A 115,343-nucleotide genomic window follows, 5' to 3' on the forward strand; every position below is an offset into this window, starting at 1 on the left:
TGTATTTCAAAGTACTTTAAAAATGGACTCGAAAAAATACCTGGAGGACCTCAGTGAAATAAAGGACCTGATGCAAAAGTCCTCCCGCTGTATATCCCTTAGTGGCCTGTCTGGTATACTCGCGGGGGTTTACGCCCTGATCGGGGCTGCAGTTGCCTATATACTGGTCACCAATTCCGGGAGCCCATACCTTATTCTCGACGGATATATTTTCCGGCTCGTACTCCTCGACCTGTTCCTTGTTGCGTTTCTCAGCATTGCTACCGCCATTTTTCTAAGCACCCGCAAAGCCCGGAAAAACGGAGAGAAAATCTGGGATACCTCCTCACGGCGACTCGTAATCAATTTTCTGATCCCGCTCGTGGCCGGGGGGCTTTATATTCTCATCATACTCGATCAGCAGAAATACGGGCAAACAGGGGCACTGATGCTTATATTTTACGGACTGGCCCTGGTCAATGCCTCCAAATACAGTTTAGGCGACATCCGGTACCTGGGCTATACGGAGATCCTGCTAGGGCTTATCGCTGCACTGTTTCCCGGTTACGGGTTCTGGTTATGGGTCATCGGGTTCGGTATTATGCACATCGTTTACGGGGCTTTCATGTATTTTAAATACGACAGGATATAGGTTTTGGGGATTATAAATAACATAAACAAGGCATTTGATCACCGTGTCCGACTGGGCATTATGTCTGTATTGATGGTCAATGAATATGCAGATTTCAAAATGCTGAAAGAACTGCTCGACATTACCGACGGCAACCTCGCCAGCCATGCCAAAGCCCTGGAGCAGGCCGGATATATTGTCGTCGAAAAAAGATTTATCGGCAAAAAGCCCAACACCCGCTACAAAGTCACCTCACCCGGAAGAAAAGCCTTTAAGGAACACCTCAGCGCCCTGGAACACCTCATAAACAGGAGCGAATAATTTTTTTATTCATTTACTTTGAAATTCAAAGTACTTTAAAAACAAAACAACATGGAAAATACTCAGAAAAACACCGGCAAAATCGGCCACTGGCTTAAAAACTCAATTACAGCAAGAATGTTTATGATCGCTTTTTTGATCCTCGTTCTGCTCATTCCGCTTTCCTATATCCAGGACCTGATAAGCGAACGTTCGAAACGCAAAGAAGGGGTTGTAAAAGAAATCAGCGAAAAATGGGGCGGAGAGGTGCTGTTTTACGGACCTGTCCTGAAAGTGCCATACAAAACATTCCAGGAGAAAACGGTAACAGACCAGAATACGAAAAAAGTCTATACCGAAATCACTGAAAGCATTAACTATGCATATTTCTTTCCGGAAAACCTCGCCATAGACACCAGGATAGACCCGGAAGAAAAATATTACGGCATCTATAAAACCTCTGTCTTTGAAAGTAAAATGGATATTTCGGGAGTCTTTACAAAGCCGGACTTCAGCGAGCAGGAGATCAGTGATGAGCATATACTGTGGGACAAGGCAAAAATCATCATCCGGACCTCGAACCTCAAAGGTGTTAATAACAAGCTACAAATAAACTTCAACGAAAACCATTACAATTTCGAGTCGAAGTACAGCGTAAAAGCAGGCCATGGCAACAGTTACACTCCCCTTCATACCGTGGAAAGCTCAGTGCTGCTGAAGGAAGACCTTCCGTTAAAATCCGGTACAGATTTCCACCTGTCCCTTCACATAAAGGGGAGCCAGCAGATAAGTTTCGTTCCCGTTGGAAAGGAAACCACGGCAAAGATCTCCTCTCACTGGAAAACCGCCAATTTCTTCGGGGAATTTCTGCCGTATAACGAAAATAAGATCCACAAGGACGGCTTTGATGCAAGGTGGAAGGTTCTGGATATTAACAGGCCATTTTCTCAACAACATTTTAACCAGCTACCTGATCTCAATGAATTTGCTTTCGGAGTAAACTTTATGATCCCTGTGGATGAGTATCAGAAAAGCGACCGTTCTGCAAAATACGGTTTCCTGGTGATCAGTCTCACTTTTCTTATCTTCTTTCTTATACAGACTATGAGCAAAATAGGCATCCACCCGTTCCAGTATCTTATGATCGGCCTTGCGCTGACCATGTTCTATACCCTGCTGCTATCGATATCCGAACACAGCAATTTCTTCAGGGCCTACCTGGTGGCCGGGAGCTCAGTGGTTGCACTGATTACGGTCTACTCTCACTCCATATTAAAGACCCGGAAATTTTCTGCCTTCATATTCCTTTCTCTAACCGTACTCTATTCCTTTATATATGTTATCATCCAACTGGAAAACTATGCGCTTTTGGTAGGAAGTATAGGCCTGTTCCTTATCCTGGCCACCGTGATGTTCATATCCAGAAAGGTGGATTGGGGCCACAGTTAAGCCTGTGGAAAGTGGTGGGTATTCAGTATTCGGTGACCTGAGGTCGGACCACGGCCCTGCCAATGACCGGCAAACCGGCAGGCAGTTTCGCTCAACAACACCGAATACTGATCACCGAATACCGGTTATTCCTCCACAGTCTCCCCTTCCCATTCCATAATACCTCCCAGCAGGTTATGTGCTTCTTCAAACCCAAGCTGGTTCATAATATTACAGGCCTGTGCACTTCTGGCACCGGAACGGCAATACACATAATAGGTTTTTGACTTGTCCAGCTTTTCCAGTTCGTCTATGAACCCCTGTCCCTGCCGGATGTCGATATTTATTGCGTTGGGAATATAGCCTTCTTCATACTCTTCTTCCGTACGGACATCCAGGATCACTGCATTGTTGTCGCTTTCCAGCTGTTCCGCCCATTCCTCTTGAATCAAATCTGCCATAATTTTATTTTGTTATGCTTGTATAAAAATACACAAACTATTAATACTCAAAAGTCTGTATAGACTTATTATCCTGTTTTAGTTATCAAATGCCCATTACGGACTTTCAAAATTACACAAAACTAAAAAATCCGGAGCCGTTAAGCCCGGATTATTTATTGAATTGTTACGTTTATATCGGTGTTTTTACGCCAAACTGTATTATACTTTTTCCGTTTTATATTTTAATCCTGCAACCTATGGCCTTGGTGGTATTGATTCTTATTTCCTTTCCACGGAGCATGGCATTCACCGCATCTTCCACATAACGGGTTTCCACAGAGGCTTCGTCCTGGTAATTATCGTCTATGGCCCCTATATATTTCACCTCATTGCCCGCTTTCGTTTTTTCCAGGAGAAAGACATGGGGTGTTCTGGCCGCCCCGTATTTCGGGAATATTTTTTGTCCGTCATCCAGCAGGTAAGGGAAAGTAAACCCTTTTTCCTCCGCACGCACTTTCATGGCCTCAAAACCGTCTTTAGGAGATTTTTCCGGATTGTTGGGGTTTATAGCTATTACCGGAACCCCTTGTTTCTTGTATTTCTGGTCCAGAGCTATGATCCTGTCTTCATAAGCCTGTGCATAAGGGCAGGTATTACAGGTAAATATTACAAGGTATCCCCTGGCCTCCTTATAATCTGACAGAGACACCATTCTGCCGTCTACATTCTTCAGACTGAAATCCGTAGCCAGATCTCCTATCTCATATCCGTCGTCATACCCCGGCTCCCGGTCTTTAGCCGAAAGTGAGCTCATTGTGGCAACAATGGCCAGGAGTAATAAGGTTTTCATTGTTTTCATCGGTTGTCATTTAAAGTATTCAGGTTGTTTTCCAGCTCTTCGTATGTCATGGACGACTCGTAAAAGGCCCGGTTTTCCTTGTTGTATATCAGGGTGGCCGGTATGGCGCCGGACCATTCTGTATTCACCTTGGGGATCCAGTCGTTCTGTTTGGGGTCGTTCAGTACCACGACCTTGGATCTCAGTTTCTTTTCCCGGAGAAAAGGAAGCAACTTCTTTTCCAGCATCCCGGGCATATCCAGGCTCACCAGTATCACCTCCACTCCTTTATCATTATATTCTTTTTGAAGTCTTTCAAAATAAGGCAATTCCGCAACACAAGGCCTGCACCAGGTGGCCCAGAAATTAATCACATAGGTCTTATTATCCTTTATATATAAAAAACGTTCAAAACCTGCAAAATCGTATACATCCACCTTTATACTGTCGTTAGACACTATGTACTTGGGAGGAAAATCCGCCAGGCTCGTTTCCCCCGCTGCGGCTTTATCCTTCCCCGGATCTGTCTTGCAGAATGTTAAAATTACAAAAAATACACTAGTAACCAGTAGTTTCATGTGCTTGTTTTTTAAGACATTAATCCCGTTCATACAGATAAAAATATAAACTCTTCCGTTCCATCCAGATCTTTTAACAAAAATTTATCAGATAAATATTTGGGCGGAATGAAAAACTTATTATACATTTGTATGTACAAATATTGTACAGACAGATATTGTATAGACAAATGAGAATCGAAGATATTATCAAAACGGAAAAAATGCACAGTCACTCCAGGACTATTATAAACCTGATGTATACCGCAAATGAAATAAGCAGCAAAACTTCCGAAGCGATAAAACCATACGATATTTCCCTGCCCCAGTTCAATGTATTGCGTATCCTGAAGGGACAGAAAGGGAACCCCGCAAACCTGCAGACCATACAGGAACGCATGGTCGCGAGGACGAGCAACACCACCCGGATCGTGGACAAGCTGATAGATAAAGGACTGGTAAAGCGGATCCAATGCCCTCAAAACAGGCGAAAAGTGGAAATATTCATCACGGAAAGCGGTCTGGAACTGGTAGACAAAGTCAGTGTGGCCGTAACCCGTATTGAAAAACAGATCATAAAAGACCTGAGTGAAAAAGAACTGGAAACATTCAATCACACCCTCGATACCCTGAGAAGTTAATAACAAATAAAAATAAACCTTAATAACTAAAACAAAAATGAGTACGATAATCGAATCCCTCAACTGGAGGTATGCAACCAAAAAGTTCGACCCCAGTAAGAAAGTATCTGCGGAAGACCTGGCCACACTAAAAGAAGCCATACGTTTATCTGCATCATCTTATGGCCTACAACCCTATGAAGTGCTGGTCATCGAAGACCCGGAGATCCGCAAACAGCTGAAGGAAGTCTCCTGGGGGCAGCCACAGATCACAGATGCCTCACACCTCATTGTCTTTGCCAATAAGACCAATGTTACTGCAAAAGACACCGAGACTTATATGAATAACATCAGCAAGACGAGAAATATCCCGGTGGAAAGCCTGTCCGGTTTCAACGACATGATAAACAATACGGTGGTCACCCTGCCAGAGGACGTAAAAAACACCTGGACTGCCAAACAGACCTACCTTGCACTGGGAAGCCTGCTGGCAACCGCGGCCGAACTCCGTATCGATGCCTGCCCAATGGAGGGTTTTGACGCCGAAGGTTACAATAAAATACTCGGATTGGACAAAAAAGGGCTCAACGCTGCGGTCATTGCCACGATCGGATACCGCTCCGAGGAGGATGATACCCAGCACTATGCCAAGGTAAGACGTACAGCCGAAGAATTATTTACCACTTTATAAAATAAAAAACAGCAGAGGTTGAACAGAAATCATCTATTTTTGAAGCTATTCAAACCTGTACAGATAACAAAAAAACATAAACATCAAATTTAACATTGAGAATAACATGAAAAACAAATTTGCAAAAGCAGTCCTGGCCCTGGTGGTCGCATTCAGCGCCACCGCATTTACTTCCGTAGAGAAGGAAGAGAAAGAAGTAGACGTTAAAACCAGCAAAGTCACCTGGAAAGGGTATAAAGTTACCGGATCTCATGAAGGTACTGTAAACCTCCAAAAAGGTACACTTACCTTCGAAGGCGATAAATTAGCAGGAGGTGAGTTTGTCGTAGACATGGCCTCCCTGACCAGCACCGACCTGGAAGGAGAATACCAGGGTAAACTGAACGGTCACCTGAAATCTGACGACTTTTTCGGTGTGGAGGCACATCCTACCTCCAAATTGGTATTTACCGAAGTAAAATCCACGGGAAAAAATGCCTATGAAGTTACCGGTGACCTTACCATAAAAGGAAAAACACATCCCGTTACTTTTGAACTTTCCGTTTATGGCAACAAAGCCACCGGAGCTGTTAAAGTGGACAGGACTAAATATGATATTAAATACAAATCCGGGAATTTCTTCGAAAACCTGGGAGATAATATCATCTACGACGAATTCGATCTCGTAGTAGATCTGAATTTCTAAGTAAGGATCGGGAAAAAATAGCTATAAGAAAGAAATGAGGCTCCTTTTGACAAAAAAGGGGCCTTTTTTAATGAAGGGCTAAAAAAATGTTATAAATTCCATTTACAGCTTGCAGGTTTCATTTTCCTTTCTATATTTGTATCTCGAAAATCAACGCGAAATGCAACTTATTTTAAATATTGCCTGGTGGTGGAATAACTTACGTCAAAAGTCGTGAGCTAGGGCACTATTAGGTTTTTTTAAAGTAAAAAAATATACAGGGCTTGTCATCACGACAAGCCTTTTTTTGTTTTTAAGACTTTTTAATTTTATGTATAATGATTCACCTGACCACAAACTACAAGCAGATCCTCGCGGATACCATAACCCCGGTAAGCGTATACCTCAAACTACGCGACAGGTATCCCAACAGCCTGTTACTGGAAGGTAGCGATTACCATGCCAGCGACAACAGTTTTTCTTATATATGCTGCAATCCCATAGCCAGCATTGAGATCAAAGACGAAACCATCACGGAGTCCTATCCCGACGGCAATACGAAAAAAACCGCGATCGACCGGGAAACCAACGTACCCGGGGCCATTCATCAGTTTGCTGGCACTTTCAAATCGAAAGACAACGGGTTCAAATTTATCAACAAGGGGTTATTCGGTTACATTGCCTACGACGGGGTTCGTTATTTCGAAGATATTGAGATCACCCCGAAAGAAGGCTCCCTGGATATCCCCGATATCTATTACGCGGTTTATCAGAATATCATCGCCATAAATCACTTTAAGAACGAAGCCTATATCTTCTGTCACAGTGTAGACGGCACCAACAACATTCCCGAAATAGAACAACTGCTGCAATCCAAAAACTTTGCCACTTACAACTTTACAAAAACAGGCGATCCGGTTTCCAACCTCACGGATGAAGAATACAAGCAAAACGTGGATTTTGCCAAGAAACATTGTCACAGGGGCGATGTGTTCCAGCTCGTATTGTCCAAAAGGTTCTCTCAGAAATTCAAGGGCGATGAATTTAATGTATACCGTGCCCTGAGGAGCATTAATCCCTCCCCTTACCTGTTCTTCTTTGACTATGGCAACTTTAAGATATTCGGTTCTTCGCCCGAAGCCCAACTGGTCATAAAAAACAGGAAAGCCGAGATCCATCCCATCGCAGGCACCTTCCGGCGTACAGGGAACGACGAGCAGGATACCATCCTGGCCAGGCAGCTTGCCGAAGACGCCAAAGAAAATGCCGAGCACGTGATGCTGGTAGATCTTGCCCGTAACGACCTCAGCCGCCACGGACATGAGGTAAAAGTAGAAACCTACCGGGAAGTGCAGTTCTTTTCGCATGTTATTCACCTGGTCTCCAAGGTCACGGGAAAACTGCACGACCACGCCTCTACCATGCAGGTTGTGGCCGACACCTTCCCTGCCGGAACCCTGAGCGGCGCCCCGAAACACATGGCCATGCAACTCATAGACAAATACGAGAACTGCAATCGCGATTTCTATGGCGGGGCTATTGGCTTTATGGATTTCGACGGAAATTACAATCACGCCATCATGATACGTACCTTTCTGAGCAAGAACCACCAACTGCATTATCAGGCCGGAGCGGGACTGGTATCCGAATCTAATCCGGAAAGTGAACTCCAGGAAGTGTACAACAAACTCGGGGCATTGAACAAAGCCCTAGACCTGGCTGAAAGTATATAAAGACAACACAAATCAGAAACCGGAATCGATGAAAACGAAAAAAATACTGGTCATAGACAATTACGATAGCTTTACGTACAACCTTGTACATTATCTGGAAGACCTCGGGTGTGAAGTCACCGTAAAGCGCAACGACCAACTCGAACTGGAAGAAGCAGCTCCTTTTGACAAGATACTGCTCTCCCCCGGCCCCGGCATCCCGGACGAAGCCGGACTTTTAAAAGCCATTATCAAAAAATATGCCCCCACCAAAAGCATACTGGGTGTTTGCCTGGGTCAGCAGGCCATAGGCGAAGTCTTCGGCGGCAGGATCACCAACCTGAACAAGGTATATCACGGGGTAGCCACCAAAGTAAAGATCACCGTAGATGACGAACCCCTTTTTAACGGATTGGACAAAGAGATCGAAGTAGGCCGGTACCACTCCTGGGTGGTCGACCCCGAACTACCCGAGGTCCTGGAAGCCACTTCATTCGATGAAACAGGCCAGGTCATGTCCCTTCGCCACAAAGAATATGACGTAAAAGGCGTACAATATCACCCGGAGTCAGTGCTTACTCCGGACGGAAAGAAGATATTAGAAAACTGGATCGATACCCCGTAAAGACGCACGGCTGTGCATCTCTATCCGGAAAGCCTTTAGAATAAAAAAGATTTAAAATACCACAAAATGAAAGCAATACTCAACAGGCTCATCAACCACGAAACCATCTCCAAGGAAGAGGCCAGGAACGTACTGGTCAATATTTCCCGGGGAGCATATAACACCAGTCAGATTGCTGCCTTCCTTACTGTTTATATGATGCGAAGCATCACGGTGGAAGAACTGGAAGGCTTCCGCGACGCCCTCCTGGAACTCTGTGTCGCCGTAGACCTCGACGGATATGAGGCCATAGACCTCTGCGGTACCGGGGGCGACGGCAAGGATACTTTCAATATTTCCACCCTGGCATCTTTTATAACTGCAGGGGCCGGAATTCCCGTGGCTAAACACGGAAATTACGGGGTTTCGTCTAAATGCGGTTCCAGCAATGTCATGGAATTTCTCGGCATTAAATTTTCTAACGATATGGATTTCATCAAACGCGCTATGGACGAAGCCCGTATCTGTGTTCTCCATGCCCCCCTGTTCCACCCTGCCATGAAAAACGTAGGGCCCATTCGTAAAGAGCTCGCCGTAAAGACCTTTTTCAACATGCTGGGGCCCATGGTAAACCCGGCATTTCCCAAAAACCAGATGGTAGGCGTTTTTAACCTGGAACTCGCCCGGATGTACGGGTACCTCTATCAGAACACCGATAAAAACTATACCATTCTCCATGCCCTGGACGGCTACGACGAACTGTCCCTCACCGGGCCCGCCAAGGCCATCCGAAACCAGGTAGAACAGATGCTGACACCAGCAGATTTTGGCCTTGAATCCTTAAAGTCACAAGACATCAAAGGCGGAGATACCATAGAGGATTCGGCAACCATATTTATGAATGTACTCCAGGGAAAAGGCACCGAAGCCCAGAACAACGTGGTCTGCGCCAATGCCGGAATGGCCATAGCCACCGTAAAAGACCTGCAACCGAAGGAAGGTTTTGAAATAGCGAAAGAAAGCCTGTTTTCGGGCAAGGCTCTGGAAACGTTGAAGAAATTGCAGGAGATCAGCAGATAGAGTAATCTTGAGACAGATGACCGGTGACGGATGACGGATGACAGATGACAGATGACAGATGACAGATGACAGATGACAGATGAAAATAAAACCAACACACTAAAAACTCAAAATTATGAAAGCAAAATTCAAATCAGCCATCCGTCATCCACCATCTGTCAACAATACAATCTAAATCTATACATCACCCTTTACCGGGCCAACAAACACATATCAACAAAAAATCTAACATCTAAAATCTAACATCTCATGTCTAACATATTAGACAAAATAATAACAGATAAACGCAGGGAAGTAGCGCTCAAAAAAAATATCATTCCCGTTTCACAACTGGAATCCTTCGCTTTGTTCAACCGGAAAACGGTTTCCCTGGCCAAAAACCTGAGCAACAGCCATACCGGAATCATCGCGGAACACAAAAGGCGCTCCCCTTCCCGCTCGGTCATTAACCAGGGTCTGAATGTGGCCGATATAGCACTGGGATATGAAAAAGCCGGGGTGTCCGGTATGTCGGTACTTACGGACGGGAAGTATTTCGGTGGTTCACTGGACGACCTGTTGCTCGCCAGGAGCGTTACCGGAATACCTCTCCTGCGCAAGGAGTTTATTATAGACGAATACCAGCTCCTGGAAGCCAGGGCCCACGGTGCAGACGTCATTCTGCTGATCGCGGCGGTCCTCTCGAGAGAAGAAATAAAATCCCTGTCAGAATTTGCCAAAAGCCTGTCCCTCGATGTACTTTTGGAGATCCATAACGAAGAAGAACTCCACAGATCGGTGATGCCGAGCCTGGACATGCTGGGGGTGAACAACCGCAACCTGAAAACCTTTGAAGTAAGCATCGATACCAGCAAACAACTGGCAGAGATCATCCCCGATGATTTTGTAAAAGTATCGGAAAGCGGTATCAGTAATACCGAAGTGATCAGGGACCTACGCCAATACGGGTACAAAGGCTTCCTGGTGGGCGAAAATTTTATGAAAACCGAAGACCCGGGCCAAAGCGCCTCGGCCTTCATCAAAAAACTGGAAGAATAAATGTCGGATAATCATCTCAATAGAAGCAGTATGAAACCTAAGCTGAAAGTCTGCGGTATGAAATACCCCGACAACATGCTTGCGGTTGCAGCCCTGCAGCCCGATTATATGGGATTTATCTTCTACGACAGGTCCCCGAGATACTTTGAAGGGGAAATGCCCAAATTACCCGGGATCAAAAAGACCGGCGTATTTGTAAAAGCCCCGGTCAATGACATCCTCGTCAAAGTCAGGCAACATCATTTGCAGGCCGTACAACTGCACGGAGGCGAGTCAGCGGAATTTTGCAGGGAACTCGCCCTTGCATTGTCCGGGGATACATTCCAGAGTAAAGTAGAGCTCATCAAGGTATTTTCTATGTTGGACACCTTTGATTTTGAGCAGCTAAAACCCTTTGAAGATACGGCAGACTATTTCCTTTTCGACACTAAAGGAAAACTGCCCGGCGGCAACGGTTACACTTTCGACTGGCGAGTATTGAAGAACTATCCTTCAAAAAAACCGTTCTTCCTCAGTGGCGGGATCGGCCCGGAAGAAGCAGACAAAGTCCTGGCATTCCTAGAAAACCAGCCAGACAACAGGGGAACGGATTATTGTTATGCCATCGATGTAAACAGCAGGTTTGAGATCGAACCAGGTCTGAAAAACACAGAAAAATTAAAAGAATTTAAATCAAAAATATCATGTCAACACCAGTAAAAATGGCTCCCATCGGGGCCATACCGGGGTCGGGGCCTTATCACGTTAGCGAAAAAGGCTATTACGGCGAATTTGGCGGGGCCTTTATCCCCGAAATGCTGTATCCCAACGTAGAGGAGCTGCGCCAAAAATACCTGGAAGTGATGAGCGATCCCTCGTTTAAAGAAGAATTTAACCAGCTGCTGAAAGATTATGTAGGCCGTCCGTCTCCGCTTTATTTTGCGAAACGGATGTCGGAAAAATACGGCCCCAGGATATACCTGAAACGCGAAGACCTCAACCACACCGGGGCACACAAGATCAACAATACCATAGGGCAGATACTCATGGCAAAACGCCTGGGCAAGACACGTATCATCGCAGAAACCGGTGCAGGTCAGCACGGGGTAGCCACCGCAACCGTTTGTGCCCTTATGGGAATGCAATGCATAGTGTATATGGGTGAGATAGATATAGCCCGCCAGGCACCCAATGTGGCCAGGATGAAAATGCTCGGTGCCGAAGTACGCCCGGCACTTTCCGGAAGCCGCACCCTGAAAGATGCCACCAACGAGGCCATTCGAGACTGGATCAACAATCCTGTGGATACCCACTATATCATAGGATCGGCCATAGGGCCACATCCCTATCCGGATATGGTGACCCGTTTTCAGAGCGTCATTTCCGAAGAGATCAAATACCAGCTGAAAGAAAAAGAAGGAAGGGAAAACCCCGATTATGTTGTGGCTTGTATAGGCGGAGGCAGCAATGCTGCGGGAACATTTTATCATTTTCTTCACAATGAAGATGTAGGCATCATTGCCGTAGAAGCCGCCGGGAAAGGGATCGATTCCGGGGAAAGCGCCGCTACTTCCGTATTGGGGCACAAAGGGATTATTCACGGCTGCAAGACCCTGCTCATGCAGACGGACGACGGACAGATCACCGAACCCTATTCCATTTCCGCCGGACTGGATTATCCCGGTGTAGGCCCCATGCATGCCTATCTACACACCTCCGGGAGAGCGGAATTCAAGGCCATCACCGACGACGAAGCCATGAAAGCCGGACTGGAACTGTGCAAGCTGGAAGGCATTATCCCCGCCATAGAAACCAGCCATGCCCTGGCCATTTTCGAAAACAACACTTTCAAACCGGATGATATCATTGTGGTAGCATTATCCGGAAGAGGCGACAAGGACCTGAACACATATATCGATCATTTCGGGCTTTAGCCCCGCAGTACGGACAGGCCCATGGGCCTGTCCCATACACCCCGCCCCATAATTATTTTCAATAGATGACCTATGAGCAAAAACTCAAAATACGATCTAAAAAAACCGGAATAACGATAAATCACACAAAATAACATGACAACAAACAGGATACATCAAAAATTACAGGAAGACAAAAAGATCCTGTCCATATATTTCACCGCCGGCTATCCCGATCTTGAAGACACTGTTCCAATCCTTGAGAAACTACAGGAAAGCGGAGTGGACATGGTAGAAATAGGCCTCCCTTTCAGCGACCCCCTGGCAGACGGCCCTACCATCCAGGAAAGCTCTACCAGGGCACTGAAAAACGGGATGACCACCACCAAACTTTTCGACCAGCTGAAAAATGTCCGGGATAAGATACACATTCCCCTTATCCTTATGGGATATTTCAACCCCATGATGCAATATGGCGTGGAGCGGTTTTGTGTCCAATGTGCGGAAACAGGTATAGACGGGCTTATTATCCCCGACCTTCCCGTAGATGTTTACGAAGAGGAATACAAAGATATGTTTGAAAGATACAGCCTGTTCAATATTTTCCTCATCACCCCGCAAACCCCGGACGAACGCATCCGTTTCATCGATTCGGTTTCTGACGGATTTATCTATATGGTAAGTTCGGCCAGCGTTACCGGGGCAAAAAACACTTTCGGTGATGTTCAAAAACAGTATTTTGAACGCATCCATGCGCTCCATCTGAAAAACCCGCAGGTTGTAGGTTTCGGGATCAGCAATGCCGAAACTTACAAAGCAGCAACAAAACTGGCCAGGGGAGCCATTATAGGTTCCGCTTTTATCAAAACGATTTCTGAAAAGGGCATTGAAGGTATTCCCGAATTTATAAAGGGCATTCGCTGATACCCAAGGTCGAAAGATTGACAGGAGATTGATACCGGCTACGCCGGAAGATTGAAGAAGATTCAAGACACCCTCAAAATCAATCTCTTTCAATCTCCTATCAATCTTTTTTCAATCTCTTACAATATCACTCCAATAATCCACAGTTCAAAACTATATTCCTGATAAATTTTATCTCGCACCAGGCCCTCCCACAATAATTTATTAACTTGTAGCGAAGTTTATGTTTAACCAAATGATTTAAAAACATGGGAAAAGGAGACAAAAAGACAAAAAGGGGAAAAATAATCATGGGGTCATACGGAAAACTACGCCCCAAACGCAGAAAATTCAGGGTTCGTCCTAAACATGTAAAAGGTGAAACCGCAAATACTGCAGATAAGTAACCCTATATAAGGACATCAGGACAGAGACGCACGGCCGTGCGTCTCTACAATCCGATGTATGTCAATACGCCTTAGCGAACAGAACCCTTTGCATCGAAGGTTTGCCGCTGTAAACACATTTTCCTTCTTCTTCTTTTGCATCCAGCGGAATGCATCGTATGGTAGCCTTGGTAAGTTCCTTGATGGTTTCTTCGGTTTCCGGGGTCCCGTCCCAGTGGGCGGAAACAAATCCTCCTTTGTTTTCCAGTACTTCCTTAAATTCGTCGAAAGAATCTACCGTTGTGATATGTGCTTCCCGGTAATCAAATGCTTTCTTGTAAATATGCTGCTGCATATCTTCCAGAAGATATTCTATCCTGGACACTACTTCATCCCCTTTTATCGTTTCTTTTTCCAGGGTATCCCTTCGTGCTACTTCATATGTACCGTTTTCCATATCGCGCCGGCCTATGGCCAGCCTCACGGGCACTCCTTTTAATTCGTATTCATTAAATTTCCAGCCCGGTTTATGGGTATCCCGGTTATCGAATTTTACAGAAATTCCCTTGCTACGCAACTCTTTTACCAGAGGATCTACCCTTTCCGAAATGGCGTTGAGCTCTTCTTCTCCCTTGTATATGGGGACAATAACCACCTGTATGGGGGCCAGTTTCGGAGGCAGTATCAGGCCATTGTCATCGCTGTGCGTCATGACAAGAGCTCCCATCAAACGGGTAGATACTCCCCAGGAAGTGGCCCATACGAGGTCTTGTTTTCCCTCCTTATTGGCAAACTTCACATCAAAGGCCTTCGCAAAGTTCTGCCCCAGGAAATGGGATGTTCCGGCCTGTAATGCCTTCCCGTCCTGCATCAGCGCCTCAATACAATAGGTTTCTTCGGCCCCGGCAAACCGCTCACTTTCTGACTTGGTACCCTTGATCACGGGCACCCCCATAAAGTTCTCGGCAAAATCGGCATACACCTCCATCATCTGTACTGCTTCGGCCACGGCTTCTTCCCGGGTAGCATGTGCCGTATGTCCTTCCTGCCACAAAAATTCGGCCGTCCTTAAAAACAATCGCGTACGCATTTCCCATCGCACCACATTGGCCCATTGATTGACCAGGATAGGCAGGTCGCGATAGGACTGTATCCACTTTCGATAGGTATCCCATATAATGGTCTCCGAAGTAGGGCGAACAATGAGCTCTTCTTCCAGTTTCGCTTCCGGATCCACAACTACCCCGCTACCATCTTCTGCATTTTTAAGGCGATAATGTGTAACAACTGCACACTCCTTGGCAAAACCTTCGACATGATCCGCTTCCCGGCTCAAATAGGACTTGGGGATAAAAAGCGGAAAATAGGCATTCTGATGTCCTGTTTCCTTGAACATCCGGTCGAGCTCCGCCTGCATTTTTTCCCAGATGGCATATCCATAAGGCTTGATCACCATACAACCTCTAACCCCCGAATTTTCAGCCAAATCGGCTTTTATAACCAGTTCATTATACCATTTCGAATAGTCTTCACTGCGTTTCGTTAAGTTCTTACCCATTATCTGTAGTTTGGCACAAATATTGCACTTTTGTTAAAGTAGAAAATAGTTTGGCAAAACTAACTATTTTTGTTATGTTCAACAATAAAATTTTGCAATGATGAGCACTATTAACCATATTAAAAAGTTCCGCAGAATACTGTACGGTTCAGTAGCAGGGATTTTCCTTGTTTCCTGTGGTTCTTATCAACAGGCTTCTTATTACGACGACGACGGCATTTACGGTAATGTCGCTAGCGATACTCCACAAAACACCAGGGAAAAACAGGCTTCTTCCTCTTCGAATTACGAAACTTATTTTGCACAGAAATCACAGGAGTTCGACCAGATGACCAGCAACGATTATATCTTTACGGACATTGACTCATACTCCAGCAGTGAAGTTAACGATTCCACAGATATCGTGGCAGATAATTATAATTACAACTATCAGGAAGGATATCCCGGATGGGGAGACAACCCACAGTCTACTTCCGTAAACATCTATAACAATTCCTGGGGATGGGGTGGCTGGTACAACCCTTACTGGAACTGGGGATATAGCGGATACAATCCCTACTGGGGATGGGGCTGGAACAACTGGTACTACGGTGGCGGGTACGGTCCCGGATGGGGCTGGAGCTACTGGGGTGGCTATCCCTACTGGGGATGGGGAGGTGGTTATTACCATCATTATTACTCCCGTCCGTACTATTATTATCACCCCAGAAGAACATATGCTTATTCCAATACCAGAAGGTCTTACAGAAACCGGACTGGCATAACCAGAAATTCCTCCTCTGCATACAGGAACAGTTCCAACAGGAGAGCATACCGCAACAGCTCTGATGTACGGGCAAACAGAAGTAGTACTAACAGAAGAACATACCGCAACAGCTCTGATGTGAGGGCAAACAGAAATAGTACTAACAGAAGAACCTATCGGAACAGTTCTAACGTAAACGCCGGAAGAAGCGGCACCAATAGCAGGACGTATCGAAGCAGCAGGCCCGTATATAACAGAGGAAATTCTTCAGGGACAAGGGTAAACCGTTCTTCTGCACCTGCACGCAGATCTTATAGCACGCCCACGCGTTCAAGCAGGCCCAGCAGTATTCGCAGTTCTTCTCCTTCGAGGTCTTCCGGAGGCGCAAGGCGTTCTTCTTCAGGAGGCCGGGGAAGAGGTTAAGAACAATAAATCCTGATTCATCATTGCAAAAAAGGTGAAAAATAATCGTGATACGTCAAAACTATCATGATTATTTTTTGCCGAAAAAATATGTTTTTCTCAAAAAACAAACTCTTATGAAAAAAATACTGGCAATATTTGTCGTTTTCGGGGCCATCATGCAGAGTGAGGCACAGACAATAAACGACGTCGTACGATATGGCACAGAAGACCTTCAGGGTACAGCGCGCTACCGGTCCATGAGCGGGGCCTTCGGTGCCCTTGGAGGCGACCTTTCTGCCCTGAACAACAATCCGGCAGGGTCTGCCGTCTTTAACAACGGTAGTTTTACCTTTTCCGGAACCAGTTATAACACCAAAAACAAAACAAATTATTTTGGCGGGAACACCTCCACCGACGTCTCCAACTTTGACCTGAATCAACTGGGGGGCGTCCTGGTCTTTAACAACACCGGTTCCCGTTCCGGGTGGAATAAATTTTCACTCGCATTTAACTTTGAAAAGGCAAACAATTTCGAAAACGAATTTGTGGCTGCCGGGAACAGTGACCGGTCCATAGACGAGTATTTTCTCTACTATGCACAGGGGATCCCCAAGGGAGACCTGCTTGTATTTGAAGGAGAAAACATAGAGGATGCCTACCTCGATATAGGTAGTGCATATGGATTTCAAACCCAACAGGCATTTCTGGGCTTTCAGGCCTATCTCATAGAACCAGTTGAAGATACGGACGACAATACTGAATATGTGCCTAATACGCGATATAACAATACAGTGAACCAGCAAATTTTCCAAAGTACTTCAGGGTATAACAACAAGTTTACCCTGAACATGGCCGGCCAGTTTCTCGACGACTTTTATGTGGGAGCGTCATTGAATTTTCACGATATCCAATACGAAAAATACACGGAACTCAAGGAAGATGGGTATAATTCCGAATCCGTTATTGGCCGGACCAAATTCGACAATCTTCAACTCACTTCCGGAACTGCATTTTCATTTTCCCTCGGGGGCATTGCCCGTGTAGGTGAAATGCTCCGGGTCGGGGCCACCTACCAGTCCCCTACCTGGTACAAACTCAACGACGAGCTCTCCCAGCGAATAAGTACGGACTACGCCCTGGATGTAACCCCGGATATCGAATTTATCAATTTTAGCCTGGTAAACATTTATCCGGACTATAAAATACAGATACCGGCCAAATATACCGGTAGCCTGGCCCTGATTTTCGGTCAGGAAGGGCTCCTGAGCTTTGATTACAGTTACCAGGACATGAGCAATGCAAAACTCAAACCCACATCCGATCCCGATTTTGCCGATGAGAACGATTATATCGGGAATACGCTCAAAGCCGTATCCACCTTCCGGTTGGGCGGAGAATACCGGATAGAAAGGTTTAGTCTAAGAGGCGGATACCGCTTCGAGGAAAGCCCGTACGACAGCGATATGATCGGCGACCTCAACGGTTATTCTCTCGGCCTGGGCTACGACTTCGGGATGGCCAGGATCGATGCAGCTTTCAGCCAGTACATGAGAGATTACCACTCTCAGTTCTACGACAGGGGCTTTACCAATACGGCAGCTATTGACAGCAAGAATACCAATGTAACACTGTCGCTCACATTAAACCTTTAAAAGTAGATTAAAGTTATAGGGGCATTGTCATTATCTATGCCCCGGAAAATCATTTATCCTGCATAAATACCTATCTTTGCTTTCCTGTTTGTACATCAAAAAGCATATATTTTTGCAAGACAACCTTTCTACCTGCCATACGAAAGCTGTCGAACTCAAAAATCCTTATATTTGCAACTTGGTAGCAAAACACAGACGAAATCAAAAAAGCACGATCACTTCGTCTGTTTCAGGGAAATAGTTATTTTTAATTAAACATATGTAAGGACAGATGACCGGTAACGGAGGACAGAATGATGCATCGGTCACCGGCCATCCACCCAAAAAATAAACAGATGAAAATAGATAACGCTTTGGAAGAACAATTTGAAGAAATTGGTGACAACCATGTTTCATCATCTGCAGACACCCCCTTGCGGGAAGATGCTTTCGACCTGTCCGACAGCGAAAAAATAGAACGCATAGAGCAGGACGTATACAACATTATGGAAACCCTGGGCCTCGACCTCACCGACGACAGTCTGCGGGGCACCCCGAGACGAGTGGCCAAGATGTTCGTAAAAGAGATCTTTGCCGGCCTGCATCCCGAGAGAAAACCCAAGGCTTCCACCTTTCAGAACAAGTATAAATATGGCGAAATGCTCGTAGAGAAGAATATCACCGTATATTCCACCTGCGAACACCACCTGTTACCTATTGTGGGAAGGGCTCACGTAGCGTATATCTCCAAAGGAAATGTCATCGGCCTTTCCAAAATGAACCGCATCGTGGACTATTATGCCAAGCGCCCCCAGGTACAGGAAAGGATGACCATGCAGATCGTACAGGAACTGCAAAAGGCCCTGGGCACCAAAGATGTGGCCTGCGTTATCGATGCCAAACACCTTTGTGTCAATTCCAGGGGAATACGCGATATAGAGAGTAGCACGGTAACGGCAGAATTCGGAGGCAAGTTCAAGGATCCGTCCGTGAGGAGAGAATTTCTGGATTATATTAAATTAGAAACCGAATTTTAAATTTGTCACCTCAAAATTCAAGTCACCGAGAATGCAACGCTACCTAAACCAAAAGCTGAAGATCTACAACTCACTTACAGGAAACAAGGAAATATTCGAACCCATAAACCAAGGCCATGTAGGCATGTATGTTTGTGGCCCCACGGTTTACAACTATGTACATCTCGGGAATTGCAGGACCTTCATTTCCTTTGACCTGGTCTTCCGCTACCTGAAACACCTCGGTTACAAAGTAAGATATGTCCGTAACATTACCGATGCAGGCCACCTGGAAAACGATGCCGATGAAGGCGAAGACCGCATCGCTAAAAAAGCCAGGCTGGAGCAGATAGAACCCATGGAAGTGGTGCAGCGATATACGGTAGATTTCCACAATACGCTGAACCGTTTCAACAACCTCCCTCCCAGCATCGAGCCCACAGCTACCGGGCACATCATAGAACAGATAGACATTATCGAAGGAATTCTGGAAAAGGGCCTGGCCTACGAAGTCAATGGTTCGGTTTATTTTGATGTGATCAAATTCAACCAGACCACCAAATACGGCAAGCTCAGCGGCCGTAATATTGAAGACCTCATCCATAATACACGCGAACTCGACGGCCAGAGCGACAAGAAAAATCCGCAGGACTTCGCCCTCTGGAAAAAGGCGGAACCTCAGCACATCATGCGCTGGCCTTCTCCATGGAGCGACGGTTTCCCCGGATGGCACCTCGAGTGTACTGCCATGAGCACCAAATACCTCGGCGAAAAATTCGACATCCACGGTGGTGGTATGGACCTGAAATTCCCGCATCACGAATGCGAGATCGCCCAGGCAGAGGCTTCTAACGGCCATGCTCCGGTAAATTACTGGATGCACGCCAATATGCTTACCCTCAACGGTAAGAAAATGGCGAAATCTACCGGGAACAACATACTCCCCAACGAGATTTTTACAGGCGATAACGATATATTAAGCAAACCCTTTGCCCCTGCCGTCGTGCGCTTCTTTATCCTCCAGGCTCATTACAGGAGTGTCCTGGATTTTAGTAACGACGCCCTGCTTGCTTCCGAAAAAGGGTTCAACAGGTTGATGGAGGCCGTTCACCTGCTCGATGAACTACCTGTTTCTCCCGAGACTTCCGGTTTTGATGTAGAACAGTGGAAACAAAAATGTTACGACGCGATGAACGACGACTTTAACAGCCCTGTACTCATCGCCAACCTCTTCGACGCTGTGAAGTTTATCAATCAGGCCAGGGAAAGAAAAGCAAAGATCAGTGCCGAAGACCGGAAATGCATGAATGAAACCATTCGCGCCTTTGTCTTCGATGTGCTCGGCCTCATAGACGTAACCGCTTCACAGGAAGACAGCACAGACAAACTGTCCGGCACAGTGGAACTCCTTATAAAATTACGGGCCGAAGCCCGTGCAAACAAGGATTTTGCCACTTCAGACAAAATAAGGGATGAGCTGGCCGCCATGGGCATACAGCTCAAGGACGGGAAAGAAGGGACCACCTTCTCCATTTCCTGATCGCAATAACCCGTAACTTACGGAAACAGATCTACAAGATGAGCCTTTTACTAAAAATACTCGCCTACCCGTTTATCTTTTTAGTAAGGGTTTACCAGTATCTCATTTCACCCCTCACCCCGGCTACGTGCAGATACACGCCTACCTGCTCACAATACACCATTGAAGCACTGAAAAAACACGGGCTGATAAAGGGCGGGAAGTTAGCGGTTAAAAGAATATTCAGTTGTCATCCGTGGGGTGGTTCGGGCTATGACCCGGTACCGGACAGGGACGACAACTGAATACTGCACTTTAATTTTCTGCACCTGCTTTCTCTCCTACTTTATATCGGCCTACCTGATATTCTCCAGGTTTGGTGCGGATCACCTGCTGCAAACGGTTCCAGGAATTGATCTGGGCAATGGCCAGGGTCAGGACTGCAATCTCCTGTTTGTTGAAAAACTGCCTCATTTTGTCAAACAGGGCATCATCTACATGATGGTTCGGCAGATCGGTAAGGGCTTCGGCAAATTCCAGGGCCGCCCGCTCCAGTTCGGAATAATAGGGACACTCTTTCCAGGCTGCTATGGAATACAATCGCAGTGGTTCTTCTCCATAGTGAAGCGCTTCCTTATAGTGCATATCCAGGCAAAAAGCGCAATGATTCATTTGTGATATGCGGTATTTGAGCAATTTCAATAATCGCATATCCAATCCGCTGTTGCGCACATAGCTTTCCACTTGTGCCATGACGTTGTACATACCTTCGGGTAATTCCCCGTAACTGATTCTTTCCATGATATTTGTTTTTATGGTTTGTTATAAAGACAAATACTCCGGAAGAAACGTGACGCCATTATCTGTTTTTTTGAAGATTTTTCAGTTTGTCCGGATTGCGTACAAAATAGATCTGATCTATCTTCTCCCCTTTTACACTAAATAACAGGCAATTGGTCACCGTGCCGCCCGAATAATACAAAAGCGCAGGCTGGTGATTGATTTGGGACGGAACGATCTTCAGATCCGGGACCTTCTCGTAAAACTTCCTGTACACTCCTACAAGGAATTTTACAACATGGTCTATACCCAATATGCTTTTCATCGCGGCAGAAACCTTGCCGCCGCCATCGGAAGTGATCGCTATATCCTCGTGAAGGAGGGCTTCCAGTTGTTCCATTTCCCGGTTCTGCATGGCCACAAACAACTGTTCCAGTTTCGGGTTATCCGGAATGCTTGTTTGCGCTCCGCCCTTGTCCAGCCGTCCTTTGGACCTCCGGAAAAGCTGCCTGGAATTTTCTTCGGAAATATCGAGGGTATCTGCAATTTCCCGGTGCGAATAATGATAGGCCTCTTTCAGGATAAACACGGCACGCTCACGGGCGGTCAGCTTTTCCATCAGCACCATAAGCGAGTAAGAGAGGATCTCCCGGTGTTCAAGTGAAGTATCTGCCTTTTCCGTAGCCACAGGTTCAGGTAACCAGGCCCCCGGGTATTCCTTCAGGAACTTTTTCTGTCTGTTCTTAACATTTATAGCATGGTTCACTACCGATTTTATCAGGTATCCCCGACGGTTTTCCACATGGTTCACCGGGTTTTCCAGTAATTTTAGCCATACATCCTGAACCACATCCCTGGCATCTTCGTAAGAACCGAGGATATTATAAGCATAGGTCTCCAGTAAAGGCTTTAATGTTTCCGTATCCATTTTTTACTACTTCATAAATTAAAAAGAGACAAATCAAAAAGCATAAATGTGACATTGTATCTGTTAAAATAACACATTTTATTGTTCTGACAGAATTTAATTTTTACTTCTGTTCTTTTCGGCGATGTTTCCCTATATTTACACCACATAACTAAATTTGACTGATGACTCCGTGACTTACGGACATATGATTTATGTGACAATCTTATGTCTTACGTCTTACAGTCCTACGTCCAACAAATAAAAAGCATGCATTTTTTAAGTATAAACTGGGATCCGAGCGAAGGTATTGACCTCGGTTTTTTTATGATACGTTATTACAGCCTGATGTTTGTAGTAGCCTTTGCCCTCGGCTGGTTCCTCATGAAAAAGATATACCTGCGCGAAGGGCTGACCGTAAAAGAACTGGATTCCCTTTTCATCTATACCGTACTGGCCACGCTTATTGGTGCCCGCCTCGGACATTTTTTGTTCTATGAACCCGAAATGTTCATCAAGGATCCGCTGTATATATTCCTCCCGGTGGAATTTAGCCCTAAATTCCGCATCGTCGGTTTCAGAGGATTGGCTAGTCATGGAGCGGCAATAGGCATTATTATCGCCATGTATTACTATTGTAAAAAAGTCATACACAAACCCCTTTTGTGGATACTGGACCGTGTTGTGATTCCGGTCTCTATCGGCGGAGTGTTTGTCCGCTTCGGAAACTTTATGAATTCCGAGATCATCGGACGGCCCACAAACAGCGATTTCGGAGTGGTTTTTCAACAACTGGGCGAAACATTTCCAAGGCACCCGTCACAACTGTACGAAGCGGCCGGGTATGTCCTCGTTTTCCTGATACTGTGGTACATTTACTGGAAAACCGACAAAAGGGAAAAACAGGGCTATATCTTCGGGCTTTTCCTCATTCTACTCTGGGCCGTAAGGTTTATCGTGGAGTTTTTCAAGGAAAACCAGGTAGCTTTCGAAGACAAAATTGCCCTGAACATGGGCCAATGGCTTAGCATTCCGTTTATTTTGATCGGCTTCTATCTCATATACCGAAGCACTAAAATCACAAAACCGGAACAAAAATCATGATCCCGATTTACAATTTTAAAATAACTCAACAGCATGATGTATAAAATACCGGTCTCCCTGTTCCTGCTTCTCAGCCTTACCCTTTTTGTTTCGTGCAAAAGCGACAAAAAACACAATACAGTGAAAACAGAGGAAATACATTTTACCAAAGACGGGGAACTGAAATTGTTCAGCTCAGACAGTACGCTCATTAAAAAACTCGACATTGAAATCGCCGATGACGAATACAAAAGACAAACCGGACTGATGTACCGTAGTTCCATGAAGGAAAACCAGGGGATGCTCTTTATTGCAGAAACGGAAAGGCCTCAGAATTTTTACATGAAAAATACACTTATCCCATTGGATATTATCTATATCAATTCCGACAAAAAAATAGTGAGCATAAAACCCAACGCAGAGCCGATGAGTGAAGCTACTATTCCCTCAGACCTTCCTGCCAAATACACGCTGGAGGTCAATGCCGGGCTTGCCGAACAATGGGGCCTCAAAACCGGCGATTACATGAGTTTCGACAGGCAATAGCAACATCTTTTACGCAGGATAACAGAATACATACCGGGAGTATCATCTACAACTACCGTATATACGAAAACCGTTTCATAGATATTCTTTAATTTCCAGGAGATCACTAATAGTAACGATACCTTCATATTTTTCCTGGTCCCGGGTGTTGTAATGAATGGCGTGCATCCCCGCATTTATAGCACCCAGGACGTCTGCTTCGAGATCATCACCTATCATCACCGCATTTCCGGCCTGTATCCCGGCTTTTTGAAGTGCGTATTCGAAAATAGCGGGATGCGGCTTTTTCACTCCCGCCATTTCGGAATTTACCACATGAACAAAATAAGAACCTATCCCGGCATTGGCCAGTTTTTTATCCTGTACTTCTTCAAAACCATTGGTGATAATGTGCAACCTGTATCCGGATTCCAGATAAGACAATATATCTTTCGCGTTGGCTAACAAATGATTATTTTCGGGCAGATAGTGGATATAATCTTCAGACAGTTTGTCCAGGAACCTGTCTTCTACCGGATACTCAAGGACGGAGAATGTACTTTGCAGCCTTCGGTGGCGCAATTCGTGCTGGTTTATTTTCCCTTCGCGATACTCCTTCCAGCAACGGTGGTTCACAGGCACATAGACCTTCAGGAAATCTTCCAGGGTAATCCCCATACTGTGCTCTTCCAGGATACGGCTGAAAGCAAGGGCCGAGTTTTTTTCAAAGTCCCACAGTGTATGGTCCAGGTCAAAAAAGACATCTGTTATTTCATTGTTATTTTTCCAGTGGCCGTTTTTTTGCATTACAATATGTTTGATTTTGCAAGTCTTCTGTTTTGCCGAAATGTTTTCAAACCTTGTTAGCTCCCCCAATCGTTGCAAGATTTTTTATCCACGACAAGTATATTTCCTTTAGGTTTAATTTCATTTCTTCTGTCCATCTTTCATTGGAAAATACCGTGATAAAATCGCCCCCCACTCCCTGTACGAAGCCGTAGAGTTCCTGTATTTTTTCCCGGGCTTCCTTTGCGTTATCAAACTTTAAAAGTGCGGAATCCTGTATACAGAACGAATTTACCTTTAGTGGAAGTTGAATCTCATAACTGATGTCATAGAAATGGAAAGGCGTACAGGTCCCTGCCCGGAATCCCATAAAATCGGAATATCCCATGGTATAATCTTCATTAAATTCGGCTTCTACGGCAGTCTTGTAGACCTCAGGGATCAACAGGCGGTTATATCGTGCCCTGGCCCTTTTTACAGGCCTGTTAATAATATTGATGAGGCGCCTTCGCTCCTTTTTCAGTTGTACGAGGTCGTTCACAGCATAATAAGACATCATAAGAGAAACGATGTGGTAATCGGCAACCGACTTGATCAGCGTCCGGAAAGAAGTCTTTCTATGAGGTATATTCTTGTCGAATGCAGAATAATCGCCCAGCAAAAAAAAGAAGACCGCATCAGTGTCATATGCTTTATGGGCTTCAATCAGCTCGTCGAAATGATCGTAAGGGTCTTTTTTAATTCCCAACAATACCATATACCTTTCGAAAACCTTGTGAAACCGAAGGCCTGTCAGGTCCAGGACCGTTCCGGCCAGGGTGCGGATAATTCCCTTTTTCCGGTAAGCGTAGGCCGCCGCAATATCGATAACTGAGACATAGTTTGTTTTTCGTTTGCCAAAATTCTCTTCCGGAAACCTCTTCCCCAGGGCCACGGCGAGCTTTCTCACCCAGAAGTCCACTACCGGGACCTCCAGAAAACCGTGTTCCCATGCCAGGCTTTCCTTTGCCGGGTATCTCCCATATTCGTCCTTGACATGGGGCAAATACTCTTCATACCGGCTCAAAAGGTAAAAACTCGCGGCAAAAATATCGAAAGGTATGCTACCCTTGTCGCCTATTGAAAAAAAACAGGGAATATCGTCCCACAGTTGCACGCTGATCTCTATATTGGTGATCCCCTGCTCAAACAAAAGGTCATGGCTCCTCACAAAAAACTCATTTTGCAGGGGGTTTTTGGTATAGGTGATCTTTGGGCCGGAATGCGCAATGAAATTTTCGACCTTTTCAGTGATCTGCACTTCGGTCTTAAGCATATTCGCAAAAATATGCTTCATAATATAATTGATCCGCGGGGTAATTTTATGTGTATAGACTAATAGCATTAAAAGGTTTTAAGTTTCAAGTTTAGGTCCCTGAGCGGAGCCGAAGGGCAAGTTTCAAGTTCAGGTCCCTGAGCCCTTCGATTAAACTCGGGATAAACTAAAGCCGGGGGAAGGATCACAATATCCCGTGGTCTGCAAAACTGAAATAGGTTTCCTGTGTAATGATCAGATGGTCGAGCACCCCGATATCCAGAGATTCGGAAGCGACCTTTAATTTCCTGGTCAGTTGCCTGTCTGCTTCACTTGGCGACAGGGCCCCGGAGGGATGATTATGTACCAGGACAATGGCCGTGGCTCCGACTTCAAGCGCACATTTCATGGCGAGGCGTATGTCTACCAGGGTACCTGTTATTCCTCCCTTACTGAGCTGTGCGTATTGTATGACTTTATGGGAATTATTGAGATAAATGATCCAGAATTCTTCATGGGGCAGTTCTCCGATCACGGGCTGCATAAGCTCGAATACCGACCTGCTGTTGGCAACTTTAATACGTTCCAGGGCTTCTTCTACTCTCCGCCTTCTTCCCAACTCAAGAGCTGCAACGATCGTTACCGCCTTGGCTTCCCCCATTCCTTTGAATCCCGTAAGTTGTTTCAGGGAAAACTTCCCCAGTTCATTGAGATTGTTATGGGCTGCAGATAATATACGTTTAGACAGGCTTACAGCACTTTCTTCCTTACTGCCACTGCCGATAAGAATGGCGATCAGCTCGGCGTCGGTCAGTATCTCTTTACCTTTTTGCGAAAGTTTTTCTCTTGGCCTGTCATCTTCTTTCCAATCTTTAATGGAAAGGGAAACCGTTTTTTCCATACGATCGTATTTTGCATAAAGATAAAGTTTTTGACAGGATCTTTGCAAATTTACACTCCCTCTTATTTTTCTTCCGCTCTTACCCGGCAAACACGGCCAACGCCTCGTAAAAATCATCTTCGTCTATCCCCATATGCTGGCATATCCATTTGGCACCGGCCAGGTGGAACAGCATCTGTTTGTCGGAAATGTTCAACGGCATGGCTCCCTCAGGTGTTTCCAGAAGTATTTCTCCATTCGATTCTTCGTATTCGGGCAGGCGGTAAGGATGTTTCCGTATAGGATTTTCCGAGGCTTCCACGATCGCTTTTACCTCCCCGTCCTCTTCATTATACACGGCGATCCCTCCTTTGACAATAGAATCTACAAATACACGGTATTTTGCTAAACGCTCTTCTTCCGAAGGATCTTCAGTGGTATCGGTGGCAATTCCGCTCAACAGGGCTATATTGGGCAGGTAATTGTGGAATTTCGGGGAAGGTTCTGCTCCAGAAGACGGTGATTCATCTCCGGTGATCAGTATAAACTCATTGTCATTGGTAAGACAGACCCTGTTTTTCAGGTCTTCAGGCCCGGACTCTATGACATAGTCCAACCCCTTGTCGTGATAGTCCATTACCTGCATTATCACAGACGCAATACTGGTCCTCCCATAATTTCCCGCGATAACCACCCGGGTCTTGTACCTGGAATACTCATAAAGGAATCCGGAACAGGAATACACTTTTATCCCTTTTTCTTTGGCACTGAGCAACTCCGGGTTTTCAGGGCCAGTACCTGCTCCCAGGATCACGCCGTCCAGATCGGAGGTAATTCGTTCCGGGAACCAGCCGTCAGGACCGGCTTCCCAGCCTTGTTCCTCCATTTCGGTTCTCCGTATTTCCGGGATGTGTTCATCGCTGCCACTGATCTCATACCCGTTGTGATGCAGGGCCTGCGCCAGAGAAAAGAGTTCCTTATTTCCAATTCCTATACCATGTAAACGCATAAACTTTTATTTATGCGGTAAAGATAAAAAAGGAGCCGTACAAAAACACTAAAAAAAGCCAAAACCCCGGGCTTCTGACCAACCCGAAACCTTTGCTTCTGCCGGATTTCTCCTTATGGCTTGGGGACTTCCGTCTGGACCCGCCCCTGAAAACCAAACAACATACTGAATATCATCAAACTACAACACACCCCCTCATTTCCCATATACCCATGGCTATTTGTTCTTACCTGCCGTCGGGGTTTTGTCATCCGCCGCCAGCATTGCAAAATCGCTTTCATTGCCATTGCGGCCTACGGCAGTGACAGCTATATGCCCGATACCTTTTCTCTTTCCCGTATCTTCAGCATTCACGAAACGATCCAGTTCAAACATTCTTTTCTTTCCGGGTAGTATTTTATAGTTCCATTCGGTATCTTCATATTGATAACGGACCACCCACCGGAACACTTCCTTCTCATCGGGATGGCTCCATTTTATTTTTATTTTTCCGTTGCCGGAAGACCAGTTTACCACAGGCACATCGGGTCGTTTTTTCTTCAGCCACGGACTCTCAGGCACCAGCGCCTCTTTTTTGTACGGTCCCTTCAACAGCCCATCGGCAAGCTCGGGATACTTCAGCAACGGGGCTATGCTCCAATGCACTACGCCCTTGCTTTCCGGTAACATCCCCCTGGTGATCATGATCTGGTTGATAATTTCATCTGTATTCTGTTCCCCTCCACCGAGGTCTGCCCGGATACCGGGCCAGAGATGCCTGTTCTTTTTGTTCTCTCCTTTCCACCAGTTCAAAAGGACGGGAAAACTTTGTCCTTCCTTGTTGATCTTCCAGTAAAGCTGGGGCGTAAAATAGTCTACCCAGCCTTTGTTGAGCCACAAACGGGCATCTGCATACAGTATATCGTACTGGTCAAAGCCAGACACAGATGCGGGATGGCCCGGCCTCCAGATCCCAAACGGGCTGATCCCGAACTTTACCAGGGGTTTTTCTGATTTTACGGTACTGTATACTTCTTTTACAAAGGTGTTGACACTGCCCCTGCGCCAGTCTGCCCTGGAAAGCCTGCCTCCTCTTTGGGTATAGTTTTTCCAGCTTTCTTCATCCGGAAAATCTTCGTCATTGTTATAAGATGGATAAGGATAAAAATAATCATCAAAATGAATTCCGTCAATATCATACCGGGTCACCAGGTCCTTTACAACGGCAAGGGCGTGTTCGCGGGTTTCTTTACGGGAAGGATCGAACCACCAATAGCCCTGTTTCAGTTTCACCACCAGTTCGGGCATGGTCTTTACTACAGAGGCCCTACCAATTTCTCCGCCATTGACGTGGTGTGCCCTGTATGGGTTGAGCCAGGCGTGCAGCTCCAGCCCCCTTTCATGTGCCGCTTTTATCCAGAACCGGAGGGGGTCGTAATAGGGTTCGGGAGCCTGGCCCTGTTTTCCGGTAAGGAAATAGGACCAGGGCTCGATCTTGCTGTCGTAAAGGGCATCGGCCTGCGGCCTGACCTGAAAGATCACCGCATTAAAATGATGAGCCTCCAGGAAATCCAGCAATTCCAAAGCCTCTTTCTGCTGTTCTTTTACAGGAAGGCCCGGCTTGCTCGGCCAGTTTATATTAGCCACTGTGGCTACCCACGCCGCCCTGAACTCTCTTTCAGCTACCGGCGGATGGAGCTTTATACTGGCCCTGGCCCATCCCTGCCCGTCTGTACCGCTCCGGTGGGTTTTGCACGACCAGGCCAGTAAAACAGACAACAAACAGAGCAGGGGCAATTTATGTGACTTTCTCTTCATAACCCATATGTTATACAGCCGCCTGCCGAATGGCAATCCCGTTCATCACCAGCCTGGGTTTTGCTCCAGTTCCGCCCCGTTATCCCTGTAAAGCGTGAGCTGGTCCAGCGGAATAGGTTCCAGATAGACGCGGGGATCTGTAAATTCTCTCAGCGATTCCGCAGCCGAGGCCGGAATAATATATCCTTCTTCTCCATCGGTCAGGACCAGGCTTCCCAGGTCACTATCCGGATAATCCGATTTTTTTATCCAGGCGCCCCGGTTGATACCGGTATGTTGCACCATATCGGTATATTCCAGTTTTTTCCACCGTTTGAGGTCTTCCAGCCGGAAGCCTTCCATCATCAGTTCTATTCTACGTTCCCTCCGCACTTCCCAGATCATGGCAGGCACCTCCGGATCTCTTTGAGGATCGTTGTAAACCATTCCGTTAACTGCGGGGTCCCCCCCGGCCATTTCCAGATGAGGGATTCCTATTCCAGGCCTGTCCCGCAATACATTTACGGATTTGTCCAGGTCGGCCTGTGTAAAAGCAGGTCCGCCCACGGAAGCCAGCTCTGCGGCAGCTTCGGCATAGTTCACCAGCACTTCGCCGTAACGTATGATCGGCGCATCGGTAGGATTGAGGTTCGAGCTTCCCATCGGCTCGTCCGCGATAGCTTCATTCAAAAATTTATGTGTGGCATACCCCGTAGTGGAATAGTTGGAAGCCACACCATTGATACGCAATTCGTATGGAACAAGGGTTTCGTACATCCTCGGATCCCTGTTAGCCATAACATTTTCGATACCCTGGTCGCCCTGGTACAGTGGTGATTCTTCTATGGGGAGCCCGTCATTCATCAGATAGGATTCCACAGCATCCCTGGATACTCCGGTCTGGGGTTCCTTGTTGTTATAACTGTTGAGTGTATGGGTGAGTATCCCGGGCTCATATTCGCGATAGAGTATCACTTCCGGATTTCCCGAAAGGCTCAGGGAATTGAACACTTCCCGGTAATTGCCAAGGGAGAATTTTCCCGAATTTATAAGCTGTTCTGCCGCCCATTTGGCAGCTTCGAGGTATTCGGCCGCTTTTGAAGTATTGTTTTCATGGTATTTCTGCCAGGTCCCTTCAAACAGGAACACGCGCGACATATAGGCCAGTATAACACTCTTGTTCACTTCCTGCCCGTCGTTCCCTACACTTTCCCGGACATTTTCTGCCGCAAACCGGAAATCTTCCAGCATCTTGTCCATGACAAAGGCACGGTCATCCCTTTTTTTGTACAGTTCTTCGGTCTCTTCTTCCGAAAGTTCCCGGTCGTAATACGGCACATCGCCATACGCTTTTACCAGTTCATAATATTCCAGTGCACGGAAAAACCGGCCAACCCCTGTCCAGTGGTTTATCGCTTCTTCTTCCATGGGTACCTCCGGCACCCTGCTTATAAGAATATTAGCTTTGCGTACCCAGGTAAAGGTCCACCCTCTCCGGTCTTCTCTTGAAGGATCAGGAGCTTCCGTCGGCACCTGCAATGTAAAAGGAGGCGGGTTAGAGGGCGAGAAATCATCGTTGAGGGATTGTCCGGAGAAATATTTTCCCCATGCAAAGCTCGAACCATAACCTACAAAATGACGTTCATAAAACCCAAAGACAAAGGTCCTGACACTTTCTTCACTCGTCCAGTAAGATTCATCGATGAGCTGGTCTTCCGGGGGGACGTCCAGGAAGTCCTTGTCACAACCGGAGGTAAAGATCAATACCAGCATTATAACGAGTATTTTATTCAAAGTTTTCATGTTTCGGTTTTTAAAAGGTTAGTTGTACGCCAAAAGATAATGACCTTCTAAACGGGTAGACACGGGCAAAGGTGTTGCTATCGTTCTTCCCTGCTTTTGTGTAATCAATTTCCGGGTCGATCGGAACCCCTATATTTTCAAACTCAAACAGGTTCTCACCGCTAAAATAAATGCGGGCCGTGCTGATGCTCAACTTATCGGTAAGTCCGGGCGGGATCGTATAACCGAGGGTTATATTCTTCATCCGGAGGTAAGACAGGTCCAGAAGGTATTTGGTCTGGGGGAGAAAGTTCATCGCATTATTGGACTGCTGCTGATCGTTGGGCCTCGGGTAGCGTGCATTGGGATTTTCAGGAGTCCAGTAGTCGAGTTGGTGATCGTACCACCCTTCGCCATAACGATAACCGGGAATAACAACGGGGCCATTGGCCCAGAAATCGCGTTTACCCACGCCCTGCATAAACATATTCAGGTCAAATCCTTTCCAGTTGGCACCGAGCTGAATACCGTACTGGTATCGCGGGGTGGTATTCCCTATCACTTTCATATCCCCGGAATCGCCCACGGTTTTGGAACCGTAATCAACAACCCCGTCCCCATTCAGGTCTTTGTATTTGACATCCCCGGGGCCATAGTAAAACCATCCGTTGTCTTCAAATATTTCCTGGGAAGCAATTCCGGGCGACAGATTGCCATCGGCATCAAAATCGCCTTCTGTAAAGAACCGGTCAGTTTCGTACCCCCAAATCTCCCCGAGTGTTTTTCCTTCGTAGTTGGAATCGATCCCCTTTGTGGTATTGGCAAATTTGGTGATCTTCTCTTTAAAGTCAGACAAGGTAGCCATGGCGTTGATCCGGAGTCCGTTGGCAAAGGTGTGCCTGAAATCCACGGCCAGTTCCCAGCCCCGGGTCTGCAATTCGCCGTAATTCCGTATGGGCGATCCTGTACCAAAGGAAGATGGCAAAGTGATCCCGTCACTATGCATATCGCTTACCGTACGGTTATACCAATCGAAGGTCGCGCCCAGTTTGTCCTGGAAAAAACGCACATCTACTCCTACGTCGAAGGTGGTGACGGTTTCCCAGGTAAGGGATGCAGGCAAGGCACCGGGAGTCCTGGCGGTAACAATGTTCTGACCGTCGATCACCCAATCGGAACTATAGGTGGGCATTACCCTGTAAATATTATTCAGGCGCGCATCCTGGTTCCCCACTTCTCCATAAGATGCCCTTATCTTTAAAAAAGACAATGTGGGAGTGGCAAAATCCATGAAGTCCTCCTTGCTGATAACATATCCGACGGACATGGACGGGAAAAAGGCCCATTTTTCATCGCTTGACAGACGTGAAGCCCCGTCATAACGGCCGTTGAGCTCTAGTAAATATTTGTCTTTATACGAATAATTGATACGGGCAAAAGCTCCCAGGGTTGTCCATTTGTTCCTATCTCCGCCGACAAACATATCTCCGGTAGCCAGGGAAAGTTCGCCTTTTCCCGGATCCAGCAAATCCCTCTTTTGGGAATAATGCGACCAGTATTCATATTCTTCCAGATCGCCTCCGAGGATGAATTTAAGGGAGTGATCTCCGTAGTCCTTAACATAGGTAGCAAAGGCTTTGGCCGTATTTCTGCGGCTCCAGTCCGATTCGTACTGTACCCGGTTATACGAAGGGCTGCTGTAGGCTTCGTATTTCAGGTCCGGCCCTGTGGCCCAGAAGTTATACGCAGACAGCACTCCGCCGGTCTGGTGTTCATGCTGTTCGGTACGGTCGTGTGTATAATCGAAATTTACGGTAAGTCCTTCGAGCGGGCTGATCGTTCCCCCGAGGTTGATACGGGACAGGGAATATGTGGTTTCGTTCATCTCGGCCTGCTCCACTTCCGAGATATGGTTCCGGAACGGCTTTCCTTCAAAAGTCCCGTAAGGATACTGGGCCGGCCAGCGGGTAACATAATACCAGGGGTCGTAGGTAGCGCTGGTAAAATAGAAGGGCTTGGTAAGTTTGGTATTGGAATGCAGCACCTTACCCCTTACGCTCAGCCAGTCGTTTATTTTGGTATTGACACTTAAATTTACATTATACCTGTCGAATTGGTCCGGGTTAACTTTCAGGACACCTTCCTGGTTCAGGTATCCCAGGCCCAGGTAATAGTTCGTATTCTCACTTCCCCCGGAAACGGAGAGGTCGTGTTTCTGCTGCGGAGCCCAATCCCGCATAAACAGTTTCCTCGGATCCCACGAACGATAAAAGAACAGCCTTCCGTCCCTGCGTTCGAAATCCCGGCCTTCTACCATTTCCATACCTAGGTCCTGCCCTCCGTAAAGCTCTTCCCACTCCCGCATCTTTTCTATGGCCAGCTCGTCGACAGACATCCCCACGATACTAAAAACATCCAGGGAGGGAACCCTTCGGTGTACCGCAGCAAAGGCCATTTCCGCCCCTTCTGCGGCAGGGGCTATTTTCGGGGTTGTTGTGGGTGTGGCCCAGGAAAAGTTGTTGGAATACGATACAGTGGGTGCAGAATTTCGCCGCCCGTTTTTGGTAGTAATGAGTATTACCCCCCATGCGGCCCTTGCTCCGTATATAGAGGTTGAGGTAGCATCTTTCAGCACGGAAATATTTTCAATATCCTGGGGGTTTATGGATTGCAGGTCCGGCACCTCTACATTATCGACCAGGATAAGGGGTTGTGCTCCCCCGCCATCCGGGTTTCCCAGGGTACCAATATTTCCCCGGAGCTTTATCACAGGGCTTTCCCCTATCTGTCCGCTCGGGCTGGTAATGGTAAGGCCGGGGCTTACGCCCTGCAATCCCCTGGCTACATCGGTAATAGGCCTGGAATCCAGTATTTCGGGTTCTATGGTCGCAACAGCACCGGTAAGATTGCCCCGCTTCTGTGTACCATAGCCCACAACAACTACTTCATCCAGTTTCTCCAACTCTTCGCCCAGGACGACCTCAAAGACAGACCGGTCCCCTACGGGAACTTCTTTTTGTGTGTATCCCATGGAGGAAAAAACCAGTATCCCATCCGGGGCATCCGGTATTTGCAGGGTAAACTTCCCGTCAAAGTCGGTGGTAGTCCCTATGGAAGAATCTTTGAGAAAAACCGATACTCCTGGCAGGAGTTCCCCGTTTTCCCCGGTCACTTCCCCGGATATCTGCCGTTCCTGCGCCCACAAAGACAAACACGCAAAATACAGCAATACCGAAAACAGAAATTGTACTTTTTCTTTCATAATTTTAGTGTATTTGGTTAGTTAAACTTCTGAAAAACATATGAGCAAATTGTCTGTAAAGCACTTAACGCATTTGCTCTTTTCTTGTATTTCCGACCTGTAGTGGTGATCCTGGCCGTTCTATTGTCAAATCTCCGGCCTTTGAAAAGTAAAGGCATCATATAAAAGAATGTCAAAAAACAGCTTTAAAAAGCATTTTATTTCGACTTAAACTGCATATTAATGCATAAAAGAGCAACAATAATACAAAAAATACATACCATTTGCGAATATTTATGCCAAAACATACTGCTTTAACATTAAAATATCTATAAAACAACTTATTAATAATATGATGTATTGGAATTAATTTATTTCCTTTATATATATATTTATGCATTTTTATGCATCTTATATAAAAGAAATTAGGAGAAGTATTCCATGATACCTGTAACGGACATCTCTGGTTCTTTCTTAGTTCTTATAAATACTCGGGAGTGCGAGTTTAAATTTCACGGCCAGCAGCCTTATGGTAATGACAATAATAATGGAAAGTATAAAAACAGCATCCTCGGGGATGGGGAGAAGTTTCAGCAGAAAATAAACCCCGCCGCCGGCGACACAGGCCGTGGCATAAATTTCCTTGTGAAAAATCACCGGAATATCATTGCACAAAATATCTCTGATCACTCCTCCGAAACAGGCAGTGATCGTTCCCAGGGCAATACACATCACGGCACTCAAATCTGCCGCCACACCCTTTTCCACCCCTATCAGGGTATATAGCCCGATACCGATCGTATCGAACAGGAACAGGGATGTACGCAGGTATTTCAGTTTTTCCCTGAAGATCAGGGCCAGGATCACGGTAATTATAATAGTGTACATGTACACATTGTTCTGCAACCAGGTAACAGGGTTTATTCCGATGAGTATATCCCGGATAGTACCTCCTCCCACAGCCGTGACAAAGGCAATGATAAAAACACCAAAAATATCCAGCCTTTTATGCAGTGCAGCCAACACACCTGAAATGGCGAACGCAACGAGTCCTAAAAGGTCTATGATCAGATAAAACATAGGGGTTGTGGTTTCAGGTTTCAGGTTCAAGGTTTCAGGTTCAAGGTTCAAAGTTCCCGAGTGGCGGTCCCTGAGCCCTTCGGTTAAACTCAGGATAAACTAAAGTCGAAGGGAGCCGAGGGATTACATTTTTTGCGTAAAATAATTATAATCCTTTAATATACGGTCAATAAAGGCATTTACATCCGGTTCTTCGGCTTTTGACTGTATGACTTCTTCTATTTTTGATTTTAATTTATTCATAATTGCCTTGTCTCCCGACTTTTTGGCAGACAAAAAAGTTTCCTTGATAATACGGGCATCGTTGTCGGACAGGCGGATAACCGTGGGGTATATGGGCTGATAATCTTCCTGCAGGTTTTCGAGTATGGTATGATCTATCGTTACCTTGTTCTTTAAGCTGATCACCGAGGTGCCTGCGGTCATATCGCCGAGCCGCTGGCTTTTGTTACTCATAATAATACTTATCAGTGCTACGACCCCTCCCAGCATATTAATATCTACAATACGCAAAAACCACCGTACCAGGTAGTCCGGGAACGAAGCCTGATAACCGTCGATCTTCACCACTTTGATCCGCAACAGCCTTTTGCCCGGGGTTTGCCCCTCCAAAAGGGATTCGAACAGCAGGGTATAGAACATAAAAGGCAAGAAAAAGATCAGCATTACAGCGATCTCCGACCATCGGTCCATTCCGCTAAGAAACCGGTTAAATGCCAGGGCCCGGAACAATATCTGGTATACCACTACTACATAGGCGACCTTAATCAGCATATCTACAAAATAGGCCAGGATCCTTTCGCCTACCGAAGCTGCCGTAAAACTGATGTTTACGTTCTGGGTGGTATTGATCTGAAGTTCTGCCATATTTTTTTCGCTTTCCGCTTTATTTTCCGGGTATTGAGCTCTTATACTTCAACCGCTTTGCAAGCTATCCGTTTTTTCATTTTTTTTATATCCCGGATTTCCGGTAATTATTTCACAGACAGGATAAATTCACATTTTCCAGCTATAAAAGTATCAGTTTTATTTTAACTTTACACCTTCACCATCCTGTTCAAAGGATAATAATACATACACCAGGGAGTATGATCCGTGCCGTTGTATGGAATCCCATATCATGAGAGAAGTTGCATTCATAAAGCAAAATAAGGAAAAATGGCTCAACTTTGAAAAGGCTATTTTCAATCAACGATTCAAAAATCCGGATGAGCTGGCCACCTTGTATATTCATATTGTCAACGACCTGTCGTATGCCCAGACCTATTATCCGAAAAGCAAGGTCATCGCTTATCTGAACCAGCTGGCGGCAAGGGCATTTCAAAAGATATACAAGACCAGGAGGCAGGAGACCAATCGCTTTCTCTACTTCTTCCGGACCGAAATCCCCATGGTGGTATATCAATACAGAAGATATTTTGCCTATGCCTTTATCCTGTTTTTCGCTTTTGTGGCCATCGGTGCAGTCTCAGCGGCTTATGACGACACTTTTGTACGCCTTATCCTGGGAGACCACTATGTAAATATGACCCTGGAGAACATAGAGAACGGCGACCCGGTAGCCGTGTACAAAAGCGGGAGCAACTGGGGGAGCTTTGTCGGCATTACCATAAACAATATCTACGTGGGTATCCGTGCCTTTGTATATGGTATTTTCGGCGGATTGGGGACCGGGTGGATCCTGTTGCACAACGGTATTATGCTCGGCGCTTTCCAGTACATGTTCCAGGCCGAAGGGGTTTTGTGGGAGAGTGTCCGCGGTATATGGATACACGGCGCCATGGAAATATTTGCCATTGTGGTCACCGGTGCTGCGGGACTTATCCTCGGGGCGGGAATACTTTTTCCCGCCACATATTCCAGGAGCGTTTCCTTTAAAATGGCTTTTAAAGACGGGGTAAAGATTCTTATCAGTACGTTCCCGTTCTTTGTCTGTGCAGGATTCCTGGAAGGTTTTGTCACCCGGTATTCCGGGGCCATGCCCAACAGCCTGTCCGTAGCGATCATTCTGGTCACCCTCGGCATCATTACGTTCTATTATATCTTTTATCCCTATATCGTAAATAAAAAAATGACCTTGCACACATATGATTCAACTCTATAAAAAAAGGGAGTTCGGAGAACTGTTCTCTGACACCTTTGCCTTTCTAAGACAAACAGGCAAGCACTTTTACAAGAATTATTTTCTCATCAACGGGGCTTTTATCCTTGTACTCATGGTGCTGGCTTATTTTTTTATGAAGGTGTACACCTCCCTGCTGGCCACCTCCCAGGGGCCGATCAATCCGGACGCTACCATTGAAAATTACTTTAACGACAATGCCCTGCTGATTGTTATTTTCATGGCTGTTTTTGCCCTTGTAGCAGTTTTTGTCACCTTTATCACTTATATCTACACCCCGGTCTACATGCTGCTTTATGCCAAAAAAGGCGCTGCTGATTTTACAACGAAAGACATTGTAAACACGCTGAAAAAAAACACAGGAAAGCTTTTTATCTATTTTTTCGCTTCCATGCTTATTTCCCTTGCGGTCTTTTTGGGAGGCGGTATTGCCATACTTATCCTGTTTGTCACCGGTATCGGTATATTTCTCATTCCCCTGGTGGTGGCGGTCATTACCCTGTCTTATAACAATGCATTTATGGAATATCTGGATTCCGGCAAGGGTATCTTTAACTGTTTCGAATATGGTCTTCAGCTTACGTTCAAACGGTTCTGGGTCAGTGCGGGATGTGTGGCCCTGTTTTATTTTATGATACAGATCATTCAGGGCATAATGACATTGATCCCCTATCTGGTCGGTATTTTTTCCGTATTTACCTCGTCCTCTTCCCTGGGGTCAGACCCGGATGAAAGCATGGGAATACTGCTCACGATCATGCTCGTCTTTTACGTACTCTCCTTTCTCCTGGGCCTTGTGGGAAATACAGTGGTACAGATGAACCAGGGAATCGTATATTTCAGCCTCAAAGAAGAAAATGAAAACATAAACACCGCCTCGGTCATAGATCAGATCGGTACATCGGGAGATTAAAAAAACTTGTGTTGAAAAAGTATCTGTTATTTTATATCCTCTGTCTTTCTCTTTACCAGGTTTCATTTTCCCGGGAAACCGTGGACAGCCTGCGTATAGATACCACTCCTGTGGAGAAAAGGGAATTTTCTCCCGGGTTCAGTGAAAAATACAACGGTCCCGAATACCAGTACGAAACCAATCCGCCAAGCGGTTGGTTCACCCGGTTCAAGGAATGGCTTGCCCGGCTCCTGTCCGATCTTTTCCGGCTCGATTCGGCGCAAAAAGCTGCGGATATCACCGATATTTCCCTGAAAATATTCTACATATTGCTTATAATGGCCGTTATTTTCTTTATTGTCCGTGCCATTATGAACAGGGAAGGCCAATGGATCTTTCGTAAATCGTCCGACCGGAAGATCATCACAGCCAGGGATATTGAGAATAATATTCATATCACCGACTTTAACCAGCTGGTGAGCGATGCCGTTTCAGACAAAAACTACCGCGAGGCCATACGATATTATTATTTATGGCTGCTTAAGGAACTGTCCGGCAAAGAACTCATTGCCTACGATACAGAAAAAACCAATACAGATTACCTCCGTGAGTTGAAGAACCATACCCTTCAACCGGAATTCGGTTATGCTTCCTACCTGTACAATTACATCTGGTATGGCAAGTTCGATATAGACCAGGCACAATACAGCAATGCTGCCCGCACATTTTCTGACCTGATAAATTCCCTGGCCCGATGAACAACAGGATTAAATTATATACAGGCATCCTCATCCTCCTGGTCTCCGCTGTTGCTTTTTTTGAACTGTCACGGCCGGAACCTGTGGACTGGACTCCCACCTTTAACGAAACCCATACCAAGCCTTACGGGTTAAAGGTATTTTATACCGAGTTGAAATCTGCTTTTAAAGATAGTGTCAGGGACGTAAAAGTATCTCCCTACGAATTTCTCAGCACCCTGTACGACAAGGAAAACTCCAGCTATTTCTCCAATCGCAATTATATCTATATTCACAAGGAATACCGGCCCGATGAAGTTTCCACGCAAGAACTGCTCAGTTATGCAGCTTCGGGCAACACCGTATTTATTGCTTCGGAAAATATCTCCAACACATTGCAGGATTCCCTGGGATTCTCCATTACATACGATTTCAGCTTCAAGCAAAAAGGCCGTATCAGTCTGGCCAATTCCCGCGTAAAGCGGGATTCGATATCTGTAGACGATGGCGCACTGAGTTCTTATTTTTACAAACTGGATTCGTTGAACACTACGGTACTGGGGTATCAGGATTTCGGAAAAGAGCGGATCAATTTTGTAAAGATCAGGTATGGCAAAGGCTATTTTCTGTTGCATACATATCCTTATGTCTTTACCAATTATTACCTGCTCAGGGACGATAATTACAAATATGCCGAAGACGCCCTGGCCTATCTCGGGCAAAATGCGGTGTTCTTCGATTCGCGCGACCGGAAGCAGCTTGGAAATTCCCCGCTCCGTTTTATCCTGTCCCAACCACCACTGCGATGGGCATGGTTTATCGGACTGCTCACCCTGCTCACATTTATGATCTTCAATGCAAAACGCAAACAACGTATCGTACAGGTGATCCAGCCTTTACCGAATACCACGGTGGCCTTCATTAAAACCATCGGCAACCTCTATTACGAAACCAAAGACCATACCAATCTCGTAGACAAGAAGATCACCTATTTTCTGGAAAAAATAAGGCGCGACTATTATTTGGAAACCACCGATTTAAACGATAAATTCGTCCGTAACCTGGCCGCCAAGACCGGTCGGGACAGGGAGGTAATTAAGAAACTTGTAGACCTCATAATAAGGCTGCAGTCCAAACCGGAATGTACGGAAGAAGACCTCCTGCAACTAAACCGGGCCATAGAAAACTTTTACACCCATAATAACGAGAGAAAAGAAAAACAGATATGAACGAACAAAACCACATACCCGGAGAAAATACCGGGGATGGGATAAATCCACCGGATGATAAGGCCGGTATTCCCGGGGAGGAAAGTACCACAGATGGGAATCACGCTTCCGAAGAGTTAAAGTTCCGGTCGCGAATAGACCTTTCCGAATTACAATCAGCCGTGAAACAGGTAAGAGATGAACTCTCCAAGGTTATCGTAGGCCAGAAGCACATGATGGACATGCTCATCACGGCACTGCTCGCCGACGGCCATGTGCTTATAGAAGGCGTTCCCGGAGTGGCCAAGACCATTACGGCAAAGTTGCTGTCCAAAGCCCTTACTGTGGATTTCAGCAGGATACAGTTCACCCCGGACCTGATGCCCTCGGACATCCTGGGGACCTCGGTATTTGACCTTAAAAAATCGGAATTTGAATTCAAGAAGGGGCCTGTATTTGCCAATATGCTGTTGATCGACGAAATAAACCGTGCCCCTGCCAAGACCCAGGCCGCCCTGTTCGAGGTTATGGAAGAACGGCAGATCACTATGGACGGGCAACGCTATGTGCTGGACACTCCCTTTATGGTACTGGCCACCCAGAACCCGGTGGAACAGGAAGGCACTTATCGCCTGCCCGAAGCACAACTGGACCGTTTCCTCTTTAAAATAGAGGTGGAATACCCTTCGCTGGAAGAAGAAATAGAGATCATTACCCGCGAACACCAGCTCGGGGAGACCAAAAAGACGGAAAAGGTCACCGCCTTCCTTAGCAGGGAGCAGGTAGCTACCTACCAGAAACTGGTCAACGAAGTACTTGTGGAGCCTCATTTGCTGAAATACATTGCGGAGCTCATTACAAATACCCGCAGCAACCCGTTCCTGTACCTCGGGGCATCGCCCAGGGCCTCCATTGCCATACTGAAAGCCTCGAAAGCCTATGCAGCCATAAACGGGCGCGATTTTGTGACCCCCGAAGATATTAAACAGGTCGCCGTTCCCGTATTGCAGCACCGTATCATCATTACCCCGGAAAGGGAAATGGAAGGCGTCACCGGGAAACAGGTCATTCAACAGATCATCCAGGCCGTGGAAATACCCCGGTGATCGTTTATCAGTTCGGAGATCGGAAGATTGTGGACTGGTTTGTTTTAAAGGGGGAACACCCCCCTGTCCCCCTCAAGGGGGGGGAGTTTTATATCTTTTAAAGAGCATTATAGCTTCCCTCTTGAGAGGGGTTGGGGGTGTGTAAGAGGATGGGCAGGGATGTAAAACGTAACAAAATGCCCGGCACCCGAATAAAACCTGAAACCTGAAACAAAAAAACTTGAAATTCTTTAAACCACTATACCTGCAAAACCACTTTTTTTACGGCTGTATCGCCGTGATGATCCTCTTTATAGTGAGTTTCATCTTCGGCAAGTTGTTCTTTGTGGCCAAGTTGGGGCTGGTTATACTACTGGCTTTTACTTTCCTGGATATTCTGATCCTGTTCTATTCCAAAACCGGTATAAAAGCGGTCAGGATACCCCCGGAAAAATTTTCCAACGGAGATGAGAACCCGGTACAGGTTACGATAGACAATCACTACACCTTTCCGGTACAGGCCAGGATCATAGACGAGATCCCGGAGCAGTTCCAGGTCAGGGATTTCAGGGTGGAAAGAAAGCTGCCCGCTTCTTCATCACGTACGCTGGAATACATGTTGAGGCCCACTGAACGGGGAGAATATCATTTCGGAAGGCTCAACATATATATTTCCACCACCCTGGGGCTTATTGCCAAACGGTATATTTTCTGTGACGATGTTATGGTCCCCACCTATCCGGCCTTTCTCCAGCTCCGCAAATACGACCTCATGGCCTTTACCAACCGCCTGCATCAATACAGCATCAAAAAAATACGCAGGATCGGCCACACCATGGAATTCGAACAGATCAAGGAATACGTCCAGGGCGATGATATCCGTACCCTGAACTGGAAGGCGACAGCCAAGAAAAACCAGTTGATGGTAAACCAGTTCCAGGACGAAAAATCCCAGCCCGTATACTCGGTGATCGACAAGGGCAGGGTCATGAAAATGCCCTTTGAAGGCCTCAGCCTGCTCGATTACGCTATCAATGCCACCCTGGTGATCAGCAACGTAGTCCTGAAAAAGCAAGACAAGGCCGGGATGTTCACCTTTTCCAAGAAAGTGGAAAACATCGTCGTGGCAGAACGGCGAACTTCCCAGATGGGACTGATACTGGAAACCCTCTACAACATACAGACCGATTTTTTTGAGTCGGACTTCAGCAGGCTATACGGCGATATAAAACGCAACATCACCAACCGCAGCCTTATCCTCCTCTATACCAATTTCGAAACACTGGACGGGCTGCAACGCCAATTGCCATACCTGAAAGGCATTGCAAAAAACCATCTGCTCGTGGTTGTCTTCTTTAAAAACACCGAACTCAATGACCTCGTCAACAACAGGGCAGAAACCATTCAGCAGGTTTATGACAAGGTTATCGCAGAGAAATTTGCTTTTGAAAAACGGCTTATCGTCAACGAACTCCGGAAATACGGCATCTACTCCATACTCACAACCCCGGAAAACCTCACCATAGACACCATCAACAAATACCTGGAGATCAAAGCCCGGGGGTTATTATAGGGTGAACAGGGAAATATTTCCCGGCAAAAGTCTGCCCGTTATTTACAATTGATCCCCGTCATCTGACAGTTCAGCATTTATTTCTGGTATTATAGTATTTCACAGCAGATCTTTGGAGCATTATTAACGTAAAATACTGTTATTATGAAAACGTTTACTTTGCTTTTCTGCACTTTACTTTGTTCATTTGCACTACAGGCACAGGAGGACCAGGGACGGGATATTACCGTTTCTATCGTTAACCTGAGCAACAATGAAGGACAGGTGCTCATTGCCCTGCATGACGAAAACACCTTTATGAAAGGGCGTGGCGTCCGTGACACTGTAATCACATCCCTGGACAAGGCTCCACGTGCCACCTTTAAAAATGTTCCGGAAGGGGAATATGCCATTCTGGCCATGCATGACAAGAACAAAAATTACCGTATGGATTTCGACACCGGCGGCATGCCCCAGGAAGATTACGGCATGAGCGGTAATAATATGAGTTACGGCCCGCCGACTTTCGATATTGCCAGGTTTACGGTCAAAGATGAAGACCTGAATTTCGACATCCGGTTTTAAAAAATGAACATAACAACCATGAAAATCAACTATGACAACAAGGTTTTCCGTCCCGTAAGCAATACGGAGAACGGGGAAACTTCTTCCGAAACCATTTTCCGCTACAAACAGAAAGGCCGTGTCCTAACCTCGAAATACAAGGGTGGGCGGATAGCCACAGGCCACCTGCTTGGCATTGTTTCCCCGGACGGGATCATTGACATGTGCTACCACCAGGTCAATACCAACGGAGAGCTGATGACGGGAAAATGCAGGTCTGTCCCCGAGATCCTTCCCGACGGCAGGATCAGGTTGCACGAAACATGGCAGTGGACCTCAGGAGACCAGTCCAAAGGAAAATCTGTAATAGAAGAAATCCACAAAAAGTAAAGGGCGAAAAATTTTTCGCCCTTTACTTTTATTTATCAATATTTATATCGTTTCCCTCTGCGAAGTTTTTATATTTTTTCGTCCAGCCACGCTTTCATCATCCAGATGGTCTTTTCCTGTTCGGTGATAAAATCGCTCATCATGGAATTGGTCCCTTCGTCATTTGCGTCGGCAGACTCATCGAGGATAACGCGTTCAATTTTGAGCAGTTCTGTCAGGGAATCTACCACCAGGGTCACTGCTGCTTCGTCCTGATGAACATTTTTACCTACGGGTACCTTGCCGGCCTTGATGTAATCTTCGAAAGTATGCAGGGGTGTTCCACCGAGGGTGAGGACCCGCTCCGCGATCATATCTATTTTTTCCTGGGTGTCGTTGTACAATTCCTCGAATTTTTCATGCAGGTCAAAAAAACGTTTTCCACGGATATTCCAGTGTATCCCCCTCAAATTCTGATAATAAAGTTGAAAATTAGCCAGTAAATTGTTAAGGTCTCTTTTTAGGTCTTCAGTTTTATTTACATCCAACCCTAAACTATTCAATTGCATAATTGTATGATTTTAAGTTCCTTGTTAATATACTACAAATTTACCCATTATTTATCGTGGTCAACGTATAACATTTATCAATAGTTTTTATATTTTTATCGAATAAAACTATGTAAATACCGGGAGAGGATATTGTTTTACCACAGGTAGAAATCTTTCTCCAAAGATACAATATAACAATGACCATAACGCAACTACAATACGTACTCGCCGTAGCGGAATACCAGAATTTTACACTGGCGGCCCAAAAGAGTTTTGTAACACAGCCCACCCTGAGCATGCAGATACAAAAACTGGAGGACGAACTGGACATCCTGATCTTCGACCGCAGCAAAAAACCCATACAACTTACGGAGGTAGGCAAAAAGATCGTGGACCAGGCCAGGAATATTGTCAGTGAATCCGGGAGGATCAAGGACATCGTTCACCAGGAGAAGGGATATATCGGAGGAGAGTTTAAGCTGGGGGTCATTCCTACGGTAATGCCAACACTGCTGCCCATGTTCCTCAAGAATTTTATCAATAAATACCCGAAGGTAAACATTAAGATCGAAGAACAAAATACGGCAACACTCATCCAGAAACTTATGGACGGGCACCTTGATGCCGCCATTGCAGCCACCCCGCTCGAAAATGAGCACATCAAGGAAAGAGTGTTGTATTACGAACCTTTTGTAGCGTACGTCCCCGAAGATCACCGTTTGCATTCCAACATGAAGATTGACACCGCCGATCTTAAAATAGAAGATGTCCTCCTTCTTGAGGATGGCCACTGTTTCCGTGACGGGGTCATTAACCTCTGCAATGCCGAAAAGAATTTTAAGGACGACCGGTTTCAACTGGAAAGCGGTAGCTTCGAAACCATGATAAGGCTGGCAGACGAAGGTATGGGCATGACCCTCCTGCCCTATCTGCACACGCTTGGCCTCAATGAAAAAGAAAAGAAAAACCTGCACTTCTTTAACGATCCCAGTCCGGCCCGGGAAGTTAGCCTCATTTATCACAAAAGTGAATTGAAATTACACATCATCGACGCACTCAAGGAAGTTATTTCGGGGGTGATCCGCGGCGCCATAGCTTTTCAGAACGTACAGATCATCAGTCCTATCGGCAAAAAGTAAAAAAGTTGGAGAAATAAAGAAATCAGGAATTCATCTGGATAGCAGACTTAAGGTTTACCGGTCTCCCGGCAAAGCCGATAAAACAAAAAATCCCGCTTCTGCGGGATTTTGATTGTTATGGTTTTAAATAGATTAAACATTGTGATAGTTCAGGTTTCCCTGAGATAAACTGGTTTAGCCAGATCTTTAATTCTTCCAGTTCATAGGGTAGTAATCGGTGTACTGCCTTTTCCACTTCTTTACAGAAAAGAACAGAATCAAAGCTAACTTTCTGGAGTACGACTTGGGTATACTCATACATAGCTCTTGCCATAGTTATGAACGTTTTTTAGGGTTAGTCCCGACCTTAACACCCGGGAAATAATTACACCAAATATAACGATTTTTTTATACGCATTATTTTAGCTAATCGTTAAATATTTCCTAATTAACTGATTTGCACCGATGTGCGAATGTGTCTATCTGTCCCCTGTCAATCTTTCATTATCCGTTATTTTTCTAACCGGTCCTTTACATATTCTATCCGGGTCTTACCATGTGGCTTGGGCTTGCCGTCTTCTCCCAGGTTTACCATTACGATCCTTTCAATGGAAATGATCGTAGCCCTGGTCATTTTATTCCGCACCTCACAGCGCAGGGTGACCGAACTCTTGCCAAAGTTCACCACATCGATCCCTATCTCAATAATGTCACCTTCCCTTGCGGAGTCAACAAAATTGATATCTGACATAAACTTGGTGACTACTTTTTTATTTTCGAGCTGAATAATGGAATACAGTGCCGCTTCTTCGTCTATCCACTGTAAAAGGCGCCCCCCGAACAGCGTACCGTTGGGGTTCAGGTCTTCGGGCTTAACCCATTTCCTGGTGTGAAATCTCATAGTTTTTGCATTATGTTTGTTCCTTAAAATTATTTATTTTGCCTGAAATAACCTAACCTGAATTATGATTTACGAATACTGACCTTAGAAGTATCTATTTTTAGTTTTTAACCCGATTATCAGCTCCTAACCTGAAAATTATTATAAATATTGAAATTACAAACCACAAAATCCCTAACACGGACAGAACTCAGGGAATTTCTCGACATCAAGGTCGCGCAATACAACCGCCCCGATTTTATCGGTACGGACCCCATACAGATACCGCATTCATTTTCCCGGAAAGAGGATATAGAAATTGCAGGCTTTCTCGCCGCCACCATCGCCTGGGGCAACCGCAAAACCATCATAGCGAATGCCAAAAAAATGATGGACCTAATGGGCAATGCCCCCTATGACTTTGTGATGTCCCACAAAACGGCAGACCTGGAAAAACTGGATACTTTTGTCCACCGTACATTTAACGGGGAAGACCTTCACTGTTTTGTACAAGCCCTTTGTCATATTTATTCCGAACACGGGGGCATGGAAAGCATTTTTGCCCGGTATGCCGAAGAAGGTTCGCTTCAGAAAGCCATCCATAAATTTAAAAAGTGCTTTTTCGGGATCCCGCATTTACGGCGAACGGAAAAACATGTTTCCGACCCGCTAAAAGGCTCCTCGGCAAAACGTATCAACATGTATCTCAGATGGATGGTCCGCAATGACAATACCGGGGTGGATTTCGGCCTCTGGAAAAGCCTTTCGCCCTCCCTGCTCTCCTGCCCCCTGGATGTACATTCCGGCAACGTTGCCCGCAAACTGGGGCTTTTAGAGCGAAAACAAAACGACGCCAAAGCACTGGCCGAACTGGACAAAAATCTCAGGAAACTCGACCCGAAAGATCCGGTAAAATACGACTTTGCCCTCTTTGGCCTGGGCGCATTTGAAAAGTTTTAATTATTTGCTAAGTACATAACAAAAAAATGATCATCTATGACGTAAAACGGGAGGACATAAGACATAGGACTTTAAAAAATAAACAAGCCAATTGCCGGTTTTTAGTATAACTGTTTTACAAACGGGCAACCGGTAACCGGAATTCGTCCTACGTCATAAGTCCTGAAATCATAGATCAAAACAATAGCATATTTAAATTTCTGTCATGTACTAAGAATTATTTATAGTAATTTAGGTGCTGAACAAAGACCAGATAAAATTAATTAACCGGAAACTGGCAACCGCCAACCGGTTTTCACATCACATTAAACGATAGACCACCACATGAAACAAAAGATCACCCCGTTGCTCCTGTTGCTTATCACCACATTGGCGTATGCCCAGAACAGGACACTCCCTACGGACACCACCATTACCACCACTCACGAAGTAACAGTCAACAACAACCGTTTTTCCTATACCGCTACTACGGGCACACAACCCGTCTGGGGAGAAGATGATACCCCCGTAGCTTCACTTTTCTATACCTATTACGAAAGGAACGGTATCAAGGACAGGGCCAACCGTCCGCTGGTCATTTCCTTTAACGGGGGCCCCGGTTCCGCTTCCGTATGGATGCACCTCGCCTATACCGGGCCGCGTGTACTGAACATTGACGATGAAGGTTACCCCGTTCAACCTTACGGCTTTAAGGAAAATCCCCATTCCATCCTCGACGTTGCGGACATCGTTTATGTAAACCCTGTGAACACAGGTTACTCCCGGCTTATAGAGACCGAAGATAGAAAAGCTAAAAAAGAGGATTTTTTCGGGGTAAATGCCGACATCAAATACCTGGCCGACTGGATCAACACCTTTGTAAGCCGGATCGGCCGCTGGCGCTCCCCGAAATACCTCATCGGCGAAAGTTACGGGACTACGAGGGTTTCCGGCCTGGCACTGGAGTTACAGAACCGGCAGTGGATGTACCTCAACGGAGTGATACTCGTTTCCCCTACCGAACTCGGAATAGAAAGGGATGGCCCCGTGGAAATTGCCAACCGCCTCCCCTATTTTGCAGCCGCGGCGTGGTATCACAAAATGCTCCCTGCTGACCTGCAACAAAAGGACCTGGAAGAAGTGCTCCCCGAAGTGGAAAACTATGCTGTTAACGAACTCCTTCCTGCACTGGTAAAAGGCGGGTTCCTCGACGAGGCCCGAAAAAAATCCATAGCCTCCCGAATGGCCCGTTATTCCGGTTTGTCCGAGAAGGTGATACTGCAACATAACCTCGAGGTGCCGTTCCGGTATTTCTGGAAGGAGCTGCTTCGCGATAAAGAAGGGTATACCATAGGCCGGCTGGATTCGCGCTACCTCGGCATAGACCGCAAAGATGCCGGTGATTCGCCCGACTACAATGCCGAACTGACTTCGTGGCTGCACTCCTTTACTCCGGCCATCAACCATTACCTCCGGGAAGAACTCAAGTTCGAGACCGATGTAAAATACAATATGTTCGGCCCGGTACATCCCTGGGACCGTTCCGATAACCATACGGGGGATAACCTCAGACAGGCCATGGCCCAAAACCCTTCGCTGCATGTTATGATCCAATCGGGATATTTTGACGGAGCCACTACCTATTTCAATGCCAAATACACCATGTGGCAAATGGACCCTTCCGGTAAACTCAGGGACAGGTTGCGTTTCGAAGCCTATCGCAGCGGACATATGATGTACCTGCGCAGGGAAGACCTGAAAACGGCCAACGACCATATTCGGGAATTTATCCTCAGTTCTGTTCCCGGAAAGGACCAGTCGGTAAAATATGAATAACTTTAATTCCTGTGCATTTATGCTAAGGTCTCTGTTCTCCAGGAAAAAAACTACTGCCCCCTATCGCTACGGTATAGCTTTGGGAGGGGGCGGTGCCCGGGGATTTGCGCATCTCGGAGTCCTGAAGGCCCTCCAGGAAGCGGGAATAAAACCGGATATCCTTTCCGGGGTTAGTGCCGGGGCCATTGTAGGCGCCTTTATAGCCGGGGGATTTTCCCCGGACGAGGTCTTTGAGATCATGAAGGAAAACAGGTTGGGAAACTTTACCAGTATTCAACTGCCCAGGGACGGGCTTCTGAACTTCGACAAATTGCAGCACACCATCACCCGCTTTATCACAGCCAAAAACATCGAAGACCTTCCTATCCCCTTTTATATTGCAGCTTCCAACCTCAACGATGGGATCATTGAATATTTCGACAAAGGTGAACTGGGAAAAATCGTACAGGCCTCCGCTTCTATCCCGATTCTGTTCTCCCCGGTGAAGATCAACGGCAAAAAGTATGTCGACGGCGGGATCTTTGACAATGTTCCCATAGCTCCCCTACGGGGGAAATGCGAAACCATCATCGCTATAAACATAAGCCCCATGCAAAAAGCAGACAAGCTGAACAACCTCATAGACATCGCCACCAGGACCTTTCATCTGAGCGTGGAATCTACTTCTGTCCATAAAAAAGAGGAGTGTGATATTTATATCGAACCTCCCGAACTGTACAACTACCCCATCCTCGATGCCTCCAAAGCGGAGAAAATGTTCCGGATCGGGTATGAGTACACCAAAACGATGGATGCATTGTTACCTGAATGACTTCAGAAAACATTTCCAACAGAACAATGAAAAAGACCAAAGACTATTGAAAATTGCCCAAAAAAACAGTTCAGTTAAAAGTGACTTCGCTATACCTGGCCTCCAGTGTTATTTGTTTTTCGGGGTCATTCTTTTTATGATAGCCCTTCATTTGAGTATGGTTTCCTTCCTTGCTGGTAGAGACCTTTAACCGGTGCGGTAATACGATCTCGGAATTACTGCCGTTCAGATCCACCCCAAATGCCGATCCGGGAAGTTCGATCACTGCATTGGTATTGTCCAGGACCACATCGAGCCTGCTGAAATTGTCGCCTATTCGGTCTATTTGCAACTTACCGAAACTTCCCTGTATGTATCCTTTGTGCAAGAGGTTTTCTACCGTCACATCCGAAGAATTGGATATGAGTTCCAGGTTGCCCACATTTTCCAGCCTAACCTCCCTGACGTAATTGACCTGGAGCTTCCCCCCGTTCCAGTTTTGTACCAGAACAGGAGCATAGGAAGTTTCTATCGAGGTTTCCCTGCCGTCCACGCTTTTGGCCCGGAGGGTAGCATGCGAGAGGGTAGCCCGGACATTCTCGGAGTTTTCGGCCAGTTTTACTTCGCCATGACGTACATTTATTTTCAGTTTTGCCCCTTTGGGCATTTTTATCAGGATACGTTTTTTTACGTTGACCTCTGTCTCCTTGCCGTTGTCGTAGAAATAAAATACGGATTTCCCGTTTTTTATGGCTTTTTTCCTTGCTTCGGCAGCCTTCTCCCTGATCTTTTTGGTTGCCTCACGGGCTTTTCTGGTTTGCTCCTGCATCTTTTCCCGGTCGATCTTTATCTCTTTTGCCTCTTCCATTATCTTTTCCCTGTGTGATTCCATCTCTTCTTTCCAGGACTCCATTTGTTTTTTGAAATCTTCATCAAAAGCCTTTTGCCATTTCTCTTTCCAGGCTTCCATATATTTGTCCCCATCTTTCCGGTAGGCTTCATAATCAAAAGAGAGATTGGTCATGTCCAGTACCTTAGGAGGCATCGGAGGTACCGGAGGCACAGGTATATCCGACAGGGTCGGGATTTCGGGCATTTCCGGAATATCGGGAAGTTCCGGCAATACAAAACTGAGGTCCATACTGTCCATTTCCATACCGTAATGCATCCATACATTGCCTGGGCGAGTGATCACGGATACCTTGTTTTTATTGCCCGTAGCCTCGAACTTCCAGCCTTTAAAATATTTTTCGGCCTCTTCCCGGCTTATTCCGTCCGTGACAATCGTAGCCACTACTTCTACCGTGTTTTTATCCCAGGTTTCAAATTCCACATCGGTATGCCTAGTGTTTACTTCTACGGTGACATCCTTGTTTACATCGAAATTCTCCCGGAACGTTTTGGATTCTTTTTGTGCCTGTACCTGTATGGCAAAGAGCCATACAAACAATACACTACACCTGTAAATATGCTGTTTTTTCATTGTTCCTGCTTTTTAATTCCTGTAATTTATCTTTTAAGCGGTAGAGTAGCTGCAACCGCATCTTCAGGTTGTCTATCAGGGCTATGACCGTCTGTTCGTTGGGCCCGACGTCGTTCAATTCCCGGTTCAGCGTCTGGTATTCTTCGTTGAGCTCGGCGAGCCGCTGCATATAACCGTCAAAAAGCTGTCTGTTCGTTTCGTCTACCTCCATGCGTGACAACTCCCAGTTTATGGTGGTCACATAATAATTTTCCACCTTTTTCAGATCCGGCGAAAGATCGCCCAGCGAAATCTGCTCCGTTCTGTCTTCGGGATCGGATACATCTGTTATCGCAGGTTCGTCTTCCGTCACTGCCCTGTTTTTCCCTGTTTCGTAAAAGGCAATGGTAATCCCGACGATGATCAGAAGGGAAGCTGCAATCTTCCATCCCGGTCCTCCGGACCAAAACCTCTTTCCGGTCCTCTTTTCGGGCAGTTCCCGCTCCAGCCGGGCCAGAAAACGATCTTCGTGCCCTTCCGGCATCTTGTCCTGCTGGTCGTACGTTTCTTTTATTAATTTCCTGAGGTCCTTCATAAGCCTTTCTTTTAGTTATCCCGGTCTGCTTACAGACCGGGTAACTTTATCTTTCTTATACCTTTCTGTATGCTTTTAACAGCTCCCGGAGCTTCTTTTTCCCCCGGAAGAGCAATGTCCTGGAGTTTACTTCCGTTATACCCAGTATTTCCGATATTTCTTCATGGTCATAACCTTCCACCAGGAAAAGCATGGTCACATACCTGCTGCCTTCGGGCAATTGTTCCATAGCGCCGGCTATCATTTTCGGACTAAGGCTGTTTTCTACCATCCATCCCTCCGTTTCTTCCCCGGAGATCTCCGGGAATACATCTTCTACGGACAGCAGCCGTTCCTTTTCTCTTTTTATCCGGTCCAGGCAATTATTGATAACAATGCGTTTGAGCCATGCCCCGAAAGCGATTTCCTGCCTGTACTGGTGCAGTTTCCGGAAAGCCTTGATAAAGGCCTCCTGGACCACATCTTCTGCATCTTCCCTGTTATGCAGGTAGCGTCTGGCCACACAGAACATGGCGTCGCAATATTGCCTGTACAGCTTTAATTGCGCCCTGCGATCGTTATTCTTACATTTTTCAACAAGGTCTGTCTGGAGCATTCCGGCCGGTTTGTACTGTTATTTGAACTGATTAACTTTATAGATGCACTAAACATCCGTCATCAATCTTAAAAGCCCCGTAGCTTTCATCTTTATAGACGACACAAAATATTCTATGTTGCAATTTTTCGAAAATTTTATACTTTTACTCCAGAAAAGATATGTAAAAAACGGTAAAATTGTTCAAAATATCTTCACAACACACTCAAAAACAACATTTTAACACCAAATTATCTTTTCATCAAAAAACGGACTTCTCTTTCTTATGAAAAATTTAACAATAAGGATTTGCAATTTATAGACGACCGGTCATATATTTGCTCTGTCAAATTGAAGTAGCTTTGCCAATATCTGTAAAACATAAAGAAAAAACCACACTTCTTCTGGACAAGGGATTAGAATTACTTTGGTCCAGGGGATACAATGGTACCAGTGTTAACGATATTGTCAAGATAGCCGACGTTCCTAAAGGTTCTTTTTATTTTTATTTTGACTCCAAGGAAGATTTTGCCGTTAAGGCGCTCAACAGGTACTATACCCTGAAAAGGGAAGCCACAGCCGAAATGCTGGAAAACGAGTTGGTCTCCCCGGCCCAGAGGCTCTACGATTATTACGACAGGCGGGTTACCATAATGAAAGAGCAACTAAAGTGCACCCTGGGTTGTATGGCCTGTAATATTGGCAACGAAATGGCAGAGCACAGTGAAAAGATACGTCTTACGGTTGTAAACCATGAAAAAACAATAAGACGGCAGATCATCGATGTTGTGGTAGCCGCTCAAATAAATGAAGAAATAGACCATACCATCGACCCCGGTAAAATTGTGGCATTTATCGAAGACGCCTTTAAGGGCATGCTGACTTCCATGAAAGCAACCCAAAGTGCGGAACCCCTGGATAATTTTTTATTCTTTTTGAGAACCCTCATACTGAAATAAAATTTTTTTACACCTTTAGTAGACGACCGGTCATTTTTAAAAACAAACACCAAACTAAATCCAAAAGCGCTATGAAACATTCTGCATCAACTACCTGTAACGTTTTGTAATTCTGAAAAACACTTCATGGTGTCACGTTTCTTCCTGAGTATTTGTCTTTATAACAAATCGTAAAAACAAATATCGTGGAAAGGACCAGTACTGTATTAACACCTGTTGTGGTATTCACAGAACGAACAACATTCATCAAAAATCATCCGTAAACCAAAGAGAGGAAAGAAAGAGCGTTCCGGAAATTTTTATTCCGGTACTTTTTTTCAACAACAACGCTATGAAAAAACACAATTATTTCAGCGCAGGGATTCTTTTATCCCTATCCCTGCTGACCATTTCGACTATAGTATCGTGCAGCAACAGCAATGCAGCCGAGCAGGGGCCACAGGCCCTGACAGCCCCTTATATTGTGCCATCCACAGAAAAGATCACTGACTGGAGCGAATATATAGGCCGGTTTGAAGCCTCAGAACGTGTAGAAGTCCGTTCCCGTGTTAATGGTTACATCCAATCGGTCAATTTCCGTGACGGGGATATCGTGAAAAAGGGACAAACCCTTTTTGTCATCGATCAACGCCCGTTCTATACGGCACTAAAACAGGCCGAAGCTGACAAATTGCAAGCCCAAGCCGATCTTCACCGTACAGAGAGTGACTACGAGCGTATTGCTTCTGTCCAGGATTCCAGGGCCGTATCGGCCGAAGAGGTAGAGCAGCGCAAACAGATCGCCAAATCTGCGGAGGCACGGCTTATGGCCGCCAATGCCAGATTGGCCGAAGCTCAGCTCAATCTAAGCTATACAGAGGTTAAGGCGCCCATTACCGGGAAGATCAGTATAGATTTTGTAAACCCCGGAAACTACATTACCGGAGGTGCTGCAAATGCTACTTTACTGACCACTGTCCTGGCCGTAGATCCCATTCACTTCTATTTTGAAGGGAATGAAGATGACTTTCTGAAGTTTCACGCTTCGCCTTCTCCGGAGGGAAATACGACGGCCATGCAAAAACCCGTGGTAGTGAAACTCTCTTCTGAGGACAATTATTCCCGTAAAGGGTATATGGATTTCGTGGATAACGAGATCAGGCGGAATACCGGGACCATCCGCGGCCGTGCCGTTTTCAAGAACCCGGACATGCAGCTCGAAGCCGGGATGTTTGGCCGCCTTCGCCTGCTGGAAGAGACAAAGACCGATGCCATCCTCATTCCCGAAGACGCCATAAGCAGTAGCCAGTCGCAAAAGATCGTGTATACCATCGGTGCCGATAGCACCGTACAGGTAAAGCCCGTAAGGCTGGGAAAACTCTATCGTGAAAAATACAGGATCATTACCGGCGGCCTCACCACGGACGACCGGATCATTACAGGGAATCTCCTGAAGGTAAGGCCCGGAATGAAAGTCCTGCCCGAACAGCAATCCTTTGCTGTTGCCCCGCAGGACACCCTTTCCATAGCCTCGCGTTAGATAATGCCCTACATACTATTTTTCTGTCTCTCTCCCGGTAGTGAAAATACCGGGGGAAAGACATTTTATTACCTGGTTTCAAAACCGTCCATTACCAACAGATGGAAAGACCTCTGCAGCGCACAGGCCCTTTAAGTCTCTCCATTTCAAAAAGCAACAAAACACATGAAATTCAGTCACACTTTTATAAAAAGGCCGATCTTATCTATCGTCATCTCCATTATACTGATGATCATTGGAGGGCTGGCCTATTTTACGCTTCCCATATCGCAATACCCGGATGTAGCGCCTCCCACTGTAGTGATCAGGGCTACTTATCCCGGAGCGAGTGCGGAAACCATTTCCAAAACTGTTGCCACTCCCCTGGAACAGGAGATAAACGGAGTAGAAGGCATGATCTATATGTTTTCCCAGGCCACCAACGACGGTGCCCTTGAAGTCACTGTATCCTTTGAACAGGGAGTGGATGTAGATAACGCCCAGGTCCTCGTACAAAACCGGGTAGCCATCGCCGAGCCCCGCCTGCCCGAACAGGTACGGCGGCTCGGGGTCACCACGGAAAAGAGCTCTCCCGACCTGATGATGGTTGTTCACATGATATCACCTGACAATACCTATGACCAGACCTATCTGGCCAATTACGCCAACTTCCAGATCATAGACCGCCTGTCGCGTATAGACGGAATAGGTGCGGTAAGAATGTTCGGGGGCGATGAGTATTCGATGAGGATATGGCTCAATCCCGACCTGATCGCTACTATGGATATGACCCCGAATGAGATCCTCGCGGCCCTGCGTTCCCAGAACATTCAAATAGCAGGCGGAACGCTGAACCAGCAGCCGCTGACCACCCAGAATGCTTTTGAGATCAATGTACAGACCCAGGGAAGGCTCCAGACCATCGAAGAATTTGAGAATATCATAGTTCGAAATGGCGAGCAGGGAGAACTGGTACGGGTTAAAGACATAGGCCGGGTAGAGCTCGGTGCAGCCAGTTATGCCACTAAAGGATACCTCAGTGAATATCCCGCTGTGGCCCTCCCCATCTTTCAGCGGCCGGGAACCAATGCCCTGGAAACCGCCGACGCCATAAAAGCCACGATGAAAGAGGCCGCAAAGGATTTTCCAAAAGGTATAGAATACCGTATTGCTTATAACCCCACCGAATTTATACAACAGTCCATTGACGAAGTGGGACACACCATATACGAGGCCGTATTCCTGGTCGTACTTGTTATTATCCTGTTCCTGCAAACCTGGCGTGCTGCCATTATACCCATCCTGGCTATCCCGGTATCGCTTATAGGAACATTTGCCGTAATGCAGGGGCTTGGATATTCCCTGAATTACCTGACCCTTTTCGGGCTGGTTCTCGCCATTGGTATCGTAGTGGATGATGCCATCGTCGTCGTGGAGAACATGGAACGGAACCTCCGGGAAGGCATGAGTGTAAAAAAGGCGGCAAGGAAAACCATGAACGAAGTAGGTGGAGCGCTTATAGCAATGGGGTTGGTCCTGGTGGCTGTATTTTTGCCTACCGCATTCCTCGAAGGGATCAGCGGGCAGTTCTACAGCCAGTTCGGGGTAACCATTGCCGTGGCTACCGTGATCTCCGTTTTTGTTTCCCTGAGCCTGAGCCCTGCCATTGCAGCCATCGTTATGAAAAAGCACAAGGAAGAAGAACACAAGCCATCGGCCACCACGGCAAAACTGGGCTTTGTCCCCAAATTCTTTGCCGGTTTTAACCGCCTTATGGATTGGCTGTCCCTGCGTTACGGACAATTAACCTCCAAATTTATCCATGCAAGGCGATGGGTGCTTGTCGTATACGCCGGACTTATCCTCCTCACCGTATTTGCATTCTACAGTGTGCCTACCGGATTTATTCCGGCACAGGACCAAGGGTATTTTATTTCGGTGATACAACTGCCGCCGGGTTCTTCCCTGGAAAGGACTGACAAAGTGGTAAAAAGAGCTATCGACAGCGTGCTGACCATAGACGGGATCAGCGATGCCGTGGCCTTTACCGGTTTTGATGCCGCTTCCTTTACCAACTCGTCCAATGCAGGCGTTATATTTCCGGTATTGGAAGATTTTCAGACCAGGAAATCCAAAGGTATTTCCTATGCCAATATCCAGGCCCAACTAAACAGCAAGCTCGGCGTTTTCAAAGATGCATTTGTAGTGAACATTACACCTCCGCCCGTAAGGGGTATCGGTAATGCCGGAGGGTTTAAACTGATGCTTCAGGACAAAAGTGACCTGGGAAGCCAGCAATTGTTGCAATCCGGCTATGAACTTATGGCCGCAGCCAATGCAGACCCCGTACTTTCTGACGTGTTCACATTTTTCAACACGAGTTCACCACAATTGTTCTTTGACCTCGACAAGGAACGTGCCCAAAAACTGGGAATACCGATAGAAGAGATCTCCAGTGCCATAGAAGTATACCTGGGATCTGCATTTGTCAATGATTTTAACCTGCTGGGAAAAACCTTCCGGGTGACTGCCCAGGCCGACGGGGATTACAGATATGGCCCCGAAGACCTTACCCGTATCCGCGTGAAGAACAAGAACAACGACATGATACCTCTCGGGGCCATAGGAGAGCTCAAGGATATTTCCGGACCGTCGCGGGTTCCCCGTTATAACCTCTACCCCGCCCTGGGGCTTACCGGGAACGCCTCACCGGGATACAGTTCCGGAGAAGCCCTGGAAGCCATGGAGCGCCTGGCAGAGCAAACCCTGCCCGATGGGATTGACTACGAGTGGACAGATATAGCCTATCAGCAGAAAAAATCCGGAAATACAGCGGGTATTGCCTTCGCCCTGGCCGTGTTGTTTGTCTTTTTACTGCTGGCCGCCCAATACGAAAGCTGGGTACTTCCCCTTGCGGTGATCCTTATCGTGCCCATGTGTCTGCTCTCCGCCATGCTCGGGGTAGGCATCGCCGGAATGGACAACAATATCCTCACCCAGATAGGGCTGGTAGTGCTGGTAGGACTTGCCAGTAAGAACGCCATCCTTATCGTGGAGTTTGCCAAACAGCTCGAAGACCAGGGGTATGCCCTTGAAGAAGCAGCCAAAGAAGCAGCAAGGCTCCGCCTTCGCCCCATACTGATGACGGCATTTGCCTTTATCCTCGGTGTAGTGCCACTGGTGCTCGCATCGGGTGCAGGGGCCGAAATGAGGCGATCATTAGGTACAGCAGTATTCAGCGGTATGCTGGGAGTGACCTTTTTCGGACTGCTCTTTACTCCCGTATTCTATGTACTGTGCAGAAAAATAGCTGTCAAAAAAACAAAAACTATCGACGTAAAAGCATAATATTAAGATGATCAATTTCTTGAAATACGCAACCCTCACCCTTGCCGGGTGGGTTACCCTGTCTGTACAAGCCCAGGATTCCCTGACAGGCTGGAAATGGCAGGATGTTCCCGGGGAAAACGTGGAATTATATATTGGAAACGATACCATTACGGAAAATGCTGTCCCGATAACAGATGTTTCCCCCTGGTGGGAGGCTTTCGGTTATCCTGCACTGGACAGCCTTGTCCGAAAGGCGATCTCCAATAACGTAGACCTTAAGATCGCCAGGGCCAGGGTAGAACAGGCCAGGGCAAACAAACGCATAGCCCTGGCAGAAATGTTCCCTTCCATACGTTTCGAACCTTCATTCGTACGGCAGGAATTCTCGGCAAACCGGCCGAATCCCTTCGGGGGACAACTCGGCAGGGCCACACTCAACACCTATGAGCTGCCTCTTACCCTGTCTTACGAACTGGATGTCTTTGGCAAAAACATCAACAATGTAGAAGCCAATACACTGATTTCCGAGGCCAGTGAAGAAGACCGAAAGAATACCCTGCTGAGTGTCACTGCTGAAATTGCCAGGAATTATTTCCTGCTGTTGCAACTCGATGCGGAAAACGACCTTCTGCAACATACGGAAAAGACTCGGAAGGACAACCTGGAGATCACCTCCACCCGCTACGAAGCCGGACTCGTAAGCCAGATCGACGTTTTGAGGGCCAAAACAGAACTCTCTTCCGTACAGGTACAGCTCAAAAACAACAGGCAACTCCGGACCGAGATTGAACTGACACTGGCCACACTGGCCGGGGAAGATGCAAGTACCTTTCACTTACCTCATGGCAAGGTCAGCTATCTTCCTCCTTCTGTGGCTTTCATGGAAAAGGATTCCCTGGCCCTGTCCAGGCCCGACCTCAAAGCAGCCAAACTTTTACTGGAATCGTCAGACAAAAAGGTAAGCAGCCAGTGGAAAGAACTCCTGCCCTCCTTCTATCTCAACGGTTCCTATGGCTACCTGTCCGGTAATACCGATAATCTTATTGAAGATAACGGCAGGACATGGCTCGCAGGCATATCCGCTTCCCTGCCTATTTTTGAAGGCGGGCGAAAACGTTCGGAAATTAAACTGAGGCGAAGCGAATTACAGGAAGCCAAAGAAAACTACAATCGCCTTACCCTGGAGTCTTATCGCCAGGTGGAAAATGCCTATGCCCGGCTGCAATGGGTCCACCGCCAGCTCCTGTCCCAGCAACAATTCGTAGTTGCGGCCAGGGATGCAGCTACCCTGACCAGTGAACGTTATCGCAAAGGACTGGTAAACTACATCGACGTGGTGGATGCAGAACGACAGGTCCTCGAAGCCGAGCGCCTCAGTGTACAGCTTTTTGGGCAGGAGCTCACCGGGCGCGTTACCCTGATTCAGTCCCTCGGATTGTTTCCTGATAAGCTGGAATAGAAAATCCTGATGAGACCCTAAACGGGTATTTATCCCAATCCTCTCTATATATTTCGTTTTATTTACAACACAGAAACCCTGCAAACGCGGGGTTTTTGTATTTTAGCTTTCCGATACATATTTTTAAAAAAGCATTTTCGTTGAAACATTCAATAAAGAACGCCCACATAGGCCTGAACACCTTCAATTACGGTGCAACCATTCAACAACTTCTCATAAAAGACAAAAACGGCAATGATGTCAATGTTGTTCTCGGTTTTGACAAAGAAGAAGACTATTACGATAATCCTTTTTATCTAGGCGCCTCCATAGGCCGCTATGCCGGGAGGATAAGCCAGGGAGGTTTTTCCCTGAACGGAGATCATTTTGCCCTTCACCAGGAAAATGGTGTACACCTGCACGGCGGCAAGAACGGATTGAACAAAAAACACTGGCAACTGGAAAGCATGGAACAAGACACCGATACTCCTTTTATTACCTATTCCGTAACCAGTCCGCACCTGGAAGAAGGTTACCCCGGAAACTTAAAAGTAAGCGTCACCTACCGGCTTGTCGGCAACCGCCTGGAAATAGCCTATGAAGCCACGACAGACAAGGCCACTGTGCTCAACCTTACCAATCATGCTTATTTTAACCTGGAAGGGAAAGACTCTGTTTTGAATCACGAATTAAAGCTGAGCAGTAAAACGTTTGTGGAGCTCGACAAAAAGCTGCTTCCCACGGGAGATTTCCTTTTTGTTAAAGATAGCGCCTATGACTTCCTCAACCCTGAGATCATTGGCAACAAACCGGGATTTTCCGGGATAGACGATGTATTTGTACTGAATGGAGAAGGCCTGGCAGCCATATTGTATTCACCTGAGACAGGTATTGAGATGAAGGTGGCCACCAATCAACGGGCCATGGTCATTTATACTCCTGAAGACCTTGGGGAGAGAAATTTTGTAAACGGGGCAAATTACGGGAATTTTTCTTCCATTTGTTTTGAAGCCCAGACTTTCCCCGATGCACCCAACCAGCCCAATTTCCCTTCGGCAGTATTACAACCCGGGGAAGTTTACAGCAATAAAACAATCCTTGAATTCGGGATAAGATAATACAGCAGGGCTTTAACCGGGGCAGGTACGTCTCTTACAAATTATTTCAGCACATTAGCCCCTGAATTATTACACAGAGAAGGCGCAAGGAATCACGGAGCATCTCTGTGATTTCTCCGGGTATCTCTGTGGAAAAAATAAATTCATTAAGTAACTTTCTACTACTACCCAATATTTGTTTCCCGAAGCAGACCAAAAGAAATCGTATTTTTGTTAAAAACCTTCTTTTTGAGTACAAAGCAAAAATCAATACCCGGAAGTGAAGGGAGTCCCCGAAAAGATACTCCCAAAAGCCCTGTTGCTGCTAAGCTGAAGAAAAAAAGAACACAGCCTTCCCCGGACGAACTGGCTTCCGGGATCATTTCCGGTGATGTGGTGGCCCTGAGCCGTGCTATCACCCTGGTGGAGAGTACCCAGCCAAGACATGCCGAACATGCACAATCTGTCATTGAAAAATGTTTGCCTTATGCCAACAGATCCGTGCGAATAGGCATTACCGGGGTTCCCGGTGCGGGCAAGAGCACTTTTATAGAAACTTTCGGAAAACACCTCACTTCTCTCGGTAAAAAGGTAGCCGTACTCGCCGTGGATCCCAGCAGTTCCATAAGCGGAGGCAGTATCCTGGGCGATAAGACCCGGATGGAAGAACTGGTAAAGGACAAAAACGCTTTTATCCGCCCTTCTCCTTCCGGAACTTCACTGGGCGGGGTGGCCCGGAAAACGCGCGAAACCATCCTGCTATGTGAAGCCTGCGGTTTTGACACCATTATCGTGGAAACCGTTGGTGTGGGACAGGGAGAAACCGCAGTACACGGCATGGTAGACTTTTTCCTGCTGCTGAAACTGGCCGGCGCAGGCGACGAACTCCAGGGCATTAAACGGGGGATTATGGAAATGGCCGATGCCGTCGTTATCAATAAGGCAGACGGCGACAATGAAAAAGCCGCCAAAAAGGCCAGAGCAGAGTTTGCCAGGGCACTTCACCTCTATCCACCCAAGGAAAACGGCTGGGTTCCCAAAGTACTTACTGCATCTGCCCTGAAAAACAGAGGTATTGCGGAGATTTGGGAACTCGTCGAAAAATATACCGGGAAAAACAGGAAAAACGGCTATTTTGATCGTAAAAGATCGGAACAAAACAAATATTGGCTCCTGCAAACCATTGAAGACCGGCTGAAAACAAGTTTTTACCAGGATAAAAACGTAAAAAAGACACTGACCGAAGAGCTCGCCGCCCTGGAAAAGAACGAAACCACACCCTTTGCCGCCGCCCGGAAATTGCTGGACCTGTGGAACCGGATTCAGTGATCGGTGGTCGGTACTCGGTATTCGGTGATCGGTATTCTGTGGTCAGTTTTTATACTGATTACCGACCACCGAATACTGAATACCGAATATTTAATGAGGAAATTACATATTTTTTTAACATATTTGCGCGTTGAAAGTGACTGAACCTGGCTCTGCCTGGTTTCAGAGATTATTGAAATATAATGAATTACGAGTTTACCATAATCGTTCCGATCTATAACGAACAAGACAATCTTGAACGTTTAGAGCAAGAACTCAGCAGGTATGTTTCCAGGACCCGCACAAAGGCAAAAGTACTCCTTATCAATGACGGTTCGAGCGACCGCAGCCAGGAGCTTATCGAGAATATCTGCACACGGAACGAGGCTTTTCACTTTCTTGAATTTGCAGAGAACAGGGGGTTGAGTGCCGCCATAAAGGCCGGGTTTGACCACGTAGACACCGAATTGCTGGGATATATGGACTCAGATCTGCAAACCTCCCCCGAGGATTTCGACCTTCTTCTGGAACATATCGGCGAATACGACCTGGTTACCGGGGTAAGGGCCGACCGCAAAGATTCTTTCGTAAAGAATATGTCCTCCGCCATTGCCAATAAGATAAGACGTACCTTTACCCATGACGGCATGGACGATACAGGCTGTCCCCTCAAGGTCATCAAGACCGAATATGCCCGGCGCATACCCATGTTCAAGGGTTTACATCGATTTTTGCCGGCCATGATATTATTGCAGAACGGCAAGATCATCCAGATCCCCGTACGCCACTTTCCCAGAACGGCAGGCCAGGCTAAATTCGGGCTTTGGAACAGGTTATTGGGGCCGCTTATAGATTGCTTCGCATACCTCTGGATGAAGAAGAAATACATCAACTATACCATAGCCAAGAAAGGATAAATGCAAGACTGGATCATCTATTCCATCGGTTTTTTTGCCCAAATACTGTTTTCCGCAAGGCTACTGCTGCAATGGATCCTTTCTGAAAAAAGTAAAACAGTGCTCACCCCCCGCTTCTTCTGGCAACTGAGCCTGCTCGCCTCTTTTTTATTATTTATTTACGGGTACCTGAGGCACGATTTTGCCATTATGCTGGGACAAACTCTAACGTATTTTATATACATACGCAATATCCAGATACAAGGGGAATGGAAGAAATTTCCGTGGGCCTTTCGTACTTTTTTATGGCTCTTTCCGTTCTTAATGGTGATCTATTATTACAACAATAACAAATTCGACCTTCAAAATCTTTTTCAGAATGACAATATTCCGCTATGGCTGTTATTGCTCGGAAGTGTCGCACAGGTTATCTTTACTTTTCGTTTTGTTTACCAGTGGATATATTCCGAAAAGAGAAAAGAATCGAGCCTGCCCAGGGGATTTTGGGTGCTTAGCCTTACAGGGGCCCTGCTCATCCTTTCCTATGCCATACTGAGGAAAGACCCTGTATTGCTGATAGGCCACCTGTTTGGAAGTGTGATTTACATACGAAACCTGATGATATTAAATAAGCAACATGACTAAGATCCTGGAAAGATACCCGGTTATTATACTTCTGCTGGTTTGCCTTGTTATCTTTTTTTGTAACCTCAATGAGCTTTATGTAAACATCATGGAGGCGAGGAATTTTGTCACCGCCCGGGAAATGCTTACCGAAAACAATTGGTTGCTCACCACGCTCAATGGCCTTCCGCGTTACGAAAAACCACCGCTGCCCACGTGGCTTACTGCACTTTCTGCAACTGTTTTCGGGATGAAAAGCCTTTTTGCCCTTCGTCTCCCCGCGGCACTGGCAGCAACTCTAATGGTATGGATGATGTACAGATTAAACCTGAAAGTGCATCAGAATAAAAGATCTGGTTTGTTTGCCGGGCTTATCCTGGCCACATCCTTTTATGTGATCTTTTCCGGCCGTAACGGGCAATGGGACATTTTCACCCATGCCTTTATGCTGACCTCCATCTATTTTCTCTACACCCTTTTCGAAGAGGAAAAACAAATGTGGAAAAATGCATTGCTAGCCGGTATTTTTGCAGGGGCCTCTTTTCTGAGCAAAGGCCCTGTTTCGCTCTATACGCTCTTTCTTCCGTTTCTCATCGCCTACGGTGTGGCCTACAAGTACAGAAATTTCACAAAAAAAATACTTCCTGCTATCCTTTTTATTGCGGTTATGATTGTTTCGGGCCTCTGGTGGTTTGTTTATGTAAGGATAGCCGACCCCGAGACATTTGTGGCCATTGCCTCGGAAGAAGCGACCAACTGGGGAAGCTATAACATAAGGCCGTTTTACTATTACTGGAGCTTCTTTACACAAAGCGGTATATGGACCATTCCGGCCTTTGTAGGTCTGCTCTACCCCTACCTGAAAAACCGCGTCAGCGACAAAAAAGCCTATCTCTTCTCTTTGTTGTGGACCATAAGCTCCGTGGTACTGCTTTCGGTGATCCCCGAAAAAAAATCGCGCTACCTGCTGCCGGTCCTTCTGCCGCTGGCCATGAACACCGCCTTTTATATAGAATATCTCGTACGTACGTTTGCAAGCCTGAAAAACAAAAAGGAAACCTTCCCCGTATATTTTAATTTCGGGCTGATAGCCCTTATCGGTGTTTCCTTCCCTGTTGCAGGATATATTTTCTTTAGAAAGGAATTACAGGGGCTCTGGCTACCGTTTATCCTCGCTTCGATATTCCTGTTCGGCATCGGTGTCCTGATGTTCAGGCACCTTGCTAAAAAGAACATACAACATGTATTTCTGCTTACGATAGCCTTTATAATGAGTATTATTCTCTTCGGGTTTCCGTTGGAAAACACGTTTAGCAATGACAATACCGCTTTTAACAATATAGACCGCCTTGCAGCCCAGGCTGCCCGGGAAAACATCAATATCTATTCTTTCGGTGAACAGGCTCCGGAAATGATCTGGGAATACAAGAAAATAGCCCCTCGCCTCGATGCAAAGAGCCCTGTAAGGGTTCCTGAGGAAAATAGCTTCGGAGTGCTGGTTACGCTGTCCGAAGAAACAGAATTTAAACGTATATTTGCTACGGATTTCAACATCCGGCTAAAAGAGACTTTCGATATTAACTACACTGCCGGCAAGGAAGAAAGGAATTACAGGGAAAGGTTGGTAAGCCGGTATTACATTTTGAACAAAAAACCCTAAAAAGTCGGAAGTTCGAAGTCCGGAGTCAGAAGTAGAATTAATTCATAAGCAAAACTTCGGATCTCAGATTTTCAACTCCCGGTTGCTGAGCAAAGTCGAAGCATCGGACCTAAAAAAACAGCATCCATGAAGAATTTAAGTAAAATAGAGACTCTCGGTTATATGTTCCTCATCATCACCTTTGTGAACAGCCTCTATTTTGGTTTTACCGATGTCCTGCTTTTTGACGAGCATTACGCCCAGGAAGACGGCCTCGTAGAAAATGAAACAGCACTAATGTTGCTGGGTATAAGCCTGCTTTGTCTGTATCATCTTTTCCGCCTCTGGAAATTCAAAAAACCCCTCTGGAAACTGGGGACCATAGTCTTTGCCATTCTCTTCTTCTTTGCCGCCGGGGAGGAAATATCCTGGGGCCAGCGCGTTTTCGGGGTAGAATCCGGAGAATTTTTTCTGGAAAACAATGCTCAGGGAGAGACCAACCTCCACAATCTTGTAGTGGGCGACACCAAATTGAATAAATTAATATTCAGCCAATTACTTATGGTTGTCATGGTACTGTATCTCGTGGTAACCCCTATCTTATACCGGAAAGTGCAATGGATCAAAAACCTGGCCGACACCTTTGCAGTCCCCATCGTGGAATGGCGGCATACCATCGCTTTTATTATCTGCACCATCCTGGTAAGCATTATTCCGGCCGACAGGAAATGGGAAGTATACGAACTGGCCTTCGGGGTTATTTTCTTTCTGATCTTCCTGAGCCCGTTCAACAATCATATTTTTCGGGGAAAAGACCAGGTGAAGGATTAATTTTTGTTGTTTTTTACGAGTTGAAACGGTCTTTTCTAAATATTTTTTTTGAAAGCAATCTCAACACTGCGTAAAACAGCCATCCGCCAAGTAGCCCGAAGACCATTCCCGTAACAATATCCAGGGGAAAATGTACACCGAGATAGATCCTGCTGTACGACACTACCAGTGCCCACACCAGTAATATCAGGGGTATGGAGCGGTAATGCTGTTTAAACAACAGGGAAAAGAACGTGGCCACAGCAAAAGTACTGGCGGCATGTGCAGAAAAGTACCCGAATTTCCCGCCGCATTTTACAATACGCATCCTGTCTTCCAGCGAAGGGGTATGACACGGGCGAAGACGCTCAAAACCGTATTTGAACACGTTGGCCAGCTGGTCCGTAAAAGCGATCATCAGGGCCGTAGCTACCAAAATAAGCACGGTAGGCTTCCAGCCAAATTTCCTGAAGCATAAATACAGCAAAACCAGATAAAGGGGAATAGAAGTGAATTTATCTGTTATAAAAAGCCAGAACCCGTCCCAGCTTTCCGTTCCGAGATTGTTGAGGAACAAAAAGAGTTCCTGGTCGTATTCTATGATCTTGTCGAGCATCTTGGTTCAATGTTCAAAGTTCAAGGTTTTGGTCCCTGAGCCCTTCGGTTAAACTCAGGGTAAACCAAAGTCGAAGGGAAGGTTTAGGGTTTTTATCGGCCCTGAGTGAAGCCAAAGCCCATCAACCAACTTCGTACTTCAGACTTCCGACTTCATTCATACCTGCCGACCTCCCGGTCGTAGAAATCGTTAGCCTCCTGTATCAGGTTCCCGGCTTCGGTCTCCAGTTCCTTCTCGTCCGCAGGATCGAAATCTTCCAGCCATTCCACTTCGTCATTGGCCAGGTTGATGATAAAACGGGGATAATCGGTATGAATAATAAAGATCGCATCGGGATGATCGGTGTTGTCCCCCAGTAAAAATTTCGGAAGTTCCATGTTTTTTATCGTATAAATTCGTTATTCCTCTTGGTTTCCCTGCCAGTTCCTTATACTCCGGCCGGGCTTTTGTCCTTACTTCTTATCAGGCGTTGTGTAAGGCGATTAAACCGGATATACAACAATACCGCCGAAACTGAAAGCCCCACCAGGAGCCCCATCCATATCCCGGTACTTCCCCATTCGGTATGCAATCCGAGATAATATGAAATGGGAAAACCAATGATCCAGTATGCGACAAAGGTAATAAAAGTGGGGATCTTAACATCCTGCAGGCCCCTCAATGCTCCGAGCACGGCCACCTGTACTCCATCTGATATCTGGAAAACAGCGGCCACCATGAGCAATTTGGCGGCTATGGCCATCACCTCGAAATTATCGGCCTGGTTGGATATATCGTGCTGGTCGAGGTACATGGTAGGTAGCCAGTCGCGGAATATCCAGAAGCAAAGGGCAAATATAACATCGAGAATGATCGTCAGGAAAAACACGGAAAAGGCAATCCTGCGCAGCTCATGAAAGTTCCGAAGCCCCTTCTGGTTTCCCACCCGGATCATGGCAGCCACACTGAGCCCGGTAGCCACCATAAAGGTCATGCTCGACAGGTTCAGTGCTATCTGATTGGCCGCCTGTGGGTTTTTGCCCAGCACCCCGCTCAACCAGATCGCGGCAGTGAAGATCGCTACTTCAAACAACATCTGTAAGGCGGACGGAAAACCGAGGTTGATGATCTTCGCAAACATCGCCTTGCTGTATTCCCTCAATTTTAACCCGGTTATATAACCGTGGAATTTTTTGTTCTGCCGGAACAGGAACCAGATAAAGATCACCATGATCACCCTGGATACCAGTGTCCCTATCGCCGCCCCGATAATACCCATTTTCGGGAAGCCCAGGTTACCGAAGATCAACAGGTAGTTCAGGCTTATATTTATGATATTGGCCAGTACTGTGGCATACATGGCATATTTGGTTTCGGAAAGCCCGTCAGAAAACTGTTTTAAGGCCTGGAACATGATCATCGGGATCAATGAAAAAGCCACGAGGTCCAGATAAGGCATGGCATATTCTACCACTTCGCCCGGCTGGTCCATGATATACATCAGGGGCTTGGCAAACAGCAGTATGGCAAACAGTAACAGCCCCAATCCCGTGCACAATATAAGCCCGTGTTTCAGGGCCGCCCTTCCCTTATTTACATCCCCTGCTCCGTCGGCTTCGGCTACCAGGGGCGTAATAGCGGTAGAAAAACCTATCCCCAGGGATATGGCAATAAACACAAAACTATTGCCCAGGGATACTGCAGCGAGTTCGGCCGTACCCAGTTGCCCTACCATGACATTATCGGCAAAGGCTACGAAAGTATGCCCGAGCATGCCCAGCATCACCGGAAATGACAATTTTAAATTATAGGAAAATTCCCTGGTATATTGTGCTAACATTTGCTATGAATTGAATGGGCAAAGATAAAAATTTGGACGCTGTAAATCTTGCCCTCCGGACAATTAACATCTTTTTTTAAAAGAAGCGTTTCACAAAGGAGCCTCATTCATTTTACCAGAAGGGCCGACACAGATATATCCGGAAGGAAAGGGGATATTTTTCTTTTCCTGCATTTTTGTAAGGGGTGAAAATCTTTCACCCGAACAGGCTGAAAAGCCTGTACAGATCTGAATATCTGAAATTTTTAAATTCCGGTTATTTAAAAAAGTCTTTTGATTTATTCCAGTGGACATCCATTTCATCCAGGGACATATCCTTGAGGTTTTTTTGAGAAGCCGCCGCCTTTTCCTCGAGGTACCGGAATCTTTTTATGAATTTCTTGTTGGTCCTTTCCAGGGCATTTTCGGGATTAATATTGAGGAAACGGGCATAGTTTATCATACTGAAAAGGACATCCCCAAACTCGGCTTCCATTTGGTCGGCATCATTTTTTTTCACTTCTTCCTGGAACTCTCCGAGTTCTTCCTGCAGTTTTTCCCATACCTGTGAGGGCTCTTCCCAATCAAAGCCCACTCCGGCCACCTTATCCTGTATCCTGTTGGCTTTGACCAGGGCGGGAAGGCTTTGCGGAACGCCTTCCAGCACACTTTTCTTGCCTTCCTTCAGTTTGAGGTTCTCCCAGTTCCTTTTCACATCTTCTTCCCCGTTGACTTTTACATCACCGTAAATATGCGGGTGACGGGCAATGAGTTTTTCGCAGATGGTATTGGCTACATCGCCGATGTCAAAATCCCTTGTTTCGCTTCCTATCTTTGCGTAAAAGACAATATGAAGCAATACGTCCCCAAGTTCTTTCTTTACCTCATCCAGGTCTTTGTCCAGGATGGCATCGCCCAGTTCGTAGACTTCTTCGATGGTAAGATGGCGAAGGCTTTGCATGGTCTGTTTTCTGTCCCACGGGCATTGCTCCCTGAGTTCATCCATAATGGTGAGTAAGCGGTCCAATGCCTTTAGTTGTTCTTCCCTGGAATTCATCTGCTTAGTATTTTAAGTTGGTTTCGGGTAGTATTTTGCTTTTGCGATATTAGATATATAAGCCGGATATTAAAAATATTCGGGCTAAAAAAGAAGAGGATGTTTTCTGAAAAGTCCTGTAAATCGTCATGGGACCCTGAAACAAGTTCAGGGTGACGCAACATAAAGACTGCTTTCAGAAGACATCCTCTTCCCCTATCCGACAGGCAATTTTATTCTTTGGTTATCGTACTTTCTTCTTTCCCCCCTTCTTCTCCGGTCTTTTCTTCTTCTCCGGAAGCTTCCGCTTCAAAATCGGTAATTCCCTTGGAATGCAGCAAATTGTACCACTGGATGATCTTTTTGATATCCCCCGGATACACCTTATCTTCATCGTAGTCCGGAAGCACTTCAAAAAAATATTCCTCCAGCTTCACCTTGTCTTCTTTATGGCTTACAGATGTCTGTCCGCCATCTTCTTTTTCCTTGATCTTACCAAACACTTCCCGAAGAGGAACTTCTTCCTTCAGGGTATAGATCGCTATTTCAGAGAGCAGGCTTACATTGCTTCGCAATCCCACCGTAATGCGTTTGCCATCGATCAGGGATTCTGCGACAAAGCCGCTCCTGGTCTGTGTTTTCAATTCATATAATCCGGGTTTTCCGGAAATGGCCAGTATCTTGTCTAAACTCATATATAAAAGTTTATAGTTTAATGGTTATAGTTCTAAGCTTTAGGGGACGAATCCCCCTCCCCCTTCGGGACCTCCCCCCAATGGGGGAGGAATTCTTCTTTTTATATTATTTGTTGACCCGATAATTTTTTCCCCTTTGGGGAGATGCCAAAGGCAGAGGGGATCAGCGGGCTTTTTTGGCTTCCGGGAAGCGCATTTTATAATCTACTTTGATCTTTCCTTTGGAAATATTGGCCAGTTTACCTTTGAGAAGCCGCTTTTTCAAGGGAGACAGCTTATCGGTGAACAATATGCCCTCAATGTGGTCGTATTCGTGCTGAATGACCCTGGCGATCAACCCGTCATATTCTTCTACGTGCTTAACGAATTTTTCGTCGTAATATTCTATTTTTATTTTTTCTTCCCTGGAAACGTCTTCACGGATATTGGGAATGCTGAGGCAACCTTCGTTAAACGCCCATTCTTCACCGGTTTCTTCCAGTATCCTGGCATTGATAAATGCTTTTTTGAAATCCTTTAGTTGCTCCTGCTCTTCCGTGTCCAGGTCTTCGTCCTCCGCAAAGGGGCTGGCATCGATGACGAAAAGCCGGATCGGCAATCCTACCTGGGGCGCTGCCAGTCCTACACCATAGGCATTGTACATGGTTTCGAACATACTGGCTACCAGTCCGCCCAGGTCGGGGTAGTTTTCGTCTATTTCCTCGGTCTTCTTTCTCAAAACGGGGTCGCCATAGGCAACTATAGGTAATATCATCTTAATACAATTTATTCAAATTAACTCAATGCACAACAAAATTCATCTTCAGGTCAAGTTCCGGTTGATCAAAAGATTGATACGAAATTGATCCCGCTACGCGGGAAGGTTGAAGGAGATTGAAACGCTTTTAAATCAATCTCCCGATAGCTATCGGGATTCAATCTTCCACCAATCTTCTATCATCTTTTATACGAAAACCAACACTCTCATAAATCCAACCTCTTTTAAAACAAATTTTGTCACACACCACAACAAATCACCCGCGAGACAGGTACGACTGCAATATAATGGTCGCACTTATCTCATCGATCAGGGCCTTGTTGCGGCGTTGCTTTTTTTTCAGGCCACTGTCTATCATGGTCTGGAAAGCCATTTTGGACGTAAACCGTTCGTCTACGCGTTCTACGGGGATGTCCGGCAGCTGTTTTTCCAGTGCTTTGAGGAAGACCTGGATATATTTTTCGCTTTCAGACGCTTCGTTGCTGTGCCGTTTCGGTTCTCCGACAACGATCCGCTCCACCTTCTCTTTCTGGGTATAATCCTTTAAAAAATCCATAAGTTCCGCAGTAGGCACAGTGGCAAGCCCGGACGCAATGATCTGCAATTCGTCCGTTACGGCTATTCCCGTACGCTTTGTTCCGTAATCTATGGCCAGTATTCTACCCATTTTATTTTTTGGCAAATTTAAGATTTAAATTGTTATAACTATAAAATTGCAAAGTATATTGAATTTAAGCCTTTATATTTGCTCTGTTTGGAGTCCTGGAGTTGAGGAGTTGGGGAGTTATTGACTAGCGGTGAATGGCGGCAGGGTGATACTCCAAAACTAAGAACTAAAAAACTCCAAAACTAAAGAGCAATAAAAATCACTATATAATTGACACTATGGAAAAGTTAAGAGAGATCATAGAGCATACCTGGGACAACAGGGAGCTGTTGAAGGAAGAGAGCACACAGCAAACCATACGGGAGGTCATCGGACTCCTGGACGAAGGCAAACTGAGGGTTGCCGAGCCTGTGAACAACGGCTGGCAGGTAAACGAATGGGTAAAAAAAGCCGTGGTGCTCTATTTCCCTATCCAGAAAATGGAAACTATTGAAGTAGGGCCGCTGGAATTTCACGATAAAATACCGTTAAAAAAGGATTATGCCGCCAAAGGCATCCGGGTAGTACCGCATGCTATTGCCCGTCACGGTGCCTATGTTTCCGGGGGGGTGATCATGATGCCGAGCTATGTGAATATAGGAGCCTATGTCGATGAAGGTACTATGGTGGACACCTGGGCCACAGTGGGCAGTTGTGCGCAAATCGGCAAGAACGTTCACCTCAGCGGTGGCGTGGGTATTGGCGGAGTACTGGAACCGCTGCAAGCCGCCCCGGTAATCATCGAAGACCATGCTTTCATCGGTTCGAGATGTATTGTTGTAGAAGGTGTACGCGTGGAAAAAGAGGCGGTTTTAGGAGCCAATGTTGTACTTACGGCTTCGACCAAGATCATTGATGTTACAGGAAGTGAACCTGTTGAAAACAAAGGAGTCGTTCCTGCCAGGTCGGTGGTCATTCCCGGAAGCTATACCAAGAAATTTGCCGCAGGTGAATACCAGGTGCCCTGTGCCCTGATTATCGGTAAGCGAAAGGCTTCTACGGACCTGAAGACTTCACTCAACGATGCCCTGAGGGAATACGATGTAGCTGTTTAAATATTTGACTTAGGATATAAGACATATGTCTTATATCTTGCATCTTATAGTCATACGTCATAAAAGAAAACCCCACCTGGAAACAAGTGGGGTTTTTCAATGATATTATTTCGGGATGAAAGGGCTATCCCTCTACTTCCGCTTCTTCTTCTTTTTCTTTCTTTTTTAATATATCCGCTCCTTTGTTCTTCAGGGTATCGAACATAATTGGTGTAGCTATGAACACTGAAGAGTAAGTACCTACAATAACGCCTATAATCAGGGCAAACATAAAGCCACGGATGGATTCTCCGCCAAAAATAAAAATAGCCAGGAGTACCACCAATGTAGTCAGTGAGGTGTTCAGCGTTCGGCTCAGGGTGCTGTTTATGGCGAGGTTAATATTTTTTCCTGCCTCCCAGCCCCTTTCGGAAGTGATCTCCCGAATACGGTCGAACACGACCACCGTATCGTTCAGGGAATAACCGATCACCGTAAGTATGGCCGCAATAAAGGCCTGGTCGATCTCCATATTGAACGGCATAAACTTATAGGTTAGCGAGAACACCCCAAGCACAACAAGCACATCGTGGAACACAGCAGCTACGGCACCCGTAGAGAACTGCCACTTGCGGAAACGCAACAGGATATACAGGAACACTATAACCAGCGAACCGACAATAGCCCACAACGCATTTCGCTTGATATCATCGGCAATGGTAGGGCCTACTTTAATAGACTGCATAATGCCGTACTGTTTGGAGTCTCCTCCGGTGACAAATTCACTTTCCGTCAATCCTTCCGGCAGGTGTTTTTGCAGGGAAGTATAAAGGATATTCTGGATCTCCTCATCTACTTCGGTCCCTTCTTCATCTACTTTATATTTGGTAGTCACTTTTACCTGGTTGGCAGCACCGAAAGTTTTTACTTCCACACTTCCGAGAGCATCTTCGAGTTCAGAAGCCAGTTCGGTCGGGTTTACCGGGTGTTCGAAACGTATTTGATAAGAACGCCCGCCGACGAAGTCCACACCCTGGTTCAATCCCATAGTAAGCAGGGAACCCAGTGCAATGATGATCAGGATACCGGAAATAGTATAAGACATCTTTCGTTTGCTCAGGAAGTCTACATTGATATTACGGAACAGATTTTTGGTGATCGGGGTAGAGAACTGAAGGGATTTTTTCCTTCCGATATACCAGTCCACCAAAAGCCTGGTGATAAAAATCGCCGTAAACAGAGAGGTGGCTATACCTATCATCAGTGTAGTGGCAAATCCCTGTATCGGTCCGGTACCGAAAATAAACAGGATCAATGCCGTAAGGCCTGTGGTAATATTCGCATCGAGAATGGAAGACAGGGCATTTCCAAAACCGTCGGCAACTGCCTGTTTTTGTCCTTTTCCTTTTAAGAGTTCTTCTTTGACCCTTTCAAAGATCAATACGTTGGCATCGACCGACATACCAATGGTCAACACTATACCCGCAATTCCGGGGAGTGTTAACACAGCGCCCAGTCCTGCCAGCACACCGAAGATCAACACAATGTTAAAGGTCAGGGCTACATCGGAGAACCATCCTGCACGGCCGTAATAGAACAACATCCACAGCAATACCAGTATCATAGCAATGATAAAAGACATCATTCCGCTGTTGATGGCTTCCTGTCCCAGTGACGGTCCTACGACCTCACTTTGTATAATATCGGCAGAAGCCGGCAATTTACCTGCGCGGAGTACGTTGGCAAGGTCAATGGCTTCGTTAAGCGAAAACTGCCCTGTTATCTCGGAGCTCCCGCCAGAAATAGGTCCGCTGGTTACTCCGGGAGCAGAATATACGATATTGTCGAGGACGATGGCTATAAAGCTCCCCTGGCGATAAGCCTTTCCGGTAAGCTCTTCCCATATTTTGGCTCCTTTACCGTCCATCTGCATGGAAACGGCAGGATTTCCCCTCTGGTCATAGGTTTGCTGGGCATCTACTACAACCCCTCCACTCAACGGGGGCTGATTTTCCCTGTTGGATTTCAGGGCATAGAGGTCAATCACCTCTTCGTTTATTCCCGGTTTACTCCACGCAAACCGCACATTTTGCAATTCGGCAGGGAGCAATTGTTTTATCTCGTGCATTTTCAGGTAATCATTCACCTGGGCAGTATCCTTGGTAGCAAAGCTCATCAACACCGGCCCTCCCTGGCCACCAGGTGCCACAGCGAGATCGAACAGGGGATTGGCCTGGCTCACAGCTTCCAGGGAATCCTGCTCGGCATCGGCCAGGAGCGAATCGATCTCGGAAGCATCTTCCGGTTTCGCAGCTTCATCCTTCTTTTCCGAAGTCTTAACTATATCTTTTAACCTTTGGTTTACCTGGAACAGGTATTGCATAACCTCTTCGTTCTTGAAAGTCTCCCAGAATTCCAGTTGTGCCGTGCTCTGCAACAGTTTTTGCACCCTGCCTATATCTTTGGCCCCCGGAAGTTCCACAAGGATACGCCCGGTAGTCCCGAGCCGCTGGATGTTGGGCTGCGTAACGCCAAAACGGTCTATACGTTTACGAAGTACTTCAAAAGCAGATACGATAGATTCATCCACTTTTCTGCGGATAACGGGTTTAACCTCGTTATCGGACATCTGGAAATTGATCTCTTCGCTGAGTATTTTGTTAGCAAAGATATCGGGAGATGCCAACTTGGCATCTCCTTTTATCGCTTCAAATTCCTGAAAGAATAGATCTACATAGGGCTTATCACTGTTCTTTGACGCTTTGTCTGCGTTGGCCAGGGCCTTGTTAAATACAGGGTCCTTGGAATTGTTGGCCAGTCCTTTTATAATATCCTTTACAGATATTTCCAGGATAACGTTTATTCCTCCTTTGAGGTCCAGTCCTTTGTTCAGCTCTTTATCCTTGGCCTCATTATAGGTAAAACTCGTAACTCCGATATCAAAAACCGTCTCATTACCTATGGAATCTAAATACCTGGTTTCTTCTGTCTCTCTTTTCGCTACGTAATTTTCCGTGCCTTCGGGAATTTTGTTAATTGCAAATGTTTTGGCACTGTCTTCCACTTTATTCGTAACAAAAGTGAAGGACAACTGGTAAATACTTACAATTCCAAATAAAATAGCAAAAAGCTTGATAAGTCCCTTGTTTTGCATTCTTATTCTTATTAATTAATCATTTTTTAGAAACGAGCAAATATATAATTTACAATAGGATTAAACAATTTATTTACGCGTTTTATTCCCTTAGTGTTTCGGAAACAGCAACTTACGCATATCCTACTGTAAATCAGCATATATACTAACAATTTTTCGGATAAAAAAAGTAAAAAAGAAGCTGCGCAGAACATTCCTTTCTTCATGTTAAAGTTCTACGCAGCTTTTTGTCTTAATGTATAACTTCAGTGCCTACAACAGACCGTTGACCTTTTTAACACCTTCGGCGCTCTCTTTCAGTTTTGCCTTTTCAGCTTCGTCGAGCTCTATTTCTACGATCTTTTCTATACCGTTTTTACCGAGAATAACAGGTACTCCGATACAGATATCGTTCAGGCCGTATTCGCCTTCGAGCAGTGCAGAGCAGGGGAACATTTTTTTCTGGTCGCACGCTATGGCCTGCACCAATCCGGAAACTGCTGCTCCTGGGGCATACCACGCACTGGTTCCGAGTAGTTTAGTAAGAGTGGCCCCTCCCACCTTGGTATCTTCGGCCACCTGGTTCAAACGCTCTTCGCTGAGGAACTTGCTTACGGGTACACTGTTTCGCACAGCCAGCCTTGTTAACGGCACCATTCCGGTATCGCTGTGGCCGCCTATCACCATACCGTCCACATCAGAAGCAGGGCATTCGAGGGCTTCACTCAGCCTGTACTTAAACCGGGCACTATCTAACGCGCCTCCCATACCGATGATACGGTTCTTGGGGAGCCCGGTAGCCTTATGTGTAAGGTATGTCATGGTATCCATCGGGTTACTTACCACGATAACAATAACATTAGGAGAATGTTTAATGAGGCTGGACACTACGTCTTTCACGATCCCGGCATTGATTCCGATAAGTTCTTCCCTTGTCATTCCGGGTTTTCGCGGGATACCGCTGGTAACAACGGCTATATCACTGTCAGCAGTTTTGGAATAATCGCTGGTAGACCCGGTGATCTTCGTATCAAACCCATTCAATGATGCAGTTTGCATTAAATCCATGGCCTTTCCTTCGGCAACGCCTTCCTTGATATCCAGCAACACTACTTCTGAAGCAAAATTCTTAATAGCAATGTACTCTGCGCAACTGGCGCCAACGGCTCCGGCGCCAACTATTGTTACTTTCATGTATAATTTTATTTAAGTTAAAGCAATTATTTACGGTTCTTAAAAAGCCGGAAGTCCGATGCCGGAAGCCGGAAGCAATACCTCTTATGCGCATTACTCCGATCCTTCAACTTCCAGCCTTTTCTTTTCCGGTGTGACAAATTTAGTCATTTTAACCCGAAAAAAAAGGGTTAAAAAGTTATGTATTAGGGGTTATACGTTAAGCATGACGGATTGTATGCCAAAATTGTTATAAAAACAAAAGGCATCCTGACGGATGCCTTTTTAAAGGTGATATCATTTACGCGTCTATATTGGCATATACCGCGTTTTTCTCTATAAATTCTCTTCGTGGTGGCACCTCATCTCCCATAAGCATGGAGAATATACGGTCTGCCTCGCTGCCGTTATCTATGGTTACCTGCCTCAAGGTCCGGAATTCCGGGTTCATTGTAGTATCCCACAGCTGCTCGGCATTCATTTCCCCGAGACCTTTGTAACGCTGTACGCCTGCACCGGAGCCATACTCCTCCAGCAGTTCATCCCTTTCCTTGTCGGACCAGGCATAGCTCTTTTTACTCCCTTTCTTCACCAGGTACAGTGGTGGCGTGGCTATATAGACATGGCCGTTTTCTATGAGTTCTTTCATATACCGGAAGAAGAACGTGAGGATCAGGGTGGCGATGTGGCTTCCGTCGACATCGGCATCACACATGATCACTACCTTGTGATAACGCAGTTTTTCTATGTTCAATGCCTTGCTGTCTTCTTCAGTCCCTATGGTAACTCCCAGCGCGGTAAAAATATTTCGTATCTCCTCGTTTTCAAACACCTTGTGGTGCATGGCCTTCTCCACATTGAGTATTTTACCCCGCAACGGCAGTATAGCCTGGAAGTTCCTGTCCCTACCTTGCTTGGCGGTACCTCCCGCGGAATCTCCCTCCACCAGGAACACTTCGCATTTTTCCGGGTCCTGCTCGGAGCAGTCCGAAAGTTTTCCGGGCAGCCCGCTTCCTCCCATCGGAGTTTTTCGCTGCACCATTTCCCGGGCCTTTCTCGCCGCGTGGCGGGCCTGGGCGGCCAGGATGACTTTCTGCACTATGGTCTTGGCATCATTGGGATGCTCTTCCAGGTAATTTTCGAGCATTTCCGATACGGCCTGTGAAACCGCCGAAGTCACCTCCCTGTTGCCCAGTTTGGTTTTGGTCTGCCCTTCGAACTGGGGCTCGGAAACCTTTACAGATACAATAGCCGTAAGGCCCTCCCGGAAATCATCACCTGCAATCTCGAATTTCAGCTTGTCCAGCATTCCGGAAGCGTCGGCATATTTTTTCAGGGTGGTCGTCAGTCCGCGGCGGAAACCTGCAAGGTGCGTTCCTCCTTCGTGGGTATTAATATTGTTTACATAAGAGTGGAGGTTCTCATTAAAAGAAGTGTTATAGACCATGGCCACTTCCACGGGAATATCATTTTTTTCTCCCTCCATAGAAATAACATCGGCTATGATCGGCTCCCTGTTCCCGTCCAGGAAACGGATAAACTCCTTAAGCCCTTCTTCGGAGTGGAAAATTTCGTTCTCAAACTCGCCTTTTTCGTCTTTGTGCCTCCTGTCCGTCAGTGTTATGGTAATTCCCTTGTTAAGGAATGCCAGTTCACGCATCCTGCTGGCCAGGGTATCATAACTGTATTCGGTGGTTTGCTGAAAAATGGAAACATCCGGCTTGAATGTTACAATGGTTCCGGTTTTATCTGTTTCCCCGATTGCTTTTACAGGATACAGGGTCTTTCCCCTTTCGTATTCCTGCTCCCATATTTTACCATCCGTGTACACCGTAGCCTTCAAATTATCAGAAAGGGCGTTCACAACAGATACCCCCACACCGTGCAGTCCGCCAGATACTTTATAGGAGTCCTTGTCGAATTTACCTCCCGCACCGATCTTGGTCATAACCACTTCCAAGGCAGAAACACCTTCTTTTTTGTGTATGCCAACCGGTATTCCCCGGCCATTGTCTTCCACCGTAATGGAATCGTCTTCATTTATGATAACGGATATAGTATCGCAATGTCCGGCCAGCGCCTCATCGATGGAGTTGTCCACCACTTCGTAAACCAAGTGATGCAAACCTCTCACTCCTACATCTCCAATATACATGGAAGGGCGCTTACGCACATGCTCCATGCCTTCCAGTGCCTGAATGCTATCCGCAGAATATTGCTTCTTACTCGTTGCTTCGCTCATAGATCAAATCTGTTTTAGACATTCGTCCAACCCGCTCCCCCAAAGGTTTTAGCGCCTTTTTAAAGGGTATACGGAGACGAACGGACAAATATAGTAAAATACCAAGAGAATCAAAGCCTTCAACCCCTTCTTAAACCCTAAGTTATACACATTTTATCAACGTTAGCCGCAACGCTGTCACTTTATGCCTGAATGAAACGATATCACAATAAATTAAAACACTAAACCCTGCTATTTCCCGGCTACTTTTTTATCTTTCGCCAAAATCCGGGTGTACTTTACCCTTAAAAACGAAGATTCATGTTTTTATATTCGGTTGCAGGATGGCTCGGCGCCATTGTATTCGTTATCGCTTACTTCCTGTTGAGCATGAAACGCATATCGGCCAACAAGCCTTTATATCATCTGCTTAATGCTGCAGGAGGTATCTGCCTCATCATTAACGCCCTTCACCTGAGCGACCTCCCCAACGTGGTGGTCAACATCGTATGGACCTCTATCGCTTTCCTCGCGGTTTACCGTATGTACCGCAGCATTCCGGACTGATCTCATACCTGGTTATGCCGTAATGAAAAGTGACAACGTGTGCTTTATATAGAGGTTCACCTGTTTTTCATAGGCCTGTTCCCGGTCGGTAAACATACCGAGGTAGTAATAAGCGCCATCTATCAGCGCAAAGATGATCTCGGTAAGTTCTTCCAGGTTTTCATTGCAGATCACTCCGCCGGCCCTGGCCTCCTTCAACTTGTCATATAAAACCCTGTGCAGGGATTCCAGGTAGTTGCGGAAACTTTCGTTAAAATCTTTTTTCCGGTAAATAAGAGCATAACAACTGTAAAACACCCCATCATCAAAATAACGGTTCCATTTCCTGGAAAAAAGGTTTTTTATCAGGTTTTCGAGACTTTCCCAACTGTCTATAACACCATTTTCCCTGGAGGTGATAATATTGAGGTGGCGTTCCAGGATATATTCGTTAAGCCCGATGAGCAGGTCGTCCCTGGTCTTGAAATAGTGCATCACCAGCCCGTTACTTATTCCCATTTCGTCTGCAACCTTGGCTATGGAAGTGTTTTCCAGCCCGATCTTACGGGCCACCCTGTAAAAGGAGCGGATGATCTCTTTCTGACGCACATCGGTTAAGCTCTTTCTTCCCATAAAGTACATTTTTAACAAAAATAACATTTTGCGCCACATAAAAATGGGTCGTGGTACACATAACAAAAACAAAACATTAGAATAATCTTTTTTTAACTGAACATTCGTTCAATCTATGATCCACCCGTTTACCTTTGCTTCAGCACTTCCAATTAAAGCCATAACATACTGAAACAAAACACAAAAATAAGACAACCTATGCAATATTATTATTTTAAATTGAATGAACGTTCAATAAATTTATTTTTTTTGTTAAAACCTTCAACCAAAACAAAAATGAAATTGACCAAGTATCTGTCCGCCTTTCTGGCGGCCTTTTTCCTGTGCTTTACAGGAAAAGCCGAAAGCAAATCCATTACCGACCCTTCCCCTTCGCTGCAAAAGACAAGGAAAGTAGTTTTTATCATTGTCGACGGACTTTCTGCTGACATGATAGAGAACACCTCCACTCCCCATCTCGATGCCATTGCCAAACAAGGCGGCTATACCCGTGCCTATGTAGGTGGTGAAAAAGGCGGATATTCTGAAACCCCGACCATTTCGGCCGTGGGATACAACAGCCTGCTCACCGGCACATGGGCCAACAAACACAATGTATGGGGAAACAGCATTAAGGCCCCGAACTACAATTATCCCACTATTTTCAGCCTGCTGAAAAAGCAATACCCGGAAAAGAAAACCGCCATTTTTTCCACCTGGCTGGACAACCGCACCAAACTCGTGGGCGAAGGCCTGCCCGAAACCGGGAATATCCGGCTGGATTATGCCTACGACGGTTTTGAACTGGATACCGTGCAATTTCCTCACGACCCGCAAAGAAAGTATATCCGCAACATCGACGAAAAAGTGGCCACCGAGGCCGCCCGTTACATCAAAAAACAAGGTCCGGACCTCTCCTGGGTATACCTGGAATACACGGACGATATGGGACATAAATACGGCGACAGCCCTCAACTTACCAAAGCTATTGCCTTCGAGGACCGCCTGATCGGAATGATCTCCGGGGCCGTTAAACACAGGGAGAAAAACTACAATGAAGAGTGGCTCTTTATCATCACCACCGATCACGGAAGAACCAAAGAAACCGGGCATCATCACGGTGGACAATCCGAAAGGGAGCGGAGCACCTGGATCATCACCAACACCTCCCGCGTCAATGAGCATTTCCGGAAAGAAACACCGGCCATTGTAGACATACTCCCCACCATGACCAGCTTTCTCAACATAAATATTCCCACAGCACAGGCTTACGAACTCGACGGGGTATCACTTATTGACCAACTAAGCGCCGTAAAACTCCGGGCAGAAATCCAAAACGGCCAGATGATCCTCTCCTGGAAAAGCACCGGAAAACACGACAACCAGACCGCCACCATCCGGATTGCCGAAACCAACAACTACAAAAACGGCGGAAAAGACACCTATCGTACACTGGGAGAAGTCCCTGTAAAAGACGAAACTTTTAAATATGACCTGAAAAAGCCAGGTTCTTTCTATAAAATAGTCCTGGAAACTCCTTTAAACACCCTGAATACCCGGGTTGATATCTCCAAATAGATCCTACTCGTAGAGACATACGGCCGTATGTCTCTACGGGCATCACATAACCCTTGAACCAAAAACTAACTATTATGATGAAACACAGTTTAATTATCTTACTGTTGTCGATAACACCTCGACTTTTTGCTCAGCATGAAGTTTCAGGGAAAGTTACCGATACCGACGGCATACCGCTGGGAGGTGTCAATATCTCCGTTGCGGGCAGTATGCAGGGAACCGTCACTGACTTCGACGGCCTGTTTACCCTGGAGACCGGATCCTCGCAAGACAGTCTTGTATTTTCCTATATCGGCTTTAAAGCGCTCACGGTCCCCATTGCAGGCAAAAGCCAGCTTAACGTTGTCTTAAAAGAAGACACCGAAGAACTGAAGGAAGTGGTCGTCACCGCCCTTGGGATCAAAAAAGAGACCAAAGCCCTCGGATACGCCGTACAGGAGGTACAGGGCGATGCTCTCGAAAAAGCCAAGGAACCCAATTTTATCAGCGCTTTGAGCGGAAAGGTGGCCGGGCTTAACATCAAGAACTCCACCGACCTCTTTCAAAATCCGGAGATCAGCCTTCGCGGGGCCAAGCCGCTCCTGGTCATTGACGGGATCCCCGACCGTACAGCCGACCTGTGGAAGGTCAATGCCGACGACATCGAGAACATCAGTGTGCTCAAAGGGGCTACGGCTTCCGCACTCTACGGCTCCGTAGGGCTTAACGGGGCCATTATGATCACCACTAAAAAAGGAAAAGAAGGTAAACTCACTGTAACGTTCAACAACTCCACCATGTTCCAGCCTTCCTTCATCAAAGTACCCGACGTACAGACTACCTACGGCAATGGCGACAACGGCATTTATGCCTATGAGAACGGAAGCGGCGGCAATACCGAAGGCGGTGGATGGATATGGGGGCCAAAACTGGACCAACCCGACCCCTCTACCCCGAGCGGCTTTGCGGAAACCCCGCAATACAACAGCCCTGTTAATCCGGAGACCGGAGAACTCACCCCCCTGCCCTGGATATCGCGTGGTAAAGACAATATTTCCAATTTCTTCCGCACCGGGCTCGTCCAGTCCAACAACCTCAGCGTGGACTGGGGCAATGACAAGGCCAGCTACCGGATGTCCCTTTCCAATGTATATCAAAAAGGAATTGTACCGAATACCGGCCTCAATAATACTTCATTCAGCATAGGCGGCTCGTTGACCCCTTCCGAGAAGTTCAGGGTCACATCCGGTCTTACCTACAACAAACAATATACGGACAATTTCCCCCAGGTGGGGTACGGTCCAACGAACTACCTCTACAACCTCGTCCTGTGGACCGGTGTGGATGTGGACGTCAGGGACCTGAGAAATTACTGGAAAGAAGGACAGGAAGGCTACCAGCAAAGGCATTTCAATACCTCCTGGTACAACAATCCCTATTTCCAGGCCTATGAATACCTCCGCGGATATGACAAAGACAACCTTTTCGGTAACCTCGCCTTCGAATACAAGGCCACCCCGGAACTCACCGTGAAAGGCAGAAGTGGTGTCAATGTGTACAGCCTGGGCAGAACCTACAAAGAACCCAAAAGCTATCTCGGCTACAATGATAAATCGAGAGGGAATTTTTCTTTGGAGAATACTAATTATTTCGACATAACCACTGATATCGGCATCCGTTATGAAAAGGATTTTTCCGACAACTTTTCCGTTTCCGGGGAAGTGGCCTATTCCAACTTTTACAGAAAAGAAACCTACCAGTACAGCTCCACAGACGGGCTGAACATTCCCGGATTTTACAACCTCGATAACAACGCAGGCTCTACCCTCACCGGAACAAACCGTGAGGAAGAGGAGGCCATTCACAGTTTTTACGGTTTCGTAGACCTGGAGTTTTACAACGCTTTTTACATTACCTTCACGGGCCGGAACGACAAGGTATCCACGCTCTCCAAAGGCAACAATTCTTTCTTCTACCCCTCTATATCCAGTTCTGTGGTACTTTCCAGCCTGCTGGATATGCCGGAGTGGATCACTTTTGCCAAGCTCAGAGGGTCCTGGTCCAGGGTATCCGACGGAAAGATCGGGAATATCGCCGGCCTGAACGAAAACGACCCCTATAATTATATCCAGGCCTATGACAAAGGCACTTCCTGGAACAATACAAAGGGAGAACGCTTCCCTTCTGTAAGGTATAGCAACCTGCTGATCTATCACGCCCTTAAACCGAAAACCGTCGACACCTGGGAAATAGGGACCAACATACGGTTGTTCCGGAACCGGTTAGGCATCGATATTGCATATTACCAGACCAGGGATTACAACAACCTGGAAAACATCCCCCTTTCTGACGCCTCCGGATTTGGCACTTACCTGCTGAACGGCAATATCTACAAACGTAAAGGGGTAGAGTTTACCGTTAACGCCACCCCGGTGCAAAGCGATAATTTCCGCTGGGATGCCCAGATAAACCTCAGCCAATACCGCCGCTATCTCGAGGAAATCTACGGAAACAAGGAATATACGGAAGACCGCCTGCAAGTCGGTGACCGCACCGACAAACTCAATAATGCCTCTGTTTATCAGACCGACGGACAGGGGAACATTGTTTTCGAAAACGGCTTCCCCGTCAGTGACCCCTACGGCCGTTTTGTGGGTTATTCCGAACCGGACTGGACCTATGGCATTTCCAATACGCTTACCTATAAAAACCTGTCCCTCACCTTTCAGCTGGACGGGCGCCTGGGCGGGCTCATGTATTCCACCACCAATCAGAAAATGTGGTGGGGAGGTATTTCTCCCGGAACCGTCAACCAGTACCGCGACGATGCCAATAACGGAGAAAGCACCTATATCGGGGAAGGCGTACAGGTGGTCAGCGGCCAGGTAACTTATGACACCAACGGCAATATCGTTAGTGATACCCGCGAATATGCCCCCAACGACGTCCCCGTAAACTATATTTCCTTTATGAAGACCACCAGTAATGCGCATAACGAAAACTACCATTATTACAGCCAGACATTCATAAAACTGAGAGAGCTCACCCTGACCTATAATGTACCGGATAAATTCATCAGTAAGATGCCATTGGATGCCGTGAGTGTCTCCTTTGTAGGGAGAAACCTGTGGATGGCCTCCAAAGTACCCAATGTAGATCCCGACCCGGGAAAGGATGACCTCCAAGCTCCCTCAACACGGAGTATAGGGTTTAACCTCAATCTTAAATTTTAAATCGCAACCGGAAAAAAGAATATCATGAAAAACATAAGCAAACCTTTAATTCTTATCGCCCTGCTTTCAGGCTTCCTTAACAGTTGCAGTAAAATGGAAGAACTCCAGGACGACCCCAACCGCACTACCGATGCCACTCCCGAACTGATACTGACCCAACTGGAGATCCAGGCATTTAACAATATCGGAACTTCCGCAGCCCTGGCCAGCCGCCACCTTGTCAATACAGATGGTGTAAACTCTAACCAGTACTACAACTGGCAACGTTCGGATTTTGGAAATTACGATCTCCTGAAACAGGTACGCCAAATGGTTCTGGAAGCCGAAGAGGATGAGCTCTCCGTATACACCCCCCTGGCCCGTTTTTTCAACTCCTTCTTTATCGTAGGACTGACCCAGACTTTCGGCGATGTCCCTTATTCCGAAGCCATCCGGGCCGCGGAAGAGAATTTCACTCCAGTTTACGACCGGCAGGAAGACATTTACCTCATCGTACTGGATGATCTCAAAACCGCCTCGGATGAACTGGCGAAGAACGATGAGACCATCCTGGGCGATGTTATTTATAACGGGGACCACCTGAAGTGGAGAAAACTCATCAACTCTTTTTACCTGAGAGTATTGCTAAGCCTGTCTGCCAAAACGGGGAATCCCGGCCTCGATATCGCAGGCCGCTTTCGTGAAATTGCAGATGCCCCCTCTGCTTACCCCCTTCTCGCTTCAAATGAGGACAACGGTGCCCTGCCTTTTCACGACATCGAAGGCAACCGCTACCCCTTGTTTCAGAACAACGGCCTGCAAACCGCTTTCTATATGGAAAAAACTTTTGTAGATAAACTGAAAGCACTGCAAGACCCCAGGTTGTTCTCCTTTGCCGAGATCACTCCGGCTGCCGCAGACCAGGGATTAACTGCGAATGATTTCGAGGCCTACAACGGCCTTAAGGGAAGTGTCCCGCTGGATGAAAACGTTCAGATAGCGGTAAACGGAAACGCTTCCCGGATCAACAAACGCTACTACGACCAGGCGGGAAATGAACCCAGCTTATTGATGAGTTATTCCGAATTGCAGTTTATTCTCGCAGAAGCCGCTTCCCGGGGATGGATCGACGGGGATGCCGATGCATATTACCGTGAAGGTATCCGGGCATCCATGGAGTTTTACAATATTGCTGAAAGCGCCATCAATACCTATCTCGAAAACCCCGGTACACAACCCGATCCGGGAAATGAAATAGCAAGCATCCTTACCCAAAAACACATCGCCATGTTCATGAACACGGGCTGGCAGATATTTTACGAGCAACGACGCACCGGCTATCCCGAATTTGACGTGTCCGGTGGTGGTGTTCTCAACAACGGAAAGATCCCGAAACGATGGATGTATCCCTCCAAGGAAGAGACCCAGAACGGTAAAAACCTGGAAGCTGCCATAACACGCCAGTACCCGGAAGGGGATAATATCAATGCGGAAATGTGGCTGTTAAAGGAAGAATAAACCCGATATTTGCCTGAGCGAGGCCGGGGTACTATTTGAAGATGGACATCAAACGGGTGACAGCTAAACCTTTTATTCCAAACGTACCACGGGTTCAATAAAAATCAATCGTAGTGAACTCAATATAAGATATAAGCCATGAACATCATTGGCAGTGGGCTTTCCAAGTCGCTTTTGATGACCTGGAAAGCCCTCCGGAAAGGATAGGTTACTTACTTTATCTGCCCCTCTTTCTCCCGGTACATCACCCGGAAAGGCACCACATTAACCGCCCTGTTCCTCAACAGGAGCATCAGGTCATCGCTGAGAAAGCTCCACTCTTCTTCGGAATAATCCGTCGCTTCGTTCTTTTCCAGGAAAATATCAATGGTAGGCGTATAACCGATATGATCGTCCAGGCTGGTTTGTATCCCGTTCTTTACTTCTACGTTTACAATGGCATCCCCGAAGTGGTTTTTACACAGGATGATGATATCCTGCCGGGTCACCACCCGTTGATTGGAAACGATATTTTCGCGATAGGCATAGATCTTGTTCGAATTGGTCAGTTCATTGCGCCCGCCCTGTGTGGTGGACAGGAACATGATGGTGTCTTTTTCGAAATCGGCTCCCCGATGGGCCTGGAGCCTGGAAAACGTATTGATCTTATTGGCTTCCTCTCCGTTGGTCGTCCAGTATTTCACGAACAGGGTACCTTTGCTGTCCTCTCCTTTGGTATTGAGAATAAGGTAGGGGGTGTTCTTTTTATGCATCCCTGTCTGCGCCATTTTGTTGCGGAAGCGTGAAATGATCTGGTTGATCTCATGGAGGTTGGTTTCCATAAAATCCGTTTCGAGCCTCGAAAATGCCGCCGCTTCGTCCCGGATAAGGTCTACCATATAGTTGATCATCTCCGTAGCATTGCGCTCATCAAAACGGGCTACGCCGCCAAAACGGAGGTAGGCATAATCCTGGGCAAACTCTTCCTGGTTCTTGGCAATGACATCGAACTGGCGGCTTCGGTCATCCAGCACGGAATACAACTCCAGGAAAAACTCTTCCCCTATGCTCAGCGGGTAAATATTGAGGAGTTTCCTGATATTCCCCTGGGTCTCGTTCATTTTCTTGTTGATCACCGGGAAACAGTTGGTCGCACAAAATATTTCGGAGAGTACACTTTTTCCGATCACATTGGGAAATTCCACCTTAAGCCATAGCAGTTTTTCCTCTTCCAGTGCTGCAAGGGAATCGGCCGGTACGAACTCCCTGAGCTCTTCCGGCAGTGAATTTTCGGAACCTCCTATATTCAGGACATCCTTTATGGTGATAAAATTCTTTTCGTAATATTCGTTGACGTGTTCTTCCGCCCGTTGCAGGTGATGGAAGTCTTCATGCACCATGTTACGGTTGCCCTGAGCCGTCATTCCCTGGCTGTTATACCCCTGTGCTACCGTAAGTTTATGATCGTTAAAATACCATTTTGCCCGGGGCAGGAAATGAAAAAAAGTATTCCTGTCGTGCAGGTTCTTCAGGTAGAAATAGAACATCAGATGTTTAACGATACCATCTCCCTTATGTTCCAATCCCAGCCATATCGTCCGGTGAGGCATGGGCTTCAGGTAGTCTTCGCCATTGAGGTATTCCTGGAACTGCCCGGAAGAAGCATCCTGTATACCGTTGGGCAACACCACGTATTTGAGCCGGTTACGGGTTACCTTTACAGGTTTGGTTGGCCCGAAAAAAAACTCCTTCACAATTTTTTCCCCGGGATTATAGGGGTTGTACTGTCGTTTCTGAAAGAAGAACTGGTGATGATCGTTCAGTGTCACCTCTTCCTCGGCAGGGAATACCTGCATAATGGCCCTTGCGGGTGTGGCCTTGGAAGAAGTGGTCGGGGTAAGGATATCGACAAGCCTTTCGGTGATCCTCCTCCGGCTGGAGAAGATCTCGTTGGATATATTTTCCAGTTCCTTGGCACATACGTCAAAAAGAAGGTTTACAATGGGATCGAAAATATTTTCCAGTTCCACGTCGGAATACCCCCAATGCTTCGCCGCCCGCTTCAGGAGCCTGTCTTTGATCTGTGCTTTGGAAAGTTTTTTCATATGTTCTGTTTTTAGACCGATGACGGGTGACGGGTGACAGTGTACTTTGACTCCGGTCACCGGTCAGCCGTCCCCTGCCAGGCGCTGTTACTTAAAGGAAAACGGCGCCAGGTAGTACGAGCTTTTATAGTAATACGGTTCGTTCGTTTTTTTAATAATGCCATAGACCACAATATCCAGCCTCTTTTTAATACGTATGTTCGGATTGTACTCTATGGTGTCCTCTCCGATGGCCAGGCTTACATCTGTGACGGTCATACGTTTTTCGTATGTCCCGACCTTTTCGAAGACCGATTCCTTGATCTTGTCCTTTAACTGGTTGACATTGGAAAGCAGGTTGAAATCGGTATCCCATATGGCCGTTCCGAATTCCGTATCGTACCGGTATTCCCCGAAAATGGTGGTGATGACCAGTGATATGTATTGCGCCAGGGATTCTTCGAGCGTCACCTTGCGGAGGTCCTGTCCTTCGGTGATCCTCTTGTAATCTATCGGTATTTTATAGTAAAGGTCTTTCACGGGTTTTGCGGGTGTTCGGGTTTTATCTAATGGTATACCTGTCACCCCGAGCGTAGTCGAGGGGTCTTGACCGGCCAAAGCGTCTCGACTGCGCTCGACATGACAGGTATATAGTTATCTCCTTTTGCGTTTCTTTATCATTTGGTCTTTTTTACCGAAAACTTCACTTCTCCGTCCTTATTGACAGAAAGGGTCAGCACATCCCCTTCTGAGACATCTCCGGAGATGAGCTTACGGGCAAGCGGGCGCTTGAGCTTGTTCCGGATAACACCTTTTATGGGCCTGGCGCCATATTCCGGGGTAAAGCCCATCAGGGCTACCTTCTCTTTGGTCTTTTCGTTTATCTTCAATGTGATGTTCAGCTTCGAAAGCAGGTTGGTGAGTTCTTTTTTCAGGTGAATATCGAATATCTTCACCACACTCTCCCTGCTTATCGGGGCAAACGGAACGATTTCCGTAAGGCGGCCCAGAAATTCAGGTCTGAAATAACCGGACATGATCTCCAGCAGGTCGTTGGAAGGCGGTATCTTCCCTTCAGAAAAGGATTTCACCACATAGTCCGAACCTATATTGGAGGTAAACAGCACCACGGCATTCGAAAAATCCCCTTCCTTACCCAGGCGGTCGTGCAGCTTTCCTTCGTCGAGTATCTGTAAAAACACGTCAAATACGGAACGATGGGCCTTTTCGATCTCGTCGAACAAAACAATGGAATAAGGATTCTGGCGGATCTTATTGACGAGCAGTCCGCCTTCTTCGTATCCCACATATCCGGGAGGCGCCCCGTAGAGCAGGGCGGCGGAATGTTCTTCCTTAAATTCGGACATGTCCAGACGGATGATGGCGTTCTCATCGCCAAACAGAAAATCGGCCAGAGATTTGGCCAGTTCGGTCTTTCCCGTTCCCGTAGGCCCAAGGAAGAAAAAGGAGCCTATGGGCTGCCCCGGCTTGGTAAGCCCCGACCGGGACTCCAGGATGGCATCCGACACCACTTTTATGGCATGGTCCTGCCCCACTACCCTTTGTTTCAGTGTTCCTTCTATTTCGAGCAGGCGTTCCCGCTCTTCACTTTTTACTTTTCCGGCAGGGATCCCTGTAATACCAGATACTACGGCCGATAAATGATCCGGGGTCACTACGTTATCTGCACCGGTCAACTCCTCCAGTTTCTGAAGCAATTTATCCAGGTAGCCGGCTTTGTCGACCGGTTTTTTCAGCTTATAAAAGCCAGATGTTTCTTCTTCCTCATTGAGCAGTTCGCCCGATTTATCGAGTATATCCGTGTAAAGCCAATGCAATTCTTCTTCTTTGCCTTTTTTCCTGGATTTCTTGAGTTCTTCCAGTTTTTCCTTGAGTTCCGGGAGTTCTTCCACCACCATTTCCTTGGCTACCCGTAGCGAGGACATGGTACGGTCCAGGAGGTCCAGCGCCGAATCGGGCAGGGACTTTTCCTTGAGGTATCTTTTGGAGAGCCTGATGGCATCTTTCAGTCCGTCTTCATCGATCTTAAACTGATGGTGTTCTTCGTAATGGGGCGCTACATTCTTAATCATACGGAGGGCCAGGTCTTCGGTAGGCTCCATAACCTCCAGAGTTTCGAACCTCCTGTTCAGGGCATCGTCTTTCCCCAGTGACTTACGGTATTTTTCAGTACTGGTTGCTCCAATAAAAGTAATATCGCCCTTGGCCAGTTCAGACTTAACGATACTGGCTATACCGTTGCCCTGGTTGGCATCAAAAAGCTCGTGAATATCGTCTATGAACAGTATCGGTTTTTGCAACCCTTTCATTTCCCCGAATATCTTTTGCAACCGGTCTTCCACTTCGCCTTTGTAGGAAGCTCCGGCAAAGAGCACCCCTGTATTTATCTCCATAACAGAAGCGCCCTGCAAGGGGGCAATGATGTGATCTTCGGCGATCTTACCACAGAAGCCGTCTATAAGTGCAGTCTTGCCTACCCCGGCTTCTCCCGTAACTATGACATGGGGTTTTAGTTTCCTGTTCAGTATTTCGGTAATGGCTTTCAGTTCTTCGTCACGCCCTACCAGCGGAGTATCTTTCTTTTCGCGATAGGCCTTCACTTTATCTGTACAGTATTTCTCAAGGACACCCTGTCCAACGGGCATTCCTGCTTCACCCGTATAAGCCGCTGCCAGGGGAGACCCTCCCCCGCCGGATATTTTACTTTTTGCTTCCCCACCGTAACCGAGCTTTAAAGCGATCTCCGAGGGGGTGACAGGCATAGACTTGAGCTCGTCGTGCGAAAACCCTACCCCGGGGGTCACCAGGGCCATGAGCATCGGTATGAATCCCACTTCTTCGCGGCCGGCATTCTTTGCTATTTCTTCGGCTTCTCCAAATACAGTCTCTATGGCTTCATCCGGTGCCGGGTCTTCTCCGGGACGGCTCGTCTTGGGATATTCTTCCATACGGATGTCGGCCCACTCGTCGATGTAAAACACATCGATCCCGGCGGCATCCAGTTCCCGGATAAAAGAAAACTCGCGGTTTAACATCGCTTTCAGAAAATGTGCCGGAGCATACCTCGGGTGATGATTTTCCCGGGCCAACTGTTTTGCAATATGAATGGCCTGCGTACCGTTTGCTGTAAACATCAAATTACGGGTTTAAAAAATTAATTCCTGTTGAGTCGGTTACTAAGCTCCAGCTGCTTTTTCAACTGGTTGATAATCTCTTCATAATCCTCTATTTGTTTCTCCAGCTCGTCTATTTGTTTTTCCGATTGCTGGAGCAATTGTAGTCTTCTCTTGCTTTTAACCAGGTCATTCAGGTTGAGGATCACGTTATTGTACAGCAGGGTGTTTTTATAGGTCTCTTTATCGGCAGGGATGCCTTCCTTGAGCTTTGCCAGCTCCAGGTTAATGGTCTGCTCCAGGAACTGAAAACCGTCACCGGCACGGTTCAGGGAATCGATACTGGCGGTGAGCTCATCTATTTTTGAAGAAAATTTTTCCTGATAGCGGAACTCATTCATGATCCTGTCGTTTTCCTGCTTTAATGCTTCGTTTTCCCTCCAGGGCAATTTGTAGTTAAAGAAAACGGCAAAGATCAGGACGCCTACCGTGATGACCAGCATGAGGAGAAATAATAAAAATGCAGAGACCCGCTCTTTCCTATTGAGTATTTCCATAGTTTTAAAATAAATTTGACTTACGACATATGACTATATATCCTATGTCTTACGTCCTATAAATACATTTATATCAGTCAGCCAGAAATGACGTGGAGCCCTCCTGACCGTTATCTTTATCCTGTTCCTTGTTTTCTTCCTGTTTAAAGAAAATACCGGATGTCTTTTCGGTTTTGACGATATTTTCATTTACAAAAATACCGGAATCTTTCTTCCTTCCTATATAATCGAGCTGATTGAGAATGGAGAACAGATGATCTGTTTTTTCTATAAATTCCATGACACCTTTTACACAGGGTTCCATATCGTAGCCCTTGTATTTGAGGTTAATGGTTTCGGAAAAGAGTTTTTCATAGTCGCCGCTGCCCAGTTCTGTGGTCCATTCGGCAAAATAGTTAAATACCATTTCCTTTCCGTCCCCGGAAAAGGAGTCGAAACTGTTTTTCATAACACGGGCAAGGCTCACCACTCTATCGAGGACTTCCATGGGCGGGGAGTAAAAACCGTTCCATCGGTTCTGATTGATGCTTTGACCTACATAGCCCAGTATTCTTTGCAGGGTTTCAAATACAATATCGGCGATAAGGTTTTCGTCTCCACTAAGCCTTCTGAACCTTATTTTCTGGGAGATCTGCACGGCATAGAACTCCATTTGCTTGAAGAAAGCGTCATAGGCCTCAAACAGTTTTACCAGGGCCGGATGGCTGTTCACCGTAATACAGGGCGGGATATAGGCTTCCACGGTTTCAAAAACGCTTCCCCTCGACATAAATTTGGCAATGGGGAACTGCAGGGGGCCGATATTGTTCTGGGTAACCTCGGTCTCCGCCACTGTTGTCAGGAAGTATTTGGGCATGGCAGAGGGAAACCGGGGCGGTATTTCTTCCATGTTCTGCGTACCGGTGGGCACCCTGTTGTAGGGATCCACGTTGAGCAGTAAAAAGCGGTTATTTTCTTTAAAATCGTAATTTTCCAGAGATATCTTTTCGGAAAACTCTCCTGTATAGTCTGTGATCTCTATACGCCCCCCTCCCGGAGTTATGGCCTTGAGGAATTTTATAGACACATTCAGTTCGTTGTGCTCATCAATGATCACCGAATATTCAAAAGGCGCCTTGAATCTGGTAGACAACAGTCCGTATTGCAACTGATTGACTCCCATATTCCTGGCATCACGTACCAGGTCCTCTACATTGTCCTGCAGGTCGATGAAATGATTTTTGTTGATCTTCATCCCGTCGATCCAGTTTACCGGGAAATATCGTATATCTTCTGCCATGATTATTGGTTGTTTACTGTTCGTTGTTTCTGGTTTCTTGTTGATGGTTGTAAGTTGCAGGTTCCTGGTTTTATTCATCCTGGATTTTGAACCTGCAACCTGCAACTTGCAACCTAAAATTTATATCCGTTGGCAAATTATGGTATCGCCATCTTTCATATCGTTTCTGTCTACAGATTCGTCCGGGTCTATATGATTGGCTGAACTGAACCATTTGGGTTTGCTGTGAAAATACCATCCGTAAGGTTCGTTCTTACTATCGGTAAAGTGGATCTGGCTATTGGGATGCTTATCGTTATAATCGTTGATAAAATAGTAGAACAGCCTCCCGAACTCCATGGCCCTCGGCGCTTTGACCTTAAAATTTATAATATGCCGGTCTGTCGGTTTTTTATGGAACACCAGGTTGAGCAGGATAACATTACGCATTTCGGTGATCTGAGGATTGGGGTATTTATTGTTCAACGGGTAAAACCACCGCTTGTACAAACGGGCGGGTATGGTAATGGCGGTCTCGAAAAGGATGAGTGCCAGGGTAGGCACCAGGAAGAGCAATAAGCTGCCAAACATATAATAAACAAACTGGAATTCGGCAAAATAAGCCACTACCATGATCATGAACACGGCAATATACATGGTTGTGATAAAGGCAAGAAAGATCTCCTGCCATATCTTTTTGGCCTCAAAACGCTTAAAGATCTTGTGAAAAAATATCAGATGCGTCACTCCGAGCAACAACATCAATCCCTGAAAGGAAATAAAACGGGCGTTGAGCGTAGTGGATTTCAAATTGTACAAAATGGCTCCGAAGGCAATAACAACCACCCCGAGTCCCAGGGCGTACAGGAAATAATGCCACTTTCTCTTCCGGAACTTCGGGGCCTTGGCACCGAAGAACATGCTGAGAATAAAGGCTACTGCAAGTATAATTAAAAGTACGGTCAGGACCTCACCGGTTACTATATAGTCTAAAATTTTTCTCATTTACCTTAATAAATTATATTTTACTAGGTCCGAAGTTTTACCTACAAATTAATTCTGCTTCCGACCTTTTATATCACTGTTGAAACTCCCAGCCTCGATTGATACACGGTTTCATTCAACCGGAAAAGCTGGTCCTCTTCTTTGAGCATTAACTGATATGAAAATTGCACCTGACAAGGTAAGAATAAATGAAAAAAGGCTTCCAAAAAACTTTCCATTTGTCCCTTATTGACATATTCAATAAGTTTTTTCGAGTCTTTCAGCGGGCCTATGACAAAATGATATTTTTTCAGGAATATTTCCTCCTTGCTCTCTAAGGTAGTATTGATGCCCAGCAACATATCTTCTGTTTTTTCATAAGGGTCGAAAACCTGTTCCAATTTAACATTTTTTGTAATAATCTTCACCTCCTCGCCGATAATGGTCTCCAGTCCTTTCCTGACATCTTCTATATTTCGGCTCACAAAGTTCTTTTGCCGCATCAGAAGAAAGAACATCTTCACCAGGAGTTCGTCGGGCACTTTTTCAGATACGCCCAGGATCATGCGTATTACATCGGCCAGTCCGTAGGCATTGATGTCCCGGAAAAAATCGGATTCGTATTTTTCGACCAGGTGCCTGAACCGGAAAAACTCGTTCTCAAGGGGATTAAAAAAACGCCGGGCTTCTTTTTCTTCCCTTTTCCGTTTTTTGTATTCTTCTACCGGGTCTTCGCTTCGGTTGCGCGACCGGTAGTTGTGGGTTATACCTTCCGGAAGGATATCGTAAACGCCGTCCCGGCTTATTTTAAAATGCCACATATCGGCCTGGTTCATATCCGGCTCGACCTTCATCACATCTTTGCTGAAATTCCGGTAAAAATTGCCCTGGGGCATCACGGCAATATCCCTTTCCTGAATTTTATGGCGCAACAACATTTCGAAAAGCAGTTCCGCTTTCAGATCGAACAAAGGCGTATGTTGCAGTTCTTTAAAAACGATATCTTCCTTACTCATCGGCGTTTCATGTTTTTCACTCTTCCCCTGCCTATGTATGCGCCCTTCCATAAACGGTCTTTCAAACTGGCTATTTCTACCCCGCCAGACGGTGTAACGGTTAAAAACCGCTTATTCTGAAGATATATCCCCACATGCGTATAGAGCCTCCTGCTCTTCGTGAGACGGAAGAAGAGCAGGTCTCCCTCTTTCATGTCTTTGGTATAATGTATTTTACCTTCGGTATAATTCCTGAGAATAGCCTTGGAAGCGGTTCGTGGAAAGTTAACATCATATACTTTTCCGTAGAGGTTTTGCATCAGGGTAAGATGATCGAGCCGGCCTTTCTGGAACTGGTCACCGAGCCGGTCTTTGATGTAAGAATACAACTGGGCGTCTTTGATCTCCAGCGGTTTCACTTTTAGCTGTTTGGCAAAGAAGATCTTATCTTCAATCGTAAGCGGCGAATAGCTTCGCACTTTTACCTCTTTTAACAGAGGGGCAGACTTTGCCCCATGGCTGCCCAGGAATGCCAGTTGCTCCGGCTCAATGGGAGCAAGCGGATATTGGGTAGGATGTACGATCCCCACAACTTCGACCTCCTCGAGCTCGATGGCCGTTTCTTCGTTTTCCAGCACCACCTGTCCGCCTTCCAGCAAAATTGCCGCGTTTATAGGTTCTTCTTCCGGCATGGCCACTGTTGTCGTGGTAGCGGGAGAGGTTCTCGGTGGCGGAGGCGTTGAAGCTGTATAGCCCGTACCACCCAATTCTTCCTGAACGTCTTCGTCCGTAATGGCTTCAATGGCCATGGTCTCCTCCTCTTCTTCTTCCGAAGGTTCCTTTTCTTCTTCCTCAAGGTCGCCCAATTCGCCAAATTCTATTTGCACCTGCTCATCGGTGATCGGAATGATCCCCAGCTGGGAGGACTTACAGGATACTCCCAGAACCACCAGCCATAAACCTACTAATACTCGTCTCGTCATGCTTGCTTTATTTGTAATGATACGACAGAACCTGTGACAGGTAAAACTCCGAAAATCAACTTTTTTCCGTTCGGGATCATCAGAATATCCCCTGTCCCGGGAGACACGGACAAATCTAAAAAAAACTTCCGTAACGCATACAGACCCCTCCATACATGCAGGACAACATAACTATTTGATAATACTTTTCCAATTCCACTTGCCATGTCCGTAAATCTTAATTTAAAGGCAAAAAGGCCCTGTGACACACTTTTTTTCAGGGTCACAAAGTACAATAATTGCACATTGTACGTTATAGCCGAAAACAGGGGTTTTTTACACTAATTTCCCAACGGAAATAAAAAAGGATAAAGCACAACTGTGTAAATTAGGGGGAGGAAAGTATATACACCGTTAATGCTTCTGTTACCCGGACAGGATCCTTAAAAAACCCATACCACAACAATCCGGACAGACAGGAAAATCGCCTTTGGGCCTGCTTTTTCTAACGCATGGCCCCCGGCATTAACCTTATTCTGCCACTTGCTTTATAAGTATTCCGCCAATAGGGGTCTTCCAGGCTGGTGATCCGTACTCCGCCGGATTCGGTAGCTGACAAGAACTTCATGTTCTTCAGGTATATCCCTACATGCGTCATGATCTTTTCGTTATTGGACCTGAAAAACACCAGGTCACCTTCTTTCAGGTATTTTACAGAACGGAACGGTGCCACATACTCATCGTTGAGCATGATCTCCGAAGCCGTACGCGGTAGTTCCACATCATACACCCTGTGGTACAGGTCCCGCATCAGGGCAGAACAATCTACACCTTTTTTGGTTTCGCCTCCATACAGATAGGGAACCCCTTCCCACTCCTTTATATAGGCGTATAATTTCTGATTGGTGATCTCCGAGGGTTTTACACCGAGCACCCTGGCAAAATAGGTCTTATCTTTCGGGGTGATCAGTTCCGTTTTTTTCTTTTCCTTTTCTTCTTCCTCGAACTTAATATCCATATCCCTGATAACCTTAATCTGTTCTACCCCCGGATTTCTGCCCAGTTCTGCGTTCACGTAGGGATCCGTGATCGTATAAGCCGTTTCTTTATGGCCTCCGCAACTAAAGACAAAAAACACCACAAAACTCAAGAGTATCCATTTATTCTTCATCCGTTAAGAATTTATTTTTCCATAAACAGTTTTTAATATGCTTTCTTGTTTCCGGGGGGCTTATTAAAGCGTACAAACAGAATCGTAAACCAGGGCCAAACATCATCTCCGGATTGAAACCGGCCACTCAAAAAAAACGCATTTTGCGCCAAATCATTCTTCACCGGTATTAACATCACTTTTTGTACGGCAAATTAAAACAGAAATATTCTCAAAAGTTAAGTTCATTTTAAAATTCCGTCAAAAATACGTTATTTTACGACTTAAAATATAATATAATATGTCGAAGGCTTAGGTATTTATTTATTTTTATTAGCTTGTACCCTCAATTTTCCGTACGAAAATACAATATTTTTGTTTTATTTAGAAATACTTATTTTCCGTGATTTTTTATAAATCTCAAATTGTGTACTTTTGAAAAATGCTGAAGAACAAACCATTTAACACTGGAAAATGTGGTTTTTCCATTGTTGTTTGATTCGTCCTTAAACTTAAAAAGCTCTGAAAATGAACAGGAATTCGCATATTAAAACACATTTCGATTCCAGGGTTATCCTGTCTTTCATCACTATCCTTTTAATATCCGGAGTCATACTGGCTTTCCGGGTCAATGAAGATGAACCCTGCAATGTGGAAAAATTCAAAATACAGGCCTCATCCTTTAAAGTCGGTGAGCTCATTACCTTTTCGGACTATACCGACAATGCACACGAATGGAAATGGGATTTTGGCGACGGTACCGAAATTTCATTCCGCTCCAAGGTAGCCCATGAATACAAGGAGCCGGGTAAATACCTGGTAAACCTCTGGGTAAACAAAGGTTGTAACATCGCCAAAATGGTGGAGATCAAACCCAAAACAGAGATCATAGACTCTACCCTTCTGCCAAAGTTCCATGCCCCCCAGGTCGCTTATGTGGGCGAGCAGGTCTCTTTTACAGACAGCACGTCCCACGCCAAATCCTGGGAATGGCGATTCGGTGAGGGGACCAAAATAGACGCCATAGACAAAAACCCCACATACACTTTTTCCAGCCCGGGACAAAAGACCATATCCCTTTTTGTCAACGACGATATAAAACACGTAAGTTTTAAAAAGATCACCGTATTCCCGGCCAGAAAGGAAAAAACGGCCATAACCATGGCAGATACATGGAAAGAAACCCAGCCCGATGTCGTGGACACCTACATCAACACATTGCCCGACAGACCGGAGGTGGCTTCGGCACTCGACCAGCAATCCATAGTACCCGTTAAAGAGACAGAAAAACCCGAAGAAAAAATAGAGGTCCTGCCACTGGATGAAGAAAAACTGGCAGGACTTATCATGGGCCTGGCAAAAAACAAACTCAGATACTCGAATTTCAAGAGGTATTTCTGTCAGGATTACCTCCCAAAAGTACAGCTCAAAGACGGCAGCGTAGTTTCTCTCTACTATTTGAACAATACCATACGAGGCAAAAAGATAGAACTCAAAAGCGTCTCTATGGTCCGGAACAAAAAGAACAACTGCGTTTCACTTATCATATTGGATTACAAGAAAAAAGGACTGTTTTAACAGCAAAAATATACTTGATCATTAATTTTTATTATATTTAACTTAAAAATAGCGTTATGGCAAATCTTTCAAACAGTTACGGAATAGGAGGTAATGAAGTGAAGCCGGAAGGCGAGGAAAGCATTGTTGATATTCCTCAGAACAAAACACTGATTGCTCAGAAACTAACTCCCAATACCCCGGTACGGCCGGAAGTGGTGACCGGTCTGAAGAACATGGATCAGGTTTTCGAACATTTCGCTCCTAAAATGAACGTCAATTTCGAGAATAGCGAAGGCATGACTGTACGGGAAGAACTGAAATTCAAAAGCGTTTCCGATTTTTCGGTAAAAGGGATCACCGCTCAAAGCGAGTTTCTTACCGATCTCGAAACCAAAAAAGAACAATACAGTAAAATGATAAAACAGCTAAAGACCAACAAAGTACTGAAGCTGGCCCTCCAGGACCCTGAGGCAAAGAAATCCATTATAGAAACCATTGAGACCCTGGTCCGGGAAATTGAAGAATCTGAAAAATAGTTCTACCTATGAAGAATCCAAAAGAAACAACCTCTTCTGCAGTAAAGGAGCAGGCAAAAGAAGGCAAAAAGGTAAGTCTGGAACAACAACTGGAATCCTTTATCCAGTACGGTGGTTTCGACTTGCTGGAAAGCGCGATAGAAGGTGTGCAGAACCTGAGCCCGGACAGAAAAGCAAGAAGAAATATATTCTTAAACGAAGCGGGCAAAAAGGCAGAAAGGCAAAATCTGAAGAGGGTATTAAAGTTATGGAGTGAAGCCCTGAAATCTTCGGACAACCTGGTAGACCTGGTAGACAACTGCCAGGAAAAAGCCGAAAGTGCCGAAGAAACACTGAAGAAAAACCTGGCCATCTCACTGGAAGAAACCAAGGAACTGGAAGAAGCCTATCGTACACTGTCCATGTTCTACAAGAATACCGAAGAAAGCAAGGTTAAGAACGTTGCTATTATCAATGCAGAACTCGACCAGCTCAAGGATCTGGACAACACCCGTTTTATTGACCACATCGAAGAAGAGCTGGTAAACAACTACGACCGCCTCGACCTCAGGAACAACTATGCCCTCCTGGTGATCCCCGGTTATCTCGGCTCCAACAAGGTCGTTGAAAAATGGGGCAAGATAGCCCACAACAACAAAGTGATGCTCGTCACCGACTTCCAGCACCTGGACGAACCGGACGACGTAATAGAAATGTTCGAACTTGCCAACCTTACCGGGGGCGATATATATCGTTCTAATGTTATTATGACATGTAACTGGCTGGTAGGACGTGGCAAAAATGATGAAGTAGGCGAAGAAGACCACCTCTACATCCCTCCTTCTACAGCGCTTGCCGGAAAAATATACAACACCCTGATGTCCCAGATCACCGCAGGTAAAAAATTCGGTGGTATCAACGAAGTGGACGGGGTGAAGTTCGACCTTAAGAAAAGTGAGATCGCCGACCTGGAACACCTCGGCCTCGTGCCCATGGTCAACGAGTACAACAAGGTCATGGCTTTCTCCGGAAAAACCCTGTTCAACGGGGACAACCTCGGGTTGCAAACCTATTCCGTAGTAAGGGTATTCGATTATGTGACCAAGGTGATGATGGACTTCCTCAACCGAAGGGCTTTCGAAAACTTCAATGCCAAGACCCGTAAACAGATACTCAACCAGGTAATCAAATTCCTGGACAGTGTTTCCGGACCGGACAAGCTGATCGAGGACTTTGATATCACCAAGTTTGAGCAGGATCCCAATCAAAAAGACCGTATTTTCCTGGATATCCGCCTGAAGCCGTATTTCCCGGCCAAGAACTTCCTCATTAAGATGGACGGGCAAAAAGGAGATGACGGTACCGAATGGGATACCGAGTATGCAGAGCAATAATATGCAAATATAACAGTATTCATTTTTTAAGAAAACCGCCGGCAAATGCCGGCGGTTTCTTTTTATGTTACCTAACCTTTAACCCAACATCAAAAAATCATTTTCTTTCCCACTCCTCTCCTTTCTTTACTTTGGCCAATAACCTCTTTTTCTTACTTTTAGATCGTGTTATTTATTATTAATAATTACTTTTTTATCCCTAAATCCCCGATGACTTATGAGTTTTTTGGCAAAATTTGAGATTGACGATATGTCGTATAACATCCTCGAATACGACATTTTCCTGGAACAGAAGACAGACATCAACGGCAAGCCCTCCAGCGGGCCGAAAGGAGGTGAAATACGTCTTGTCATTGAAACGGACATGAAAGACCATTTTTCGGACTGGATGGTGAGCAACACCCAAACCAAGGATGGCAAACTGGTCTTCTATAAAAGAGACGGTATGAGCCGCATGAAAAGTATTTCTTTCAGAAAAGGCTATTGTGTCCGTTATGGCGAAACTTTCCGTGCCACAGGCAATGACCCCATGATCACCGAGATCGGGATCTCCGCCAGGGAGATCAATATCGGCAACACTCTGTACAAAAAGAAATGGACCGAAGTACGCTGAGCTCCGTATCGGGGCTTCCTGTAAAACACAAACCCAAAAACGCACACCATGGCACTGCAAACCGACTTTATCATAAAAATAGGAGAGTTCCGGCTAAACACCTTCCTTCACCTGGAGCTTACCCAGAACATCGACGACCATCACGAGCTCACCCTGGAGTGCAGGGAAGACGAAGTATACCTGCAATATCCGGAACTATACGGCAATTATCAAAAACTCATCGGCGAAAAAATACGTATCACCATGAAAGGGACTAACGGCATGTTCTCGGCCCACACCGGGTATTTCAAAGGTGTAGTGACCCGGATAAAAGCCAGGAAGTCCGACGATCGCGAAGGTAAACGGCTACAGTTCCGGGCATACAGTCCCTCCATGCTCATGGACAACGGTCCCGAATCGCTATCCTTCCTCAAAAAAGATTTTATTCATATTGTACACAACACCACCCGGCTCTACAACAACGATATGCTGAAGATCAGCACAAACCCTTCTAAAAACCAGGTTTACCCTTATATTGTACAATATAACGAAAGCGATTACGACTTTCTCAAACGCATGTGCTCCAGGCAGGGGGAATGGTTTTATTACAACGGCGTAGAGCTCGTCATAGGACAGGAAGACGCCGGAGAGGACATTGAGCTGTATTACGGCTACAACCTCACCGAGTTCGACCTCGAAATGACCCTGCAACCCACACGGTTCAAATATCACGGCAACGACCTTTCCGAAGGTGCTTCTCATCACAGTTCCACCCGTCCGTTCGAAAACTCCATAAACGGAATTACCGGCGAACTCATCCGGTCTTCCGGAAAGGTGTTTGACAAAGAGACCATCGTACAGCACAATCTCCTGGTCAACGAGGGCAGTGGACAGACCGATATGGACCATTATGCTCACCTGAATTTCCAGAAGAAAGTGGCCAATATGCTTTTTGTTTACGGCAAAAGTGAAAGCCCCGCCCTTCGCCCCGGCACCCTGGTCCGGATCGTCGATGAAGACGGCAATGCCGCCGGGCGCTATAAGATCATTGCCACAACACACCACTGCACAGATACCGGCGATTATGAAAACACCTTCAAGGCCGTCCCGGCAACTGTGAATATATCGCCCTATTCCAGCCCCGGAAATTATCCGGAATGCGAAAGCCAGCCTGCCACAGTCATTGACAATAACGATCCCCGTGGGCTCGGCCGTATAAAAGTACAGATGGCCTGGCAAAAGGAAAACGCCCAGACCACAGACTGGATCCCCCTCTCCAGCCCTAACGGCGGCTCCGGGAAAGGCTTCCATTTTATCCCGGAAACAGGAGAAACCGTTATGGTGGATTTCCAGAGTGGAAATGCCGAAATGCCCTATGTCACCGGATGCGTCCAGCACGGAAATGCCAGTAGCGGCTACGCCGACCCCAGCAATAACCTGAAAGCCATACAAAGCCGGAACGGCAACAAGATCATCATGGACGACAATAGTGGTTCCATGTTTATCTCAGACAACGGAGGCTCCTCCTCGCTCTACGACGGTGCCGGTAATTTCCAGGTCAGCGCCAACTCCAACATCACCCTTAATGTGGGTAACAGCAGTGCCTTTGTTACGATGGACAGTTCGGGAAAGATCACCATAGAGGGAAACACTAACATAGAGCTCAAGGTAGGGAACAGCCTTATAGCGATCACGGAAAACGACATTACCATAGACAGCAAAACGATTGAAGTAAAAGGCAAGGATGAGATCAATATGACCAGTAAGAATAATACGATCACAGGAAACACAAAGACCACCATAGACGGCATGGAAGTCGCTATCAATCCCACTGGCGATGTAAACATCCAGCCAGACGGAGGCAATGTTGTGATCAAAGGAACGGAAGTGGACATCAATTAAAGAACGATCATGGCCGACAAATACAGTTTTTATACCGGCGACAGGGAATACCCGGAACCGGCAACAAAAAAGAAAACACCCGAAGTAAAACCAATTGCAGACAGTATTTCTGCAAAATACCGGTGCGAACAAGTAAACACCACCAAAATAGACGGGAAACTCACCAGTAATTCCCAGCAAAAATTTCAATTTAACGTACAGCTTTTTCCTGGCAAAAACACAGCCAGGGTAACGCTAGAAGACCACTACTACAATATGGACCCTCCCGTCCTGAACAAGGTTTTCGACTTCGTGACTCAAACCGAATTTATCCGGCACGATGTGGCCTTCACCTATGGAGCGGATGGCAGTATATCAGAGATATTAAACAAGGAAGAGCAGGCCGAAAAATGGAGGGCCTTCAAGAACTCCAAAGCATTCCGGACAGAATTTATAACGAGTATGCAGGACACCAACGAAAAAGGCCTGGAAGAGATCATCAAATCGGGAGACCGGCAGTTTTCCCTCTCTCATAATTCAGAAGAAGAATTGCGGAGAGAATTGTTTTACACTATTCTTTTCGACTGGCAGCTCACTTCTGACGACAATACCACGGTACAGCAAAAAGAATTCCTGTTCCGTTCCATCCTGCTACCGGGCACCATTGTTCCGATGAACTTCAGATGCGACATCCTCAAAGCAGAAACCGACCTGTTGAAACTGCGAAAGGTGGGCTCTGCAAAAGCCGATGACGAATTGATGGCAAACATCGTCAAAAAGTACGACCAGTACTATAAACCTCAGATAAAGTATAACTTTACGGAATACAAGCTCGAATTCCGGCAGACCTATGAAGTGAACCCGGCCACCCGCCTGGTCAACGAAGCCAAACTGATATGGAACGAAGCGATCAAAGACAATGCAGAGAGCCTCTGCGAATTTAAAATGCGTAAATTATAAGGTAAAATGAACGTATCCCCATCCCATACGGAAGGACATAAAAAGGAAGAACTCCCTGCCGGCTTTACCCTCAGCAATGTCATGACCATCCAGATAGGCAAATGGTACATGCTATGGGGGCTGGCAGTTATAATATCCTTTCTCGGCGCCAAAATACTCCTGGGAGATGCATTTCGCCTTATACGATCGCCCTATGCCATTATCCTGGTCATTGCCGTATTTTATGTAGGGATCCGGCTGATACAGAAAAGGTACTTAAAGAAAAATATCCGCCTTTCCATAGACCGGCACACCGTAAAAATAGCTTACGACAACACCGAAGAATATTCCGGTCCCGTAAGCGATTTCAAGGCTATCCGTACCCTGCACCCTTCCAACGGGAAAGGAGACGTACAGGCCGAACTGTTTTTCAGGGGCAAAAAAATAAGCCTTACATCTGCAGTGAACCAGGACGGAAAACAGCAGTTCGATACGTTTTGCAGCTATTGCCGGAACAAGCTGAGTTTCGAAGAAAAAGACCTCCCCTTCTCAATATGGACGCACAACTGGCAGGGCGTAAAATATGTAGAATACCAAAATCCGGACTACCGGGAGTGACCACTCTTCTGCCCTTTCCTTTTAACCTTTACACAACAATTCTTTATCATATTCCTAAACTTCAGGTAATATATACTTGTTAAATTTGGAACACCCCATATTCGTCAATACAACCATAACCTGAGTACTGAATCCTGTAAATTTTAGATTTACCATGAGCAGTTATTTACCGGAAAAAGTATACACCGTATGCACCTTCAATTCGGCCACCAATTATGGCAAATTACTGACCAACTCCGACCGCCGGTCAAAATTTACCGTGCGTTTCAAAGGCCAGGACAAGCCCTTATTGACCGAAGCAGACCGCAAACTGGACGGGCAGTTTTCCTGTAAAACGGGTTGGAGCAGCGGTTTCGGGAGCATCGCTTTTGGCGGGGGGATCATGGCCGGAATGCTTATGGCTGCAACTGTTGCCACCATACCGGTAGCGGGATGGATCGTAGGAGGAGCAATAGCTCTCGCCTGCGTAGGGATAGGTCTTTTCCAGTTGTTTCAACCCAAACCCACCTGCAGCGAAATGATAAGTTTTGATGAATCTTCCTGGATAAACCCCCATGCCTTTGTCACTTTTGACAGCCACGCCGCCGTGACCAAGCGATCTATGATCTCCTGCAAGGAAGGCGGTTTTCTTCTGCCCTTTATCAGCGAATCGGCTGCCGCAGAGGCTGCATCCGACATCGGATGGATGAACCGCGGGGAGATCGCTCTTTCTACGGTGACTTCCTTTATTGGCGGCATGGCGGTAGGCTTTACCGGAGGAACAGCCGGGGGAGCAGGTGCGGCAGCGTCTAAAATAACACAATCCGTCCTGTACGGAACCGGATTCTCACTCGTTGTTATGCAGCCACTCATTGCCCTGCAACAACACTCCATCCGGGAAGGATATGACAACAATAACAACCCTTATTACGACAATATGACCGGGGAGGTCAGTATATGGCCACCTACACTACCACTCCCAACACCACTGGGAACAGGAGTGGATGTAACGGACAACGCAACCCAAATGGCCGGGCAGATCGACACCTGGGATTCCATGGCAGGTTCCGTTCCCGGGCCGGCAGGGCCGGCAATAGGTATGTTTGATGACATTAATATGCCCGAAACAACATCTACATGGAACTTAAAAACACCTTTTGACCGGTTTGGCAAGATCCTGGACCACTCCATAAAGCAAAGAGAGAATCTTCTAAAGGTCAGTGGGTCTGCACAGGAAATCGCACGATTAAGCGCCCAGATCGCGGATATCGACAAAGCCCTGCAACGTGCCCGGGTCACCGGATCCTTTGCCGGTAAAAAAAACCCGTACGGGCGTAAGGTCTTAAAGGCCATACAACGGGGTGCATACGGACCTGAAGCCCAAAGGATCTTTTCTAACCGCTCCGAAGATGGCAAAAAGCAAAAAAGAGTAAAAGGAGCAAAAAGAGAAAAGCTATATCAAAATACCAGGGATGTCCTGCAACGAAATCAACAAAATCAGCGGAATGCCCTAAGGCAGCATCAATCCGCTTATAACAACAACCGGACTAATATCCGGACCCACAGCCGTATGGCGGGGATCAGCATTACTGGGCTGGCATTGCCGTTCGTCACCAACTACTTTAGCGAAAAGACCATGCAAATAGCCGCAGATGCTGCCATGGCCGATATGGGTCATGGTATCAGCATTGTAGCCAAACAGCATTGATCCCATGTTTATTTTAAGAATTTGTCCCTCTTACCTCTAAAAAGGGCAGGTGTATGTATCACATCCCTGCCCTTATATAATTTCTTTCCTTCCCGAATCCTTTTTCAACATTTTTTCCCCATGGCAGCCAAATGATTGCTACAAAAAAACTACTTTTGCAATCAAATTCGGTGATTTCGGTAATCAGTATTCAGTAATCAGTGATAAATACCGATTACTGCCCCTGAATACTGATTACCGAATACCGAAATCAAGAGCTAACAACACAACAAATATGAGTACCACAAAAAAAGCCACATCCGCTTTAGTATCTGTTTTCAGTAAAGAAGGCCTGGAGCCTGTTATCCAAAAAATGAACGAACTCGGTATTACCCTCTATTCGACAGGAGGTACCGAAAAATTTATACGCGACCTGGGTGTGGACGTCATTCCCGTAGAAGATGTCACCGGCTATCCTTCCATTCTCGGCGGAAGGGTAAAAACACTTCACCCCAAGGTTTTCGGCGGCATCCTCAACCGCCAGGACAATGAGAGCGACAATACAGAACTTTCTGAATACGACATTCCGCAGATCGATATTGTTATCGTAGACCTCTACCCTTTCGAAAAAACCGTGGCCGGCGGTGCCTCTGAGCAAGACATCATAGAAAAGATAGACATCGGCGGTATTTCCCTGATCAGGGCAGCAGCCAAGAACTTTAAAGACGTGCTCTGTGTGGCTTCCATGGAAGACTACGACGAGTTCCTGAATGTCATATCGGAAGGTAACGGGCAGACGACCCTTGAGGACCGCAAGCGCTTTGCCGCAAAAGCCTTTAATGTCTCCTCCCATTACGACACTGCCATCTTCAACTACTTTAACCAGGACGAACTGGTATACAAGGCCAGCGAAACCAAGGGGCAACAACTCCGTTACGGGGAAAACCCCCACCAGAAAGGCTATTTCTTTGGCGACCTGGAAGCTATGTTCGACAAACTACACGGTAAGGAACTCTCCTACAACAACCTGCTCGACGTGGATGCGGCCGTAAACCTTATGGAAGAATTCAGGGGAGATGATCCTACCTTCGCCATACTCAAACACAACAATGCCTGTGGCGTGGCCACCCGGAAAACCCTGAAAGAGGCTTATGTCGATGCCCTTGCGGGCGACCCTGTTTCCGCTTTTGGCGGTATCTTAATTGCCAACAGAGAAATAGATACGGACACTGCCAACGAAATAAGCAGCCTTTTCTGCGAAGTGGTCATTGCACCTTCTTACACTGACGAAGCCCTCGATATCCTGAAAAAGAAAAAGAACAGGATCATCCTGGTTCAAAAAGATGCCAAACTGGCAACAACACAGGTAAGGACCTGCCTCAACGGTCTTTTAGTACAGGAAAAAAATGACAAAACAGACACTCTTGACGATTTAACATACAAGACGGACAATAAACCTGCAAATAACGAGTTAGAAGATTTGCTTTTTGCTTCCAAAATATGCAAGCATACCAAATCCAACACCATAGTTCTTGCCAGGAACCGGCAACTGTGTGCCAGCGGTACAGGCCAGACCAGCAGGGTGGACGCGTTGAAGCAGGCTATTGAAAAAGCAGCCTCTTTCGATTTCGACCTCAACGGTGCGGTCATGGCCAGCGACGCCTTCTTCCCGTTCCCCGACTGCGTGGAAATTGCGGACAAGGCAGGCATTAAGGCTGTTATACAACCCGGCGGGTCTATCAAGGACCAACTGAGCATAGATTATTGCAATGCACACAACATAGCTATGGTATTTACAGGAACACGACATTTTAAACACTAATTATACCGGGTTTTCCGTTATGAGAGGTAAACCCGGCACTTACAGTGTTTTGGCATCTGTTCGTATTCCTGTTCCCTATTATATTGCTTTAATAGGTTTTCGTGATATAAATGTAACAAACTATTATTACATTTGAAGAATGCCAACACCCTGGCAGGGTGATCGGAAGGCTGTAAACGGCAATCAGTATGATATTAACTGAATACCGATTACCAATAACCCGGTAAGTACCTGAAAAAACAAAACGAATAAACTGACTAATTTTACGCATACATGGGATTTTTTGACTTTCTAACAGAGGAGATCGCTATGGACCTCGGTACGGCAAATACGCTGATCATTCACAATGACAAGGTTGTTGTAGACAGTCCCTCTATTGTTGCCAGAGACCGCATATCGGGAAAAATCATCGCTGTCGGACAACAGGCCAACCTGATGCAGGGAAAGACCCATGAAAACATCAAGACCATACGCCCCCTCAAAGACGGGGTGATCGCGGACTTCGACGCTTCCGAAAAGATGATCAACATGTTCATCAAGAACATCCCCGCATTGCGGCGCAAACTGTTCCAACCTGCCCTCCGGATGGTGATTTGTATCCCTTCGGGCATTACCGAAGTGGAAATGCGTGCCGTAAAGGAATCCGCAGAACGGGTAAACGGCAAGGAAGTATACCTCATACACGAGCCCATGGCCGCTGCCATAGGTATCGGTATCGACATCATGGAGCCCAAGGGTAACATGATTGTGGACATAGGTGGCGGAACCACGGAGATCGCCGTGATAGCCCTTGGTGGTATTGTATGCGACAAATCGATAAAAATAGCAGGGGACGTATTTACGAACGACATCGTGTACTATATGCGCACCCAGCACAACCTGTACGTCGGTGAAGCCACGGCAGAAAACATCAAGATACAGATAGGATCGGCCACCGAAGATCTGGAGACTCCCCCGGAGGAAATGAGCGTACAGGGGCGGGACCTGCTTACCGGTAAACCCAAACAGGTGCAGGTATCGTACCGGGAGATCGCCAAGGCCCTGGACAAATCCATCCTCCGTATAGAAGACGCCGTGATGGAAACGCTTTCCCAGACCCCTCCGGAACTTGCCGCAGATATTTACAACACCGGGATATACCTTGCCGGAGGCGGTTCCATGCTCAGGGGACTGGACAAAAGGCTTTCACAAAAGACCGATCTTCCCGTATACATTGCCGAAGACCCCCTGAGGGCCGTAGTAAGAGGTACGGGAATAGCCCTGAAGAATATCGGAAGATTTAAAAGTATCCTGGTCAGATAGGTAAAACATTATGCAAAACATAATTAATTTTTTTTTAAAGAACAGGTATTTCTTTCTTTTCCTTGTTTTGCTCATATTATCTCTGTTTTTCACCATCAGGTCGCACAGTTATCACAAAAGTAAATTCATAAATTCTGCCAACTGGGTTACCGGCGGCCTGTATGAGACGGCAAACGGTATATCCGGTTATTTCGGCCTCAAAAAATACAATCGTCAGCTGGTTGAAGAAAACAGGAGGTTGCGAAACCTGCTCTTTAACAGGAAGCACTCTTATCCAGACTCCATTCCGGACGATTCCCTGTTGCTGCATCGTCCGGCAGTAAGCGATTCCACCTTGCTTTCCCAGGTAAACGACTCTATGGTTCCTCAAACAAGGAGCTATGTCATCCGGAATGCATCGGTTATAAAAAACAGCTACCATTCCCTTAAAAACTACCTCACCATCGACAAAGGGAAAAGTGACAGCATATCGCAAGACATGGGTGTCATTACTTCCAACGGTATTGTGGGGATCATAGACAATACTTCGGGCCATTACGCCACGGTACAATCGGTACTGAACACACTGACCAGGATCAATGCCCAGCTTAAAAAGACCAATCATTTCGGTACACTGAAATGGAACGGGGTGTCTGAGAACATCGTTCAGCTCATCGATATTTCACGGATAGCACCCATACAGGAAGGCGACACCATAATCACGGGCGGGATGTCCACTATTTTCCCGAAAGGCATCCCCATAGGCACCATAAAGAATTATGCCCTTGACAGTTCCGAAAATTATTATATTATTAATGTGGAACTCTTTAACGACATGACCAATCTGGGGCATGTATATATCATTGAGAACACCAACAAGGATGAGATCCTCGAACTAGAGCAATCGGTAAATGAATAACAACGCGTTTACAAACGGCATAAGATTTATCGTCCTGGTACTGGCCCAGGTGCTGATATGCAACCACATTCACTTTCTGGGGTTCATAAGCCCTTATATCTATGTGCTGTTTATCCTGCTCTACCCGCTAAAGAATGAAAACAGGGCGCTTTTCCTTTTCCTGTCGTTCCTCATGGGCCTCAGCGTGGATTTTTTCAGTGACAGCGGCGGGATCAACGCTGCCGCATCCCTGTGCATTGCCTATATACGCCCGGTAGTATTGCGTTTTTCCTTCGGAAGCGCCTACGAATACCAGACCCTGAAAATAAGTAACACCAACCTGGGACAACGTTTCACTTACCTGTCTATCATGATTTTAACACACCACCTTATACTTTTCTGGTTGGAGATATTTAGTTTTACACATATATTCACGACCTTGAAAAAAGCGTTATTATCCGGGGCCTTTACCCTGTTGCTCTGTTTTTTGTTCATCCCATTGTTCAGGACTAAAAATCAATGAGAAAGCTGTTATTGTCATCCATAATTGTCATTGTAACCCTAATTTACCTGGGGAGGCTTTCCTATTTACAATTAATTGACAACACGGGAAGCCCTCTTGATGACACAGCCATAAAACAGGTTTACGACTACCCGGAACGCGGGTATATTTATGACAGGAACGGAAAGCTCCTGGTAGCCAACCAGCCCTCCTATGACGTCATGGTCATTCCCCGGGACGTAAAACCGCTGGACACCCTGGAATTTTGTGAACTGCTGAACATCACCCGCGAAGATTTTATAAAAAAGTATGAAAAAGCCAGGATTTATTCTCCCAGGCTTCCTTCAGTATTCGTACCGCAGCTCTCCAAGGAAGAATATGCTGCCCTTCAGGAAAAAATGCGAAAATATGATGGGTTCTATATTCAAAAACGCTCCCTGCGTTATTATCAGACCAAACACGGGGCTAACATCCTTGGCTATATCCAGGAAGTCAGTGACTACGATCTGAAAAGAAACCCGGGTTACCGACCGGGAGAGCTCATAGGCAGGCAAGGCGTGGAAGAATATTACGAAGATATCCTCAGAGGGAGAAAAGGTGTGAAATTTATACAAAAGGACCGTTTTAACAGGGACATAGGATCATACAAAAACGGCCTGTACGATACCCTGCCTGTACCAGGGAAGGACATTGAGCTTACCATAGACAATGAATTGCAGACTTACGGTGAAGAACTCATGATACATAAGCGAGGCGGTATCATTGCCATAGAACCCAAAACAGGGGAAATACTGTCTCTGGTCACCGCTCCAAATTACGATCCTTCTCTCCTGGTGGGTCGAAAGCGTTCCAAGAACTACACCAAGCTCTATTACGATTCCATTGCCAATCCCCTCTATGACCGGGGCCTTCTTGCCATGTACCCCCCGGGTTCTCCGTTTAAGACACTGACAGGCCTCATAGGGCTTCAGGAAAACGTGATCACACCAGAGAGCAGGGTTACCTGCTACCACGGCTATTCCTATGGCAACCGGTTTATGCGTTGTCACTGTGCAAGCGGTACGGTTAATGACCTCCGGAGGGGAATAGCCAGATCCTGTAACGCCTATTTTGCCAGTACTTACAGGAAGATCATCGAAAAATATCCGACTTCTGCCGAAGGCCTTACCGCCTGGGAAAAGCATCTGCGGAGCTTTGGTCTCGGTGATTTTCTGGGATATGACCTTCCTATCGGTAAAGCCGGCAACATACCTGACAGTGATTATTACGACAAAGCATACGGTAAACGCCGATGGTATGCCACCACCAATATTTCGAATGCCATAGGACAGGGCGAAATACTCACCACACCGATCCAGCTTGCCAATGTTACCGCAATAATAGCCAACAGGGGTTATTTTTTTACCCCCCATATCCTCAGAAAAATAGATAATAAACCTATTAAGGACAAGAAATTCACCAAACCAAAATACACTACCGTAGACAGGAAACACTTTGAACCGGTAGCACAGGGCATGTTCGAGGCATACAATACGGGTACTGCAAGGGGCATAAGAGTGGAAGGGATCAATATAGGCGGGAAAACGGGGACCGCCGAGAATTTCACCAAGGTAGACGGGAAAAGAGTACAACTTACCGACCACTCCATATTTGTGGCCTTTGCCCCGGTAGAAGACCCCAAGATCGCCATTGCCGTATTTGTGGAGAACGGGTATTGGGGATCGCGCTATGCAGCCCCAATTGCTGCTCTGATGATCGAAAAATATCTCAAGGGTGAAGTGACCAGGAAAGACCTCGAAAAGCGTATGCTGGAAGCGAGCCTTGAAGAAGAATACGCAAAACCATATAGCGGAAAACCCTTTAGGATTAATGAATAATTCCTTTGTACGTAAAATAGACTGGCTTACGGTAATATTGTACTTTCTACTGGTATTCATAGGATGGGTGAACATCTATTCCAGCAGTATCACAGACAATACCGGCGCTTCTGTTTTTGATTTTTCCCAGTTTTACGGAAAACAGCTTACCTTTATAGGACTTAGCACCATATTCATTGTGCTTATCCTGGCCATAGATGCCAAGTTCTACCAACGGTTTTCTGGCATTATCTATTTAATATCCATCGCTTCCCTTGCAGGGATCTTTATCTTCGGAAAGACCATTGCCGGACAAACAGCCTGGTACGACTTTGGTTTTTTCAGCATCCAGCCGGGAGAATTCGCCAAAACCGCCACAGCCCTGGCCCTGGCGGAATACCTCAGCGATTCGCAGACCAACATAAAATACAGGAAATACCAACTCAAGGCCTTTTTGATCATAGGTGCCCCTATCTTTTTTATCCTGTTGCAGCCCGACCCGGGAAGTGCCATGGTTTTCCTGGCATTTATCTTCGTCATGTACAGGGAAGGGCTTCCTTCAACCTATCTGTGGGCGGGATTGGGACTTATCATTTTGTTTGTATCCACATTGATATTCGGGGCCTTATGGGTTTGTGTTGCGGTATTTTTGTTCATAACCCTGTATTACCTGTGGCGCAAAAGGAAGAAGAAGATGGTTTCCGTACTTCCGCTCATCACTTTGTTGATCATTACGGCCATCGTATCTTCCAGCGTGCGTTTTACTTTTGACAATGTTTTTAAACAACATCACCGAGACCGGATAAACCTATGGTTAAAACTGGAGCACGACCCCAACAGGCTCAGCGAGATCCGCAGGTCCATAGGTTATAATACCTATCAATCAGAATCTGCCATATCTTCCGGGGGATTTTCAGGTAAGGGCTTCCTTCAGGGCACACGCACCAAGGGCGGTTTTGTCCCTGAGCAACACACCGATTATATTTTCAGCACCGTGGGCGAAGAATGGGGTTTTGTGGGCAGTACCATTGTAATACTACTGTTTATCTTTCTGCTGTTGCGTTTGCTGTTCCTGTCCGAACGCCAGAAATCCAAATTCAGTCGCGTTTATGGGTATAGCGTGGCAGCCATATTGTTCTTCCATTTTACGATCAATATCGGTATGGTTATCGGCCTTTTGCCCACCGTGGGTATTCCGCTGCCATTCTTTAGCTACGGAGGGTCCGGGCTTTGGGCATTTACGCTCTTACTATTCGTTTTTATAAAGCTCGATGCCAACCAGATCAACGAATGGGAAGACCTGCACGAGTTCCATCATTAATTTAATCCGAACAAAAAACCCCGGAAAGCCAACTTCTTTTCCGGGGTTATGAATATCTTCCTAAATGTTAATGCCTAATCTCTGACCTTGGCCAGGCGTTTTTTATTGTCGGAAGTTGTCTGCAGGTCTGCAAGAATATTGAGCGCTTCCTCCATATAGACATCTTTGGAGAGGTTTTCGTGCCA

104 protein-coding genes (1 of these 104 running past the window's edge) are annotated in these 115,343 nt (G+C 46.3%); 62 read left to right on the forward strand and 42 right to left on the reverse strand.

The window, feature by feature from the left end; all coding sequences use genetic code 11:
• Positions 1-22: 22 nt before the first annotated feature.
• Genes KN811_RS08905 through creD form a run of 3 tightly spaced genes read left to right on the forward strand, consistent with a single transcriptional unit; the run spans position 23 to position 2,359 of the window.
• Positions 23-631, forward strand: a complete 609-nt coding sequence (locus KN811_RS08905) for a hypothetical protein (RefSeq protein WP_187965651.1) — start codon at positions 23-25, stop codon at positions 629-631.
• Positions 632-634: 3 nt separating this feature from the next.
• Entirely contained in the window at positions 635-931 is a 297-nt protein-coding gene (locus KN811_RS08910; protein WP_187965652.1) for a winged helix-turn-helix domain-containing protein, read from the forward strand.
• Between the two features lie 51 nt (positions 932-982).
• Entirely contained in the window at positions 983-2,359 is a 1,377-nt protein-coding gene (gene creD, locus KN811_RS08915; RefSeq protein WP_187965653.1) for a cell envelope integrity protein CreD, read from the forward strand.
• 125 nt (positions 2,360-2,484) lie between these two features.
• On the opposite strand, the gene KN811_RS08920 is transcribed toward creD, so the two are convergent.
• The 3 genes from KN811_RS08920 to KN811_RS08930 all read right to left on the reverse strand — a co-directional run bounded on the left by KN811_RS08920 (position 2,485) and on the right by KN811_RS08930 (position 4,197).
• Positions 2,485-2,799: a rhodanese-like domain-containing protein gene (locus KN811_RS08920; protein WP_187965654.1), complete on the reverse strand. Its 315-nt coding sequence runs from the start codon at positions 2,797-2,799 to the stop codon at positions 2,485-2,487.
• A 217-nt stretch (positions 2,800-3,016) separates the two neighbouring features.
• Complete coding sequence (locus tag KN811_RS08925; protein WP_187965655.1) at positions 3,017-3,640, reverse strand: thioredoxin family protein; 624 nt, start codon at positions 3,638-3,640, stop codon at positions 3,017-3,019.
• On the reverse strand, positions 3,637-4,197 hold the full coding sequence (locus KN811_RS08930) for a TlpA disulfide reductase family protein (RefSeq protein ID WP_187965656.1): 561 nt from the start codon (positions 4,195-4,197) through the stop codon (positions 3,637-3,639). The genes KN811_RS08925 and KN811_RS08930 overlap by 4 nt, the downstream gene beginning before the upstream one ends.
• Before the next feature lie 170 nt (positions 4,198-4,367).
• Between KN811_RS08930 and KN811_RS08935 the strand changes: the two genes are divergently transcribed.
• From KN811_RS08935 to KN811_RS08985, 11 genes are all read left to right on the forward strand, one after another.
• A complete protein-coding gene (locus tag KN811_RS08935; RefSeq protein WP_187965657.1) occupies positions 4,368-4,817 on the forward strand; it encodes a MarR family winged helix-turn-helix transcriptional regulator in 450 nt (149 codons plus the stop codon).
• Between the two features lie 37 nt (positions 4,818-4,854).
• The gene (locus KN811_RS08940; RefSeq protein ID WP_187965658.1) at positions 4,855-5,487 is read left to right on the forward strand and encodes an NAD(P)H-dependent oxidoreductase; all 633 of its coding nucleotides are present in this window, start codon (positions 4,855-4,857) and stop codon (positions 5,485-5,487) included.
• Between the two features lie 106 nt (positions 5,488-5,593).
• Complete coding sequence (locus KN811_RS08945) at positions 5,594-6,172, forward strand: YceI family protein (protein ID WP_187965659.1); 579 nt, start codon at positions 5,594-5,596, stop codon at positions 6,170-6,172.
• Between the two features lie 317 nt (positions 6,173-6,489).
• Complete coding sequence (locus tag KN811_RS08950; RefSeq protein ID WP_187965660.1) at positions 6,490-7,884, forward strand: anthranilate synthase component I family protein; 1,395 nt, start codon at positions 6,490-6,492, stop codon at positions 7,882-7,884.
• A gap of 28 nt (positions 7,885-7,912) precedes the next feature.
• Positions 7,913-8,488 carry an anthranilate synthase component II gene (locus tag KN811_RS08955; RefSeq protein WP_187965661.1) on the forward strand — a complete coding sequence of 192 codons (576 nt, stop codon included), beginning with the start codon at positions 7,913-7,915 and terminating at the stop codon, positions 8,486-8,488.
• A 66-nt stretch (positions 8,489-8,554) separates the two neighbouring features.
• Positions 8,555-9,547 (forward strand): anthranilate phosphoribosyltransferase, encoded by a 993-nt coding sequence (gene trpD / locus KN811_RS08960; RefSeq protein WP_187965662.1) that lies wholly within the window; start codon positions 8,555-8,557, stop codon positions 9,545-9,547.
• A gap of 249 nt (positions 9,548-9,796) precedes the next feature.
• Positions 9,797-10,585 (forward strand): indole-3-glycerol phosphate synthase TrpC, encoded by a 789-nt coding sequence (trpC, locus tag KN811_RS08965; protein ID WP_187965663.1) that lies wholly within the window; start codon positions 9,797-9,799, stop codon positions 10,583-10,585.
• A 30-nt stretch (positions 10,586-10,615) separates the two neighbouring features.
• Positions 10,616-11,284 carry a phosphoribosylanthranilate isomerase gene (locus KN811_RS08970; RefSeq protein ID WP_247716438.1) on the forward strand — a complete coding sequence of 223 codons (669 nt, stop codon included), beginning with the start codon at positions 10,616-10,618 and terminating at the stop codon, positions 11,282-11,284.
• On the forward strand, positions 11,269-12,498 hold the full coding sequence (gene trpB, locus KN811_RS08975; RefSeq protein ID WP_247716439.1) for a tryptophan synthase subunit beta: 1,230 nt from the start codon (positions 11,269-11,271) through the stop codon (positions 12,496-12,498). Before KN811_RS08970 ends, trpB begins: the two co-directional genes overlap by 16 nt.
• 135 nt (positions 12,499-12,633) lie before the next feature.
• A complete protein-coding gene (gene trpA, locus KN811_RS08980; RefSeq protein WP_187965664.1) occupies positions 12,634-13,401 on the forward strand; it encodes a tryptophan synthase subunit alpha in 768 nt (255 codons plus the stop codon).
• A 248-nt stretch (positions 13,402-13,649) separates the two neighbouring features.
• The gene (locus KN811_RS08985; protein WP_187965665.1) at positions 13,650-13,787 is read left to right on the forward strand and encodes a 30S ribosomal protein THX; all 138 of its coding nucleotides are present in this window, start codon (positions 13,650-13,652) and stop codon (positions 13,785-13,787) included.
• A 61-nt stretch (positions 13,788-13,848) separates the two neighbouring features.
• Here the strand turns inward: KN811_RS08985 and proS are convergent, their stop codons facing one another.
• Positions 13,849-15,324, reverse strand: a complete 1,476-nt coding sequence (proS, locus tag KN811_RS08990) for a proline--tRNA ligase (protein WP_187965666.1) — start codon at positions 15,322-15,324, stop codon at positions 13,849-13,851.
• Positions 15,325-15,421: 97 nt separating this feature from the next.
• On the opposite strand from proS, the gene KN811_RS08995 reads away from it, so the two are divergent.
• The 5 genes from KN811_RS08995 to yidD all read left to right on the forward strand — a co-directional run bounded on the left by KN811_RS08995 (position 15,422) and on the right by yidD (position 20,945).
• Positions 15,422-16,492 carry a hypothetical protein gene (locus tag KN811_RS08995; RefSeq protein ID WP_187965667.1) on the forward strand — a complete coding sequence of 357 codons (1,071 nt, stop codon included), beginning with the start codon at positions 15,422-15,424 and terminating at the stop codon, positions 16,490-16,492.
• A 116-nt stretch (positions 16,493-16,608) separates the two neighbouring features.
• Entirely contained in the window at positions 16,609-18,126 is a 1,518-nt protein-coding gene (locus KN811_RS09000) for an OmpP1/FadL family transporter (protein ID WP_187965668.1), read from the forward strand.
• Between the two features lie 335 nt (positions 18,127-18,461).
• Positions 18,462-19,142 carry a GTP cyclohydrolase I FolE gene (folE, locus tag KN811_RS09005; RefSeq protein WP_187965669.1) on the forward strand — a complete coding sequence of 227 codons (681 nt, stop codon included), beginning with the start codon at positions 18,462-18,464 and terminating at the stop codon, positions 19,140-19,142.
• 31 nt (positions 19,143-19,173) lie between these two features.
• Positions 19,174-20,661, forward strand: a complete 1,488-nt coding sequence (cysS, locus tag KN811_RS09010; protein ID WP_187965670.1) for a cysteine--tRNA ligase — start codon at positions 19,174-19,176, stop codon at positions 20,659-20,661.
• 38 nt (positions 20,662-20,699) lie between these two features.
• Positions 20,700-20,945, forward strand: a complete 246-nt coding sequence (yidD, locus tag KN811_RS09015) for a membrane protein insertion efficiency factor YidD (protein ID WP_187965671.1) — start codon at positions 20,700-20,702, stop codon at positions 20,943-20,945.
• Positions 20,946-20,955: 10 nt separating this feature from the next.
• Here the strand turns inward: yidD and KN811_RS09020 are convergent, their stop codons facing one another.
• Together KN811_RS09020 and KN811_RS09025 are read right to left on the reverse strand one after the other, a co-directional pair.
• On the reverse strand, positions 20,956-21,441 hold the full coding sequence (locus KN811_RS09020) for a carboxymuconolactone decarboxylase family protein (RefSeq protein WP_187965672.1): 486 nt from the start codon (positions 21,439-21,441) through the stop codon (positions 20,956-20,958).
• A gap of 58 nt (positions 21,442-21,499) precedes the next feature.
• Positions 21,500-22,348, reverse strand: coding sequence for a sigma-70 family RNA polymerase sigma factor (locus KN811_RS09025; RefSeq protein WP_187965673.1), 849 nt, complete (start codon positions 22,346-22,348; stop codon positions 21,500-21,502).
• Positions 22,349-22,597: 249 nt separating this feature from the next.
• On the opposite strand from KN811_RS09025, the gene lgt reads away from it, so the two are divergent.
• Both lgt and KN811_RS09035 read left to right on the forward strand, forming a co-directional pair.
• Positions 22,598-23,431 (forward strand): prolipoprotein diacylglyceryl transferase, encoded by an 834-nt coding sequence (gene lgt, locus KN811_RS09030; RefSeq protein ID WP_187965674.1) that lies wholly within the window; start codon positions 22,598-22,600, stop codon positions 23,429-23,431.
• A 33-nt stretch (positions 23,432-23,464) separates the two neighbouring features.
• Entirely contained in the window at positions 23,465-23,956 is a 492-nt protein-coding gene (locus KN811_RS09035; RefSeq protein WP_187965675.1) for a DUF192 domain-containing protein, read from the forward strand.
• A gap of 75 nt (positions 23,957-24,031) precedes the next feature.
• On the opposite strand, the gene KN811_RS09040 is transcribed toward KN811_RS09035, so the two are convergent.
• The 9 genes from KN811_RS09040 to KN811_RS09080 all read right to left on the reverse strand — a co-directional run bounded on the left by KN811_RS09040 (position 24,032) and on the right by KN811_RS09080 (position 36,650).
• The gene (locus tag KN811_RS09040) at positions 24,032-24,742 is read right to left on the reverse strand and encodes a YjjG family noncanonical pyrimidine nucleotidase (protein ID WP_187965676.1); all 711 of its coding nucleotides are present in this window, start codon (positions 24,740-24,742) and stop codon (positions 24,032-24,034) included.
• Between the two features lie 46 nt (positions 24,743-24,788).
• Complete coding sequence (locus KN811_RS09045) at positions 24,789-26,105, reverse strand: polysaccharide deacetylase family protein (protein ID WP_187965677.1); 1,317 nt, start codon at positions 26,103-26,105, stop codon at positions 24,789-24,791.
• A 115-nt stretch (positions 26,106-26,220) separates the two neighbouring features.
• Positions 26,221-26,916, reverse strand: coding sequence for a RadC family protein (gene radC, locus KN811_RS09050; protein WP_187965678.1), 696 nt, complete (start codon positions 26,914-26,916; stop codon positions 26,221-26,223).
• Between the two features lie 79 nt (positions 26,917-26,995).
• Positions 26,996-27,904: a Mur ligase domain-containing protein gene (locus KN811_RS09055; RefSeq protein WP_187965679.1), complete on the reverse strand. Its 909-nt coding sequence runs from the start codon at positions 27,902-27,904 to the stop codon at positions 26,996-26,998.
• Positions 27,905-28,120: 216 nt separating this feature from the next.
• Entirely contained in the window at positions 28,121-29,701 is a 1,581-nt protein-coding gene (locus KN811_RS09060) for a glycoside hydrolase family 10-like protein (protein WP_187965680.1), read from the reverse strand.
• Positions 29,702-29,746: 45 nt separating this feature from the next.
• Positions 29,747-31,483, reverse strand: coding sequence for a RagB/SusD family nutrient uptake outer membrane protein (locus KN811_RS09065; protein ID WP_187965681.1), 1,737 nt, complete (start codon positions 31,481-31,483; stop codon positions 29,747-29,749).
• A 10-nt stretch (positions 31,484-31,493) separates the two neighbouring features.
• On the reverse strand, positions 31,494-34,724 hold the full coding sequence (locus KN811_RS09070; protein ID WP_216334784.1) for a SusC/RagA family TonB-linked outer membrane protein: 3,231 nt from the start codon (positions 34,722-34,724) through the stop codon (positions 31,494-31,496).
• A gap of 453 nt (positions 34,725-35,177) precedes the next feature.
• Entirely contained in the window at positions 35,178-35,783 is a 606-nt protein-coding gene (locus tag KN811_RS09075; protein WP_187965718.1) for a trimeric intracellular cation channel family protein, read from the reverse strand.
• A gap of 123 nt (positions 35,784-35,906) precedes the next feature.
• Entirely contained in the window at positions 35,907-36,650 is a 744-nt protein-coding gene (locus KN811_RS09080; protein ID WP_187965719.1) for an RDD family protein, read from the reverse strand.
• A 253-nt stretch (positions 36,651-36,903) separates the two neighbouring features.
• On the opposite strand from KN811_RS09080, the gene KN811_RS09085 reads away from it, so the two are divergent.
• The 8 genes from KN811_RS09085 (at position 36,904) to KN811_RS09120 (ending at position 44,333) form a co-directional block, all read left to right on the forward strand.
• Positions 36,904-37,887: a stage II sporulation protein M gene (locus tag KN811_RS09085; RefSeq protein ID WP_187965720.1), complete on the forward strand. Its 984-nt coding sequence runs from the start codon at positions 36,904-36,906 to the stop codon at positions 37,885-37,887.
• Positions 37,871-38,818, forward strand: a complete 948-nt coding sequence (locus KN811_RS09090; RefSeq protein ID WP_187965721.1) for a hypothetical protein — start codon at positions 37,871-37,873, stop codon at positions 38,816-38,818. The genes KN811_RS09085 and KN811_RS09090 overlap by 17 nt, the downstream gene beginning before the upstream one ends.
• Positions 38,819-38,829: 11 nt before the next feature.
• Positions 38,830-39,555: a DUF4129 domain-containing protein gene (locus KN811_RS09095; protein ID WP_187965722.1), complete on the forward strand. Its 726-nt coding sequence runs from the start codon at positions 38,830-38,832 to the stop codon at positions 39,553-39,555.
• Complete coding sequence (locus KN811_RS09100; RefSeq protein WP_187965723.1) at positions 39,552-40,763, forward strand: DUF4350 domain-containing protein; 1,212 nt, start codon at positions 39,552-39,554, stop codon at positions 40,761-40,763. Before KN811_RS09095 ends, KN811_RS09100 begins: the two co-directional genes overlap by 4 nt.
• Positions 40,760-41,848 (forward strand): AAA family ATPase, encoded by a 1,089-nt coding sequence (locus tag KN811_RS09105; RefSeq protein WP_187965724.1) that lies wholly within the window; start codon positions 40,760-40,762, stop codon positions 41,846-41,848. The genes KN811_RS09100 and KN811_RS09105 overlap by 4 nt, the downstream gene beginning before the upstream one ends.
• A 220-nt stretch (positions 41,849-42,068) precedes the next feature.
• Complete coding sequence (locus KN811_RS09110; protein ID WP_247716440.1) at positions 42,069-43,400, forward strand: DUF58 domain-containing protein; 1,332 nt, start codon at positions 42,069-42,071, stop codon at positions 43,398-43,400.
• A gap of 144 nt (positions 43,401-43,544) precedes the next feature.
• On the forward strand, positions 43,545-43,964 hold the full coding sequence (locus KN811_RS09115) for a DUF2141 domain-containing protein (protein ID WP_187965725.1): 420 nt from the start codon (positions 43,545-43,547) through the stop codon (positions 43,962-43,964).
• Between the two features lie 18 nt (positions 43,965-43,982).
• Complete coding sequence (locus KN811_RS09120; RefSeq protein ID WP_187965726.1) at positions 43,983-44,333, forward strand: avidin-fold protein; 351 nt, start codon at positions 43,983-43,985, stop codon at positions 44,331-44,333.
• A 68-nt stretch (positions 44,334-44,401) separates the two neighbouring features.
• On the opposite strand, the gene KN811_RS09125 is transcribed toward KN811_RS09120, so the two are convergent.
• Complete coding sequence (locus KN811_RS09125) at positions 44,402-44,881, reverse strand: Dps family protein (protein WP_187965727.1); 480 nt, start codon at positions 44,879-44,881, stop codon at positions 44,402-44,404.
• A 179-nt stretch (positions 44,882-45,060) separates the two neighbouring features.
• Here KN811_RS09125 and KN811_RS09130 point away from each other — a divergent pair, with 179 nt between their 5' ends.
• Positions 45,061-46,002, forward strand: a complete 942-nt coding sequence (locus tag KN811_RS09130; protein ID WP_187965728.1) for a LysR substrate-binding domain-containing protein — start codon at positions 45,061-45,063, stop codon at positions 46,000-46,002.
• A 115-nt stretch (positions 46,003-46,117) separates the two neighbouring features.
• Here KN811_RS09130 and KN811_RS21820 read toward each other — a convergent pair whose 3' ends face one another.
• Together KN811_RS21820 and KN811_RS09135 are read right to left on the reverse strand one after the other, a co-directional pair.
• A complete protein-coding gene (locus KN811_RS21820) occupies positions 46,118-46,315 on the reverse strand; it encodes a hypothetical protein (protein WP_247716441.1) in 198 nt (65 codons plus the stop codon).
• 177 nt (positions 46,316-46,492) lie between these two features.
• Positions 46,493-46,882: an acyl-CoA thioesterase gene (locus tag KN811_RS09135; protein ID WP_187965729.1), complete on the reverse strand. Its 390-nt coding sequence runs from the start codon at positions 46,880-46,882 to the stop codon at positions 46,493-46,495.
• Positions 46,883-47,032: 150 nt separating this feature from the next.
• Between KN811_RS09135 and KN811_RS09140 the strand changes: the two genes are divergently transcribed.
• The 3 genes from KN811_RS09140 to KN811_RS21935 all read left to right on the forward strand — a co-directional run bounded on the left by KN811_RS09140 (position 47,033) and on the right by KN811_RS21935 (position 50,447).
• Positions 47,033-47,821, forward strand: coding sequence for a TIGR02757 family protein (locus tag KN811_RS09140; protein ID WP_187965730.1), 789 nt, complete (start codon positions 47,033-47,035; stop codon positions 47,819-47,821).
• 324 nt (positions 47,822-48,145) lie between these two features.
• On the forward strand, positions 48,146-49,636 hold the full coding sequence (locus KN811_RS09145) for a S10 family peptidase (RefSeq protein ID WP_187965731.1): 1,491 nt from the start codon (positions 48,146-48,148) through the stop codon (positions 49,634-49,636).
• Positions 49,629-50,447: a patatin-like phospholipase family protein gene (locus KN811_RS21935; RefSeq protein WP_187965732.1), complete on the forward strand. Its 819-nt coding sequence runs from the start codon at positions 49,629-49,631 to the stop codon at positions 50,445-50,447. The genes KN811_RS09145 and KN811_RS21935 overlap by 8 nt, the downstream gene beginning before the upstream one ends.
• Before the next feature lie 70 nt (positions 50,448-50,517).
• On the opposite strand, the gene KN811_RS09155 is transcribed toward KN811_RS21935, so the two are convergent.
• From KN811_RS09155 to KN811_RS09165, 3 genes are read right to left on the reverse strand one after another with little or no spacing between them, the layout of a single operon-like run.
• The gene (locus KN811_RS09155) at positions 50,518-51,909 is read right to left on the reverse strand and encodes a DUF4097 family beta strand repeat-containing protein (RefSeq protein WP_187965733.1); all 1,392 of its coding nucleotides are present in this window, start codon (positions 51,907-51,909) and stop codon (positions 50,518-50,520) included.
• Positions 51,881-52,483, reverse strand: coding sequence for a hypothetical protein (locus KN811_RS09160; protein WP_187965734.1), 603 nt, complete (start codon positions 52,481-52,483; stop codon positions 51,881-51,883). Before KN811_RS09160 ends, KN811_RS09155 begins: the two co-directional genes overlap by 29 nt.
• 55 nt (positions 52,484-52,538) lie before the next feature.
• Positions 52,539-53,078 carry an RNA polymerase sigma factor gene (locus KN811_RS09165; protein ID WP_187965735.1) on the reverse strand — a complete coding sequence of 180 codons (540 nt, stop codon included), beginning with the start codon at positions 53,076-53,078 and terminating at the stop codon, positions 52,539-52,541.
• A gap of 341 nt (positions 53,079-53,419) precedes the next feature.
• Between KN811_RS09165 and KN811_RS09170 the strand changes: the two genes are divergently transcribed.
• The 10 genes from KN811_RS09170 (at position 53,420) to KN811_RS09215 (ending at position 66,677) form a co-directional block, all read left to right on the forward strand.
• Positions 53,420-54,016, forward strand: a complete 597-nt coding sequence (locus KN811_RS09170) for a TetR/AcrR family transcriptional regulator (protein WP_187965736.1) — start codon at positions 53,420-53,422, stop codon at positions 54,014-54,016.
• Between the two features lie 331 nt (positions 54,017-54,347).
• Complete coding sequence (locus KN811_RS09175) at positions 54,348-55,535, forward strand: efflux RND transporter periplasmic adaptor subunit (RefSeq protein WP_187965737.1); 1,188 nt, start codon at positions 54,348-54,350, stop codon at positions 55,533-55,535.
• A 165-nt stretch (positions 55,536-55,700) separates the two neighbouring features.
• The gene (locus KN811_RS09180; protein WP_187965738.1) at positions 55,701-58,862 is read left to right on the forward strand and encodes an efflux RND transporter permease subunit; all 3,162 of its coding nucleotides are present in this window, start codon (positions 55,701-55,703) and stop codon (positions 58,860-58,862) included.
• 7 nt (positions 58,863-58,869) lie between these two features.
• Complete coding sequence (locus KN811_RS09185; protein WP_187965739.1) at positions 58,870-60,303, forward strand: efflux transporter outer membrane subunit; 1,434 nt, start codon at positions 58,870-58,872, stop codon at positions 60,301-60,303.
• A gap of 140 nt (positions 60,304-60,443) precedes the next feature.
• A complete protein-coding gene (locus tag KN811_RS09190; protein ID WP_187965740.1) occupies positions 60,444-61,400 on the forward strand; it encodes an aldose epimerase family protein in 957 nt (318 codons plus the stop codon).
• A gap of 228 nt (positions 61,401-61,628) precedes the next feature.
• A complete protein-coding gene (meaB, locus tag KN811_RS09195; RefSeq protein ID WP_187965741.1) occupies positions 61,629-62,708 on the forward strand; it encodes a methylmalonyl Co-A mutase-associated GTPase MeaB in 1,080 nt (359 codons plus the stop codon).
• Positions 62,709-62,890: 182 nt separating this feature from the next.
• Positions 62,891-63,604, forward strand: coding sequence for a glycosyltransferase (locus tag KN811_RS09200; RefSeq protein ID WP_187965742.1), 714 nt, complete (start codon positions 62,891-62,893; stop codon positions 63,602-63,604).
• Positions 63,605-64,228 carry a lipid-A-disaccharide synthase N-terminal domain-containing protein gene (locus KN811_RS09205; RefSeq protein ID WP_187965743.1) on the forward strand — a complete coding sequence of 208 codons (624 nt, stop codon included), beginning with the start codon at positions 63,605-63,607 and terminating at the stop codon, positions 64,226-64,228.
• Positions 64,221-65,867, forward strand: coding sequence for an ArnT family glycosyltransferase (locus tag KN811_RS09210; RefSeq protein WP_187965744.1), 1,647 nt, complete (start codon positions 64,221-64,223; stop codon positions 65,865-65,867). The genes KN811_RS09205 and KN811_RS09210 overlap by 8 nt, the downstream gene beginning before the upstream one ends.
• A gap of 126 nt (positions 65,868-65,993) precedes the next feature.
• Positions 65,994-66,677: a hypothetical protein gene (locus KN811_RS09215; protein WP_187965745.1), complete on the forward strand. Its 684-nt coding sequence runs from the start codon at positions 65,994-65,996 to the stop codon at positions 66,675-66,677.
• 13 nt (positions 66,678-66,690) lie between these two features.
• Here the strand turns inward: KN811_RS09215 and KN811_RS09220 are convergent, their stop codons facing one another.
• The 7 genes from KN811_RS09220 to ruvX all read right to left on the reverse strand — a co-directional run bounded on the left by KN811_RS09220 (position 66,691) and on the right by ruvX (position 72,225).
• Entirely contained in the window at positions 66,691-67,272 is a 582-nt protein-coding gene (locus tag KN811_RS09220; protein WP_187965746.1) for a phosphatase PAP2 family protein, read from the reverse strand.
• A 152-nt stretch (positions 67,273-67,424) separates the two neighbouring features.
• Complete coding sequence (locus KN811_RS09225) at positions 67,425-67,649, reverse strand: hypothetical protein (protein ID WP_187965747.1); 225 nt, start codon at positions 67,647-67,649, stop codon at positions 67,425-67,427.
• 50 nt (positions 67,650-67,699) lie between these two features.
• Positions 67,700-69,091, reverse strand: coding sequence for an MATE family efflux transporter (locus tag KN811_RS09230; protein ID WP_187965748.1), 1,392 nt, complete (start codon positions 69,089-69,091; stop codon positions 67,700-67,702).
• Between the two features lie 256 nt (positions 69,092-69,347).
• Entirely contained in the window at positions 69,348-70,127 is a 780-nt protein-coding gene (gene mazG / locus KN811_RS09235) for a nucleoside triphosphate pyrophosphohydrolase (RefSeq protein WP_187965749.1), read from the reverse strand.
• Positions 70,128-70,339: 212 nt separating this feature from the next.
• The gene (locus tag KN811_RS09240) at positions 70,340-70,801 is read right to left on the reverse strand and encodes a DUF5606 family protein (RefSeq protein ID WP_187965750.1); all 462 of its coding nucleotides are present in this window, start codon (positions 70,799-70,801) and stop codon (positions 70,340-70,342) included.
• 163 nt (positions 70,802-70,964) lie between these two features.
• On the reverse strand, positions 70,965-71,555 hold the full coding sequence (def, locus tag KN811_RS09245; protein WP_187965751.1) for a peptide deformylase: 591 nt from the start codon (positions 71,553-71,555) through the stop codon (positions 70,965-70,967).
• 259 nt (positions 71,556-71,814) lie between these two features.
• Complete coding sequence (gene ruvX / locus KN811_RS09250) at positions 71,815-72,225, reverse strand: Holliday junction resolvase RuvX (RefSeq protein ID WP_187965752.1); 411 nt, start codon at positions 72,223-72,225, stop codon at positions 71,815-71,817.
• A gap of 218 nt (positions 72,226-72,443) precedes the next feature.
• Between ruvX and KN811_RS09255 the strand changes: the two genes are divergently transcribed.
• On the forward strand, positions 72,444-73,259 hold the full coding sequence (locus KN811_RS09255; RefSeq protein WP_187965753.1) for a 2,3,4,5-tetrahydropyridine-2,6-dicarboxylate N-succinyltransferase: 816 nt from the start codon (positions 72,444-72,446) through the stop codon (positions 73,257-73,259).
• Positions 73,260-73,383: 124 nt separating this feature from the next.
• Here KN811_RS09255 and secDF read toward each other — a convergent pair whose 3' ends face one another.
• The 3 genes from secDF to gyrB all read right to left on the reverse strand — a co-directional run bounded on the left by secDF (position 73,384) and on the right by gyrB (position 79,786).
• Positions 73,384-76,392, reverse strand: coding sequence for a protein translocase subunit SecDF (gene secDF / locus KN811_RS09260; protein ID WP_187965754.1), 3,009 nt, complete (start codon positions 76,390-76,392; stop codon positions 73,384-73,386).
• A gap of 252 nt (positions 76,393-76,644) precedes the next feature.
• The gene (gene mdh, locus KN811_RS09265; protein ID WP_187965755.1) at positions 76,645-77,565 is read right to left on the reverse strand and encodes a malate dehydrogenase; all 921 of its coding nucleotides are present in this window, start codon (positions 77,563-77,565) and stop codon (positions 76,645-76,647) included.
• Between the two features lie 280 nt (positions 77,566-77,845).
• A complete protein-coding gene (gene gyrB / locus KN811_RS09270; RefSeq protein ID WP_187965756.1) occupies positions 77,846-79,786 on the reverse strand; it encodes a DNA topoisomerase (ATP-hydrolyzing) subunit B in 1,941 nt (646 codons plus the stop codon).
• Positions 79,787-80,086: 300 nt separating this feature from the next.
• Between gyrB and KN811_RS09275 the strand changes: the two genes are divergently transcribed.
• A complete protein-coding gene (locus tag KN811_RS09275; RefSeq protein ID WP_187965757.1) occupies positions 80,087-80,332 on the forward strand; it encodes a CBU_0592 family membrane protein in 246 nt (81 codons plus the stop codon).
• A 12-nt stretch (positions 80,333-80,344) separates the two neighbouring features.
• Here KN811_RS09275 and KN811_RS09280 read toward each other — a convergent pair whose 3' ends face one another.
• Positions 80,345-80,944 carry a TetR family transcriptional regulator gene (locus KN811_RS09280; RefSeq protein WP_187965758.1) on the reverse strand — a complete coding sequence of 200 codons (600 nt, stop codon included), beginning with the start codon at positions 80,942-80,944 and terminating at the stop codon, positions 80,345-80,347.
• A 276-nt stretch (positions 80,945-81,220) separates the two neighbouring features.
• Between KN811_RS09280 and KN811_RS09285 the strand changes: the two genes are divergently transcribed.
• From KN811_RS09285 to KN811_RS09295, 3 genes are all read left to right on the forward strand, one after another.
• Positions 81,221-82,501, forward strand: coding sequence for an alkaline phosphatase family protein (locus KN811_RS09285; protein ID WP_187967126.1), 1,281 nt, complete (start codon positions 81,221-81,223; stop codon positions 82,499-82,501).
• A 74-nt stretch (positions 82,502-82,575) separates the two neighbouring features.
• Positions 82,576-85,713, forward strand: a complete 3,138-nt coding sequence (locus tag KN811_RS09290) for a SusC/RagA family TonB-linked outer membrane protein (protein WP_247716442.1) — start codon at positions 82,576-82,578, stop codon at positions 85,711-85,713.
• 24 nt (positions 85,714-85,737) lie between these two features.
• Positions 85,738-87,210, forward strand: a complete 1,473-nt coding sequence (locus tag KN811_RS09295; protein ID WP_187967127.1) for a SusD/RagB family nutrient-binding outer membrane lipoprotein — start codon at positions 85,738-85,740, stop codon at positions 87,208-87,210.
• A 212-nt stretch (positions 87,211-87,422) separates the two neighbouring features.
• On the opposite strand, the gene KN811_RS09300 is transcribed toward KN811_RS09295, so the two are convergent.
• The 9 genes from KN811_RS09300 to KN811_RS09340 all read right to left on the reverse strand — a co-directional run bounded on the left by KN811_RS09300 (position 87,423) and on the right by KN811_RS09340 (position 98,334).
• Positions 87,423-89,294 (reverse strand): type VI secretion system baseplate subunit TssF, encoded by a 1,872-nt coding sequence (locus KN811_RS09300; protein ID WP_187967128.1) that lies wholly within the window; start codon positions 89,292-89,294, stop codon positions 87,423-87,425.
• An 87-nt stretch (positions 89,295-89,381) separates the two neighbouring features.
• Positions 89,382-89,813: a GPW/gp25 family protein gene (locus KN811_RS09305; protein ID WP_187967129.1), complete on the reverse strand. Its 432-nt coding sequence runs from the start codon at positions 89,811-89,813 to the stop codon at positions 89,382-89,384.
• 137 nt (positions 89,814-89,950) lie between these two features.
• On the reverse strand, positions 89,951-92,428 hold the full coding sequence (locus KN811_RS09310) for an AAA family ATPase (RefSeq protein WP_187967130.1): 2,478 nt from the start codon (positions 92,426-92,428) through the stop codon (positions 89,951-89,953).
• Between the two features lie 20 nt (positions 92,429-92,448).
• A complete protein-coding gene (tssO, locus tag KN811_RS09315; RefSeq protein WP_187967131.1) occupies positions 92,449-92,964 on the reverse strand; it encodes a type VI secretion system TssO in 516 nt (171 codons plus the stop codon).
• Positions 92,965-93,037: 73 nt separating this feature from the next.
• Positions 93,038-94,243 (reverse strand): SMP-30/gluconolactonase/LRE family protein, encoded by a 1,206-nt coding sequence (locus KN811_RS09320; RefSeq protein WP_187967132.1) that lies wholly within the window; start codon positions 94,241-94,243, stop codon positions 93,038-93,040.
• Between the two features lie 120 nt (positions 94,244-94,363).
• Positions 94,364-95,227 (reverse strand): TssN family type VI secretion system protein, encoded by an 864-nt coding sequence (locus KN811_RS09325; RefSeq protein ID WP_187967133.1) that lies wholly within the window; start codon positions 95,225-95,227, stop codon positions 94,364-94,366.
• A gap of 68 nt (positions 95,228-95,295) precedes the next feature.
• Positions 95,296-96,222, reverse strand: a complete 927-nt coding sequence (locus tag KN811_RS09330; RefSeq protein ID WP_187967134.1) for a hypothetical protein — start codon at positions 96,220-96,222, stop codon at positions 95,296-95,298.
• The gene (locus KN811_RS09335) at positions 96,219-97,184 is read right to left on the reverse strand and encodes a C40 family peptidase (RefSeq protein WP_187967135.1); all 966 of its coding nucleotides are present in this window, start codon (positions 97,182-97,184) and stop codon (positions 96,219-96,221) included. Before KN811_RS09335 ends, KN811_RS09330 begins: the two co-directional genes overlap by 4 nt.
• A gap of 484 nt (positions 97,185-97,668) precedes the next feature.
• The gene (locus KN811_RS09340) at positions 97,669-98,334 is read right to left on the reverse strand and encodes a C40 family peptidase (protein ID WP_187967136.1); all 666 of its coding nucleotides are present in this window, start codon (positions 98,332-98,334) and stop codon (positions 97,669-97,671) included.
• A gap of 507 nt (positions 98,335-98,841) precedes the next feature.
• Here KN811_RS09340 and KN811_RS09345 point away from each other — a divergent pair.
• From KN811_RS09345 to rodA, 14 genes are all read left to right on the forward strand, one after another.
• Positions 98,842-99,891, forward strand: a complete 1,050-nt coding sequence (locus tag KN811_RS09345) for a PKD domain-containing protein (protein WP_187967137.1) — start codon at positions 98,842-98,844, stop codon at positions 99,889-99,891.
• Between the two features lie 56 nt (positions 99,892-99,947).
• Complete coding sequence (locus tag KN811_RS09350) at positions 99,948-100,409, forward strand: type VI secretion system contractile sheath small subunit (RefSeq protein WP_187967138.1); 462 nt, start codon at positions 99,948-99,950, stop codon at positions 100,407-100,409.
• Positions 100,410-100,417: 8 nt separating this feature from the next.
• Positions 100,418-101,782, forward strand: a complete 1,365-nt coding sequence (locus tag KN811_RS09355) for a DUF5458 family protein (protein ID WP_187967139.1) — start codon at positions 100,418-100,420, stop codon at positions 101,780-101,782.
• A 217-nt stretch (positions 101,783-101,999) separates the two neighbouring features.
• The gene (gene tssD, locus KN811_RS09360) at positions 102,000-102,395 is read left to right on the forward strand and encodes a type VI secretion system tube protein TssD (protein WP_187967140.1); all 396 of its coding nucleotides are present in this window, start codon (positions 102,000-102,002) and stop codon (positions 102,393-102,395) included.
• Positions 102,396-102,443: 48 nt separating this feature from the next.
• On the forward strand, positions 102,444-104,276 hold the full coding sequence (locus KN811_RS09365) for a type VI secretion system Vgr family protein (RefSeq protein ID WP_216334785.1): 1,833 nt from the start codon (positions 102,444-102,446) through the stop codon (positions 104,274-104,276).
• 9 nt (positions 104,277-104,285) lie between these two features.
• Entirely contained in the window at positions 104,286-105,215 is a 930-nt protein-coding gene (locus KN811_RS09370) for a hypothetical protein (RefSeq protein ID WP_187966853.1), read from the forward strand.
• Between the two features lie 6 nt (positions 105,216-105,221).
• Positions 105,222-105,812, forward strand: a complete 591-nt coding sequence (locus tag KN811_RS09375; protein WP_187966854.1) for a hypothetical protein — start codon at positions 105,222-105,224, stop codon at positions 105,810-105,812.
• A 154-nt stretch (positions 105,813-105,966) separates the two neighbouring features.
• Positions 105,967-107,499: a hypothetical protein gene (locus KN811_RS09380; RefSeq protein WP_187966855.1), complete on the forward strand. Its 1,533-nt coding sequence runs from the start codon at positions 105,967-105,969 to the stop codon at positions 107,497-107,499.
• Positions 107,500-107,773: 274 nt separating this feature from the next.
• Complete coding sequence (gene purH, locus KN811_RS09385) at positions 107,774-109,300, forward strand: bifunctional phosphoribosylaminoimidazolecarboxamide formyltransferase/IMP cyclohydrolase (protein ID WP_187966856.1); 1,527 nt, start codon at positions 107,774-107,776, stop codon at positions 109,298-109,300.
• A gap of 273 nt (positions 109,301-109,573) precedes the next feature.
• The gene (locus KN811_RS09390; RefSeq protein ID WP_187966857.1) at positions 109,574-110,602 is read left to right on the forward strand and encodes a rod shape-determining protein; all 1,029 of its coding nucleotides are present in this window, start codon (positions 109,574-109,576) and stop codon (positions 110,600-110,602) included.
• Between the two features lie 10 nt (positions 110,603-110,612).
• On the forward strand, positions 110,613-111,500 hold the full coding sequence (gene mreC / locus KN811_RS09395) for a rod shape-determining protein MreC (protein WP_187966858.1): 888 nt from the start codon (positions 110,613-110,615) through the stop codon (positions 111,498-111,500).
• A complete protein-coding gene (locus tag KN811_RS09400) occupies positions 111,493-112,002 on the forward strand; it encodes a rod shape-determining protein MreD (RefSeq protein ID WP_187966859.1) in 510 nt (169 codons plus the stop codon). The genes mreC and KN811_RS09400 overlap by 8 nt, the downstream gene beginning before the upstream one ends.
• Entirely contained in the window at positions 111,999-113,858 is a 1,860-nt protein-coding gene (gene mrdA / locus KN811_RS09405) for a penicillin-binding protein 2 (RefSeq protein ID WP_187966860.1), read from the forward strand. Before KN811_RS09400 ends, mrdA begins: the two co-directional genes overlap by 4 nt.
• Positions 113,851-115,158 carry a rod shape-determining protein RodA gene (gene rodA, locus KN811_RS09410; RefSeq protein WP_187966861.1) on the forward strand — a complete coding sequence of 436 codons (1,308 nt, stop codon included), beginning with the start codon at positions 113,851-113,853 and terminating at the stop codon, positions 115,156-115,158. Before mrdA ends, rodA begins: the two co-directional genes overlap by 8 nt.
• 74 nt (positions 115,159-115,232) lie before the next feature.
• On the opposite strand, the gene KN811_RS09415 is transcribed toward rodA, so the two are convergent.
• Positions 115,233-115,343, reverse strand: the 3' end of a protein-coding gene (locus KN811_RS09415; protein WP_187966862.1) for a carboxy terminal-processing peptidase. It continues 2,022 nt past the right edge of the window; 111 of the gene's 2,133 nt are visible here — the last part of the coding sequence; its start codon lies off the right edge, out of view — the gene reads right to left on this strand; the stop codon is at positions 115,233-115,235.

It is taken from the genome of Sinomicrobium weinanense, from assembly GCF_018863395.1.
Taxonomy (GTDB): Bacteria; Bacteroidota; Bacteroidia; order Flavobacteriales; family Flavobacteriaceae; genus Sinomicrobium; species Sinomicrobium weinanense.

Bases quoted from the DNA above. Each gene is read 5' to 3' on its own strand.
- KN811_RS09320 (WP_187967132.1), bottom strand. From the start codon at position 94,243: ATGGCAGAAGATATACGATATTTCCCGGTAAACTGGATCGACGGGATG.
- KN811_RS09055 (WP_187965679.1), bottom strand. From the start codon at position 27,904: ATGCGTTTACATGGTATAGGAATTGGAAATAAGGAACTCTTTTCTCTG.
- KN811_RS09400 (WP_187966859.1), top strand. From the start codon at position 111,493: ATGAATAACAACGCGTTTACAAACGGCATAAGATTTATCGTCCTGGTA.
- KN811_RS08925 (WP_187965655.1), bottom strand. From the start codon at position 3,640: ATGAAAACAATGAAAACCTTATTACTCCTGGCCATTGTTGCCACAATG.
- KN811_RS09090 (WP_187965721.1), top strand. From the start codon at position 37,871: ATGATTCAACTCTATAAAAAAAGGGAGTTCGGAGAACTGTTCTCTGAC.
- KN811_RS09100 (WP_187965723.1), top strand. From the start codon at position 39,552: ATGAACAACAGGATTAAATTATATACAGGCATCCTCATCCTCCTGGTC.
- KN811_RS09225 (WP_187965747.1), bottom strand. From the start codon at position 67,649: ATGGAACTTCCGAAATTTTTACTGGGGGACAACACCGATCATCCCGAT.
- KN811_RS08970 (WP_247716438.1), top strand. From the start codon at position 10,616: ATGAAACCTAAGCTGAAAGTCTGCGGTATGAAATACCCCGACAACATG.
- KN811_RS09340 (WP_187967136.1), bottom strand. From the start codon at position 98,334: ATGAAGAATAAATGGATACTCTTGAGTTTTGTGGTGTTTTTTGTCTTT.
- gyrB (WP_187965756.1), bottom strand. From the start codon at position 79,786: ATGAGCGAAGCAACGAGTAAGAAGCAATATTCTGCGGATAGCATTCAG.
- KN811_RS09040 (WP_187965676.1), bottom strand. From the start codon at position 24,742: ATGCAAAAAAACGGCCACTGGAAAAATAACAATGAAATAACAGATGTC.
- KN811_RS09165 (WP_187965735.1), bottom strand. From the start codon at position 53,078: ATGCTCCAGACAGACCTTGTTGAAAAATGTAAGAATAACGATCGCAGG.
- KN811_RS08995 (WP_187965667.1), top strand. From the start codon at position 15,422: ATGATGAGCACTATTAACCATATTAAAAAGTTCCGCAGAATACTGTAC.
- KN811_RS08920 (WP_187965654.1), bottom strand. From the start codon at position 2,799: ATGGCAGATTTGATTCAAGAGGAATGGGCGGAACAGCTGGAAAGCGAC.
- KN811_RS09060 (WP_187965680.1), bottom strand. From the start codon at position 29,701: ATGAAGAGAAAGTCACATAAATTGCCCCTGCTCTGTTTGTTGTCTGTT.
- KN811_RS09220 (WP_187965746.1), bottom strand. From the start codon at position 67,272: ATGCTCGACAAGATCATAGAATACGACCAGGAACTCTTTTTGTTCCTC.
- creD (WP_187965653.1), top strand. From the start codon at position 983: ATGGAAAATACTCAGAAAAACACCGGCAAAATCGGCCACTGGCTTAAA.
- mreC (WP_187966858.1), top strand. From the start codon at position 110,613: ATGCAAAACATAATTAATTTTTTTTTAAAGAACAGGTATTTCTTTCTT.
- KN811_RS09155 (WP_187965733.1), bottom strand. From the start codon at position 51,909: ATGAAAAAACAGCATATTTACAGGTGTAGTGTATTGTTTGTATGGCTC.
- KN811_RS09215 (WP_187965745.1), top strand. From the start codon at position 65,994: ATGAAGAATTTAAGTAAAATAGAGACTCTCGGTTATATGTTCCTCATC.
- KN811_RS09285 (WP_187967126.1), top strand. From the start codon at position 81,221: ATGAAATTGACCAAGTATCTGTCCGCCTTTCTGGCGGCCTTTTTCCTG.
- KN811_RS09295 (WP_187967127.1), top strand. From the start codon at position 85,738: ATGAAAAACATAAGCAAACCTTTAATTCTTATCGCCCTGCTTTCAGGC.
- KN811_RS09045 (WP_187965677.1), bottom strand. From the start codon at position 26,105: ATGCTATTAGTCTATACACATAAAATTACCCCGCGGATCAATTATATT.
- ruvX (WP_187965752.1), bottom strand. From the start codon at position 72,225: ATGGGTAGAATACTGGCCATAGATTACGGAACAAAGCGTACGGGAATA.
- KN811_RS09175 (WP_187965737.1), top strand. From the start codon at position 54,348: ATGAAAAAACACAATTATTTCAGCGCAGGGATTCTTTTATCCCTATCC.
- KN811_RS09310 (WP_187967130.1), bottom strand. From the start codon at position 92,428: ATGTTTACAGCAAACGGTACGCAGGCCATTCATATTGCAAAACAGTTG.
- KN811_RS09275 (WP_187965757.1), top strand. From the start codon at position 80,087: ATGTTTTTATATTCGGTTGCAGGATGGCTCGGCGCCATTGTATTCGTT.
- KN811_RS09230 (WP_187965748.1), bottom strand. From the start codon at position 69,091: ATGTTAGCACAATATACCAGGGAATTTTCCTATAATTTAAAATTGTCA.
- KN811_RS09035 (WP_187965675.1), top strand. From the start codon at position 23,465: ATGATGTATAAAATACCGGTCTCCCTGTTCCTGCTTCTCAGCCTTACC.
- KN811_RS08955 (WP_187965661.1), top strand. From the start codon at position 7,913: ATGAAAACGAAAAAAATACTGGTCATAGACAATTACGATAGCTTTACG.
- KN811_RS09350 (WP_187967138.1), top strand. From the start codon at position 99,948: ATGGCAAATCTTTCAAACAGTTACGGAATAGGAGGTAATGAAGTGAAG.
- KN811_RS09290 (WP_247716442.1), top strand. From the start codon at position 82,576: ATGATGAAACACAGTTTAATTATCTTACTGTTGTCGATAACACCTCGA.
- mdh (WP_187965755.1), bottom strand. From the start codon at position 77,565: ATGAAAGTAACAATAGTTGGCGCCGGAGCCGTTGGCGCCAGTTGCGCA.
- KN811_RS09240 (WP_187965750.1), bottom strand. From the start codon at position 70,801: ATGAGTTTAGACAAGATACTGGCCATTTCCGGAAAACCCGGATTATAT.
- KN811_RS21820 (WP_247716441.1), bottom strand. From the start codon at position 46,315: ATGGCAAGAGCTATGTATGAGTATACCCAAGTCGTACTCCAGAAAGTT.
- KN811_RS09080 (WP_187965719.1), bottom strand. From the start codon at position 36,650: ATGGCAGAACTTCAGATCAATACCACCCAGAACGTAAACATCAGTTTT.
- trpC (WP_187965663.1), top strand. From the start codon at position 9,797: ATGTCTAACATATTAGACAAAATAATAACAGATAAACGCAGGGAAGTA.
- yidD (WP_187965671.1), top strand. From the start codon at position 20,700: ATGAGCCTTTTACTAAAAATACTCGCCTACCCGTTTATCTTTTTAGTA.
- KN811_RS09185 (WP_187965739.1), top strand. From the start codon at position 58,870: ATGATCAATTTCTTGAAATACGCAACCCTCACCCTTGCCGGGTGGGTT.
- KN811_RS09180 (WP_187965738.1), top strand. From the start codon at position 55,701: ATGAAATTCAGTCACACTTTTATAAAAAGGCCGATCTTATCTATCGTC.
- KN811_RS09355 (WP_187967139.1), top strand. From the start codon at position 100,418: ATGAAGAATCCAAAAGAAACAACCTCTTCTGCAGTAAAGGAGCAGGCA.
- KN811_RS09300 (WP_187967128.1), bottom strand. From the start codon at position 89,294: ATGAAAAAACTTTCCAAAGCACAGATCAAAGACAGGCTCCTGAAGCGG.
- KN811_RS09205 (WP_187965743.1), top strand. From the start codon at position 63,605: ATGCAAGACTGGATCATCTATTCCATCGGTTTTTTTGCCCAAATACTG.
- trpD (WP_187965662.1), top strand. From the start codon at position 8,555: ATGAAAGCAATACTCAACAGGCTCATCAACCACGAAACCATCTCCAAG.
- KN811_RS09280 (WP_187965758.1), bottom strand. From the start codon at position 80,944: ATGGGAAGAAAGAGCTTAACCGATGTGCGTCAGAAAGAGATCATCCGC.
- KN811_RS09145 (WP_187965731.1), top strand. From the start codon at position 48,146: ATGAAACAAAAGATCACCCCGTTGCTCCTGTTGCTTATCACCACATTG.
- KN811_RS09065 (WP_187965681.1), bottom strand. From the start codon at position 31,483: ATGAAAACTTTGAATAAAATACTCGTTATAATGCTGGTATTGATCTTT.
- trpB (WP_247716439.1), top strand. From the start codon at position 11,269: ATGTCAACACCAGTAAAAATGGCTCCCATCGGGGCCATACCGGGGTCG.
- KN811_RS09200 (WP_187965742.1), top strand. From the start codon at position 62,891: ATGAATTACGAGTTTACCATAATCGTTCCGATCTATAACGAACAAGAC.
- rodA (WP_187966861.1), top strand. From the start codon at position 113,851: ATGAATAATTCCTTTGTACGTAAAATAGACTGGCTTACGGTAATATTG.
- KN811_RS09105 (WP_187965724.1), top strand. From the start codon at position 40,760: ATGAACGAACAAAACCACATACCCGGAGAAAATACCGGGGATGGGATA.
- KN811_RS09020 (WP_187965672.1), bottom strand. From the start codon at position 21,441: ATGGAAAGAATCAGTTACGGGGAATTACCCGAAGGTATGTACAACGTC.
- KN811_RS09070 (WP_216334784.1), bottom strand. From the start codon at position 34,724: ATGAAAGAAAAAGTACAATTTCTGTTTTCGGTATTGCTGTATTTTGCG.
- lgt (WP_187965674.1), top strand. From the start codon at position 22,598: ATGCATTTTTTAAGTATAAACTGGGATCCGAGCGAAGGTATTGACCTC.
- def (WP_187965751.1), bottom strand. From the start codon at position 71,555: ATGATATTACCTATAGTTGCCTATGGCGACCCCGTTTTGAGAAAGAAG.
- KN811_RS09255 (WP_187965753.1), top strand. From the start codon at position 72,444: ATGGAAAAGTTAAGAGAGATCATAGAGCATACCTGGGACAACAGGGAG.
- KN811_RS09345 (WP_187967137.1), top strand. From the start codon at position 98,842: ATGAACAGGAATTCGCATATTAAAACACATTTCGATTCCAGGGTTATC.
- KN811_RS09375 (WP_187966854.1), top strand. From the start codon at position 105,222: ATGAACGTATCCCCATCCCATACGGAAGGACATAAAAAGGAAGAACTC.
- KN811_RS09075 (WP_187965718.1), bottom strand. From the start codon at position 35,783: ATGTTTTATCTGATCATAGACCTTTTAGGACTCGTTGCGTTCGCCATT.
- radC (WP_187965678.1), bottom strand. From the start codon at position 26,916: ATGGAAAAAACGGTTTCCCTTTCCATTAAAGATTGGAAAGAAGATGAC.
- KN811_RS09085 (WP_187965720.1), top strand. From the start codon at position 36,904: ATGAGAGAAGTTGCATTCATAAAGCAAAATAAGGAAAAATGGCTCAAC.
- KN811_RS08930 (WP_187965656.1), bottom strand. From the start codon at position 4,197: ATGAAACTACTGGTTACTAGTGTATTTTTTGTAATTTTAACATTCTGC.
- KN811_RS08950 (WP_187965660.1), top strand. From the start codon at position 6,490: ATGATTCACCTGACCACAAACTACAAGCAGATCCTCGCGGATACCATA.
- folE (WP_187965669.1), top strand. From the start codon at position 18,462: ATGAAAATAGATAACGCTTTGGAAGAACAATTTGAAGAAATTGGTGAC.
- KN811_RS09390 (WP_187966857.1), top strand. From the start codon at position 109,574: ATGGGATTTTTTGACTTTCTAACAGAGGAGATCGCTATGGACCTCGGT.
- KN811_RS08940 (WP_187965658.1), top strand. From the start codon at position 4,855: ATGAGTACGATAATCGAATCCCTCAACTGGAGGTATGCAACCAAAAAG.
- KN811_RS08945 (WP_187965659.1), top strand. From the start codon at position 5,594: ATGAAAAACAAATTTGCAAAAGCAGTCCTGGCCCTGGTGGTCGCATTC.
- KN811_RS09325 (WP_187967133.1), bottom strand. From the start codon at position 95,227: ATGAGAAAAATTTTAGACTATATAGTAACCGGTGAGGTCCTGACCGTA.
- purH (WP_187966856.1), top strand. From the start codon at position 107,774: ATGAGTACCACAAAAAAAGCCACATCCGCTTTAGTATCTGTTTTCAGT.
- KN811_RS08985 (WP_187965665.1), top strand. From the start codon at position 13,650: ATGGGAAAAGGAGACAAAAAGACAAAAAGGGGAAAAATAATCATGGGG.
- KN811_RS09000 (WP_187965668.1), top strand. From the start codon at position 16,609: ATGAAAAAAATACTGGCAATATTTGTCGTTTTCGGGGCCATCATGCAG.
- KN811_RS21935 (WP_187965732.1), top strand. From the start codon at position 49,629: ATGAATAACTTTAATTCCTGTGCATTTATGCTAAGGTCTCTGTTCTCC.
- KN811_RS08905 (WP_187965651.1), top strand. From the start codon at position 23: ATGGACTCGAAAAAATACCTGGAGGACCTCAGTGAAATAAAGGACCTG.
- mazG (WP_187965749.1), bottom strand. From the start codon at position 70,127: ATGAATTCCAGGGAAGAACAACTAAAGGCATTGGACCGCTTACTCACC.
- KN811_RS09335 (WP_187967135.1), bottom strand. From the start codon at position 97,184: ATGACGAGACGAGTATTAGTAGGTTTATGGCTGGTGGTTCTGGGAGTA.
- KN811_RS09370 (WP_187966853.1), top strand. From the start codon at position 104,286: ATGGCCGACAAATACAGTTTTTATACCGGCGACAGGGAATACCCGGAA.
- secDF (WP_187965754.1), bottom strand. From the start codon at position 76,392: ATGCAAAACAAGGGACTTATCAAGCTTTTTGCTATTTTATTTGGAATT.
- KN811_RS08935 (WP_187965657.1), top strand. From the start codon at position 4,368: ATGAGAATCGAAGATATTATCAAAACGGAAAAAATGCACAGTCACTCC.
- trpA (WP_187965664.1), top strand. From the start codon at position 12,634: ATGACAACAAACAGGATACATCAAAAATTACAGGAAGACAAAAAGATC.
- KN811_RS09025 (WP_187965673.1), bottom strand. From the start codon at position 22,348: ATGGATACGGAAACATTAAAGCCTTTACTGGAGACCTATGCTTATAAT.
- KN811_RS09125 (WP_187965727.1), bottom strand. From the start codon at position 44,881: ATGCAATTGAATAGTTTAGGGTTGGATGTAAATAAAACTGAAGACCTA.
- KN811_RS09120 (WP_187965726.1), top strand. From the start codon at position 43,983: ATGAAAATCAACTATGACAACAAGGTTTTCCGTCCCGTAAGCAATACG.
- mrdA (WP_187966860.1), top strand. From the start codon at position 111,999: ATGAGAAAGCTGTTATTGTCATCCATAATTGTCATTGTAACCCTAATT.
- KN811_RS09130 (WP_187965728.1), top strand. From the start codon at position 45,061: ATGACCATAACGCAACTACAATACGTACTCGCCGTAGCGGAATACCAG.
- tssO (WP_187967131.1), bottom strand. From the start codon at position 92,964: ATGGAAATACTCAATAGGAAAGAGCGGGTCTCTGCATTTTTATTATTT.
- proS (WP_187965666.1), bottom strand. From the start codon at position 15,324: ATGGGTAAGAACTTAACGAAACGCAGTGAAGACTATTCGAAATGGTAT.
- KN811_RS09135 (WP_187965729.1), bottom strand. From the start codon at position 46,882: ATGAGATTTCACACCAGGAAATGGGTTAAGCCCGAAGACCTGAACCCC.
- KN811_RS09365 (WP_216334785.1), top strand. From the start codon at position 102,444: ATGGCACTGCAAACCGACTTTATCATAAAAATAGGAGAGTTCCGGCTA.
- tssD (WP_187967140.1), top strand. From the start codon at position 102,000: ATGAGTTTTTTGGCAAAATTTGAGATTGACGATATGTCGTATAACATC.
- KN811_RS09160 (WP_187965734.1), bottom strand. From the start codon at position 52,483: ATGAAGGACCTCAGGAAATTAATAAAAGAAACGTACGACCAGCAGGAC.
- KN811_RS09380 (WP_187966855.1), top strand. From the start codon at position 105,967: ATGAGCAGTTATTTACCGGAAAAAGTATACACCGTATGCACCTTCAAT.
- KN811_RS09210 (WP_187965744.1), top strand. From the start codon at position 64,221: ATGACTAAGATCCTGGAAAGATACCCGGTTATTATACTTCTGCTGGTT.
- KN811_RS09115 (WP_187965725.1), top strand. From the start codon at position 43,545: ATGAAAACGTTTACTTTGCTTTTCTGCACTTTACTTTGTTCATTTGCA.
- cysS (WP_187965670.1), top strand. From the start codon at position 19,174: ATGCAACGCTACCTAAACCAAAAGCTGAAGATCTACAACTCACTTACA.
- KN811_RS09330 (WP_187967134.1), bottom strand. From the start codon at position 96,222: ATGAGTAAGGAAGATATCGTTTTTAAAGAACTGCAACATACGCCTTTG.